The sequence below is a fragment of the Bradyrhizobium ontarionense genome (assembly GCF_021088345.1).
In the GTDB taxonomy this organism is placed as follows: domain Bacteria; phylum Pseudomonadota; class Alphaproteobacteria; order Rhizobiales; family Xanthobacteraceae; genus Bradyrhizobium; species Bradyrhizobium ontarionense.
In genome coordinates this window covers 6,855,687-6,971,029 of sequence record NZ_CP088156.1, presented here as the reverse complement: position 1 = coordinate 6,971,029, position 115,343 = coordinate 6,855,687, and the positions used below count along the sequence as shown (strand labels likewise).

Here is a 115,343-nt window from a genome sequence, read left to right as displayed (position 1 = left end):
CCGGTGAAGACGCTGCAATCACCCTTCGACAGGTTGGTGTCGGAGTAGCGCAGGTCCAGCGTGAACACCTTGTAGGTGAAGCCGATGCCGACGTTCCAGGTGTTGTAATCCGCGTAGTGGATGCCGTTCGGGAAAGCCGGCGTGCCGTAGAACGAGTCGGTGGTGCCGAACCACTGACGGCCAAACTCGCCCGACACGTACATGCCGACGCCGCTCGAACCGAACACGGTGCTCGGCGCGGTGTACTTGCCGGTGACCGAAGCGTAGTTGCCCCAGGCGCCGGAGTTCAGGAAGTTCGGAGAGTAGAACTCGGTGATGCCGAACGCCCAGCTATCGTTAACCGTGTAGGTGCCCTTGCCGTAGACCTCGAAGAAGCTCACGTCCTTCTTCATGGTGTTGCCGTTGGCCAGCGCATTGGCTGCGCACTCGGCTCCCTGGAACCGACCGGCGAAATCAAAGCCGGTGCCGCCGAACTGGCAGGTCCCGCCCGGATACAGATAGCCCCACACGCCGATGTCGAAGGCGAAGGCGCCGAAGGTCGGACGGATACCGCCGTAGACGTCGATCTCGGCCGCAGCGCGGTTCGCGAACGAGATGCTCTCACCGGCCACGCCGACGTAGAACTGCAGGTCCTTGTTGACGTTGTAGCGCGGCTCGAAATAGGCCGCGACCGACGGCTTGTGGTTCGACTGGGTGACACCGCGGAACACATAGTCGTTCATGATCGCGGAGCCGAACGCGACGTCCCAGGGCTCGAATGCCGGCGGCGGCGGCGCCTTCAGGGCCTTCACCGCCATATCAGCGGCCGAAGCCGACCCCGAAATCATTGCCAGCGCCGTTGCCAACAAAGCCAACTTCTTCATGACGATCCCCATCACCCTAGTTTCAAATATCGGCGCCTTGATCGGCCCCCCAGGGCTCAAACACGGCCAGTTGTCTCGTGAGGATCAATTTGTGACAAGGTGCCGCCGCAGGTGAAGCAAAAAAGCGAGGCATCTGCCGCCTTTTTGAGCGATTTGACCATTCTACGGCAGGTTGTCGGCGCCTGTTGCATTTGAACAACAAATCTACGTGTTGGAGAGGTATCTCGACGTGCACACGGAGCGGGGCGCAGAGCGTTTTCTCCCCGTCGCCGCAGCCGAATCTGAGCGCGAGAGGGAGCCGCTTCGCCAGGCGCAACACGGATTCGCCCGACCGTAAATCTGCGGGGAACATTCCTTTCACGACCAACGCGGTCGCCAACACAACGCCCAAACGAGAAGGCCCAAACGAGAAGGCCCAAACGAGAAGGCCCAAACGAGAAGGCCGCAACGTCATCGCTGCGGCCTCGTCAGGTCGATCAGTTCGGTGAGGTCGGATCGGGGCGTCAGCTCTCCGAGCCCGCCCCCTCCTCGCTCTCATGCCCAGCGGCGGGCGCGTCTGGCGTCGCCCAGCTGGTCTCGGCCGCAGACTCATGGACCTCGGGTGCCACGATCGGAGCCTTCTTCGGCGCTCGCTTCTTGGCGGCCTTCTTCGGCGCGGCCGGGACCTTGCCTGCTGACGCCTTCGCCGCCTTCTTCGCGGCTGCTTTCTTGGCAGGCGCCTTCGCAGCGGCCTTCTTCGCAGCTGCCTTCTTTACAGGTGCCTTGGCCGCCTTCTTCGCCGTCTTCTTCACCTTCTTGGCCGGGGCCTTCGCAGCCTTCTTGGCGGCCTTCTTCGCAGATTTCTTGGCCGCCTTCTTGGCGGATTTCTTGGTCGACTTCGTCGCCTTGGCCTGCGCCATCAGCTTCTGCTTTTTTTCCTTCTTGTCCTTCTTGCTCTTCTTGTCCTTCGCCATCGAAACCTCCTGTTGCCGCCGGGCGATCAACTCATCCGGCGAGATGGGACCGGCACTCCGCGCGGGCCCATCCGTTAAATCAATCCTGGTCGCGGACCGCCCGTCGCCCAGTCGAGAAGCTCAACGGTGTGGACGACGGGGACGGTCGTGCCGCTGGCAATCTGCATCATGCAGCCGATATTGCCTGCCGCGATTACATTCGGCCTGACGGTCGCGATGTTGGCGACCTTGCGATCACGCAGCTTCATCGCAATGTCAGGCTGGAGAATGTTGTAGGTCCCCGCCGAACCGCAACACAGATGACTCTCCGGTATATCTTTCACCACGAATCCGGACTTGGAAAGCAATTCTTTCGGAATGCTCGTGATTTTCTGCCCATGTTGCAGCGAGCATGCGGAGTGATAGGCGACGACGATGTCATCGTGCTGAGAAGTCGGCTGCAGATCGAAGCCCGCGAGATACTCGCTGACATCCTTCGCGAGCGCCGAGACGGTGGCGGCCGGTGCCGCATATTGCGGGTCTTCGCGCAGCATGTGGCCGTAGTCCTTGATCACGGTGCCGCAGCCGGACGTCGTGATCAGGATGGCATCGAGCCCTCCGCGCCGGGCCTCGGCGGTCCATGCATCGACGTTGGCGCGCGCCTTTGCCAGCGCATCAGCGTCCTGCCCCATGTGATGGGTCAGCGCACCGCAGCATTGCTCGTCCTTGACCAGCACGACCTCGATGCCGTGCCGCGTCAGGACGTTGATGGCGGCCTGGTTGATTCGCGGCGCCAGCACAGCTTGCGCGCAGCCCTGCAGCAGCGCCACACGCCCGCGACGCGCGCCCTGCGCCGGAAACACGCTGCCGCCGGACGGGCCCGGTGCCGGCAGCTTGCCGGGCGCGAGATCGAGCATGGCGCGCAGGCGCCGCAGCAGGCCCGGCGCAGGCCCGGCTGAAGCGGAGGTCGCAGGCAGCAACGCCTTCAATGGCCGGCCCAGCCGCGCCAAGGTCATGGCGAGGCGAAACTCGCGCGGCCGGGGCAGCACGTAGGCGAGCACGGCGCGCAACAGCCGGTCCGCCAGCGGGCGCTGGAACGTCTCCTCGATTCGCACCCGCGCCTGATCGACGAGGTGCATGTAGTGGACGCCCGAGGGACAGGTCGTCATGCAGGACAGGCAGGACAGGCAGCGATCGATGTGCTTGACGACGTCGGCGGTCGGCGCCTGGTCCTTCTCGAGCATCTGCTTGATCAGGTAGATCCGCCCACGCGGGCTGTCGAGCTCGTCCCCGAGCAGCACATAGGTCGGACAGGTCGCCGTGCAGAAGCCGCAATGGACGCAGGCGCGCAGGATCTTGTCCGCCACCGCGATATCGGGGTCGGCCAGCTGCGCCAGGGTGAATTCGGTCTTCATGACGCAACGCTCCGCCTGATACGGCCGCGGTTGAGAATGGTCTTCGGATCGAAGGACGCGCGAACCCGATCTTCCAGCGCCGCCACACCGGGGGACTGCGGCTGGAACACATCGACGGCGAGGCGCATCTCGTCCCACGCGCGCAGCAGCGTCGCGTGACCGCCGGCGGCCTCCACATGCTTGCGCACCAGGCCCACGGAGGCGTCCGGCTTCGGCGGAAGTGCCGCCCAGATCAACCCGCCGCCCCAATCGTAGATCACCTCGCCGCCGGTCTGGCGCGTCAGCGCCTGCCCGACGGCACCGCCGGACACCGGCGGACAGACGATCCGCCACACCGGCCAGGCGCCGAGCGGACCATTGGCGGCGAACGGCAGCACGTCCCGGACGGCGCTCCAGACCTTGGCGGAAGCGTCGTCCGCGATGACGTCGACGGCGCCGAACGTCGCGAGCTGCCTGGCGAGCGACGCCGCACGATGCGCGGCGGAGGCCGTGATGCCCTCGAGCCTGAGCACCGTGACCGCCTCGCGCGGCGCCCCGATCAGGCTCAGCCCCTCGACCTCGGGCCGCAGCGCCGAGGCCGGCAGATGCGCGGCGCCGGAGACGTCGAACGCCGAGCCCAGCGCCGCCGTCATGACCCGGTTGGCGGTGAGATCATCGAGCCCGCGCAGCACCAGGCTGCGCTCGGATTCCGGCCGCGGCATCACCTTCAGCGTCGCCTCGGTCATGACCGCGAGCGTGCCCCAGGAGCCCGCCAGCAGCTTGCAGAGATCGTAGCCGGTGACGTTCTTGACCACCTTGCCGCCGGTCTTGAAGCTCTCGCCGAAGCCGGAGACGGCATGCGCGCCGAGCAGGTGATCGCGCACCCCGCCGGCCCGGATGCGCCGGGGACCAGCCAGCCCGACCGCGATCATGCCGCCGAGCGTGCCGCGGCCCGGCGTGCCGAGCAGAGGCCCGGTGTCCATCGGCTCGAACGCGAATTGCTGGCTCTTGGAATCGATCAGCGACAGCAGGTCGGCGAGCGGCGCGCCGGCCTGCGCGGTGATGATGAGTTCGTTCGGCTCGTAGCCTATGACCGCGCTCAGCGCCGACAGGTCGAGCACGGCGTTGGTCGCCGTGACCTGGCCGATCCCACGCTTCGACCCGTGGCCGATGACATCGAGCGGCTGCTCGCTCGCGATCGCGGCGCGAACCACCTCCTCCACGTCGGCTGCGTTGCGTACTTTGAGGGCGTCCACCGCTGCTCGCCTTGCTTGTTGATGATGCCAGCCGGCCCAGCGCGAAGCGCGGCCACCGGCGTTGCAGCCTTTCTAAAGAGTTGGAGGCCGGACACAAGAGCAGCCACGACGGAACGTTCGCGAGCGATCCGCGTGGCGCCGCGCCGTCGTGCTCGGCGGCATCGAGGCCTCGCTGCGTTGCAGTTCTATCGCATATGACGCTGCCAGAGGCGGGCCAAGCTGTTTCAAAGTCGTCATGGCCGGGCCTGTCCCGGCCATCCACGTCGTCCGGCGCCTTTGGACCGACGTGGATGCCCGGGACAAGCCCGGGCATGACGGAGTAACTCATTGGCAGGCGTTCGTGCCGCGATTGCCGCATTTCGTCAAATGCGATCGCCCTGCCGCCGGAAACTCCGGCGAAGCATCCATCCTTCGTCCGCCATCGAAGGATCGGTCGCAGGAATCGAGCTATCGATGCCCTCTTAGGACGTCAACGAGAGGACCGATCGCAATGACCGGATATGCAATCGAGACGAAAACCGTGAACGAGGCCGTCAGCGGCGGCGGCCTGCTGGTGGTGGCACAATGGGAGGCGAGGGCCGGCGAGGCCGACCGCGTCGCCGAGATCCTGTCGCGCTTTCTGCCCGAGGCGCAGCGCGAGCCCGGCGCAAAACTGTTCCTGATCTCCCGCGCCAAGGACAACCCGGCGCAGTTCCTGTTCTACGAGCTGTTCCGCGACGAGGCCGCGTTCAAGGCCCACCAGGACAGCGAGCACTTCAAGACCTATATCGCCGGCCAGGCCCTGCCGCTGCTGGCCCGGCGCGAGCGGATGCAATACGGCTTGATCTAGACGACCGTCTTCGTGAAATCGGCCCCCGTGGATGGGTTGAGCTCTCGCCATCCCCAACGCCGTCATGCTCCGCCCCCGGGCCTCGCCGTCGGCGAGCCCGAGGGCAGGCTCCGGCGGAGCATCCAGTACTCCGCGGCCGAAAAGATCGGGCCGAGACGTCACGGCGTACTGGATCGTCCGCCTTCGCGGACGATGACAGCGAGGGCTTATCCATAGATCGGCTAATTACGGCGACACTGCACTTAACATGGCCGAGGTAATCAAGCGATGGCCGCTAGGACGCGAAGTGCTTGATGATATTCCTCAGGCAGACGTCCATATACCCGTTCCACTGGCTCTTGACGAAGAGCGTCAGAGGCAACCTGGTGAGGCGGTTCTTGGCGTGGAAGGTGTAGGTCCACCTGACCCTCGTCCCGCCCTCGGTCGCTTCAAACCAGAATTGGCCGGTCGCGCCGGTCATGAGGTGCTTCAGGGCGAAGCTCGGGTTGCTGACCCGATACGCGAAGTACGCGGCGCGGTCGTAGTGCGTCACACCTTCGTCCACCGTGCTGCCGTCCGCCAGATGCACGACCCGATGCGAACCAGGCTGATCCCAAGGTCCGGAGATGTCGGAGGTGAACGCGACCGCGGGGACGAGCCCATAGCCCGTGAGGATTTTCGGCAGCACGTCTTCCGCAGCCACGAAGTCGAACACGTCATCGATCCGTCCCGGCACGAAGGCTTCGTGTGTAACCGCCACCGTCAGATGATTTGCCAAGTGATTTTCCATGGCCTTGGACATGCTGATCTCCTTCATTGCCAGCCGGGGTGGCTGTTGAAGGCAATCTAACCGGTAGCCATTACCTCGATAATCCGTCATTATCGGTACGGGCTGTACGGAGAATTGGACATTGGCCGCCAACCTCACCGATCTCCACGCGTTTCTGGCGGTCGCGCACTCCAGAGGCTTTCGAGACGCCGCACGCACGCTCGGCGTGAGCCCCACGACGCTCAGCACGACCGTCCAACGGCTTGAAACCAGCCTCGGCATTCGTCTGCTGCATCGCACGACCCGCAGCGTCACCCCGACGGAGGCCGGCCACCGGCTGATCGAACGGCTGGCGCCAGCGCTCGGCGAAGTCGAGGCTGCACTCGCCGCCATCAACGGATTTCGAGATCGGCCCGCCGGGACACTCAGGCTCAACGTTCCCGTCAGCGCGGCGCGACTGGTGTTGCCCGCCATCCTCCCCGGCTTCCTGGCGCTCTACCCCGACATTCAAATGGAGGTCGTTGCCGAGGATGGCTTTGTGGACGTCCTGGCCGCAGGTTGCGACGCCGGCGTGCGCTACGATGACCGGCTGGAGCAGGACATGATTGCGGTTCCGATCGGGCCGCGTGTCCAGCGCCTGGCGATCGCCGCCGCGCCTGTTTACTTCAAGCATCTCGAACGACCGATGCACCCGCGCGATCTCCTCCGTCACCGATGCCTGCGTGGACGGTTCGGGAACGGCGCTCTGATGAGCCCGTGGGAATTCGAGCGTGACGGCGAGACGGTTCGAATCGAGCCACAGGGGCCGTTGATCGTCACCATCAGCGGCGCAATGGATCTGGCCGTTGACATGGCCATCGCCGGTGTCGGCATCATCGCCCTGTTCGAAGACTGGCTGCGTCCGCACTTCCTAAGCGGGGCCTTGGTCCCCGTCCTGCAGGACTGGTGGCCATCCTTCCCAGGGCCGCACCTTTACTACTCGGGACGCCGCCTTGTTCCCCCGCCCCTGCGGGCTTTCCTGGACTTCATCAAACTCGCCAACGAGAAAAGCACCGAGGGATCTGGCCAGTGAGCGCGCCCCGCACAGAACCGTGCGGGCCCAATTAAGGCATACCGCTCCGATCTCGGGAGCGGCGGTTCCGGGTTATCAGCTCATGACTTTGCTGTCATCGCTGCTGCGGAGCGCAGTTACGCCGGGGAGGGCGCGGCCGCGTTCAGGGCCTGGGCAATGTCGGCGATCAGGTCGCTGGGATGCTCGATGCCGATCGACAATCGGATCGTCGAATCCAGGATGCCGATCTTCTGCCTGACAGCAGCCGGCACGCCGGAATGGGTCATGCTGGCGGGCAGGCTTGCGAGCGACTCCGTGCCGCCCAGGCTGACGGCCAGCTTGAAGATCTGCAGCGCGTTGAGGAATTTGAAGGCGGCGGCCTGGCCGCCTGCGATGTCGAACGAGAAGGTCGAGCCGGCGCCGCTGCACTGGCGCCGGAAGACGCGGCCTGCGGCCGAGGCCTCGTCGAGATGGCCGAGGTAATGAACCTTGGCCGCCCTGGGGTGGTCGCGCAGATAGTCCGCGACGATGAGCGCGTTGGCATCGGCTTTCTCCATCCGGATGCTCAAGGTCTCGAGCGAGCGGCTCAGCATCCAGCAGGAGTGCGGGTCGAGCTGGGTGCCGATGGCGCCGCGCAACGCCTTCACGTTCGTCATGATGGACTTGGCGCCGAGCGCGGCGCCGGCGATCAGGTCGGAATGACCGCCGATATATTTGGTCAGCGAGTAGAGCGAGATGTCCGCGCCGTGCTCGATCGGCCGTTGAAACACCGGGCCGAGCAGCGTGTTGTCGCAGGCGACCAGCGGCGTATGTCCCTGCGCCCGGCCGATCGTGTCGGCGACACGGCGCACCATCGCGATGTCGACCAGGCCGTTGGTGGGATTGGCCGGGGTTTCGATGAAGATCATCGCGACCCGCCCCTTGCGCATCGCATCCTGCGCCGCCGCGTCGACCGCGGCTTCGTCGACGCCGTCGGCGAAGCCGACCGCGCCGATGGACAGGCCGGCCAGCGTCTTGCTGAACAGCGTCTCGGTGCCGCCATAGAGCGGCTGCGAGTGCAGGATCACATCGCCCGGGCGCACGACGGCGAGGATCGTGGTCGCGATCGCCGACATGCCGGACGAGAACAGCGCGCATTTGTCGGTGCGTTCGTAGATGGCGAGCCGGTCCTCGACGATCTCGCTGTTCGGGTGGTTGAACCGCGAATAGACCAGGCCCGCGCCGCCCTCAGGCGGCTCGCGGCGGCCCGAGACGAAATCGAAGAAATCCTGTCCGTCCTCCGCGCTCTTGAACACGAAGGTCGAGGTGAGGAACACCGGCGGCTTGACCGCGCCTTCCGACAGCTGCGGATCGTAGCCGTAGTTCAGCATCAGCGTTTCCGGATGCAGCGCATGGTTGCCGATATGGGTTTTTGACGGAAACGGCTTTGTCATGGTTCACCTGTGCGAATGATCGGACCGCAGCCGCGAACATCGCGCGGCCGCCACCATGTCGATAGTCTATCAGATGATGGGCGGTGCGCCTGCAGCGTCGTCAAAGTTCCGCGAGAACCAAGCGGACGCGTTTTCACCGTCATTCCGGGGCAATCGTCAATGCGAAGACGCTAAACGGCTGCGCGTTGGTGAATGAACGCGGAATAACCGTGACAGCATTGATATGGCCGAGAAATCGGACAATGCGGTAAGGCAACGGCCCAGTGGGCCATCATAATTAAGTGCACGGTCACCGTACTCCTCTCCCTGTCCTTACGGGGAGAGGGTTGGGGTGAGGGGCAGCGGCACGGGAAGTAAATATTCGTGTGAGATCATGCTGGATTGCAGTTTAAGATCGAAACGCTGCGCTATATTGGTATGGCATGATTCTTTTCCCGTCAGTCGGACAAATGTTCTGTCGGAGGTTTTGTCATGTTAGATGCTTACCTCAGGAAGGGAGCTAGGCTTCCTACCGAGCTTATTGAGGGCCGTAGAGTTATTGAAGATGTTATTACCTCTACTCTATTTGGTCCACTAAAGTTCATGGACGCTAATAGCGCTGGTCAGATACTTTCCTGGTTTTCTCGTAGGAAGCCTGAGAGTCACGCTAAGGTTCGGGACGTTCAGTTTTGGCCGCGCTTCCAAGTCGATGAGAGATCTGCGAATGAGTACACGATTGAGCCGGACCTAGTCATTGACGGATACGTCGACAACGAGGCGTTCCGATGGATCATTGAAGTAAAGTGGGATGCTATGTTGCATCTCCAGCAGGTCCAGGATCAAGTTAGGATTTGCTCTGAAGGTCAACGAGATTGGGTCCATATTTCACTAGTAAAGTCGGCCGATCTTGCCAGCTTCGAATGCGCCGATACCATCATCATCCAGTGGAATCAGGTGCTGAGCGCTCTTCAAGAAGTCATTCGATCTGGCGAGGCAAAAGGTTCCAGCTCGATCTGGTGCAAAGACGCTGTCGCGTTTCTTGAGAAGCTCGGAATTGGAGCGTTCGAAGGTTTTGATCAATTGGGCCTTGTTCCGGTAGCGGTGGAAGAAATCGATCTCCACGTAAGTCAAGCATTTTTCCTGAGTTCTCGGATCGAAGTGGAGCAAGTCGCTTTCTCATTGAATCACTAGGGGGTTTTGCAATGTCGAATATCTACAATTCATTCTTGAACGTCGTGAAGGTCACGAGCGAGCTTTCAACCCTTCAACAATCCGCCCGCGATCTTTTTCGGGCGCCAAATGGATTTGACGTTTCATCGTTTGCCTGGACGCCGCATGAGAAGCAGAGTGAGAACGAGTGGGTCTATGTTTGGGCGTCGATCGGTGCTACGGTTTACGCTGAGGGACCGAGGAAGAAGAACCCGATCGGCCGATTGCTTCTCTGTATGGATCTCTATCGAGAAACGGCACCGACTACCGCTAAAGCTGCGCTACCTCATGCGTCAGAAAGCCTTTTGACTTGTGTTTTCATTTCAGGGAAAAACGTCACTGACAAAACCTATGATCCGTTAGCTCTCCAGTTCGACACGAGCGGGTGGCCGATCTACGCGGATATGTTCGTTGCGCATGAAGGTGGACGGTTACTTCAGTACTTGGAACAGGACGATCGTGACAACCCTGATTGGACTAAACGCGAATGGCTGTTCGCTGTGCCGCTGTCCGCAATCTCGAACACGGCTCAATTTCGCAAGGAACTAGTCGAACCGTTCTGGAACCTGATCTCAAACAAGAGGGAAGATACCATCTTTCCGGAGAGCGGTGCAGCCTGTAGATTCCCTTTAAGTCGACCGGCCGCACCTCCCTCGTAGAGAACAGAAGTGCCCGGCATAAGTTCGGACGCCGGATACCGGGACCGCTTAGAACTTTTCGACGAGACATTTTTTACTTGGCCGAGAGCCCACTGCGAACGGTGGAGGCACGAAACGACTGTTTAGAGTCCATGGCGCTGCCGGAAATTACGGTGACGCTGCGCTTGACGGCCGCGTCGTGCCTCCTATTGGTACCACTCTCGCGGAACCAGTGCGTGAGGTCCGCGCCATTCCTCAATGAGCCGCACACCCGGGAGGCCGCCCCAAACGTCCTCACCTGCGTGATCAAGAATAACGATTTGCAAGCGACCCTTATGCACAACGGCTTGCTGTCCCAAAAGGGCGAAGACCTTGCGCACCGCTTGAATGTCCTCTTCATCGCGAAATTGAGGGTCGATGCCCCGATCGTCATCCCGGGTGGCCGCTCGCTTCGGAAAATAGACTTGGCTGGGTTGGTCATAGACAAGGAGATAAGGCACGCAATGATTGGTCTCGGATAGAAAAAACTCCTGCAGCGCAAGTGTCGTTGCAATGTGATAAGCAAGCCAGTTCGCGCCGCTCCCGATTTCCCAGAGAAAGTCGCTGCGTGTTCCGCGAACGACCTTTATCGTTAGATCGTCGATCGCAAGCTGCACGGGTGCGTCCTTCCACTCCGCATCGAGCTGAGGAATGAAGCGGTTGACCGCGCTTTCCACAAGCGTAGCCGCATTTCGCAGTTTTCGCTGGACGCCGGCCTCGGCGATGATCCCCTGTAGTTCGCCGGCGAGCGCCCGCAGCTTGGCGATTTCATCTCGCAAAGTGGAGGATTGATCTGCGCGATCGTACAACACGAGGGCTTGCTCCACCCGCCCAAGGAATCTTTCCGTCCGGTCGAAATGATCGGCCGCCGCCTGCGCGGCCTCGGAGCGGCGTTCCAGGTTTGCAATCTCCGCCCGGGTCTCGTTGAGAGCATTGAGAGCTTCTTCCGTTGCGACCCGTACGCGATGCGTTTCCTTGTCAAGCGTGTCCGACAAAGTCGGCTGCGCCCGGAGCTTAACCTCGATCTCCTCCAGATTGTCACAAAGCAAAAGCAATTCGTCTCTGCCACCACGCCCTACTGCTACGAGACTCTCGGACGGAACGGCGACCGTCAGATCCCTTAGCCATTTTGCAAGAGCGAGTCTGTCACGCTGGATATGGATGGATGCCCCAAACGCATCCGCGCTTTCTCGAAGCCGACGCAATTCGTTGAGTCGCTGCCGGTGCTCGGCGAGTGATGCCGCTTGTGCGGTCTCCTGCGTCCTGAGGTCGTCGAGCCTACCAAGAGTCGTATCAAGTCCTCGCAGCGAAGGCCGAGCATTCGATCCTTTCGATCTCGCAATAGCACGAAGGAGGTCGAGAATATCAGACCAGCCGGCGGGCAGCACGCTATCTGCCTCAATAACACCTAGTTCGATTGCTTGGCGCACCCATGCTTGCGCCTCGGCCTGCCAAGCCGCATTCGCGGCCACGAGAGCACGCAACTCACTTTCCTTCCGACGCAGGCTTCGATTTACCTGATCCAGTTCGAACCGCGCTTGCAGCACTTCGGCGGTTACGGCGTTTAGGACATAAGGAAAAATGGTCTTAAGCTTCTCGCGATGTTCATTTGTGTCGGCCTTGAAAAACAGTACGTCGGGATTGGCCACGATATTTTGAGGCTGAAAGTTGAAGGCGATTAAATCTCGAAAGCTGGGCCTCGACTTGAAGCCGTCTTCCGACGACGGATCGAAGCCTAGGTTGGTCAAGCCGGCGAGCCGATTAAGCGATGCCTTCACAGTGTCGAGGTTGTGGTTCTTTCCCTCGATGCGACGCGGTACATCAACGTTCGGCCCCTCAATGAAATACATATCGCCGGTGCTTTGCTGATCGCCGGGTGCTCGCCGGGCCAGAAGTTTCTGCCCCTCAATGGTATTTATCACTATGCCGAACCAAGTGCAGTTTTCGCGAATAACGCCAACCGGCACCGTGCATTTTTCGGAGCCGAGGCAATAATCGATGATGGGGATGACGGCGGACTTTCCGGTCTTTGAGGCGCCGCTGATTACGTTGACGGCGCCGAGCTCAAAATCAACGACCCGGGGTTCAACATCATGGCGCGGCCAAAGAATGAGTTTGCTCAATTGGAAATACATTAAAAATCAACCATCAGAGTTTTGGCTATTTGGTGCAGCGAAAATTGTGAGCACCAATAACCGAGCTTCTCAGGAGCGCGGGCGAGTGACGTGAGGCGGTCGGGCAATGTCGGGACGCGGAACCGTTCATCCGCCGTATTGGCCCGCACGGTCGCGTCCGTGGCGCTGATGGAGAGCAAACGATGGTCCGCGCCCATGGCGAGGGACTGCAAGCTCAGTCGACGCAATGAGAGTGTGCGGTTGTGTATCGCCATCAAATTTTCGCGCTCTTCGGCCAGCTTCGCGGCGAACAACGCCAGTCCGGATGCACGCTGTGTTGATGAAATTTTGCTGAGCGTGTGCCGATGCAATACCAGCGGCAAGACGAGGAAAAAGAGGTGAAAGGGAGCTTGGCGCCCATCGCTCGCTTGGTAGCTTACGCCGAAGCGCCAAAGGAGATATGCGCCAAGTGCTGGATTCTGAATAATCTCCAATTCGGAAAGCGACCTATTCATGATGGGTGTCGCCAAGCAAGGCCGCGTAGTCGGGATGCCATCCGAGCTTCAATAGGTTGGCGAGGTCATTAAACGATCCATGCACGAAGTGACTTGGGACGCTACGACCGTCGAGAGCCGCTTCCATCTTCGCGCACTGCCGATAAAGCAACCGACCGCGGACATTGGCCTCTTTTTCCCCGTGAAGATCAGCTACTTCACCTTTAATTGAGCCATGGCGAGCGATCAGGAACTCATCCCAATCCGAAAGGCTCTCTTCGAAAACGAGACCGGCTTCTGCCCAGGTCGTTTTATCAGCGGAGGTACGAAGATAATCGCTAACCGCTCTCACGACTTCTGAGTTCTCCACACCGATCAATTCCAGCTGCTGGATAAAAGCTGGGCGCGATTCTACGACTGCCTTCAGTTCTGCAGGTGGTGGCGCGGTCGTGAATGAGGTCAAAAGCGCGGGTGTATTGGTCTTCTGAACAAACAGACGGAAATCACTCTTGAACCGATCACCATCGAGAATCGGTGCTAGCTTGTCGCGTATTCTCCGGTCCGTTCGCTCCTTGGCTAGGCCGATGCCATACGCACAGATGTCGTCCCACAAAGCGGGGTTTACCGTGGCGGCGATAAGCTCGCGAATCTCCGCAACTGGATCGTCGGTATCCGAGATGAATCTAAAGTTGGAGATTATTGTCTGCTGGTGCTCCGGCGGAGCGTTCAGGAAGTTATTGAGATATGTATCGCACTCTCGCGGCTCTCTCAGCCGCGCTAACTTGCTTTTGATGTAGGCGAGGACAGCGGTAACTTCTTCGATGGTGGTTGCCGCATGCAATGCGGAAACAAATTCTCCCGTTCTCTGTGGAGTGACGTACAGCGTGAAGCGTGTCTTGTTCGCAATAAGTTCGCCTGCAGCAAGCGCCTCTGCCCAATTTGAAAAGGTCTTCCATAGCTCTATCGACCAGTCCGACACAGGATTTTTCCGAGTCGCGCTTTTCGTCTGCTCCACGTCCACCGAGCCGTTGGGATAATGCACGGCAACGTCGTCGAGGAGTTCTAGCGACACCTGGGCCCCGGTTTGACAACGCAAAAGATGCCTGCACATGCGTACGGGCTGCAGGCCAAATCCAAGATATGGACCTTGCGCAGAATGTTTGACCGGTTTTAGAGCAACATCCATAGCTACTGCACGGGAAGGCGCTAATCTGCGAACTCTATTCGTGTAGGAGAGTAGTAGCATAGGTTCTTGCAAAAGGAGCGGGAACCAATTTCCGCCCTATATCGACAGAAAAGGCGGAGCCCGCCGGACTCTGCATGTTGCAGTGCACTCTCGTGAGGCTGACGACGGTCGCGAGAAACTTGAGCGAGAGCGCGGTTACGGTAATGCTGTGGGGCTGATGCCGAAACAGAGACCATGCATTCCCTGGTCATCTGGGAGCGCGGCGATAGTAGTCAGCCAACTTGGATGCCAAAGCGTCGGCAAATCACCTTTTGCGTTTTTGCGCGATCTCACCTCAAAGAGCAGCCGACAGCGACAGAAATCGCCCAGCGCGGAAAAACTCATTTCGCAAGCGATTTCAACGCAGAGCGGCAGGCCTCCTCCGAACGACAGAATTTTCTTCTTTCGTTTTTACAGAAATCGTGCGATCCTGCCCCCATCCCGCCTCACCGAGAGGGGCGTACGCGCGGTCGTCACGATATGCGAGGTGGGGATGCGGTGGCCGTGTCGGGTCGCAGCGTGATCTGATCATGCCGACGAACGACTGCGACGCGGACGTGAAATCGTGTGGTCCTGGTCTCCCGGTGCTGAGACCAAGCCCTGCGATGCTCGGAAACGGGCATGCGGGCGACGGGGGCAATCAAGCCGGTCCCCGGGGAGATCACGTATAAGCGTTAAGACCGCCGCGCGGGGAATGCCGGTTGATCGGCTGAACCTGTGGTACCTGCCGCCTGCATTTTTTTCGCAGGCGGGCCATGGGTGAGGCCTTCACCCGGCATTCCCTGCGCCCTCTCGATGATTTTGAGGGCGGTGTCGATGGCATCACTCGGGCGCAACGCGTCGCGGGGATATTGGCGTGCGTTTGCGGATGGAGGCGGAGGTGATGAGGACGGCTCTCTCGCCGTCATTCCGGGGCGCGCATCGCGCGAGCCCGGAATCCATAGCCACAGGGGGATGTTGTTGGAACGAGATGGAGCGACGCGCGTGCCTCGCATATTGGCCTGTGGTTATGGATTCCGGGCTCGCCCTGGGGCGCCCCGGAATGACGCGGGGAAAGACGAGCGACGGAGCCGTAGGGTGGGCAAAGGCGCGGCGCTGCGCTCTCCTCACGCGCGATCGCAGTGGCGCCGTGCCCACCGTCTCGCCGCGCAACGCGCTGACAGGCGGTGGGCACGCGCCGCCGTTCGGCGTCGCTTTGCCCACCCTACGATTTGTCGTTGCGCGATCGGGCGGACGTCAAGTCGGGCGGACGACCGATGACACCGCCCTGCCCGCGCGCGCCCTTTTCAGAATCTCGGCAGGTCCGGAAACGCGAGCTTGCCGCCGTGGACATGCATGCGGCCGAGTTCGGCGCAGCGGTGCAGGGTCGGAAACACCTTGCCGGGGTTGAGCAGGCCGCGGGCGTCGAACGCGCACTTGACCCGCTGCTGCTGGTTGAGATCGATCTCGGTGAACATCTCCGGCATCAAATCGCGCTTCTCGATGCCGACGCCGTGCTCGCCGGTCAGGACTCCGCCGAGCTCGACGCAGCAGCGCAGGATGTCGGCGCCGAACGCCTCCGCGCGCTCCATCTCGCCCGGCTTGTTGGCGTCGTAGAGGATCAGCGGATGCAGATTGCCGTCGCCAGCGTGGAACACGTTGGCGCAGCCGAGCTGGTACTTCTCCGACAGCTCGCGGATGCGCGCCAGCGCCTTCGGCAGCGCGCCGCGCGGGATCGTGCCGTCCATGCAGAGATAGTCCGGCGAGATCCGGCCGACCGCCGGAAAGGCGGCCTTGCGTCCGGCCCAGAACAAATTGCGCTCGGCCTCGGAGGTCGAGATGCGACAGGTCGTCGAGCCGCAGCCATTGGCGATCGCCTCGACCCGGCCGATCAGCTCGTCGACCTCGACGCCGGGGCCGTCGAGCTCGATGATCAGCAGCGCCTCGACGTCGAGCGGATAGCCGGCATGCACGAAGGCCTCAGCCGCGTGGATCGCCGGCTTGTCCATCATCTCCATGCCGCCAGGAATGATGCCGGCACCGATGATGCGGGCGACGCATTCGCCGGCCGCCTCGACCTCGGCGAAACCGACCATCAGCGCGCGCGCCGTCTCGGGCTTCTGCAGGATGCGAACCGTGACTTCGGTGACGACGCCGAGCAGGCCTTCCGAGCCGGTGATCAATCCCATCAGATCGTAGCCGGCGTTCTCGGCGCATTTGCCGCCGATGCGCAAGACCTCGCCGGTCATCAGGACGATCTCGCAGCCGAGCACGTTGTTGGTGGTCATGCCGTATTTCAGGCAGTGCACGCCGCCGGAATTCTCCGCGACGTTGCCGCCGATCGAGCAGGCGATCTGCGACGACGGGTCCGGCGCATAGTAGAAGCCGGCATGCGCGACCGCCTGGCTGATGGCGAGATTGGTGACGCCGGGTTCGGTGACCACGACGCGGTTGTCGAAGTCGATGTCGCGGATGCGCTTGAACTTGCCGAGCCCGAGCAGCACGCCATCGGCCAGCGGCAGCGCGCCGCCGGACAGCGACGTTCCCGAGCCGCGGGGGACCACCTTGATGCCCTGCTCGTGGCAGTATTTCAGGACCTCGGAGACCTGCCTGGTGGTCTCCGGCAGCACCACCACCATCGGTGGCTGCCGGTAGGCCATCAAGCCGTCGGACTCGTAGGGCAGCATCTCTGCGGCGCTATCAATCACACCTTCGCCGGGCACGATCGCACGCAGTGCAGCAACGATTCCGTCGCGGCGCGCCAGCACGGCTTGATCAGCTTCCGGCATCATGATCGCCATCGCGTTCCTCCGGCCTCGATTTGTCTTGGCATATCAATCACAACCGAAACGGTTTGGATAGGCAGCGGATCAGCTGCCGCACTTTGCGGCAGGGCAACAAGCTCAGCCATTATGCTGATTTCCATCAGCGCATCCCCGCTTGTGCGTCGCTTGAGGCCATGCCACAACCTGCGCGCAAACCCGTCTCGTAACCCACAGAGCCTGATCCATGAAGAACCTGACTTTGAGCGCGCTCGTCATTCTCGCCTCGTCGTCGCTGGCGTCTGCCGCGCTGGCGCAGGATGCAGCCGCCGGCAAGACGTCCTTCAACAAGTGCCTGCCCTGCCATGCGATCGGCGAAGGGGCGAAGAACAAGGTGGGCCCGGAGCTCAACGGCCTCGACGGCCGCAAGTCGGGCACTGCTGCGGACTACAATTACTCGGACGCCAACAAGAACTCGGGCATCACCTGGAACGAGGCGGTCTTCAAGGAATACATCAAGGATCCGAAGGCCAAGATCCCCGGCACCAAGATGACCTTCGCCGGCATCAAGAACGAGACCGAGGTCAACAACCTCTGGGCGTATGTCTCGTCGTTCGACAAGGACGGCAAGCAGAAGCAGTAACGGCCGCCGGCCGACTGCGCCACTCGCGCGCGAACTGCAGAGCCCCGGCCGCCGCCGGGGCTTTTTCATGGCGAGGGCTCCGGCGCCTCGACCGGGGTGACCGCAGCCACCATGCGCTCGACCTCACTGACGACGAGCTCCGGTACGGCGTTCTGCACCATGTGCCCGAGGTCGGGCAGCACGATCAGGCGGGTCTGGGGCACGGCTTGCGCGAACGGGCGGGAATGGATGTCGGTGAAGACCGTCCGGTCGGCCTCCCCGGCCACGATCGTGACCGGGACCTTGATCTCCCCGTAGCGGGGCGCCTGCTCGGTCACCGCCTGCTTCAGCGTGACGAGGTCGCGCGCATTGGCCATGAATTCGCGCGGCCGCAGCAGCAGCGGCGTCGCGCTCTGCTCGACGAAATCATCCGGCATCTGCTGCGGCGCGAACACGCCGCGCGCCCCCGGCGTCACCAGGGCAAGCCCGAGCGGGAGGGTGATCGTATGGGCCAGCAAGGGACCGACGACCGGCACCGTCACCGCCGCATTGTATTGCCCGACCCCGCCCCGCCAGGGATAGGCGACCGGCGCCAGCATCACAAGGCCGGCCACCCGACCGGGAAAGTCCAGCGCCATGCGCAGGCCGAGCGCGCCGCTCCAGGAATGCACCACCAGGATCACCGGACCGACGCCGAGCCGGCTCAGCGCCTCGTCGAGCATGCGCGCCTGAACGGCAGGCGTGGAGTCCTCGGTGCGATCCCGCGAGCTCCATCCGTGGCCGGGCCGATCGACCAGCAGCACCCGATGGCGCTGCGCCAGCAGGTCGCCCAGCGGCCGGCGCATCGCCTCGAGGTTCGAGCTCGCCCCATGGACAAGCAGAAGCGGCGGTCCCGCGGCCTCGCGCGGCCCGATATCCACAAGATTGATGGTGGCGCCGTTGACGCCGATCGCCTGGCCCTGCGGCGGATAGCGCCTTTCGACCACCGCGACGCCGGCGCGCGTGGCCAGGGCAAGCACCCCGAGAGCACCGACGATAGTGATTGATATCATTGATATTTTTCTGCGTGCCACAGAGACAGATACGGAGCCGGCCGGATCCGGTTGCGAGGCGCGCATCGCAAATGCCATGGCCGTGGCACGAATCCTGTCATCACCGCGTCGTCGGCCATTTTATAACCATGGTCCGGACTTTTCCTCGCAATCGGGCACGGGCCATGAATTGCTTCCGGCCAGATCACATCCCGCTCTTCGAAGCAACGGTGATCCGCCCAGAGTGTTAGTTTTGTAGTTTGGCAGGGGGTATCCAATGAGTTTTCGTTCGAGCGAGGCAGCCATCGACGAGATCGTCGCGAGCTGCAATGGCGATCTCCGCGGCGCGCTGAAGGCGTTGCTGCTCGTCAACGAGCATCTCGAGGCTGAAATCGCGCAGCTCTATGCGGCTGCCGCGCAATACGGCCTGCCGGATCGCCGCAGCACCGCGTTCCACTGAGCGGTCGGCCCCTCCGTCGGGGGCACACCGATCATTCGTCGGTTTCGTCGGACGATTCGGCCTTGTTCGGGCACGCGTTGATCGTGGATCGCGCGAGCTTGGCGTCGGCGAGCGATTTGTAGGGGCCGTCGGCGAACCAGATGTCGCCGCCCATGATCGTGACGACCGGATTGCTGGTCACGATCTCGCAGCGATTGGTGGCGCGGTTGCCGACCACCCAGAACAGACCCTCGGCCCAAACGGCCGTTGCCGTCGTCATGAGCAGCGCTGCCGCCAGCATCGCACGCGTCATTGCGTCTCTCCGTCGACCTTTGTCGGCAGAGCAGCAGTTAAGGTCGCGCGCTCCGGCCAGCAAGGCCGGCGATCCGGACATGGTTAACGGGGTTGAGGGGCTAGATGTCGCGGCCCTCGACTTTCTCGGTCAGAGTCTTGACGAGCTCAGGCACCTTTTCCAGATGCGGATTGACCTCCAGCGCCTTGCGGAAGGCATCCAGCGCACGCTTCTCCTCACCCAGGTCCTGCATGATCATGCCGAGACCGGCGAGCGCGCCGAAGTGCCGCGGCTCCCGGGTCAGGACCTGTTGGATGTCGGCCAGCGAACGGCCGTAATCGTTCTGGAGGTAGTATATGGTTGCCCGGCGGTTCCAGGCCTCGACATAATCAGGCCGGAGCTTGATCACCGAATCGAGCAGCTTGAGCGCCACCTCGGCCTGCCGGGCGTCCATCGCCGCTTTGGACCGCGACATCAGGAGCGCAACGGTATCGCTCGGGGTCTGCAGCCAGATCGCCCAGATGCGCGCCTCGACGTGCTTGGCGCTGACGTCATCTGGCGCGGCCTTCAGGGCCCCGAACAGAAAATCGAGCCCCTTGGTCCTGTCGGCGCCGACTTTAGGCAGCTTGGAGGGCGCCTCGGGAAGCTTCGGCCTGACGGCCGTACGCGGCTCACCCTGCGCGGACGCAAGGTGCGGTATGGAGATGACGACGGCGGCGAGCAGAATCGCCCAGGAAGATCGCTTGGCCATGCGGCAAGTCTAGACGCAGTCAGGCCGTCCTGCAAAGCAGCACGCACGTCAAAGACCTGTGAGGGCGAGGCTGCGGCGATGCGCGGCCTCGATGAACAGCCTTGTATCAGCCCTGGCGAGCCTTGAAGCGGCGCTGGACCTTGTTGATCACGTAGACGCGGCCCTTGCGGCGGACCAGACGGTTGGCGCGATGGCGGCCACGCAGCGACTTCAGCGAGTTACGGACCTTCATGGGACATCCTGATACGTTGAAAGGCCGTGCTGGACAGGCCGGAAGTGGCAAATAGAAATGGAACTCCGCCAGCGACCAAGTCGCCCGGATCGGCCGGTTTCTAGCCACCGGCCCGCCCGATGTCAATGACGGCGGGCCCGGCTTCAACAAGACCGGTCGGCCGCGGCCCGCCGGCGAGGCAGGAACCCGTCTCCCCGCCCCAACTTGGCGATTGCCAAATTTGTTATATCGTATAATCAATTTTCCAAAGCCAAGAACCAACCGCCGGGAACGCCCATGCCCAAGCTCGCTCTGCCCAAGATCGACGACGTCGTCGCCATCGACATCCACACCCATGCCGAGGAGCCCTGCGGCATGCACGGGGACGACGGCTATGACGATTTCCAGGCGCAGATGGCGGAGTACTTCAAGTCGCCGCACAAGCATCCGCCGACCGTGCCGGAGACCGCGGCCTACTACCGCTCCAAGAACATTGCAGCCGTGATCTTCCCGGTCGATGCCGAGCGCGAGACCGGCTTCCGCCGCTACAAAAATGAAGAGATGCTGGAGATCGCTTCCGAGCATCTCGATGTGCTGATCCCGTTCGTCAGCATCGATCCGCACAAGGGCAAGCTCGGCGTGCGCGAAGCGCGCAGGCTGATGGAAGAGTATGGCGTCCGCGGCTTCAAATTCCACCCGACCATGCAGGGCTTCTACGCCAACGACCGCCTCGCCTATCCGCTCTATGAAGCGATCAACGACGGCGGCGCGATCGCGCTGTTCCACACCGGCCAGACCGGCGTCGGCTCGGGCATGCCCGGCGGCATGGGAATGCGGCTGAAATATTCCAACCCGATGTACATGGACGACGTCGCGGCGGATTTCCCCGACCTCAAGATCATCCTCGCCCATCCCTCCTTCCCCTGGCAGGAGGAGGCGCTGTCGGTCGCGACCCACAAGCCCAACGTCTACATCGACCTGTCGGGCTGGTCGCCGAAATATTTCCCGCCGATCCTGGTGCGCTACATCAACTCGATCCTGCAGGACAAGATGCTGTTCGGCTCGGACTGGCCGGTGATCACGCCGGATCGCTGGCTCGCCGATTTCGCCAAACTCGACATCCGCGAGGAGATCCGGCCGAAGGTCTTGAAAGCGAACGCGCGCAAGCTGCTCGGGATCTGACCTCGTTCGACGGCCGAGGCCTGTCTCGGCCGGGATCGTGCTATCATCCGCAGGCGCGATGGCGAGAAGCCATCGCGCCTGTTCGATTTTGCAAAGGTGAGCGCCGTGCCCTTCAAAGCCGTGGTCTTCGATGCCTATGGCACGCTGTATGACATCCAATCGGTGGCGGCAGTCACCGAGCAGGCCTTCCCCGGCCATGGCGACATCATCACGCAGATCTGGCGCATCAAGCAGCTCGAATACACCTGGCTGCGCTCCCTCATGCAGCGCTACGACGACTTTGCCGTCGTCACCCGTGACTCACTGGTCTACACGCTGCGCGTGCTCGGACTGCGAACGGACGCGGCCACGCTGGACCGCATCATCGCCAAATACCTCGATCTCGATCCCTACCCAGACGCACGGGCCGCGCTCGCCGCGATGAAGGATCATCGGCTTGCGATCCTCTCCAATGGCAGCCCCGCGATGCTCGACGGCCTGGTCAGGGCCAGCGGCTTCGATTCCCTCATCGAGGCGGTGATCAGCGTCGATGCGCACAAGATCTTCAAACCGAGCCGCCAAGCGTACGCGCTGATCGAGGAAACGCTTGGGCTTGCGCCTGATGATGTGTTGTTCGTCTCCTCCAATCCCTGGGACGTCTGCGGCGCCAAGGCGTTCGGATTGAACGTCGCCTGGATCGAGCGCGTCAGCCCGGAGGCCATGGCGGCGGCCTGCCTCGAGACCGACCTGGTGAGGCCGCTCACCATGTTCAAGGCGCTCCGCACCCAGATGGACGAGTTGGGTTTTGCGCCGGATTATCGTATTGCTGCGCTGTCCGAACTGCCCGAGATCGTCAGCACGCATGAGCCTTGAATCCGTCCGCGCCTTCTTCGCCGAAAAAGCCCCCGACATCGACGTCCTCGTCTCCAGCCAGAGCTCCGCGACCGTGGCGCTCGCAGCGCAAGCCTTTGGCGTGGAGCCGGCGCGCATCGCCAAGACGCTGTCTTTGCGGGTCGGCGACCGCGTCATCCTGATCGTCGCCGCTGGCAACGCCCGCATGGACAACAAGAAGGTCAAGGCGCTGTTCGGCGGCAAGCCGAAGATGCTCGGCCTCGACGAGGTCGCCGACATCACTGGACACGAGGTCGGCGGCGTCTGCCCATTCGGGCTGAAATCGCCGCTGCCCATCTATTGCGACGTCTCGCTGAAGGCGTTCGACATCGTCGTGCCGGCCGCAGGCTCGACCCACAGCGCGGTCAAGATCACGCCGGAGCGGATGGCCGAGCTGACCGCGGCCGAATGGGTCGACGTCTGCGAAGTCGCGAAGTAAGCCGCTACTCCACTCGGCCGATGCGCTTCACCGCGGCGATCAGTCTCGCGCTGTCCCGATCCATGAATTTGGCGAACTCCGGCGCGTCCTGATAGGCGACGACGCTGCCGACGGCTGAGAACGTCTTCACGACCTCCGGGCTTGCTGCCGCCTGCGCCATGGCCTCGCGCAATCGTGTCATGACCGGCGCCGGCAATGCGCGCTGCCCGAACAGCCCTGCCCAGATATACATTTCGACGTCCCTGTAGCCGAGCTCGATGAAGGTCGGCACGCCAGGGAAACTCGGAATGCGTTCCGCCCCCCAATTGGCGAGCACGCGCAGCCTGCCATCCTCGACCTGGGGCTTCAGCGTGCCGGGCGCACCAGCCATCGCTTGCACCGTGCCGCCGAGCAACGCCGTCAGCGCAGGGCCGGCACCGCGAAACGGGACATGAAGCAGCCTGATGCCGGCGCTCGATGCAAACATCTCCATGGCCACGTGGAGCGTCCCATAAGGTCCCGACGAGCCATACGGGATCTCACCGGGACGCCTGCGCGCGTCGTCGATGAAGTCCTTTAGCGTCCGCCACGGCGAGGACGCCGGTACGGCCAGCAAGGTCGGATCCGCCAGCACGCGCGCGATCGGCGCGAACTGCGACACTTCGTAGGCGACCGTGCGCTCGAACAGCCGATCGGCCTCCGGCAGCACGGCCAGTGACGACAGCGTCATCAGCAGCGTATAGCCGTCTGGCGCCGCGCGCGCCGCCTGCGCATTGCCGACTGAACCGCCGGCGCCTCCGGCGCGGTTGTCGACGATGACAGCTTTGCCAAGAATGCGCTCGAGCGCGGCCGCGATCGGCCGCGCCGCAAGATCAGCCTGGCCGCCGGCGGGAAACGGCACGATCATCGTGATGTTGCGGCTGGGGTAGACATCCTCCGCAGCAGCGAGAACCGGCAGCAAGCTCTGAATGAGCGGCAACGCGGCGGCGGTCCGCAGGAACCTACGGCGGTTCATCGGGAGTTCTCCCTGGCAAGTCTTCTTGTCGTGTACGTGCGATCCTAACGCGAACGATTGCACGCGGGCAAAGCGAGATTTCGCTGCGCGTGCTTCGCCAAGGAGATTGCACTGCAACGAGCCAATTAGATCGAGTTCGATCGTCCCCTCTTTCCCTTCGCGAGCTCTTTGACCAGAAACTCCGAGAGCACCTCGACCCGGGCGGGGCGTGGGCCGCCGGGCGGCATCACCAGATGCATCGCACCTTCGGGCTGGCTCCAACCTTTGAGGATCACCTCGACCTCGCCCGATGCGATCGCGTCGCCGACGATGAAGTCCGGCAGATCGGCGATGCCGAGACCCGCGATAACCGCCGGCAGGACAGCCTCGCCATTGTTGACGCGCAGCTGTCCTGCCGGCCGCACGCTGGCCTGCTCGCCGGCCGCGTTGGTGTAGTGCCAGACGCCCGCGGTCGACAGGTAGGCGTAGCCGAAGCATTTGTGCTCGGCGAGATGCATCGGATGGGTCGGCCGCCCGTGGCGCTCCAGATAGGACGGCGCTGCCACCGTGTAGCGCGGCATGGCGCAGAGCCGGCGCGCGACGAGCGACGAGTCCGGCAGCCGCGCGATGCGCAGCGCGAGATCGAAACCCTCGCCGATCAGATCGACGGTGGCGTCGCTCATGTGCAGGTCGATCGAGACCTCCGGATACTGCTCCAGGAAGGCCGGCAGCAGCGGCGCGATCTTCTTGACCCCGAACGTCATCGGCACCGCAAAGCGCACCAGCCCGCGCGGCGTCAGCGACTGCGCCAGCGCCTCGGTCTCCGCCGTCTCGCCGTCGGCGAGCAGTTGCGCGGCGCGCTCGGAGAGACGCTGGCCGGCATCGGTCAGCGCCAGGCGGCGCGAGGTGCGGTTGAACAGACGCGTGCCCAGGCGCTCCTCCAGCCGGCTCACCGCCTTGGAGACGGACGCCTTGGAGAGGCTCAGATCCTGCGCGGCGCCGGCGAAGGAGCGCAGCTCGACGACCTTGGCGAAGATCGCCATCGCCTCGAAATCAGGAAGTCGCGCCATCGTGATATCTCTTTTTGGAAACAATAGGTTTCAATAGTTTCTATTTATATACTCCGGTCGATCCCTTACTCCAAGGCCCAACGGCACGGCGGCTCACGACCGACCGTCGCAACCTCAGGAGCAGACCCATGATCGAGTTGAAGCCCTTCGCGGCGCTCGGCGGCGCCGACCACGGCTGGCTGAAGGCCAAGCACCATTTCTCCTTCGCCAGCTATTACGACCCGAGCAACATGAGCCATGGCGCGCTGCGGGTCTGGAACGACGATGAGATTGCGCCGAACTCCGGCTTTCCCGCCCATCCCCACCGCGACATGGAGATCATCACCTATGTCCGCGAGGGCGCGATCACCCATCAGGACAGTCTCGGCAACAAGGGCCGCACCGAGGCTGGCGACGTGCAGGTGATGAGCGCTGGCAGCGGCATCCGCCACTCCGAATACAATCTGGAGCCGACCACGACCCGGATCTTCCAGATCTGGATCGAGCCTGCCACCGAGGGCGGCCAGCCGACCTGGGGCGCAAAGCCGTTCCCCAAGTCTGACCGGTCCGGCAAGCTGGTCACCCTGGCCTCGGGCTTTGCCGACGACGAAGATGCGCTGCCGATCCGCGCCAAGGCCCGCGTGCTCGGCACCACGCTCAAGGCCGGCGAGACCGCCGAATACTCGGCCGACAAGACTCGGCACATCTACCTCGTGCCTGCGGCCGGCAGCGTCGAGGTCAACGGCATCCGCGTCAACGCCCGCGACGGCGCCGCCATCCGCGACGAGGCTACGCTCAGGATCACCGCGCTCGAAGATTCCGAGCTGGTGCTGGTCGACGCCGCCTAACCCCATCTCACGGTCTCGGCCGGCCATCCGGCCGGGACGTTCCTTCCTGTCAACCTCGCCCCCACGGAGACATCCATGACCAAGGTTCTCGTTCTCTACTACTCCGCCTACGGCCACATCGAAGCGATGGCGAATGCGGTCGCCGAGGGCGCCCGCGACACCGGCGCCGCCGTCGACATCAAGCGCGTGCCGGAGCTGGTGCCCGCCGATGTCGCCAAGGCCTCGTACTACAAGCTCGACCAAGCGGCGCCGATCGCCAAGATCGAGGAGCTCGCCGACTACGACGCGATCATCGTCGGCACCGGCACCCGGTTCGGCCGCATGGCCTCGCAGATGGCGAACTTCCTCGACCAGGCCGGCGGCCTGTGGGCCAAGGGCGCGCTGCACGGCAAGGTCGGCGGTGCCTTCACCTCGACCGCGACCCAGCATGGCGGACAGGAAGTGACGCTGTTTTCGATCATCACCAACCTCTTGCACTTCGGCATGACCATCGTCGGCCTCAACTACGGCTTCGCCGGCCAGATGAAGCTCGACGAGGTCACCGGCGGCTCGCCCTACGGCGCGACCACCATCACCGGCGGTGACGGCAGCCGGCAGCCGAGCGAGAACGAGTTGGCCGGGGCGCGCTATCAGGGCCGCGTCATCGCCGAAACCGCCAAGAAGCTGCATGGCTGATGCGACTGGGGCGGCACTTCCATAAACGAAGTGCCGCCCCATCTCGTCAATGCCGGAAAAGATTAAAGGAGCCTGCAATGCCCGCCATGCTCGAACTGGTGACGCTGGCCCGTCTGGCCCGCCATCCCCTGCAGATGATGGCGCGCCGCTGGTACTGCAAGAGCCTCTCACGCGCCAGTCGCGGCCAGCGCCGCTGCCCGGAATGCGCGGCCGCTAGAGCGGCTTGATCTGCACCTTCCTGAACTTCACCACGCCCGAGCCGTATTGCAGGGCGATCGGTCCCGCCGCGTGCTTGCTGTCATCGACGTCGGCGGTCTTCTCGCCGTTGAGAATAACGGTCAGCCGGGTGCCCTTGGCGGTGATCTCGTAGGTGTTCCACTTGCCGCCGGCCTTCGGCATCGGCTCGACCTTCGACACATCGACGATGGCGCCGGTGCCGTATTTCGGGTCGGGCCGCTTGTCGAAGATGTTGACCTCGTAGCAGATGTTGGAGTCGATCTTCTCGGCCTGGTCGCAGCGGATGAAGATGCCGCTGTTGGCGGCGTCGTCGACCCAGAACTCGGCCTTGATCTGGAAATCCTTGTAGCTGGTCTTGGTCACCAGATAGGACGGATCCTTGCCGTCGAGCTTGTCGGCTGACAGCGCGCCGTCCTTCATCTCCCAATTGGCCTTGCCGACCTCGCTGAAGTCGGCCTTGGTCGTGGCATCGACCAGGGTCACCCAGCCGTCATCGGCCATTGCCGGTCCTGCCAGAGGCACGGCGCCCAAGATGGCGGCCGCCGCGAGCAGACTGAGACGATAGATCATCGAAACTCCTCCCTGTTTTTTGTGTCGTTCGGCGCCACGATAGCAAAGCGCCGGACGATGCAAACGGTGTTTCGATGCTGCACCTGCTCTGTCGCTGCGCTCCTCCTTACACCGCGGTCGCACGCGCAAAATCGACATAGATCTCGCGCAGGCGCGCAGCCACAGGCCCCGGTCTGCCGTCGCCGACCGGCTTGCCGTCGATCGTCACCACCGGCTGCACGAACGAGCTCGCGCTGGTGATGAAGGCTTCCTTGGCGGCGAGCGCTTCCTCCACCGTGAACAGCCGCTCCTCGACCTTGAGCTGGCGCTCCTCGGCGAGCTTCACCACCGCCTTGCGGGTGCAGCCCGGCAGGATCGCGTTCGAGTTCGGCCGCGTCACGATGACGTCGTCCCTGGTCAGGATGAAGGCCGAAGATGAACCGCCTTCGGTGACGTGGCCATCCTCGACCATCCAGGCTTCGCCGGCGCCGGCCGCAGCGGCGGCCTGCTTGGCCAGCACCTGCGCCAGCAACGCCACGCTCTTGATGTCGCGCCGTTCCCAGCGGATGTCGGGCACGGTGATGACGCCGATGCCGGTCTTGGCCGAGGGCGCGTCGACGATGTTCTTGGCGGTCACGAACATCACCAGCGTCGGCTTGACGTCGCCCTTCGGAAACGGAAAGTCGCGGCTTTTGTCGGCGCCGCGCGTGACCTGCAGATAGACCATGCCCTGGTCGAGGCCGTTGCGCGCGACCAGCTCCTTCTGCAGCTCCTCGATGCGCGCCAGGCTCTCCGGCAGCGCCAGGCCGATCTCGCCGACCGAGCGCTCCAGCCGGGCAAGGTGCGGGGCACTGTCGACCAGCTTGCCGTCGAGCACCGCCGCCACCTCGTAGATGCCGTCGGCGAACAGGAAGCCGCGGTCGAGGATCGAGACCTTGGCCTCCGACAGGGGAACGAAGGCGCCATTGACGTAAGCGATCGGGTCCAAGGACGTGTCTCCTAGTAATTCACGTTCGAACTATGAGTTGTCGGGTATCGGGCCAAAAGAGCATCTGCCGATGAATTACTCGTCATGCCCGGGCTTGTCCCGGGCATCCACGTCGCTCCTCTGGGCCGGTCGACGTGGATGGCCGGGACAAGCCCGGCCATGACGACGCGGAGAGACGTGGACACGAACTCCATGCACTTATGCGGCGACAGAACCATGGCCCGCAAACGACAACTCCCTCAATGCGACAGGATCTTCGACAGGAACTGCTGCGCGCGCTCGCTGCGCGGGGTGCCGAAGAAATCCTCCTTCTTGGCATCCTCGACGATCTCGCCGCGGTCCATGAAGATGACGCGGTGGGCAACCTTCTTGGCGAAGCCCATCTCGTGGGTCACGACCATCATGGTCATGCCCTCGCGGGCGAGATCGACCATGACGTCGAGCACCTCGCTGATCATCTCCGGATCGAGCGCCGAGGTCGGCTCGTCGAACAGCATCGCAATCGGATCCATCGCGAGCGCCCGCGCGATCGCTACGCGCTGCTGCTGGCCTCCCGAGAGCTGCGCCGGAAACTTCTCCGCCTGCTCCTTGAGACCGACGCGCTCCAGCAGCTTCATGCCCCTGGCAACCGCTTCCTCATGGCCGCGCCCCAGCACCTTCTGCTGGGCGAGGCAGAGATTGTCGATGATCTTCAGATGCGGAAACAGCTCGAAGTGCTGGAACACCATGCCGACGCGCGAGCGCAGCTTCGGCAGGTTGGTCTTGGGATCATTGACCTTGAGGCCGTCGATGGTGATCGAGCCGTCCTGGAACGGCTCCAGCGCGTTGACGCATTTGATCAGGGTCGATTTGCCGGAGCCCGAGGGCCCGCAGACCACCACCACCTCGCCCTTGGCGACGGAGGTGGAGCAGTCCTTCAGCACCTGGAAGCTCGGGCTGTACCATTTGTTGACGTGGCTGATTTCGATCATGGGAGCCGACTACCTGATGATGGCGATGCGCGACTGCAGGCGGCGGACGCAGTAGGACGCGATACAGGAGATGGTGAAGTAGATCAGGGCCGCGAACAGATACATCTCGACCAGGCGGCCGTCGCGCTGGGCGACCTTGGAGGCAGCACCGAGGAAGTCCGGGATCGAGAGCACGTAGACCAGCGAAGTGTCCTGGAACAGCACGATGGTCTGGGTCAGCAGCACCGGCAGCATGTTGCGGAAGGCCTGCGGCAGCACGACGTAGCGCATCGTCTGCGCATAGGTCAGGCCGAGCGCCGAGGCCGCGGCCGGCTGCCCGCGCGAGATCGACTGGATGCCGGCACGCATGATCTCGGAGAAATAGGCCGCCTCGAACAGGATGAAGGTGATCAGCGAGGACGCGAACGCACCGACCTTGATCGGGCGGGACGATCCGGTGATCCACTGCCCGATATATGGCACCAGGAAGTAGAACCAGAAGATCACCAGCACCAGCGGCAGCGAGCGCATGAAGTCGACATAGAGCCCGGCGATCCAGCCCATCACGCGATAGCCGGACAGGCGCATCAGCGCGATCATGGTGCCGAACACGAGGCCGCCCGCCGCCGCCAGCGCGGTCAGCGTCAGCGTGAAGGTCATGCCGTCGATGAAGAGGTACGCTAGCGAGCGGCGGATGACGTCGAAATCGAAATTGGCCAGCATCTCATTTGCCCGTGATGTAGCCGGGGATCGCCACGGCACGCTCGAGCAGCCGCATGCCGATCACGACGACGATGTTGATGACGAGATACATCAGCGTGGCGGCGCTGAAGGCCTCGAACACCTGGAACGAGAATTCCTGCATGGCGCGCGCAGCGCCCGTCAGCTCGATCAGGCCGATCGTGATCGCGACCGCGCTGTTCTTGACCGTGTTGAGAAATTCGGACGTCAGCGGCGGCAGGATGATGCGGAAGGCCATCGGCAGCAGTACGTAACGGTAGGCCTGGAGCGTGGTGAGGCCGAGCGCGGTCGCGGCCAGCTTCTGACCGCGCGGCAGCGAGCCGATGCCGGCCGCCAGCTGCACGGCGACGCGCGCCGACATGAACAGGCCGATGCCGACCGCGGCGGTGAAGAACGGCGCATTCGGCATCTGCTTCAGCCACAGACCGGCGGTCCGCGGCAGCAGCTCCGGCAGCACGAAGAACCACAGGAACAGCTGCACCAACAGCGGCATGTTGCGGAAGAATTCGACATAGGCGAAGCCGATCCAGCCGGCCGCCTTCGAAGGCAGCGTGCGCAGGATGCCGACGATCGTGCCGCAGATCAGCGCGATCACCCAGGCGGTCAGCGACGTCACGATCGTGACCTTCAGCCCCGCCAGCAGCATGTCGAAATAGGTACCGGCCCCGGTCGGGTTCGGCTCCAGGAAGATGTGCCAATTCCAGGTGTAGTTCACGGGGACATCCAGACAGAGTTAGCTTGGCGCTGAGCCGATGCAATCAGCTGATAGGATCGAGGTCGTTAGATCAAGCTCATTCCGTCCAGCTGATGCAATCCACGGGCCAGTGTGGCTACGCCACCTCAAAATTGGATCCGAGCTATCCCCCCGGACGGTGCGCTCCCTCTCCCCGTTCTTACGGGGAGAGGGTCGGGGTGAGGGGCAGACGCACGGGGAGTGCCCGTGGAGAGACCTGTACCCCCTCACCCGGATTGCATCTTGCGATGCAATCCGACCTCTCAGCGCGAGCGAAGCTCGTCGCGCCCCCGCAAACGGGGAGAGGTGAGCACCGAGTCTGCCGCACGAACTGTGCACACTCTCAACTTACGGCTTGTACGAATCCGGATCCGGCGAATCCGACGGCTTGGCGAACTCGGCCTTCAGCTCCGCCGACAGCGGGGTGTTCAAGTTCAGACCCTTCGGCGGGATCTTCTGCATGAACCACTTGTCGTACAGCTTGGCGCCCTCGCCGCTGGTGTAGATCTTGGCGGTCGCGGCATCGACGACCTTCTTGAACTGCGGATCGTCCTTGCGCAGCATGATGCCGTAGGGCTCGGGCTTCGAGAACGCATCCTTGGAGACGACGTAGGCGGCCGGATCCTTCGAGCCGGCGACGAGGCTTGCCAGAAGAATGTCGTCCATCACGAAGGCGACGGCGCGATCGGTCTCGACCATCAGGAAGGCCTCGGCATGATCCTTGGCCGGGATGATGTTGATGCCGAGATTGCGCGCGGCATTGGCTTCCGTGAGCTGCTTGATGTTGGTGGTGCCGGCGGTCGACACGACCGTCTTGCCCTTCAGATCATCAATCGCGTTGATGTTGCTCGCCTTCTTCGAGACGTAGCGGCTCGCGGTCAGGAAGTGGGTGTTGGTGAAGGAGATCTGCTTCTGGCGGTCGGCATTGTTGGTGGTCGAGCCGCATTCGAGATCGATGGTGCCGTTGGCGAGCAGCGGAATGCGGGTCGACGACGTCACGGGATTGAGCTTGACCTCGAGCTTGTCGAGCTTGAGCTCCTTCTTCACGGCATCGACGATGCCCATGCAGATGTCGATGGCGAAGCCGATCGGCTTCTGATTGTCGTCGAGGTAGGAGAACGGAATCGAGGAGTCGCGCACGCCGAGCGTGATGGCGCCGGTCTCCTTGATGTTCTTCAACGTCCCGGTCAATTCCTCAGCCTGCACCTGGCCGGCGCAGAGCGCGGCGGCGAAGGCAAGACCCATTAGGCGAAGCTGCTTCATAACTGATCTCCTCAATCCGGCCGATAGCCGGATGCTTGCATAAACCAGAGCGAATTCAAACTGATCCTGCCCGCCGCCGGACGATCTCCAGCCGCGCGGGCGCGGGCACCATAGACCGCCTGACGGCGGGAAGTACTCGGACGCTTGCGACAAATTGCCTGTCCCGCGCCCCTTTCGACAAGACATTCGGGCCGACGCGGCAGCGCAGAACGTCGTGATGGTAAACTGCGAAGGCCGGGGCGGGCTCCGCGACCAGACGAAAGTCTCAATCGGACGGTTCCCGCACGGCAACGCAATCGCATACAGGCGGGCCTCATGGTTCGAGACGCGCCGCGCGCGACGACCTCGCGATCCATTTGCCTCATCGGCGCGTCGCTCCTCACCATGAGGGTCTTGGATCTCGCCATGAACTCAGTCCTCGTCCTGAGGAGCTCGCCAAAGGCGGGCGTCTCGAAGGACGGCCACGGACGCGATTAGGCGCAATAGGGGAGAGGTGAGCACCAAGCCCGCGGGTGAATGTGTGCTCATGCTCCCTTCCCAGCTCACAACGGCTTCTGCAATTCGCCGAGATCCCAGAACAGGCCGGCCATCAGACCGAGCGCCTCTTCTGTGACATCCAGAAGAATGTGCTCGTCGGGCGCATGCTGCGAGCAGCCGGGATAGGAATGCGGCACCCACATCGTCGGCATCTTCAACACGTCAGCAAAGACGTCATTGGGCAGCGAGCCGCCGAAGTTCGGCAGCACGGCAGGCGCTTTGCCGGTGCTCATCCGGATCGAGTCGGCGGCCCATTTGATCCACGGGCTGTCGAGATCGGCGCGCGAGGCCATGAAGCTCTGCGCCGAGCTGACCTCGACCATCGGAAAACCATGCGCGGCGAGATGATTTGTCACGTCGGCGACGATGCTGTCGACCTTGGTGCCGACCACGAAGCGCAGCTGCAGCACGGCGCGGGCGCGGCCCGGAATCGCATTCGCCGGCTTGTCGATGTTGCCTGAGGAGATTGCGAGCACCTCGAGCGTGTTCCAGGCAAAGAGCCGCTCCGCCGGCGTCAGCCCCTCCTCGCCCCAATTGTCCGACAGCGCCGGCTCGTCGGCGGTCGGCTCGACCTTTACATCCGCCAGGATGGCGCGGATCGCATTGGTGAGGCGCGGCGGCTTCAAGGAGTCGAGCTTGATGCGACCATGGCCGTCGACCAGCGTGGCGACGGCATTGGCGAGAATGGTGGCGGGATTGGCCAGCACGCCGCCCCAATTGCCGGAATGATTGCCGCCGTCACGCAGATTGACGTCGAGGTGCAGCCGCACGCCGCCGCGGCAGCCGAGAAAGATGGTCGGGCGCGCGGTCGACAGCCGCGGGCCGTCCGAGCCGATGAAGACGTCGGCCTTCAAGGCCTCACGATGCAGATCGGCCACCTTGGCGAGATCGGGCGAGCCGATCTCTTCGCCCATCTCGATGATGAACTTGGCATTGAAGCCGAGCGTGCCGCCGCGCGCCTCGCGCACGGCGCGCAGCGCCGCCATGTTGATGCTGTGCTGGCCCTTGTTGTCGGCGGTGCCGCGGCCATAGGCGCGGTTGCCGACCGGCGTCACGGCCCAGGGATCGCGCCCGTCGCGCCATTCCCCGGCCATGCCGTCGACGGTGTCGCCATGGCCATAGCTCAGCACGGTCGGAGCGCTGTCGCTCTCGTGATAGGTGGCGATCAGGAACGGCGAGCGGCTGCTCGGCGAGGGCACGATCTCGGAGGTGAAGCCCAGTTCGGCAAAGGACGGCGTCAGCTCGTTCGTCAGGTATGCGGCGAGCTCGTCCTTGCGCTCCGGATTGAGGCTCTCGGTGCGATAGGCGACCCGCCGGCCGAGCTCGGCCAGAAAGTCACCGCTCGTCAGGGCCTGACGGGCACGGGCGATTGCATCAATCCTGGTCATGGCGCTTTTCCAGTCACAACGAAGGCGGCGTCATATCGGGATCGGGCGGCGAGCGGAAGGGGCTCGCTTTGAATTCAATGCTGATATCAAGCAGGTCTCGAATTTCGGAACTCGACGAATGCGCGGCGCTGAGAGGAGCGCGACCGCGGTGCGGCTTGCTCGGTGCACCTCGCCCCGCTTGCGGGGAGAGGTCGGATGGCGTCGCCAGATGCCATCCGGGTGAGAGGGTACAGGTATCTCCGCGAACACCACCCGTGCGTCTGCCCCTCACCCCAACCCTCTCCCCGTGAAGAACGGGGAGAGGGGGCGCACCGTCCAGCGGGCGCCAACGCGAGTCCACCATTGTCACGGCTGGCTTGCTCTGAGCACCCTGCAGCTTAGCTGCTGTCATCGAATTATACGTTCTCGTTCTCGCGGTGCGATCGAGCACCCGAGCTTTTGGCAGTGAACACCCTCGTCAAGACGGAGGGCGCGGGGAATGCCGGGTGAAGGCCTCACCCATGGCCCGCCTGCAACAAAGAAAGCAGGCGGCAGTCACCACAGGTTCAGCCGAACATCCGGCATTCCCCGCGCGACGGTTTTCACGTTTATAGCGCGCTCTCCCCGGTGTCCGGCTTGATAGCCACCGTCGTCAGCGGGATCATCACCCGCCAACTTAGCGCCAGCATCGGGGCGCCAGGACCACACGCCTTCACGTCCGCAACGCACCGTTCGTCGGCGTAGCAAGCTACGCTGCGGCACGTCAGCGGCCATCGCTCCCCGCCCCGCGTGTCGTGACGATCGCGCGCAACGCCCCTCCGTGTCGAGGCGGGATTTCGGGAATAAAGCATATATTCTGATATTCGTAAAGTGCTTTCTTGGGGCGCTGCTCATGAGGTCGTCATTCGGGCTCATCCAAGTGCAGGATGGCGAAGCCGTCCTGCACTTGGATGAGCCCGGAATCCATAACCACAGGCGGTCGTGAGGAGAGACGGGGGTCATGTCCAGCTCGCATCACCACATCCGCCTGTGAATATGGATTCCGGGCTCACGCGGGTCGCAGACAGCTTCGCTGTCGGCGACCCGCGTGTCCCGGAATGACGACGGTGCGGAGGAGACAGCGCTGCCTTCAATTCACTGCGTTGCTGACCATGACCTCGATCAGCTTGGCGCCGGGGCGACGGAACGCGTCCGAGAGCGTCGGCTTCAGCTCACCGGGATCGCTGATGCGCAAGGCCTCGCAGCCGAGCGAGCGCGCCAGCCCTGCAAAATCCACCGGCGGATCGGCGAAATCCATGCCGATGTAGTTGTCGTCGCCATGGAACGACAGCAGCCGCTGCTTGATGATGCGATAGCCGCCATTGTTGACGATCACGACCGAGAGCGGCAGCTTGTGATGCGCGGCGGTCCATAGCGCCTGGATCGAGTACATGGCGCTACCGTCACCGGAGTAGCACACGACGGGACGATCGGGATTGGCGAGGCTGACGCCGACCGAGGCCGGCAGGCCCCAGCCGATGCCGCCGGAGGCGAGGCCGTGATAATTGTAGCGGTCGCGATAGGGCCACAGCGCCGTCATGTAGCGCGCCGAGGTCAGCCCTTCGTCGACCAGGATGCCGTGCTCCGGCATGGCGTCGGCGACCTGAAGCGCGAGATAATCCGGATCGATCGGCATCCGCTCCCGCGCGGCTTCGATCTGAGCGCTGAGCGTGCGGCGCCGTGCACTCCAGTTCTTCGACGACAATCCCGCGATCCGCTCCTGCGCCCGCGCCTGCAGGGCGGCGCCGCCGAGATCGCGCAGCAGGGGCGTCAGCTGCTGCAAGGTCTCACGGACGTCGGCCTTGAGTGCGATCTCGGCGCCGAAGTTCTTCCCAAGCTCCCAATCGAGCAAGCCGATCTGCACGATCGGCAGGCCGTCCGGCAGCGGCTCGGTCTCGCTGTGCACGGACATCCGCAAGGGATCGGCGCCGAGCACGATCATCAGATCATGCGGCGCCAGCAGCTCGCGCACCTGCTTCTGCGCCCGCGACAGCGCGCCGATGTAGCAGGGATGCTCGGACAGGAAGTGTGCGCCATAGGGCGCCGACTGCTGATGCACCGGCGCGCCGATCGCCGCAGCGAACTCAGCCGCTTCTCGCAACGCATCGCTCTTGACGATCTCGTCGCCGGTGATGATGATCGGCCGCTGCGCTTTTAGGATGCGCTGCGCCAGCGCCTGCAAGGCCTCGGTGGACGGACGCACGCGTGGGTCAACCCGTGTCGAGCGACCGAGCTCGATCCCGGCCTCGGCATTGAGGATGTCGCCGGGCAGCGAAATGAAGACCGGCCCGGTCGGCGGCGTGGTCGCGACCTTGGCGGCACGGCGCACGATGCGCGGCAGGTCCTCCAGCCTCGTCACCTCGACCGCCCATTTCACCAGCGGCTCCGCCATGCGCACCAGCGGACCATAGAGCAGCGGCTCCATCAGGCCGTGGCCCTGCTCCTGCTGGCCGGCGGTCAGGATCATCGGCGTGCCGGTGAACTGCGCGTTGTAGAGCGCGCCCATGGCATTGCCTAACCCCGGCGCGACATGCACGTTGCAGGCGACGAGATGGCCCGAGGCGCGGCTGAAGCCGTCGGCGATCGCCACCACCAGGCTCTCCTGCATCGCCATCACGTAGGTGAGATCAGGGTGATCCTTCAGCGCATGCATGATCGGCAGCTCGGTGGTGCCGGGATTGCCGAACAGGTGCGTGATGCCCTCATCCTTGAGCAGCGCCAGGAAGGCCGAGCGTCCGGTGGTGCGGTTCTTCATGGTGGGTTTCCCTCCGAGCAACGGGTCTTATTTGTTTTACAAACTCTCACCGCGTCATTGCGAGCGCAGCGACGTGTCCGCCGAAGCCCAACGGGCGAAGGCGGAAGCAATCCAGAGTGTGTCCGCAGCGGCAGTCTGGATTGCTTCGTCGCCTACGGCTCCTCGCAATGACAGCGGAGAGACTTTTTCCGATCATGTTTTGAACGGCGCGCCCATGGGAGTGATGTACGGACATCCGCGTCAGAACATTCCTTCGCGCGAGCCGCGCTTCCTACGCTGCGCGCGTTGCCAGACCACGCCGGGAAATCCCTTCAGCGGCATCAGCGGCGCGCCCATATAGGCCCAGTCGGGCGCCTCCTCGATGGCGACGTGATAGAGCGGCTCGCGGCCGGTTCGTGCTGCAAATAGCGCGCGCGGGATGTTCACCATGTGCGGCGAGCGAGCGCGCTGATAGAACACAGGCGAGCCGCAGGTGCTGCAGAAACTGCGCGTGGCTTTCGCGCTATCGTCCTCGTAGCGGGTGATCGCATCCGCACCCGAGGTGATGCGAAGGCGCTTGCGCCAGCTTCCGACATAGGTGGCGTAGGCCGCGCCATGGGCGCGGCGGCTGGGCGCCGAATGATCATGCCACGCCCAGCGCGCCGGGACGTCGATCTCGAAGGCGACGCGGCCGCACAGGCATTGGCCGGAGGCGATGCCGGCGGGAGGTGAGGATTTGGGCATGGCAAGCATCCATCCACGGCGTCAATCCGGGTTCAATCGTCAACACGCAGCCGCTTCGCGCCTGCGCATGGACGATTGCCCCGGAATGACAATGAAAACGCGACTGCTCAGCTCTTGTGACGCAGTCGAGCTAAGCGGGCGCCATCTCGTCATAGACCGGATAATCGATATAGCCCTTGGCGTCGCCGCCATAGAAGGTCGGGCGGTGATACGGCGTCAACGGCCAGCCGTGCTGCAGCCGGCGCGGCAAGTCCGGATTGGAGATGAAGTAGCGGCCGAACGCGATGGCGTCGGCATGGCCGGCCTTGATCGCCGCCTCCGCCGGCTCGCCGGTGAAGCCGCCGGCGCCGATGAGCACGCCCTTCCAGATCGGCCGGAACAGCTGCAGCGCCGACGGCACGTTCTGCCAGTTGACGTCGGCGCGACCGGCGCCGGAGGAGCGCGGCTCGATCAGATGCAGATAGGCGATGCCGAGATTGTTCAATGCCTGGATTGCGTGAGTATAGAGCGGCATCGGCTCGGGCTCGCCGGAGCCGTTGGCGATGCCGTAGGGCGACAGCCGGACGCCGACCTTGTCGGCGCCGCACGCATCGATCACAGCCTGCGTCACCTCGAGCAGGAAGCGGCTGCGGTTCTCGATTCCGCCGCCATAGCGGTCGGTGCGCTGGTTGGTGCGCGTCTGCAGGAACTGCTCGATCAGATAGCCGTTGGCGCCGTGCACCTCGACACCGTCGAAGCCAGCGGCGAGCGCGTTGCGCGCGGCTTGGCCGTAGGCCGCGACGATGCCGGGGATCTCGTCGGTGTCGAGCGCACGCGGTGTCTCGTAAGGCACGACCTTGCCATCCGATGTCATCGCCTTGAGATCATCGCCGATCGCGATCGCCGACGGCGCCACCGGAAGCAACCCGCCCGGCTGGAACGAGGAATGCGAGACGCGCCCGACATGCCAGAGCTGCAGGAAGATCAGTCCGCCCCTGGCATGAACGGCGTCGACGACAGGTTTCCAGCCGGCGATCTGCGCCTCGCTGTAGATGCCGGGCACGTTCGGACTGCCGGTGCCGGTCGGCAGCACCGGCGTCGCCTCGGCGATGATCAGCCCGCCCGGCGTCGTACGCTGGGCATAATAGTCGACGTTCAACGGCCGCGGTGCGAGCGTCGCCTTGTCGGCGCGCATCCGGGTCAGCGGCGCCATCACGACGCGATGCTTCAGGTGATAGGGACCAACGTTAAGCGGTGAAAACAGCGCAGGCAGCATTTCTCCCCCGATTTCCATCATGCGGTTTGTGGATTGCGGTCATCTTGTTCGCAAAAGGTGATAGTGGCAATGTCCGCCTCACCTCCGCGCGAGCAGACCATCCATGCCGAAACCGAGCGCCCTTCCTTCCCTCAGCCTGCGCATCGATCTCGATGGCGGCAGCCGGATCGGGCCGGGCAAGATCGCGCTGCTGGAGAACATCGACAGGCACGGCTCGATCTCGGCCGCCGGCCGCGCCATGGAGATGTCCTACAAGCGGGCCTGGGACCTCGTCGACGAGATCAACCGGGTGTGCCGCCAGCCCGCGGTGGCGCGGCAGACCGGCGGCAAGAATGGCGGCGGCGCGGCGCTGACGCCGTTCGGCGAGCAGTTGGTCGAACGTTACCGCCGTATCGAGCGCGACGCTGCGAACGCGGTGAAGAAGGATCTCGCGGCGTTGCGCAACGACATCGAGAAGCCGAAGAAGGCCCGCGGCAGCAAGGCCGCGTCGTAGCCAGGTCCATCCGGGATCACGCCGACCTGCAACCAGCCGAACGCGTCGCGCGTTGCAGCCGCAAAGCTCTGTCTGGAAGACCTGTGACGCCGGCGGCCGATGATCTTGCGGCCGCGCCGAAACGTCATAGACCAATCGTCCATCGCCCTACCGGAGAAACGCCGTGTCCCACCCTGCCCTCGCCCCCGACCACACCGCCGTCGTCACCGGAGGCGCCTCCGGCATCGGCCTTGCGGCCGCAATGCGCTTTGCCGATCTCGGCATGAACGTCTGCATCGCCGATGCCGACGAGACGCGGCTGCGCGAGGCGCGCGCGCGGCTCATCGCCGTGGCCAAGGGCGGCGAGGCCAGGATCATGACCGTCAAGGTGGATGTGAGCCGGCGCAACGACGTGATCGATCTGGAACAGGCGGTGCGGACCCGCTTCGGCGCGGTCGACGTGCTGATGAACAATGCCGGCATCCAGCCGGGCAGCAAGATGCTCGGCCCGCAGGAGAACTGGCAGCGCATTCTCGGCGTCAATCTGTGGGGTATCATCCACGGGTCGCAAGTGTTCGCGCCCGACATGATCGCGCAAGGCCGTCCGGCGCTGATCATCAACACCGGCTCCAAGCAGGGCATCACCACGCCGCCCGGCGATCCCGCCTACAACGTGTCGAAGGCCGGCGTGAAGGCGTTCACCGAGGCGCTGCAGCACGAGCTGCGCAACACGGCTGATTGCAAGGCGACGGCGCATCTGTTCATCCCGGGCTTCGTGTTCACGCCGCTGACCGCCAATGGCCGGGTCGAGAAGCCCGCGGGCGCGTGGACGCCGGAGCAGACCGTCGACTTCATGCTGGAGCGCGTCGCGGCCGGCGACTTCTACGTGCTGTGTCCCGACAACGACGTACCGCGCGCGCTCGACGAGCGGCGCATCCTGTGGGCCGCCGGCGATCTCGTCGAGAACCGTCCGCCACTGTCGCGCTGGCATGCCGACCATGCTGATGCGTTCGCCGCCTTCGCAAAGAAATCGCCATGATCCTGCCGCGTCCGGGCAGCGGCGTGTCGTAGCCGACGCGTCGCGCCGCGGGTTCCCCGACGCGTCGGATCGTCGCAAGACGCTCCGCGCGTGCGACCTCTCCGTCGCGCGCGATCGAATCGGTGCAATGGAAGCGTTATCGTTCGCGCATTTGCCACCGTCGCGGCATCCGCGGAGCCGCCTCGCGGCAGTCGTCGCGCGACCGTCAAGCTCCGCGATGTCGCAGCGAGCGCGCTGCGCGGGCCGGCACGCCGCACGACAATCTGACGCAGACGCATTTCACAAACACTGCGCGAAGCAGCCACGAAGACATCGGCAGATGGCGGCATCACACGCCCCCGATCAGCCGCGACCTCCCAAGCGTCGGCCGATTCGCGTTGCGGCGTAGCCCAGGGGAGTACGTCGGACATGACGCGCCATCATCGTCACCATCACGACAGCCACCACCATCACGATCACCACAATCACCACAACCATCATTGCCAGCCGGCGCCACCGGCCCCGACACCGCCGCCGCCGACCCCGCCTCCTCCCACGCCCACGCCGCCCGCGCTCGGCTTCGCCGATCTCGGCGTCGTGTTCAACGACGCCACGCGCTTCCTCGAGGGCGGACTGTGGCGCAACGCCGTCGAGGAAGGCGGGCAAGGGCTCGGCAGCGTCTTCAACTACACCGGTGATCTCACCGTGGTGCAGGACGGCCTCAAGGCGGCCATCGCCGCCGGCCAGTTCAGCGGCCAGACGCTCGCCAACGTCAACACCATCCTCGCCGACATCACGGTCGCGCTCGACGCCGCAAACGCCTCGGTGACCGGCGGCGGCGGGTTCGGCAGCATCGCCGCGGCCGAGGCGGCGTTGCGCACCGCCCATCTCGACATCCTCAATGTCGTCAACAGGGACGCGAACCTCGCTGGCCAGGCCACCAATGCCGACGGCGTCACCGGCTTCCTGCAGGCGCCGGCACTGCTGCCCGAGGGGACGACGGCAGCGACCGCCGCGAAGGGCACGCTGGCCGAGCTTGGGCTGATCTTCAACGATGCCGCCAACCGGCTGCTCGGCGGCGTCAACGGCAGCAATGCCGACATCATCCAGGACGACGTCGACGCGCTGATCGCGGGCCTCAACGCACTCGTCGCCGCCAATCCGCTGCAGTTCGGCGGCCTCACCGGCGTGCATGCGCTCGCCATCATCGACCAGCTCGCGCTCGTCAACACCCACATCAACGGCGCCGCCAGCAATGTCGACATCGGCCGCGCGCTGAACGATGACTTCCTCGACATCATCGACATCGTCGCCGGCGACACCAACCTCGCCAACATGGCGCAGCAGAACGGCCTCAACGGCTGGACCGGCTTCGGCGACTTCCTCAATCCGACCCCGGCGTATCAGGACAACCAGGCGCAGACCGATTTCTGGGCCATGTTCATCGCGCAGTCGAACGCACTCGGCCAGGCCGCGATCGCCGCGGTGAAGGCCGGCGATGCAGCGGCGATGGCGCAGGTCACCGCCGACCTGATGACGTTCAAGAAGGACGTCACCGATTTCGACGCGGCGCAAGGCGGCATCTTCCAGGCCCGCTTCGACAACGAGCTGCTCGGCGACCGGAGCACGCTCGGCGCCGAGATCGCCAAGATCCTCGAAGGCTTTCAGACCGGCAACAAGGCGCTGGTCGCCGCAGCCGCCGACCAGATGCACCAGAACGCAGCCGATGTCGGCGGCAACAACATCCCGGTCAACGGCGGCGCCTACAATGTCGACGGCACCACGACGGCGCAGGTGCTGGCGACCACGGGCGGCGCCAGCAACGCCGATGCCGCGGCGATGCTGGCGGCGATCGCCGCGGCGCCGGCCTCGAACGTGATCATGCTGCCGAGCGCCGCGCCGGCGTCACATGCCAGCACTGGCGCTGCGACAGCCGTCATGGACGGACCGATGATGGACATGGCGCACCATCACATGTGGGCGTGATCCTTTGGAGCCTCCGGCGCCTGCACCAGCAGGCGCCGCACCAACGCCAGCGCAGTCTCGGTGGCCGGGTCCGCCGCGATGACCGAGACCGCGAGCACGATGAGATCGACCGGCTGGTGCGACAGCACGATCACATGCGTGGCGTGGCGCGCCGCCATCAGCGCCACCATGCGCTCCACGGCGGGATCGGTCGCCGCCCACCCCCACGGTGCATCGGCGCGGCGCAGCACGCGCCGTGCGGCGAGAAAGTCGCGCAGCAGCGGTGGATCATAGGCGGCGAGCTCGGGCTCGCGATAGCGGCGGGCACTCTCGAAGATCGGCTGCCGCGCAAGCTCGCTGATCAACGCGTCGCGCGTCGTGGCGTTCGAGGCGCCGATCGAGTCCAGCACGCCCGGCTCGCGCGCGTCCAGCACCGCGCGCAGGCCATCGGTCATCAGTCCGATGGTGAGCACGCCGGCCATTGCGACTGCGCAATAGCGCATCAATTGCGCCGCATCGACGTCCGGCGACAAGGCGGCCACGGCGGCGCCGAGCAGCGCCGAGCCGGCGAGGCGCAGCAAGGTGAGCCACAGGCCCCGGCGCTGCGTCTCCGCACTGGCGCCGGCGATCAGGATCGCGGTGACCGCGAGCAGCGCGCCCAATGCGCCGAGCCGCACCGGCATGTCCGGCGCCAGCACGCGGAAATCGGTGATGATGAAGGGAATGACGATGATGGCGCCGAAGGCGATGCGGTCGATGGCGCGGTTCTCCCAGGCCAGCAGCCCCGCGCGATCGCGGCCGATCAGCAGCAGCGCGCAGACGGCAAAGCCTGCGAGCTGAAACGCCGACAGCACGACTGTATGGAGATTTTCGAACGCGACCGGGCCGAAGGCACCGGCGATGGCGAGCACGACGCCGCCGACCAGCGCGGCGGCCTTCAGCCGGCGCTGCGCATGCCGGCGCAGCAGGCCTTCGGTGACGACCAGCGCAGCGAGCGGAACGAGCGACGCCGGAACCAGCGAGATGCGATCGAGCGTGGTATCACCGGTCCACCAGGCGACGCCGCGCAGCAGGAACAGCGTCGCGACCAGTCCGAGCATGACCACGAGCCGCGCCGTCAGCGGTCCCCGCGGGTCGCGCCGATACAGCATCGCCGCGGCGACCGCGAGGCCGATCGCACCGCACAGGTTGACGATGGAATCGGCGGTGATGCCCGGCGTCATGGCAAGCGCTCGCCGGACGGCAGGCGCGAGCGCAGCGTACCGAAGGTACGCCTGTCGTCGAACCAGTGAACGAGCGGCAGCACCAGCCGCTGCAGCGCCAGCACGGCCGAGGTCGCCAGCAGCGCCGGCAGCGAGCCCGAGGGAAGCTCGCGCAGGACGTAGCGGCGGGCAGCCGCGAGATCGATGCGGCCGAGCTGCAGCAGATCGTCGCCCCTGGCGTAGTCGAGCTCGCGCGCGCAGAAGCCGTTGTAGATCTCGTCGCGATGCCTGGGCGCGTCGTCGAAGGTCTTCTTCAGCGCGTCCGAGCCGCCGGTATAGGCATTGGTGATGACGAAACGCTCCTCGTCGAAGCCGGCCTCGCCGCCGACGCCGAACACGGCGCGATGCGCCCGCACGATGCCGCGCGCGAGCTCGAGATGGGCGAAGCTCCGCCGCGCCTGCGGCAGTGGCGAGGGAAACACGTCGGAGAAGGTCTCGCAGACCATGCCGGCCACCGCCGGCACCTGCGTGACGTTGGAGATCCATTTCGGCCGCAGGCCGTCGCGAATGAACAGCAGCAGCGTCGTCAGGCCGTAGAGCACGCCGGACAGGCCCTTGCCGCGCGCGTCGGGATCGACCATCACCAGCCCGAGATGGATCACCTGCTGTGTCTCGCCGTCGCGTTCGACCTGCATCACCGCGAGCGCATTGAAGGCGATCGGCCGGCCGCTCGCCTCGTCCGACACCAGCGTCACGATGGCGCGGGCCAGCGCCTCGCGCTCTCCGGAGAAGATGCCGTAGGTGAGATCGCCAGCTGGCAGTGTCTTTCCCGCGACGGCGCGCAGATCGGTGACCAGCGCGTCCAGCGCCGCATCGTCCAGCGTCGTGCCCGGACTTTCGACGATGCGCGTGCGAAAGTCCGCATGGGTGCGCAGCGACAGGTCCATCGCCTCCTGCCCCAGCGCGGTGAGCCAGAAGCCGAGGTTGTTGAGCACCCGTCTGGCCGCGGCGACGATATTCATTCCTTTGACCCATTCGCCATGACCAGCGACCATGCCTTGTCCTGCACGACTTAACCTGACGCCGTTAATTCATGATCATGACGTGGGACGGAGCGTCAGCAAGGGTAAACGCAGTTTGAACGAGTGCAATCGACTGAGGTCCATCATATCTCTACGTCGTCTTGGCCGGGCTCCGTCCCGGCCATCCACGTCGTTCGACACTCCCGGAGAGACGTGGATGCCCGGGACGGAGCCCGGGCATGACGAGTAACTAACTGAAAGCCGTGCGCGTTGCGGCAGGTCATATGTCGCGATATGCGATGGCCTGCCGCAAGCGGGGGAGGCAAAGAGCCGCCGCCTCACGCCGCCTTGGAGACTTCCATCAGCAGGCGCTCGGCGCGGGCGTCCTCGATGCGGTTGACGAGCTTGCCGCTCTCGTGGCGGTCGCGCAGGGTCTTGGTCAGGGTGACGCAGGTCTGCACCAGCATGACGATGCCCATCGTCAGATAGCCCTTCATCCACAGATCGATCGGCATGAAGAACACGCCGAGCGCGACGAGAAAGGCGGACGCGCCGAACGAGGCGTAAGCGAAGGTGATGAAGGCGCTGCTGTGGGGCTGGACGTTCTGGTTCATGGTCGGCTCCTATGATGACGGATGGTTGGTTGGATGCGTTGATATCGGAGGTGACGAAATTCAGTTGGCCGGGGTCGTGCGTCCGGCCTTCAGCCGGGCCAGCACGTCGTCGGCGGTGGTCTTGATGCGCGGGCCAAAGCCCTGCTCGGCGAGCTTCTCGGCGGTCGTGATCGGGCCGGTGGCGGCGTCGAGCTCCACCAGCGCCTCGTCGGCGGCCTGCGCCTCGATCTGCCGCTCGCGCAGCCGCCTCAGGGTCGCCTCCGCTTCCGGAAGCGTGCATTCATAGGGACGCGCCGCCTCGATGCCGCCGCGGCGCAGATTGCGGACGGCCTCAGAGGCGCGGGCGATGCGCCGGCCACGATCGAGCTCGGCGATGCGCGCCTCCGCATTGGCGACATGCTTCTTCAGCCGCGCAATCTCGGTGGCGAACAGCGCCCGCGCCGTCCTGGTGGCGTCGCGCTCGGCTTCGAGACCGGCAATCGCCTGCGCCGCCTCGCGCGCCAGATCCTCGCGGCCGCCGTCGAGCGCGGCGGTGGCCCGCACTTCGAGGTCGGCGATCCGGGCCATCGTGACCTCGAGCCGCCTGCCCTCCTGCTGGTCCTGCGCGATGGCCAGCGCCAGCGCGCGCTTGCTGCGCTCGACGGCCGCGGCGGCGTCGCGCAGCTGCTGGTCCAGGATCACCAGCGCGGTACGGTCCTGCAGCTCCTCCTCCGCGACGGCCACGGTGCCCCGAAACAGCGTCAGAACGGTCTTGAACATTGTGAACTCCCTGTTATGAGCATTGCTCATAGGATTCTTGTAGCGCAAACCTGAGCGACGCTCAAGAGTTTTTATGAGCAGCGCTCACAATTTTGGTTAACGATGTCTAAAACACTGGAAAGACGCGCGAAACAGCGTGAGGCCCTGATCGAGGCGGCCGAGCGGATGATCAAGACCAGGGGTCTTGCCGGCCTGAAGACGCGCGATCTCGCCCAGGAGATCGGTGTCGCCAATGGCGCGGTCTACAATCTCGTCGCGGATGTCGACGAGCTGGTGCTGATGGTCGGATCGCGCACCTTGGCGCGGCTCGACGCCGAATTGTCGGCAGCCGAGAGCGCAGGCCCTGCTGACCCCGAGGCCGCGCTGGTGCGCATCGCGATCGGCTATTGCGATTTCGCCGCCCACAATCTCGAGCTCTGGCGCGCGCTGTTCGAGCATCGCATGCCGCCCGACAAGCCGCTGCCCGACTGGGCGGTCGCCGACCAGATGCATCTGTTCCGCCACATCCACCAGCCGCTCGCCACGCTGTTTCCGCAGCGCTCGTTCGATGACATCAGCGTCACCGCACGCAGTCTCTTTTCGGCGGTCCACGGCATGGTGGCGCTCGGGCTCGAGCAGAAGCTGGTGGCCGTGCCGCTCGCGGCGCTGCGTCAGCAGATCGCGACCATGGTGAGAGCGATGGTGACGGGGCTGGTGGCGAGTTGAGCCTTACAAAGAGTCGAGCCTTGCAACGAGTCGAGCCTTGCAAGGAGACGTCTCGTGAACCTCTCCACCAAGCGACCAGCGCGAGATCGATCGGCGTCCGATCCGGGCCGTAACTATCCACAATGGTGGCGCTCCATCGAGGAGCTACGCGGTCTCGATCTATCATCCGACCGCCGCGCCCCGTCATCGGCCCACCGTGCGGTCTACGACCACGACAGCAGCCTCGACGAGTCCCATCGGACGGGGCTCTCGTCCTGAACAACCACCATACAGACGTTCATTGACGCGATGAGATCAGCGCGCATCTTTTCCAATTCGGCGCGCAACTTCCTGACCTCGTTTGGTGGAATGTCATGACGTCACATCGACGGAACTCGTATACCACCGCGATTTCAGCTCGACTGACACAAATTGGACTTCACTTCTTTGTTCCTTTACTCATTCGCGTCTCATCAGAGCGCAACTTCATCCGACTTCGGCCAAACTTGACGAAGACGACAAACTACCGCCGCATTGCTTCATGATAGAATAGTCATGTCGGGCTCGCACGAGCGATCATGTCTAGGGCCCGACGGCGATCCACAACGCTGAGTGATCGGTAACTACGAGCAGCGGTGAGACGTGCGCGAGCGTCGTCGCCGCTTTGTTTGGCCTGCAGCATCCGTGATGCGCGGCCGCCGCGCGATCCGAGAAGAAAATAAAAAAATCCAACGACATCAGGACGCACGAGCCAAGGGGGAAGTCGTGAGAAACTTGCACGCGCCTGATGACGACCGTGACGATCCGCCATTTTCGTCCGGCTACGATGATGGTCGCCCTCCGCTGCGCGATCAATCCTGGCGCGACATGCAAGAGCGGCCCCGGCCGTCGGAGTTCATTTCACGCTTCGGCATGGAAGAGGCTCCTGCGCCACCGCGGCAGCGGCGATCCCTCGGCCTGCTGAGCATTCTGGCACTTCTGGTGCTGGCTGCAGCGGTGGCCGGTTATGCAACGACGAAGGTCCCTGCGCGCTGGGCCGGCGTGATCTCCACCAACACCCGGGCCGAGGTATCGGCGGTCGCTACGGTGCCGTCGCCCCCGGCCCGAGCACCGCTGGCCGTCGCCTCATCGCCAGATGTTCCCGCGACGGGAACCACCGCAAGCGTCGCCCCCGCTAATGCGCCGGACCCGAACACCCGCTTACGCGAGGAGGACCGCGCGCCGAAATTCGATGTGCGCGCGGCCAACGCCGTTCCGGCCGCGCGGGAGACCGGTTCTCAGACCCCGGTCCAAGGCGTGACCGATACCGAAATCCGCTTCGGCATGGCTGCGCCGTTCTCGGGTCCGGCCAGGGAGATGGGCCATCAGCTCAAGCTGGGCATCGACCTGGCGTTCGCCCAGGCCAACGATGAGGGCGGCGTGCATGGCCGGCAGCTCAAGCTGTTCACCGCTGACGATGCCTACGAGCCGACGCGGACGCTGAACGCGATGAAGGAGCTCTATGAGCAGAACAAGGTGTTCGGCTTCGTGGAGAACTACGGCAGTCCGACAGCCCTGATCTCGGTCCCCTACGCGCTCGAGCGCCACACGCTCTATTTCGGCGCCTTCACCGGGGCGCCCTCGCTCCGGCGCGATCCGCCGGACCGCTACGTCTTCAACTACCGTGCCGGCTACGCCGAGGAGGCCGACGCCATCGTACATTATCTGGTTAAGACCCGACGGCTGCGTCCGCAGGACATCGGGGTTCTCACCCAGCAGGACGCCTATGGCGATGCCGGATGGGACGGCGTCACCAAGGCGATGCGGACGCTGCGCGGCGGCGTCTCAGGCGACGTCTTCCGCATGAGCTACAATCGCAATACCGTCAATGTCGACGACGCCATCGCGCAATTGCGCCGGCAGCGGCCCGCGATCAAGGCCGTCGTGCTCGTGGCCACGTTTCGGGCAGCCGCAAAGTTCGTCGAGAAGACGCGCGACATCTATCCGGACATGATCTACGCGACGATTTCGGGCGTCGGCAGCACCGGCCTGGCCAGTGAATTGATGGTGCTCGGCCCCAAATACGCTGATGGCATCATCTGCACCCAGGTCACGCCGGCGGTCGACAGCTACGCCTCGGTCGCGCTGAACTACAAGAAGGCGCTCGCCAAATATTTTCCAGGAGAGCCGGCGGACTACACCTCGCTGGAGGCCTATCTCACCGCCAGCATTCTGGTTGAAGGACTACGGCGCGTCGGTCCCGCCGTCGATACGGAGGCGCTGGTCAACGTGCTGGAGAGCATGCAGAACTACGAGTTGGGGCTTGGCCCGAAGGTGAGCTTCGGCCCCTCCGATCACCAGGCGCTGCACAAGGTCTGGGGGACGCAGCTCGACAAGTCCGGCCAGTATCACGCCATCGACCTGGAGTGAGCGGCGAGCCACTCGATGCCGACAATGCTTCGCCGCATAGTACGGCGGACGGATGTTTGGTAAGGGAACGCGCAAGTCGTGCCCCCGTCTTACTTCATCGTGGATCGACTTGACCGGCGCGGACAAAGTCGCGCCGGTCAAGCAGGGCAATCCTATCGAATCGCTGTCGCGATCTTGAGCAGCAGGCCATGCCGGCCTGACTCGTACCTATCAGCGTGCTCGAAATCCGGGGCGGTTCAGTCCGTGAAATGGGGGCAATTTCAACTTCGGACAAGCAAACGACTGATAACACGGACCCGCACAAGATCTCACGGCCAGACAGGTGCGCCGTCCAGCCCTGCGGTTTCGGGCAGGCCGCAGATCAGGTTCGCATTCTGCACCGCCTGACCGGCCGCTCCCTTGCCGAGATTGTCGACCACGCCCATCGCGATCACCAGATTGCGCTCCGGATCGGCCGCATAACTGACGAACGCGAGGTTCGAGCCGGTCGCCCATTTGGTCTGCGGCGGCCTGTCGGTCACGCGGACGAATGCCCTGTTGGCGTAGAAGCGCCGGGCCGCGTCCAGGCACCGGTCCGTCGTGACGCGGCCGCGGCAGTAAATGGTAGCGAGGACACCGCGGGTCATCGGCACCAGGTGTGGCGTGAACACCAGCCCGGCCGCGCTGCCGCCACTCAGCCGCTCGATCGTCGTGGCGATCTCGGGCATGTGGACGTGCTTGAGCAGACCGTAGGGCTGCAGGTTCTCGTTGCTCTCGGCGTAGCCGAACTTGCTGTCGGCGCCGCCCCGGCCGGCACCGGAGATGCCGGTCTTGACGTCGATCACGATGTTGCCGGGCTCGATCAGCTTGTTGACCAGCAGCGGCGCCAGCGCGCTCAGCGTCGCCGCGGGGAAGCAGCCGGGATTGGCAACGCGGGTCTGCCCCCCGATCTCGGCTGGCCAGACGTCGGCCAGGCCGTACGCCCAACCCTCGACGTAGCGGTGGTCACCGCCGATGTCGACGATCTTCACGTCCGCAGGCACGCGCGCCAGCGCCTCGGCCGAGGCGCCCGTGGGCAGCGACGCAAACAGCACGTCGAGCTTCGGCAGGGTCAGAGGGTCCCACTTCCCGATCACCAGCTCGGCCAGCTTGGCCGGCACACCGGGGAAGCGGTCCACCAAGCGGCTGCCGGCGCTGCCCTCGCCCGCGGCGTAGATCAGCTCGAAAGACGGGTGGCTCGCGACCAGGCGCATCGCCTCGCCGCCGCCAAAACCGCTGATCCCGACAATGCCGACGCGAATGCTCATGGTGGTGTCCTACTGCTGGAGTGAGCGAACAAGTCTAACGAACGCGCGCTGCCGGCGCGGCGGCCCACGCCGCAAGCGGGCGTGCCATGAACAACGGCCAATTGCGCAGGTCGTCGGAGATGTCAAGCGACCCGGTCGGCGGGGACTCTCGTCTGCATCGTTATGCTAACGTTTCCCGGCTTTAGCGGTCTTCTTCGCATGTTCACCGCGTGCGAAAGCTTCGGCGATTTCCGCTGCGGGGATCACTAGATTGTTGGATTGGAAAGCCTGCCCCAGCATGTTGCCGCCAACGATCCGGATACAGATATCCTCCGGCGTCTTCCGCAAATCGTACAGGAACGACGGAACGCGTTCAGGATGATCGATCGCCCCTGCCTTCTCGAAGGCAAAGTCGAAATAGACGTGATAGTGATATCCCGATGCGCCGCGCGGTGAGGACCTGATCTCTCGGTAAGAATTGATGTTTCCAAACGAGTCGTAAACGTAGGGATCTTGCTGCAACTTTCTTGTCGCGTCGATGGAGAAGGCTCCATCGACGCAGAGACCGACCCGATAGCTGATATTGAAGCCATAGGGTCTGGCGTACTCCCGCAGATCGACGTCTGCGGAGAAAGTGGCCATCATCATTGGCATTGAGAAAGGCTTCACGGAAAGCCAATCTTTGTCCGGCCTGTCCTTGACATCGACGATCTCGATCGTCTCCAATTTGAAGTCGTCAAGGTCGGCCAAAGCCAGCCATGCCGACGAGGACAATACAACCGCAGCAAGAACGATTGTCTCGGCTCTCCATCTCATGACCACCCCCGAGTGAACGACCAACCGACCCGCTTCGTCGTTTCGATTTCATACTTCATCCGTTTCCGGCGGAAACTTTTCAAGACCGAATCGCGAAAAGTGAGGCGGTCAAGACGTCGATGCGCCTTGCTTTCCCATGCCGCTTCGTCAATATCGCGCGCATGACTCAGGCCGTACTCAATCTCGCCCATTCGTGGTGGCGCTCCATCTAGGAGCGGCACGGCCTCGTCATTCATTCGCCCGTCGCCGCCGTTCATCGGCTTGCGACGTGGTCCAATGAGACCAACAGCATCCAAGCGCTCGCATGAACGGCGGTTCTCATCCCTGGAGAACCTAAGATGCAGCATTCATTCGCACCCCGCCCCGTCATCCTGACCGGCGACAGAACCACGAGCCCTCTGCACCTCGGCCACTATGTCGGCTCGCTGAAGAACCGCGTGGCGCTGCAGTCGACGTATCAGCAGTTCCTGCTGCTGGCGGATGCGCAGGCGCTGACGGACAATGCGCACGATCCGGCCAAGGTGAGCAGGAATATCCTGGAGATCGCGACGGACTATCTCGCCGTCGGCATCGACCCCGACCTCACCACGATCTGTCTTCAGTCACATCTGCCGGCGCTGGCCGATCTCACCTTGCTCTACATGAACTTCGTCACGGTGGCGCGGCTCGAACGCAACCCGACCATCAAGGACGATATCCAGGCGCGCGGCTTCGGCCGCGACATTCCGGCCGGCTTCCTTTGCTACCCCGTGGCCCAGGCCGCGGACATCACGGCGTTCAAGGCGACCGTCGTTCCGGTCGGAGAGGATCAAGCGCCGCTGATCGAGCAGACCAACGAGATCGTCCGCCGCATCAACCGCCAGGCGGGCATCGACGTGCTGCGAGAGGCTCGCGCGCTGATCCCCCGTGTTGGACGCCTGCCCGGTGTCGACGGCAAAGCCAAGATGAGCAAATCGCAGGGCAACACGATTCCGCTCTCCGCCACGGAGGATCAGATCAGCGATGCCGTCCGGCGCATGTTCACCGATCCGCTGCACATCCGCGCCTCCGATCCGGGTCGTGTCGAAGGCAATGTGGTGTTCACCTATCTCGATGCGTTCGACGATGATCATGCGACGGTCGCGGAATTGAAGGCCCGTTATGTCCGTGGCGGGCTCGGCGACAGCGTCGTGAAAAAACGCCTGGAAGACGTGCTGCAGGCCGTTGTTGCGCCGATCCGCGCGCGGCGGACGGCCCTCGCACGCGATCCGAGCCATGTTCTTGACGTCGTCAGGTGCGGCACCGAGCGGGCGCGCGCCGTCACCGATGCGACCCTGCGCGATGTTCGCGATGCGCTGGGTCTGTTCGCGCTGCACTAGCAGCGCAGGATTGTCGCCGGGACGTGCAGGATGCAATATGGACGGGCTGAATGGCGGGGCACAGAACACGTGAACGGCATCGGACTCACGGCGCTCGATCTTGGACTGCGCGGCGCGGCGAGCGGCCTGTTCGTGATGATGGTGCTCGTGCTGCTCCGGCTGCGCCCGGCCACCCCTCACGCCATTCTCGGCCTCGTGATGTCGGCCGGCGGCGCGGGGTTTGCGATCGCCACCGCGCCGTTCATCCCCACGACCACGTTCTGGTGGACGCTGCCGGTGCTCTCCGCGCAGCCGGTCGTGTTCTGGCTGTGGGCGCGCGCCGCCTTTGACGACGATTTCGCGCTCAGGCCCTGGCATGGCCTGGTCTGGCTGGCGGTGATTGCGCTCGGCTTCACGGCATCGCTGAGCTGGCCGATGTGGCCCGAGGTCACCAAGGTCTGCGCCAAGGCCCTGTCGGGCCTCACGCTCATCTTCGCGCTGCTGGCGATGGTGCAGACCGTGAAGACCTGGCGCGACGACCTGGTCGCGCGGCGCCGGCTGCTGCGCGTCGCCGTGCTGACCTTGAACCTCGGCTTCATGGCCATGGTGGCCGCCCCGGCGCTGCTGCCGCTGCACATGGCCCCGCTGGGCACGGTGGCCAATACCGGCGGGCTCGGCAGTCTGGCCAGCGCGCTCACCCTTTGCGTACTGGCGATGCTGGCGAGTTGGAACCTGTTCGGAGCCAACGCGGCCACGGCGCTGCCGACGCCGGCGGTCGTGGCGGCCGGCGACGCGGGCGCGCCGCACGGCACGGAGGCCATGGCCGGCGACCGCCCGGCGGTGGCGCCGCTGCTGCTGCGCCGGCTCGACCATCTCATGACCGTCGAGCGCATCTACCGGCAGGAAGGACTGTCGATCGGAGGTCTCGCGGCCCGGCTCAACGTGCCGGAATATCGGCTGCGGCAGGCGATCAACGAGGGGCTCGGCCATCGCAACTTCAACGCCTTCCTCAACCGCTACCGGATCGATGAGGCCAAGGCCGCGCTGTCCGACCCGACCCAGCGCGACGTGCCGGTGCTGACGATCGCGATCGATGCCGGCTTCCAGTCGATCGGGCCGTTCAATCGCGCCTTCAAGGCGGCGACGGGAGTGACCCCGACCGAATTCCGCCGGCAGGCGCCGGCGGATCCACGAGCCGGGGCGGCAGAGACCGCAAGCGATTTGAGAATTCGGCAAGCCGACTGAAGAATTCGGCTGGCCGAATTCCTGATCCGGCCAACCTGGCACGGCGCGCCAAGGCAGAGAGAGACGTCGTCTCTCCGCTTTCGAGGAAGCCGTGCCCAGCACCATCATCCCTGCCCCCACCTCCGAACGGCTGCATGCGCTCGATGCGGTCAGAGCCTTCGCCCTGCTGCTCGGCATCGTCCTGCACGCGGCGATGTCGTTCCTGCCCACGCCGGTGCGGTTCTGGTTCATCGAGGACACCCATCCGAGCCAGGTTCTCGGCATCCTCACCTTCGCCATCCACGTGTTCCGGATGACGACCTTCTTCCTGATGGCCGGCTTCTTCGCGCGCATGAGCTTTCACCGTCGCGGCACGGCAGGGTTCGTCGGGGATCGCCTGCTGCGGATCGCGCTACCGCTGGTGGCGGCCTGGCCAATCGTGTTTGCGCCGATGGTCGCCGTGGTGATCTCGGCCAGTCACTTCGCCCATGGCGGGCCGGTGCCCGGCATGGCCGGCTGGCCGCCGGTGCTGCCGCGCTTTCCGTTGGCGCATTTGTGGTTCCTCTACATGTTGATCGAGCTCTACGCCGCGGCGCTGCTGCTGCGCTTGGCCGTGACCGCGATCGACGCCGAGGGCCGGCTGCGCGCGGCCGCCGATCGGCTGTTCGCGCTGATCATGCAGAGCCGACTCGCGCCTGCGGTCCTCGCGCTGCCGATCGGGATCGCACTCAGCCTCGACCATAGCTGGGTCGGCTTCATCGGCGTGCGCACGCCGGACCAGTCGCTGATCACCAACGCCCAGGCCTGGATCGGCTTCGGCTCCGCCTTCGGTGCCGGCTGGCTGCTGCACCGGCAGATCGCACTCCTGCGTGTGCTGCAGCAGTACTGGCTGCTCAACACCGGTGTCGCCGCCGGCCTGATTGTGCTCAGCTTCGCGCTGGCGCTCGCGGTGTCGCTGGTTTCAGCCCGCGTCTGGGCCGCGCCGCTCGACCTCACCACCATCCGGCTCCTCGGCGCCGTCGCCTATGCGCTCGCGATCTGGACGGCGACATTCGCCATGATCGGAATTGCGCTCCGCTTCATGGCGGGCTTCAGCCGCACGCGGCGCTATCTCGCCGACGCGTCCTACTGGCTCTATCTGATCCACATGCCGATCGTCATGGCGCTGCAGCTTGCCGTGTCGCAGCTCGACTGGCCGTGGCCGGTCAAGTTCGCGACCATCCTGTTGGTGGCGATTCCCGCCATGCTGGCGAGCTATCATCTGCTCGTGCGCGACACCATCGTCGGGCGGCTGCTGAACGGCCGGCGCGCCCGTCAGGACAAAACACCTCGCATGGCCGCAGTGGGGCCGGCATCGACCTGAGATGCCGCGGCCCGCGTCTCTCCGAAGTCCGCCGCGCACGCGTTGGTCCGCCCTGGGCCGCGCGCGGAGCGAACCTTTCATATGTACAACGGCGGTCGCTTGCGCGTGACCGGGCCGAAAGTCCTATAGCATAGGTTAACTAAGTCATTTCCAGCAGCGTCACAGGAACCCGGGACAGCTGCGCGCATCAGCGCCGGATAGGTGCCGCCGCGCTTTCAAGCTGTCGACAAAGGCGCTATGCTGCGTTCGCGCCTGCGCCGCTACGACGTCGAGATCCGGCCTCGTAGTATCCAGCATTCGCGTTTCACCCCGGGAGAACGCATGGCGAAGCAACTCATCGTAAAGCCGCCGACGGTCGTGAAGCCACCGACAAAGGCCACGCGGGCTTTCGATCCGGCGGTTTTCCTGAAAACCGAGGGCCCGGGCCGGACGATTGGGAGATATCGAAAGGACCAGCAGATCTTTTCACAGGGCGGCACGGCGGATGTGCTGTTCTATATCATCACGGGCACGGTCAAGATCGTGGTCCATTCCGAGCAGGGCAAGGAGGCGGTCATCGCGCTGCTCGGGCAGGACGACTTTTTCGGCGAGGGGTGCCTGGCCGGCCAGTCTCACCGGCTGTCGGCAGCGTCGGCTATCACCGAAAGCGAAATCCTGCGGGTCACCAAATCGGCGGCGATGAGCGCCCTGCGTGAGCAGCCTACGTTTTCCGAGATGTTCGTTTCGCATATCCTCGCCCGCACGATCCGCGTCGAGGCCGACCTCATCGATCAGCTGTTCAATTCGAGCGAGAAGCGGCTCGCGCGGGCCCTGCTGCTCCTGGCCAATTTCGGTAACGACGGCAAACCGCAGAGGGTCATCGCCAAGGTCAGCCAGGAGATGCTGGCGGACATGATCGGCACGACCCGCTCGCGCGTCAGTCATTTCATGAACAAGTTCCGCAAATTGGGGTTCATCGACTACAACGGCCACCTGGAGATCAACAGCTCGCTGCTGAACGTCGTCCTGCACGATCGACCGCATATTGCAGGCGACAAGTCGGTCGATGGCAAAGGTCCGCTCAAGAGCTTATGACCGGGCATCTCGAAATCCAGCTGGGCCGCCCAGCTCGGCTCGATCTTCGTCACCATCAGATCATTGCAACTGACTGCGCACCGCCGTCGTCGGCGGCGTCAGAAACGCATCAAACCGCTGCTTGACGATGGCGTAGCATTCGCACGAGGCCTTCTCGAGACCAGGGCGGTCGAGCACCTGAATGGTGCCGCGACGATAGCTGATCAGGCCGGCCGCCTGCATGGATTGCGCGGCAAGCGTCACGGACTTGCGATTGGCCCCGAGGATCTCTGACAGAAATTCATGCGTGTACGGAAGCACCGCCCCTTCGGCCCGGTCGTGCATCATCAGCAGCCATCGGCAAATGCGTTCTTCGGTCGAATGCATGGCGTTGCAGGCCACCGTCTGCTGAACCTGTGACAGCAGCGTCTCCGAGTAGCTGACGAGAAGATTGCGCACGTGTTCGCTGGAGTCGAACTCATGCTGCAGCAGCTCGATCGGACACCGGACGGTATGCCCCTCGAGCTGAACGATGCAACGGTTGAAGGAGGCCCGGCTGTACATCGCGGCGAACAGGCCGAAGGCGCCTTCGCGACCGATATTGGCCGTCTCGATGGCGTCGCCATTCTCCAGCACGGTCAACAGCGACAGCACCGATCCTCTCGGGAAATAGGCATGCCGGAGATGGCCGCCGGCCTCGCAGACCACGGCGCCCAGCTTGAAGTCGACGGGCTCGAGATGCGGATCGATACGGCTGCGGCTTTCCGGGGCCAGGGCGTCGATGAGCTGATTGCTCCGCACATCACGATCGGTTTGCGCCTTGATCATTCGAGCTTTATCGATCGCCCATGAGGGTCTGGCCATGTCCAACCGCGGCCGGGCAGCGGGCGGTGCACGCCGTGGCACAATTGACGTCTTGAGCCGTCTCAACCGGCAAGTCTGAGCAAAATTGCTCACATTCCTTTCGCGCGACCATTTGGTCCGCGATGGTCACCGCGCCGTCGGAAATGCGATCGTCACCTTAAAGGGCGACCCCACTGATCCGGATCATCTGAAGCAGGAGTCATCCGAAGCCGGAGAGTCCTGCTCGGGATTTCCGGCCGCCCGGTCGGTCCAGAAGGCCGCCATCCGCAGGCAATGCGCCTGCACGTCCGGCTCGAGGATATCGCGCGCAAGTTGCGTGAAATCCGACGCAAGACGAAGGCATTCCCGGCTAAAATTGAGATCGTTGACGGAATTGGACAGGACACACCCCCTCGACGGGGTCCATCTGTCACACGCCTCGATGCTTGCTGTCGGTGGGCCACACCACGAAGCGGCCCAAAGAATTGCCGCCGAATGAACGGATCTGGCCGACGCGCCAACCCCTCGTGTCGCCCGGGGTCTTTCTGCTCGATTCGGCTGGCGACGAATTACGCTGCGGCAAAATCGGAACCCAAAATCGGAACCCATGTTCCCTTTTGCTCAGACGCCGAACGGCGAACGCAACAGACTGTGTGCCGAACATCGGAGCGGAAGAGAGCAGCAGGAAATTCGTAGCCGGGATGCGTCCTGTTTTGGGAGAATCAGGGTTGGGGAGAATCTACGGTGTTGCGACATCCGAGCCAAAATACCGCTTTTCCGATCTTTCTCGAGCGCGCAGGCGTCCGGAACGGAATCCTTGGCCATCGGCTCCTGCAACAATCCGTGCTCGCCGAACTCGGTCGTGCCGCATTGCAGATCCGCGACATCCATGTCGTCCTTCAGCGCGCCACGGCGCTCTGCGCCAAGGGCCTTGATGCGCCGTTCGCCACCGCGATGGAATTCGTTGCGAGCGATCAAAGACTGCTGGTCCGTGCGGGATACGGATGGCCGGGTTCGATCGAACAGGCATCGTTTGTCGTGGACAGTGGGTCGCCCGCTGGACGCGCCTTCCAGACAGGTCAAGCCATCATAGCCAATCGCAGCCCCCTTGATGGTCGCGCGGAGACGCCGGGACTTCTGGTGGATCGCGACATCAAGAGGTCGATCAGCGTCCGGATCGACCGCGGCGGGCAAGGCGGCGGCTTTTTCGGCGTGCTGCAGGTCGACAGTCCCGACGCCGGGCGCTTCGACGAGGCTGACGCCGGCTTCCTCACTGGATTCGCCGACATCGTCGGGCTCGCAATCGAGCGCCTGCAGGAGGAGACGCGGCTCCGGGAAGCCTTGGACCATCAGGCCATGCTGACGCGCGAAATGGGCCACCGCGTCAAGAACAGCCTCGCCTCGGTCGTGGCCATGCTCCGCATCCAGGCGTTCGGGACGCATTCGACTGACGCCAAGCGCGCCCTCGAAGAGGCAGGATCACGCGTGGCGGCCATTGCCCAGGTCCATGATCACCTCTCGCAGGCGTCGCAGATCGGCTTGATCGACGTTGACGTCTTCCTCAATGACTTCTGCAGCCGGCTGCAACGCGTCGCGGGAACGAATGTGCTGCGCTGCGATGCCGACCCGATACGGCTTTCGGCCGATCATGCCGTTCCTCTCGGCCTCCTGATCAATGAGCTGGTCAGCAACGCCATGAAACATGCCTACCCCGGCCGCAGCGGACCGATCGACATCTCCGCCCGTGACATCGACGGTTGCCTGCACCTCAGCGTGTCCGATCAGGGTGTCGGTCTGCCGGACGGTTTCGACATCGATCAGCCGCGCGCAAGCCTGGGTTTCCGGATGATCAAGGGCATGGTCCAGCAGCTCCGCGGCCATCTCACGGTCGGCTCCAACAAGCCCACCGGCACGCGTGTCCTGTTCGAACTGCCGCTGCTGCCCAGCGCGGATGGGGTTGCTCCGGCGGTGGCACTCGTCACAGCAGACCGCCGGGCGCTGGAGGTGGCTCGGTGATCCCACCCGCGATCATCGCCGGCCAGATCGCAGGCCAAGATCGCACGCCAAGGCGGCCGATGACGTGATGATCCTCGCGACGGCCGTCTGCTCCTGACGCCGCTGCGGCGGGCGACCTTGCCTAGCGCCTGGCTCGGCCCTGATCAAAATTTCGCCTGCGCAACGGCTTTCGCTCGCGCTAGTGTTCCCGCGCCAACACTCGCTCCCCCCTTTTGGAGCCACTCACGCGGGACGGCCCATGTCTCTGTTCATCCGCGGCGGCACTGTGGTGAACCACGATCATTCGCGGCGCGCCGACGTGCTGATCCAGGGCGAGAGCATCCTCGCCGTGGGCACCACGATCGAGCCGCCGCTGTCGGCTGACATCATCGACGCCGACGGCTGCTACGTGATGCCGGGCGGCATCGACCCGCACACCCATCTCGAGCTGCCCTTCATGGGCACCGTCTCGGCCGACGATTTCGAATGGGGCACCAAGGCGGGGCTCACCGGCGGCACCACGATGGTGGTGGATTTCTGCATCCCCGATCCCGGCCAGTCGATGCTCGCGGCCTATCAGGACTGGCGCCGCAAGTCGGAGAAGGCCGCCGCCGACTACGGCTTCCACATGGCCGTCACCTCCTGGTCGAAGCAGGTGTTCGACGAGATGGAGACCGTCGTCAAGACCTACGGCATCAACACCTTCAAGCACTTCATGGCCTACAAGGGCGCGCTGATGGTGGACGACGACGAGCTCTACAACTCGTTCGCGCGCTGCGCCCAGCTCGGCGCGATGCCGCTGGTCCATGCCGAGAACGGCGACGTGGTCGCGCGCATGCAGGAGGCGATGCTGGCGCGCGGCATCGACGGCCCGGAAGGCCACGCCTTCTCGCGGCCGCCGGAGGTCGAGGGCGAGGCGACCAGCCGCGCGATCATGATCGCCGACATGACCGGCGCGCCGCTCTATGTCGTGCACACCAGCTGCCGCCAGTCCCATGAGGCGATCGCGCGCGCCCGCGCCGCCGGCCAGCGCGTCCATGGCGAGCCGCTGATCCAGCATCTCTTGCTCGATGCCGGCGAATATCGCTCTGATGACTGGGACCATGCCGCGGCCTGCGTGATGTCGCCGCCATTCCGCGACAAGTCACACCAGGATAGCCTGTGGGCCGGACTGCAATCCGGCTCGCTGCAGGTGGTCGCGACCGATCATTGCTCTTTCACGCGGGCGCAGAAGCGGCTCGGCCGCGGCGACTTCCGCAAGATCCCGAACGGCACCGGCGGGCTTGAAGACCGCATGCCGCTGCTGTGGACCGCGGGCGTCGGCACGGGACGCCTGACCAGGGAGGAATTCGTCGCGGTCACCTCGGCCAACATCGCGCGCATCCTCAACGTCTTCCCGCGCAAGGGCGCCGTGATGGCCGGCTCCGACGCCGATCTCGTGGTGTGGGACCCGGCCGCGTCCAAGACCATCCAGGCGAGCCGGCAAGTGAGCCGCATCGAGTACAACGTGTTCGAGGGCTTCAGCTGCACGGGCGGGCCTGCGGTGACGGTGTCGCGCGGCCGCATCGCCTGGCGCGACGGCGAGCTGCGCGCCGAGGCCGGTGACGGCCGCTATGTCGAGCGGCCTGCGTTTCCGCCGGTGCACGTCGCCAATTCAACCTGGAAGGCGATCACCGCGCCGCGCGCCGTCGCGCGCGACATGGTCACGCCGTAACGCGCGCGACTCGAACGAACGACGGCGCGGCGTCATTTACCGGGCGGAAACCGTTGCTGTCGTTCAATGCGACCATGGCACAGTTGCGCATGGAAGTTCGCGATTCGGCCGGCACCCCATTGCCGGGCTATGGCGACGCATTCTTCGACCTCAGGCTCCCCGGCGATCATTCGCACGTGGCGCAGACCCTCCTCCGGATGATTCGCGGCGACGATCTGCTGTCCGATGTCTACAGCGTGCATTTCCTGCGCGATGGCGTCGAAATCGGCGTGTGGTCGCTCGACCATGAGCGCGTCGAGGCCGCCTTCGCCGGCCTGGAGCGCAGCTCGCCGGCCGCCGCCTGAGGCGCCTCGGATCAGCTCACGCCGGTCTGCCGCGCGATCCTGGGGTGCGCCTTCTGGTGCCACGCCCAGGCCGAGCGGATGATGGATCCGAGATCGGAGCGGCCGGCCTCGAAGCCGAGCTCCTGCGCGGCGCGGCGTGGATCGGCGACCAGCACCGGCGGATCGCCGGGGCGGCGCTCGCGATATATCAGCGGCACCTGCTCGCCGGTCTCGTTGCGGATCGCATCGACGATCTCGCGCACCGAATAGCCGCTGCCGGTCCCGAGATTGTAGGCTCCGCCCGGATGCCCCTCCAGCAGCCGCGCGATGGCTGCGATGTGGGCCCCGGCGAGGTCGTCGACATGGATGTAGTCGCGCACGGCGGTGCCGTCGGGCGTCTCATAGTCGGTGCCGAAGATCGCGAAGTCCGGCACATGGCCCAGGATCGCCATCAGCGCCCGCGGGATCAGATGGGTCTCGGGATCGCGCAGTTCGCCGATCAGGCCCGAGGCGTCGGCGCCGCAGGCGTTGAAGTAGCGCAAGGCGGTCGCGCTGAACCCATAGGCCGCGCGATAGTCGGACAGGATCTGCTCGATCATGTATTTGGAGCGGCCGTAAGGATTCACGGTCGGACCCGCGGCGCTTTCCGGAATCGGATCACGCCCGGCATTGCCATAGACCGCACCGGTCGAGGAGAACACCAGGCGCCCACAGCCGGCCTCACGCATGCCCTGCAGCAGACCCAAGCTGCCGGCCACGTTGTTCAGGTAATATTTCTGCGGATCGGCGACGGATTCCCCGACCGCGCTCGACGCCGCGAAGTGCATCACGGCCTGCACGTCGTACTGCCGGATCGTGTCCGCCACCTTGATGCTATCGGCGATATCGCCGACCACCAGCGGCCCCCATTGCACGAAGCCGCGGTGGCCCGTCGTCAGATTGTCATAACAGATCGGCGTGAACCCCGCTTCGGCGACGGCCTTGCTGCAATGAGCCCCGATATAGCCGGCGCCGCCGGCCACCAGGATCGCGCCTTTCGTTCCCATATGTCTTTGGTATCCTATCGATGTGCGCGGCCCGCCTGCCGACCAAGCGCCAAAGGCTGAATAGTAGAGCGATCGCCCGCCAGCACCAAATGCAGGTTGCGCATGTCGTTAACCTCCGGGCGCCGGGCTGCTCCGTCCCCGGCCGCGATCGTTCGCCGCGCCGGTCGATTCCACCCGGCGCAGGCGATCTCCACAGTTTGCTGAAATGAGCGCATGCTCGATCGCGCGCGGGCGGCTGGCGCGTTCGGCGGAATGGCCTTATCAGTAAGGTCCGGGCTGACGAACCCCGGGACAAAGCCTGGAGACGTGTCGTGAGTGAGTCATCGAGCAACGCAGACGCCGCGTCGCAAGCCGCCCCGACGACATCGCCCGCCTCCACCGCAGCCCCCTCCCCCACCGCAGCGCCCGGCACCTGGACGCGTCTCGTCATTCCACTGCTCGCCGTGATCGTCGCGCTCGCCTTCGTGGCGCTCGCGACGACGCGCTGGAACGCCTGGGTCGGCAACGCCATCACCCAGACCACGAACGACGCCTATGTCCGCGCCGACCTGACCCAGCTCTCGAGCCGGGTGGCCGGCGAGGTGCTGAAGGTCGCCGTGAGCGACTTCCAGCAGGTCAAGGCGGGCGACCTGCTGGTCCAGATCGACCCTGCCGACTACGAGGCGCAGGTCGCGCAGGCCGAGGCCACGGTCGAAGCGGCGCAGGCGGCGCTCGACAATCTGAGCAACCAGATCGAGCTGCAATATGCGACGATCGCGCAGGCCGAGGCGCAGCAGGTCTCGGCGGGCGCTGCCGAGGTGCAGGCGCGGCAGGAGGAAGAGCGGCAGCAATCGCTGTCGCAGAGCGAGGCCGGGACCCGGCAGCGGCTGGAGCAGGCCACGGCGGCCTATGCCAAGGCGCAGGCCGATGTGCGGGCAAGCCGGGCCGCGATCGCCGCACAGCGCCACCAGCTCGAGGTGCTCACAGGCACCAAGAAGCAGCGTGGCGCCGACCTCGCCGGCGCCAAGGCCGCGCTCGCCGGGGCGCGCCTCAAGCTCGGCTATACCAGGATCACGGCGCCGTTCGACGGCGTGGTCGGTCAGCGGCAGATCCAGACCGGCGACTATGTCAACGTCGGCAGCAATCTGATCGCGGTCGTCCCGCTGCCCCAGGTCTTCGTCATCGCCAACTACAAGGAGACGCAGCTCACGCATGTCGCGCCTGGACAGCCGGTCGAGATCACGGTCGACAGCTTTCCGGGGGAGAAGCTGCGCGGCCGCGTCGAGCGGATCGCGCCGGCCTCCGGTTCGCAATTCGCCCTGCTGCCGCCCGACAACGCGACCGGCAATTTCACCAAGGTCGTGCAGCGCATTCCGGTGCGCATCGCCTTCGACGCCAATCAGCCATTGCTGACGCGGCTGTTGCCGGGCATGTCGGTCGTGACTCACATCCACACCAACGGTCAGGCCGATGGCGCCAGGTGAAGCCGGACCAGGCGCCTCCGACCGCGGGCCGCTGTCGCGGGGCGGCCTCGCGCCACATCCGCTGTTCGCGGTCGGCGCCGTTCTGCTCGGCTCCTTTCTCGCCAATTTCGACAGCCGCCTGACCTCGGTCGGCCTGCCCGACCTGCGCGGCGCCTTCTCGCTCGGTTTCGACGAGGGCGCCTGGCTCTCGACCGCCGCCATCGGCTCGCAGATCTTCGTCGCACCGGCCGTGGCCTGGCTTGCGACCGCGTTCGGGCTGCGCCGCGTGCTCGGCATTCCGAGCCTGGTCTATGCGGCCGTCTCGTTGATCATTCCGTTCGTGCACGACTATCCGACGCTGATCGCGCTCGCGATCGTGCACGGCATGCTGCTCGGCACCTTCGTGCCGGCGACCCTGATGATCATCTTCCGCAACCTGCCGATCCGCTGGTGGCTGCCGGCGATCTCGATCTACGCGATCCGTGTCGGCTTCGCGCTCGACACCTCGACGTCGCTGGTCGGTTTGTATGTCGAGCATCTCGGCTGGCAATGGCTGTACTGGCAGGGTGCCTTGCTCGCGCCGCTGATGGCGTTGATGGTCTATCTCGGGACCCCCGCCGAGCCGATCAACCGCACGCTGCTCAAGGACGCCGACTGGGGCGGCATGCTGCTGCTCGGCAGCGCGGTGTCGATGATCTATGCCGGCCTCGACCAGGGCAACCGGCTCGACTGGCTGCAGTCCGGCACCGTAATGGCCCTGCTCGGCGGCGGAGCCGTGCTGTTCCTGCTCTTCCTCGTCAACGAGGCGCTCGCTCCGCAGCCCTGGGCTCATTTCAACGTACTGTTCTCGCGCAACATCGGCCTCTCGCTCGCCGTCATTCTGCTGTACACGCTCACCAGCCTGTCCAACGCGTCGCTGGTGCCGAACTTCCTCGGCGCGATCACGCAGCTGCGGCCGGAGCAGAGCGGTTCGCTGCTGCTGATCTACGGCGCGCTGCCGATGATCGTGCTGGTGCCGCTGTCGATCGCAGCGCTTCGCCATCTCGATCCCCGCATCGTCGTCGTGATCGGCCTCGGCGCCTTTGCCGCGGCCAACCTGCTCGGCACGCAGCTCACGCATGCCTGGGCGCGCGAAGACTTCATCGGCATCGTGGTGCTGCAATCGATCGGCCAGGCCTTCACCCTGCTGCCGATCATCATCCTCGCACTGTCGAATTCCGATCCCGCCCGCGCAACGTCCTTCGCCGCCTACATCCAGATCATGCGGCTCGGCGGTGCGGAGATCGGCGTCGCCCTGATGGGAACCTGGTTGCGCGTGCGCGAGCAGCTGCATTCAGCCAATCTCGGCTTCAACATCCAGAGTGGCGACCTCGACGTCGCGCGCGTGCTGCAGCGACTGACCGGCTATTTCGCCGGTCATGGTGCGGGACAGGCCCAGGCCCGCGCGGTCGGAACGCTGGCTGCGGAGGTGCAACGCGAGGCCAACGTGCTCGCCTATATCGATGCGTTCTGGCTGTGCTTCTGGCTGGCCATCGTCGCGCTCGTGCTGGTTGCCCTGATCACCCGCGCGCCGCAGGGACCGTTCACGCCGACGCCGATCGGCCTGAAGGCCGCATGGATGCGGCGGTTCGGATCATCGCCGACATGAGACCATTGCGACCTCGCGTTTCAAAGGCCGCGCTGCGCAAGCAGCTCAGACCCCAACGACAATAAAGGCCCGGTGCACACGCCGGGCCTTTGCCTTTAACCTTTTTGACGCAGGCAGAGCTGCGCGGCATGAGCGCATGCACCGGATGTTGCGTGCTCATTCATCCGGGCACGACATCTAGCCGTGAACAGATCCCGCACCGAGCTTCGCCGCTGATTCGGGCGCGGTTCGTTCCAGCCGCGTTCCGAACGTTAACACCGGCGGCGTCAGCGTCGCATTATGAAACATCATTCACGTGCAGGTAGCGGCAGCTCGTGGAGGCGCCTCGAAGGCCGCGCCATGCACGCGGCTCCTATTCCAACAACACCACCACCAACAACAAGAAAGGCCCGGCGCTCACGCCGGGCCTTTGCGTTTAACCCTTTTGATGCAGGCCGAGCTGCGCGGCATGAGCGCATGCGCCGGATGTTGCGTGCTCATTCATCCGGGCACGACATCTAGCCGTGAACAGATCCCGCACCGTGATTCGCCGCTGATTCGGACGCGGTTCGTTCCAGCCGCGTTCCGAACGTTAACACCGGCGGCGTCAGCGTCGCATTATGAAACATCATTCACGTGCAAGTAGCGGCAACTCGTGGAGGCGCTTCGAAGGCCGCGCCATGCACGCGGCTCCTATTCCAACAACACCACCACCAACAACAAGAAAGGCCCGGCGCTCACGCCGGACCTTTGCGTTTAACCCTTTTGATGCAGGCCGAGCTGCGCGGTATGAGCGCATGCGCCGGATGTTGCGTGCTCATTCATCCGGGCACGACATCTAGCCGTGAACAGATCCCGCACCGTGATTCGCCGCTGATTCGGGCGCGGTTCGTTCCAGCCGCGTTCCGAACGTTAACGTCGTCGCCGTCAGCGTCGCATTATGAAACATCATGCACGTGATAGTTGCGAGAGATCGTCGAGCGGCCACTTCGGACGCTTGATCTTCTTGTAGGGCAAGGTCGTGACATCGCGCGCGACCACGCCCGGCGCATCGACCATGATGATGTCGGCGGCAACGGCTGCGAACGACGCGCGAAAATGCTGCGCGGATTTCACCACGACGAGCTTGTGCTTGGCCGGATCGCAGCCGAGCTGGGTGAAGAGATCGGTGCCGAAGGCCTGACAGCGAAACGTCGTGATCACGACCTCGACGCCGTCGCTTGCGATCAGCGCGCAGTCGCCCAGCTTGGCGGGCGTGCCGGCGAGCCCCGTCATCACCATGTTCTCTTTCAGCGCCTTGATCTCCCAGGTCGCATCGACGGGATCACCGGACAAAGGCCCGATCTTGCCGCCGATGCGCAAGGGCAGCCTGGCGCCGACGCCGGCATCAAAGGCGATGCGCACCGCGATCGGATCCCAGATCGGTCCGAGACAGACATTGCCGATCTTGCGATCGAGGATCCGGCGCAGGATGAAGGTGGAATCGCCGGGCGCGCCGCCGCCGGGATTGTCGCTGGCATCGCCGAGCACGATGGTGCCGTCCTTGGCGAGCGCCTGGTCGAGCGCAGCATCCACGCCCGGCATGCGCTCCGTCACCGCCTCGCGCATTCCGATCAGCTCGTCCGCCAGCCGGTGCGCCAGCGCCTGCGCTTTCGCGCCGTCGGGATCGACGGCAGCATCGCTATAGACCAGCACCTTGGTGCCCATGTCGGGCGTATCACCCCAGCCGAAGCCGTGCACGATCGAGACCGAGACGATGCCGTCCTTGCCTTCGAGCGCGGTGATGCGATCGACGAAGCTGCGCACCGGCTCGCGCGTCGTGTGCAGGGTCACGATCATGTTGGTGTCGACCAGCGACTTCAGCAGCTTCAGCCGCTTCTCGGCGAGCTCGGTGCAATGCGCGACCAGATCCTGCGCGCGTTCGAGGATGTCGGTGTGCGGATATTCCTTCCAGCAGATCAACAGATCGGCGCTGGCGACCATCCGCTCGCTCATATGGACGTGCGGGTCGAGCGTGGCGCCGATGACGGCGCTGGGCCCTGCGATCTCGCGCACCCGGGCCAGCAGCTCACCCTCGCAATCATCATAGCCGTCGGCGATCATCGCGCCGTGCAGGCCGATCAGCACCATGTCGACCGGTAGCGCGGCCTTGAGATCGGCGAGGATCTGATCGCGCAGGGTCTCGAACGCCGACCGGGTGACGACGCCGTTCGGAACGGCCGCAGCGACCAGCCCCTCGATCAGCGTCCAGCCCTTGGACGGCCCAACCTGGCGCGCCGCCCACAGCGGCCCGCCATGCATCTGCATCTTGTCCGGGTGCTGCCCGGCCGGGAAATAGGCGCGTTCATGGAAGGTCGCGAGGCCCGTCGGCATCGGCGCAAAGGTGTTGGTCTCGGTGGCGAGGGCGGCGGAGAAGACACGCATGAGATAGGGGCTCTTGGTTCGCGCGATGACGATGGCAGGACGCCGCCATGGCCGGCGGTGCGGCCGCAGGGGACCGCATCGAGACCATGAGCACAAGACAGCACGATGGAAGAGCGCTCGTCGCTCAGCGCATGAGGCGCGTCAGACCAAGGCGATCGACGCCCGCACCGACTGCTCTTCGACCGACCTGATGGCGACGGTCGCAACCTGCGCCAGCGCCTCGCGGTCGGCGCCCGACGACGCCATCACGCTCATGCCGGTGATGACGGCGGAGACATAACGCGCGAGTGCGGCAGGGTCGGCGCCCGATGCCAGATCGCCCTCGTCCTTGGCCCGCTCGAAACGGTGCCGGAGGTGATCTTCGGTTTGCGCCCGGCGTGCCGCGAGTTCGAACGGGACATTGGCCGAGCCCGAGCCGCAGGCGAGGCCGCCCTGGACCAGCAGGCAGCCCGGAGGATTGGAGGGATCGGTCTGCTTCTCCGCGACGCCCATCAGCATGCGCGAGGTGACCTCGCGCGCAGTCGGCGCACTCAGCACCTCCTCCATCCACGCCTCGCGCCGCGCCGTGTAGCGATCGAGCGCGGCCCTGAGCAGGGCTTCCTTGCTGCCGAACGCGGCATAGAGGCTCGGCGGATTGATGCCCATGGCGTCCGTGAGCTGGGCGATGGTCGCGCCTTCATAGCCATGGCGCCAGAACACCTCCATCGCCTGGTCCAGCGCGGTGTCGCGGTCGAATGTCCGGGGCCGTCCGATGGCCATGTGCAAAACTCCTGTTCCCGTCTCCGCCCCAATCAGATTTTCTTATCTAGTTGTTATCTTTGGCTATTTCTTTGATCTGGCGCATTCGCCAAAAGTCGGGCTACGATTTTCTTAGCATCCGTTACATAAGTCTCTTGCGAACGGGTTGCCAGCGCCACATTTGTAGCGAGCACTACAATATGGAGCGCGCCAATGCCTTCGCCCGAAATTCGTTCCCCGAGCCGCCTGAAGCGGTGGCTGAGCACCGTTGCCGTCGCCGGCCTCGTGCTTGCCGCCGGCTCATTCGCCGGCAGCCGATATTTCCATTTCAGCACCGTTCCGAGTGCCGCCAGGGCTGCAGCGCCCGAGCAGGCTGTGCCGGTCACGGTCTCCGTGGTCGCGCCGCGCCAGGCAAGCCTCTGGGACGAGTTCTCCGGTCGCCTCGAGGCGGTCGAGCGGGTCGAGCTCCGGCCGCGCGTCGCCGGCGCCATCCTCGCCACCAATTTCACGGAAGGTTCGCTGGTGAAGGCCGGCGACGTTCTGTTCAAGATCGATCCCGCGCCCTATGCCGCCGAGGTCGACAAGGCGCAGGCGCAGCTCGAGGCGGCGCGCGCCCGCGCCGCCTTCGCCGCCAATGAGCTCGAACGCGGCGCGCAACTGGTCGGTAATTCAATCGTGACAAAGCGCGATTACGATCAGCGCGACAACGGCAATCGCGAAGCCATCGCCAACGTCAAGGCCGCCGAGGCGACGTTGCAGACCGCCAGGCTCAATCTCGACTACACGCAGGTGCGGGCGCCGGTTGACGGCCGGGTCGGCCGGATCGAGGTCACCGTCGGCAATCTCGTCGCCGCCGGCTCCGCCTCGCCGGTGCTGACCAGCCTGGTCTCGGTCAATCCGATCTATGCGAGCTTCGACGCTACCGAGGAGCTGGTGCTGCGCGCCCTCAACGCGATTGCCGACGGCTCGGGCAAGCGCGGACAGCTCGACCGCATTCCCGTGGAAATGACGACATCGGGCGGCATCACCGCCTCGGGTCACATCCAGCTGATCGACAACCAGGTCCAGGGGCAGAGCGGCACGATCCGGGTGCGGGCGGTCTTCAAGAACGAGGACGGACGCCTGATCCCCGGCCAGTTCGCCCGCGTGCGCATGGGCCAGCCGCAGCAGCAGTCGCTGGTGCTGCTCGACGAACGCGCCATCGGCACCGACCAGGACAAGAAGTTCGTGATGGTGGTCGGCGACGACGAGCGCGCGGTGTATCGCCCGGTCACGCTCGGCGGCAGCGTCGATGGTCTGCGCATCATCTCCGCCGGCCTCCAGGCCGGCGACCGCGTCGTCGTCAACGGCCTGCAGCGAGTGCGTCCCGGCGCGCTGTTGAAGACGCAGGTGGCGGCGATGGGCGCGCGGGACGGGGCGTCGTCCGACGCGAAGCAGCTGGCACAGCGCTGAACTCGCGCAGGCTTGCCCGGGCCCGGAGATCCGATGTGATCATGCCCGGCTGCCAATGACAACCACAACTGTCGTCCCCGCGAAAGCGGGGACCCATAGCCACAGGCCCTGTTTGTAGACAACGGACGATGACCCAAAGCCTTTTTCACCAATTGGCCGTCCGCGGTATGGATCCCGGCGTTCGCCGGGACGACAGCCAGTATGAGGAGACGTCGAGCGCATCTTTGACGCGGCCCGACTTTCTCCGAAAAGCGGTGTGGAGCAGGAACAAATTTTGCGACCTCATTTGCACTCACAACTAATCAAGCCAGCCTCCCACACTGACATCTCCCGACCACGGGGCCTCCCATGAACCTCTCCAAGTTCTTCATCGACCGGCCGATCTTCGCAGGCGTGCTGTCGACCCTGATTTTCCTCTCTGGCCTGATCGCGCTGTTTGCGATGCCGATCTCGGAATATCCCGACGTCGTGCCGCCCTCGGTCGTGGTGCGCGCCACCTATCCCGGCGCCAATCCCAAGGTGATCGCCGAGACCGTGGCGACGCCGATCGAGGAGCAGATCAACGGCGTCGAGAACATGCTCTACATGAGCAGCCAGGCGACCACCGACGGCGCGCTGACCCTGACCGTCACCTTCAAGCTCGGCACCGACCCCGACAAGGCCACGCAGCTGGTGCAGAACCGGGTGCAGCAGGCCGAGCCGCGGCTGCCCAACGTGGTGCGGCAGCTCGGCATCGTCACCAAGAAGAGCTCGCCCGACCTCACCATGGTGGTGCACCTGATCTCGCCGAACGGCCGCTACGACACGACCTATCTGCGCAACTACGCCGTGCTCAACGTCAAGGACCGGCTGGCACGCATCGAGGGCGTCGGCGACGTGCAGCTGTTCGGCGCCGGCGACTATTCGATGCGGGTCTGGCTCGATCCGCAGAAGGCGGCCGAGCACGGCCTGTCGGCCTCCGACATCGTCAAGGCGATCCAGGCGCAGAACGTCGAGGCCGCCGCCGGCGTGGTCGGCGCCTCGCCGAGCGTCAAGGGCCTCGATTTGCAGCTCTCGGTCAATGCCGAAGGCCGGCTCTCGAATGAAGACCAGTTCGCCGACATCGTCGTGAAGACCGGCGCGCATGGCGAGATCACGCGGCTGCGCGACGTCGCCCGCATCGAGCTCGGCGCCTCCGAATACGGCCTGCGCTCGCTGCTCGACAACAAGCAGGCGGTGGCGATCCCGATCTTCCAGGCGCCCGGATCCAACGCGCTGCAGATCTCCGACAACGTCCGCGCCACCATGGCCGAGATCAAGAAGACGATGCCTGAGGGTGTCGAGTACCACATCGTCTACGATCCGACCCAGTTCGTGCGCTCCTCGATCGAGGCCGTCGTGCACACGCTGTTCGAGGCCATCGTGCTGGTCGTGATCGTGGTGATCCTGTTCCTGCAGACCTGGCGCGCCTCGATCATCCCGCTGCTGGCCGTCCCCGTATCAATTGTCGGCACCTTCGCCGTGATGCACCTGTTCGGCTTCTCGATCAACGCGCTCAGCCTGTTCGGCCTCGTGCTTGCGATCGGCATCGTCGTCGACGACGCCATCGTCGTGGTCGAGAACGTCGAGCGCAACATCGAGGGCGGGCTGTCGCCGCGCGACGCCACCTACCAGGCGATGCGGGAAGTCTCGGGCCCGATCATCGCGATCGCGCTGGTGCTGATCGCCGTGTTCGTGCCGCTCGCCTTCATCTCCGGCCTGACCGGCCAGTTCTACAAGCAGTTCGCGCTGACGATTGCGATCTCCACCGTGATCTCGGCCGTCAACTCGCTGACCTTGTCGCCGGCGCTGTCGGCGCTGCTGCTCAAGGGCCATCACGCGCCGAAGGATCGCCTCACCCGCATCCTCGACGCCTCGCTCGGCTGGTTCTTCCGCGGCTTCAACCGGGCCTTCGTGCGCGCCTCCGACAATTACAGCGGCAGCGTCTCCAGGGTGATCACCGCCAAGGCCGGCATCATGGTGCTCTACGTGCTGTTGGTCGGCGCCACCTTTGTCCTGTTCAAGCAGGTGCCGGGCGGCTTCGTGCCGGGCCAGGACAAGCAGTATCTGGTCGGCTTCGCGCGGCTGCCCGACGGCGCCACGCTCGATCGTTCGGAGGAAGTCATCCGCAAGATGAGCGACATCGCGCTGACGCAGCCCGGCGTCGAGAGCTCGGTCGCCTTCCCTGGTCTCTCGATCTCCGGCTTCACCAACTCCTCCAACGCCGGCATCGTGTTCTCGACCCTGAAGCCGTTCGACGAGCGCAAGGATCCACGGCTGTCCGGCGGCGCGCTGGCGATGGAGCTCAACAAGAAATACGCCGGTATCCAGGACGCCTTCATCGCGATGTTCCCGCCGCCACCGGTCAACGGCCTCGGCACCATCGGCGGCTTCAAGCTGCAGATCGAGGATCGCGCCGGGCTCGGCTATGAGGCGCTGAACGACGTCACCAAGACATTCATGGCGGGCCTGCAGAAGTCCCCCGAAATTGCCGGCGTATTCTCGAGCTTCCAGGTCAACGTGCCGCAGCTGTTCGCCGACATCGACCGCACCAAGGCGCTGCAGCTCGGCGTGCCCGTCACCGAGGTGTTCAACACCCTGCAGATCTACCTCGGCTCCTACTACGTGAACGACTTCAACAAGTTCGGCCGCACCTATTCGGTCCGCGTGCAGGCCGACGCGCCGTTCCGCGCCCGCGCCGACGACATCCGCCAGCTCAAGGTGCGCTCCGCCTCCGGCGACATGGTGCCGCTGTCGGCGCTGCTTAACGTGCGCCAGAGCGCCGGCCCCGAGCGCGCCATCCGCTACAACGGCTTCCTGTCGTCGGACATCAACGCCGCCGCGGCGCCCGGCTTCTCGTCGGGCCAGGCGCAGGCCGCGGCCGAGCGGGTCGCCGCCGAGGTGCTGCCGCCCGGCTTCGCCTTCGAATGGACCGACCTGACCTACCAGGAGTTCATCGCCGGCAATTCGGGACTCTGGGTGTTTCCGCTCGCGATCCTGCTGGTGTTCCTGGTGCTGGCGGCGCTGTACGAGAGCCTGACCTTGCCGCTCGCGATCCTGATGATCGTGCCGATGGCGCTGCTGGCTGCGATGTTCGGCGTCTACCTCTCGAAGGGCGACAACAACATCTTCACCCAGATCGGGCTCATCGTTCTGGTCGGCCTGTCCGCCAAGAACGCGATCCTGATCGTCGAATTCGCGCGCGAGCTCGAATTCGCCGGGCGCACGCCGCTCCGCGCCGCGATCGAAGCCAGCCGCCTGCGGCTGCGTCCGATCCTGATGACATCGATGGCCTTCATCATGGGCGTGCTGCCGCTGGTGCTCTCGACCGGCGCAGGTTCGGAGATGCGGCGCGCGATGGGCGTGGCGGTGTTCTCCGGCATGATCGGCGTCACCGTGTTCGGCCTGTTTCTGACGCCCGTGTTCTATGTGCTGCTGCGCACGCTCTCCGGCATGAAGCCGCTCACCCAGCATGGCGACCACGGCACGGTGGCCGCCCAGCCCGCGGAGTAGACGCCGATGTGAAAAGGCGTGATGTCGGACGTGCGCAACTTGAAACGTCTTTTATCCGTAAGGGCGAGAGACACAGTTGGCGTCCCCTCACGCTCCACCGACGATCCGGCCCGATGCGATCAAATCTGATCAAGTGTGTGCCAGATCACAGACCAGCGCGGCGGGATGGAGGACGCCACCTCAGCCCGTCGCGCCGACCCGGCGGCCAGAACCCGCACCTGGCCGCCGGGTCATTTCGATAAGGAGTTATGACATGGAACTTTTGAATCACCTTGTCGCTAAGAAGCTGATGACGACGGCCCAGGTGTTCGAGCGCATCGGCGCGCATGGCGGCACCCGGCAGTTGTCCGCCCCCAGCCGTCCATTCGGGATGACACAGCCGACGCTCGATCTCGTCGTGGATAACTCGGCCAGTGACGTGTCCCCCGGCCCCTGCCTGCACCAGAGGTAACCCCCGCGCGGCCCCGCACAGGCTCAAATCATCATCACCATGCCCGCTGATTGCGCCGGCCGCATCCGCGTCGCGTTCGCATCCGGGTGCCGCCGCCCGCTCCCGCCCAAATAGCGTCATCTCGCGGTCAAAACTCGCGCTTGCCAGGGCAGAGGCTTGTCGATAGCCTTTTTTGGGCTTTCCAGCGGGGATCAAGCATGCTCTTTCGGTCTAACAAGTGCTCGAACGTGACGATGTCGGACAAGACGGATCGGCCGGCGTCCTCCCTGCCGACCGGCATTGCGACATCGATGATCGCGGCCGCAGCCGTCATGATCGCCCTCGCCGGGTCGGCGCAGGCGCGCGATCTCACCGTCGTCTCCTGGGGCGGCAACTATCAGGACGCACAGCGCAAGATCTACTTCCAGCCGTTTGCCGCCAAGCTCGGCGCCACCGTGCTCGATGAAAGCTGGGACGGCGGCTATGGCGTGCTGCAGGCCAAGGTGAAGGCCGGGGTGCCGAACTGGGACGCGGTGCAGGTCGAGGCCGAGGAGCTCGAGCTCGGCTGCAGCGACGGCATCTATGAGAAGATCGACTGGGACAAGCTCGGCGGCAAGAGCGGCTTCATCCCGGCCGGCGTCAGCGATTGCGGCGTCGGCGCCATCGTGTGGTCGACCGGACTGTCCTATGACGGCGACAAGATCAAGGACGCGCCAAAGTCGTGGGCCGATTTCTGGGACACCGCGAAATATCCAGGCAAGCGCGGCCTGCGCAAGGGCGCCAAATACACGCTCGAATTCGCGCTGATGGCCGATGGCGTGCCGGTCACCGACGTCTACAAGGTACTGAAGACGAAGGATGGCGTCGATCGCGCCTTCAAGAAGCTCGACGCGCTCAAGGCCGACATCGTGTGGTGGGAGGCCGGCGCCCAGCCGCTGCAGCTGCTGTCGTCCGGGCAGGTCGCGATGACCTCGGTCTATAACGGCCGCATCAGCGCCATCAACCGCACCGAGGGCAAGCATTTCGGCTTCGTCTTCCCGGGCAGCATCTACGCGGTCGACAGCTGGGTGGTGCTGAAGAACTCGCCCAACAAGGACGCCGCGATGAACTTCATCGCGTTTGCGAGCCAGGCCGAGAACCAGTCCAAGCTGCCGGAATACATCGCCTATGGCCAGCCCAACATCGCGGCCGCGAAGCTCGTGCCGGAGAAATACACGGCCGAGCTGCCGACCACGCCGGACAATCTGAAGCAGGCCATTCCGCTCGACGTCGGCTTCTGGACCGATAATTCGGAAGAGCTGTCGAAGCGCTTCAACGCCTGGCTCGCGCGCTGAGGCTTGCCGCTCAGTTCAAACCGCCCCGGCGCGCGGGAGCCATGACGGCTCCCGTGGCCCTGCTCCCACCGTGCAGGCGCAGCCGCGTGACGATGGCGCGCCGTGAGTTCCGTTGATGGATACGCCGTTCATCTCGTTTCGGCAGGTGGTCAAGCGTTTCGCCGCGCTGACCGTCGTCGATCACCTCGACCTCGACATCGCGCGCGGCGAGTTCATCGCCCTGCTCGGTCCCTCCGGCTCGGGCAAGACGACGCTCCTGATGATGCTGGCGGGCTTCGAGCAGCCGACCAGCGGCACCATCCATGTCGACGGCCACAGGGTCGACGGGCTGCCTCCGTTCAAGCGCAACATGGGCGTCGTGTTCCAGAACTACGCGCTGTTCCCGCACATGAGCGTGCGCGACAACATCGCCTTCCCGCTCAAGATGCGCAACGTCGCGAAGGCGGAGATCGCCGCGCGCGTCGCCCGCGTGCTCGACATGGTCAAGCTGTCCGCCATGGCCGAGCGCAAGCCGGCGCAATTGTCGGGCGGCCAGCAGCAGCGGGTGGCGCTGGCGCGCGCGCTGGTGTTCGAGCCGCAGGTCGTGCTGATGGACGAGCCGCTCGGCGCGCTCGACAAGAAACTGCGCGAGCAGATGCAGCTCGACATCCGCGACCTGCACCGCAGGCTCGGCCTCACCATCGTGTTCGTGACACACGACCAGGACGAGGCGCTGACGATGTCGGACCGCATCGCCGTGTTCAATCACGGCAAGATCGAGCAGATCGGCCCGCCGCGCGAGATCTACGACCTGCCGCGCACGCCGTTCGTCGCCGAATTCATCGGCGAGACCAACCTGCTGCTGTGCAAGGTCGACGACCAGGCCGATGAGGCGGTGCGCCTGACCTCCGACTCCGGCCTGTCGCTGTCCGCGCATGCCGGCTCCGGACGCGTTGATGGCGCCCATGTCCAGGTGTCGATCCGCCCCGAGGCGATCAGGATCAACGATCACGCGGCGGCGACATCGAACCGCCTGACCGCGCGCATCATGGATGCGGTGTATTTCGGCGACCACATGCGGCTCGTCGCCGAGGTCGGCTCGCAGCGGCTGATCATCAAGAGCGACCGTGCCGGCCAGGCGGTCGAAATCGGCAGCGAAGTCGCGCTCTCCTTTGCGGCGTCGGATGTCTGGGTGGTGGGATCATGCGACCAGACCTCCGCCAACGGCTGAAGGCGGCCCTGCTGCTGGCGCCGCTGTTGGCGTTCATGCTGTCGTTCTTCGTCGTGCCCCTGGTGACGATGATGAAGTCGGCAGTGTCGGATCCGGTCGCGACCGAGGCCCTGCCCCGGACTGCGAAGGCGCTGGCGGGCTGGGAGCGCACGGGCGCTCCGCCTGTGCCGGCCCAGGCCGCTTTCGCGGACGACATCCGCGCGCTCAGCAATGACGAACAGTTCGGCGATCTCGTTCGCCGGCTCAACAGCGCGCAATCCGGCTTCCGCAGCCTGCTCGGCAAGACCCGCCGCGCGCTCGACGGCACGGCCGGCGCCGTCGATCTCGCCGCGATCGATGCGCGCTGGAGCGAGGCGACCTATTGGTCGACCATCGCCGAGGCCGTGGCCTCACCCTGGACCGACAAGAACCTGCTCGCCGCTGTCGACCTCGAACGCGATGCCGCAGGCCACGTCGCCGCGATGCCGGAGGGCGCCTCCGCCAATCGCCTGATCCTGATCCGCACCTTCGTGACCTCAGCCCTCGTCACGCTCGCCTGCATCATCATCGGCCTGCCCTTCGCGATGGTCGCCGCCTCAGTGGAAGGCTGGCGCCGGCAGATCCTGCTCGGCGCCGTGCTGCTGCCGCTATGGACCTCGCTACTGGTGCGCACCGCCGCCTGGTATGTCGTGCTGCAGGACAACGGCCTGATCAATGCGACCTTGAAGGGGCTCGGCCTCACCTCCGGCCCGATCCCGCTGATGTTCAACCGGCTCGGCGTCATCATCGCGATGACGCATGTGCTGCTGCCGTTCATGGTGCTGCCGATCTTCAGCGTGCTGATCGCGATCCCGCGCAATTTGATGCCGGCGGCGGCCTCGCTCGGCGCCCATCCGCTGCGCGCCTTCTTTCACGTGCTGCTGCCGCTTTCGATGCGCGGCGTCGTCTCCGGCGCGCTGCTCGTGTTCATGGCCGCGCTCGGCTACTACATCACACCCGCTCTGATCGGCGGCGCCAACGACCAGATGATCAGCTCCGTGATCGCCTATTACGCCACGGCCGCGGCGAACTGGGGCATGGCCGGCGCGCTCGGCCTCGTGCTGCTGGCGATGACCATCCTGCTCTACGCCGTCTATATCCGCCTGACGGCAGGCGAGGAGCAGCGCGCATGAAGCTGCTGCCGCTCATCAAGCTGCTGTTCGCGAGCCTCGTGGTGGTGTTCCTGCTCGGCCCGCTGGTCGCCGTGCTGCCGCTGTCGCTCACCGACAGCGTGTTCCTGAACTATCCGATTCCCGGCTATTCGACGCGCTGGTTCAAAGAGCTGGTCACGGCCGACTCCTGGCGGCTGTCGATCGTCAACAGCCTGCTGATCGGCTCGGGAACGACGGCGCTGGCGACCGTGCTCGGCACGCTGGCCGCGCTCGGCCTGCGCGGCAAGCGCGCCTCGCTGCTGCTCTCCGCTCTCCGGACCGTGTTCCTGCTGCCGATGGTCGTGCCGGCCGTCGTGCTCGGCGTCGGCATGCAGTTGATGTTCGCACGCTACGGGCTCACCAACACCTATCTCGGCGTCATCATCGCGCACACCGTTGTGGCCGTGCCGTTCGTGCTGGTCAACGTCTCCTCCGCCCTGCAGGGCGTGGATCTCAAGCTGGAGCAGGCCGCCGCCAGCCTCGGCGCCTCGCCGGTGACGGTGCTGTCCTCGGTGACCCTGCCGATCGCCCTGCCCGGCATCATCTCCGGCGCGCTGTTCGCGTTCGCGACCTCGCTTGACGAGGTGGTGCTGACCCTGTTCGTGGCCGGGCCGAACCAGCGCACGCTGGCGCGGCAGATGTTCGCCACCATCCGCGAGAACATCAGCCCGGCGATCGTCTCGGCCGCCGCCGTGTTCATCGTCGGCACCATCGTGCTGTCGCTCGCGATGCTCGCGATCCGGCGGCGGATGTCGTGAGCGCGCGCCGCGCATACAAAGTGAGCAAGTTAGGTACCCGGAGCAATCAACTATCGAATGATGGAATAGGGCTGGAAGCAGCGGATTACGGCCATGAGAAGGAATCTCTGCTCCTTTCAATAGAAAGTCCGCTCACAACAATTCAGGTGATAGCTCCCATGCCGAGCGAATATGATAGTCTGCCGCATTAAGCACTGCTGAATTCGCGTCGTTACGCCAGGGCTGATTGGGAGCGACCGTATTTTTCGGTGGACAACCGGAAGTCCACACACGTTGCAATCTCTCGCAACTGACCTGATCGGGCGCGATACCTGTTAGGGTGAGAAACATTCGACTGGGTATTATTTTACTCTCAATACTCAACGCAATGGGAGCTCACATTGAAAATCACCAGCGTCATTGTGGAGAACTTCCGCGGCATTCGCTCGGCAGCATTAAGTGATCTCGGCGAAATGGTCGTATTAGCCGGGCAGAATGGATCAGGAAAATCATGCATCCTCGACGCCATTCGACTTCTAAAATCAGTTTATGGAGGCTACCAACAGAATGAATTCCATCAATGGTTTGGCGAGTTTCAGATCAACTTCACGAACGATCCACGAGCCTTCGCGACAATGTTCAACGAAAAGGGCCTGCCATTAGCGCTGCAGATGGAGGTTAAGCTTCACGATCAAGAACGGGCCTACCTCAAGGAACGCGCCAAGGAACTTATTACGCGGCAGGTGTGGAGAACTCTTGTTCCGGAATTATATGGTTGGCGAAGCCTTGAAGCCGCCCCTCTCACCGCTCAATTTAGAAGCCGCCAAGATGAAGTAGATGCAGCAACGAAACACGACCTAGATCTTTTCAGCACTGAAATTGACAGACCGACTGTCGTAGCAAGCCTAATGATACGCCCGGGTCAAGCGCCAGAGTTTACACCGTCGAAAACTCTAGAGCTTATGTTCACTGATTTTGACCCGGAGAACGTCGGAGTCATCGATTACCACGGCGCCCACCGGATGTATAACCGGGAGCAACTCAACGCCATAAACGTAAACCTCGATGCAATCGAACAGCAAAGACGGCAAAGTGCTCTCTATAATTATAACGCGAAATACACCAACGTAAAAAGCGAAATGGCCGCCCTCTATGTTCGAGAAGCACTTGCGGAAAAAGCCGGCAAGAGTTTCGACACTAAGAACTCACTAACCGACACTCTCAAGGAGCTTTTTTCGACCTTTTTCCCCGAGAAGGAGTTTCTTGGTCCGCAGCCGCTAGCAGATGGCAGCCTACACTTCCCGGTAAAAGTTGGAGGTCGAGAGACCCACGATCTTGATGACCTAAGCTCCGGAGAGAAGGAGATACTCTACGGCTACCTACGACTCAGGCGGTCGGCGCCAAAGCATTCGGTTATCCTACTTGACGAACCAGAATTGCACCTTAACCCGAGACTTACGCGCAATCTGCCAGATTTTTATCATCGGCATTTGGCGAAAGAACTAGGAAATCAAGTTTGGCTGATTACCCATTCCGACGCCATCCTTAGAGAAAGCGTGGGACGCCAAGGCGTGTCCGTGTTTCACATGACGCCTAGTGCACACACGCTACAAGCACGCCAAGCCCATAGAATCGAAGTCGACCACGACCTCGAGCGCGCAATTATCGATATGGTCGGAGACTTGGCTGCATACAATCCTGGGGCAAAGGTCGTAATATTTGAAGGAGCTGATTCCGACTTCGACTTGAGAATGACGTCGGAGCTGTTTCCCGAGCTCATCGCAAAGGTAAATGCCGCATCTGGCACGAACAAAGCTAGAGTACGAGGGCTTCATGCGCTGCTACAATCACTTGTTGAGGGAGGCCGTCTTCCGCCCATGCGCGTCTATTCCATAACCGATCGAGATTCTGGAAAAGGCGGAACTGCGGCTACTACACAATTTGAATGGGACGTTTATCACATCGAGAACTATTTGCTAATTCCGAGCTTTATTAGGAGCGCTCTGAACGATCTTCTTGGCGGGCGAGACATCCCATCAGAAGATGAAATCGAAGATGAACTTCGCACTTGTGCGAAAGATACGTTGCAATCTCTAGTTTTACACGACTCATGTGATGCGGTAAACAACGAGATGATTGCAGCTATCAACACCAAAATCGATCCGAAGTCGACAAATCCCGGCACGTCGCTTTTCGAGGCCATCGAGGCCTCTCGCAACAGGATCGATGCATTGATTCGCGACCGCCTCTCTCCCGCTGCAGTGGAGAACCTAGTAGAGACGCATCAGGAGAGGTTCCGAACCGACTTACAAAACGGAACGTGGAAAAGCTCGTTCAGAGGGCGGGATATCCTGCGCCTATTTGTTGGAAAGCGCGGTGCAGGCGTCAAATACGAAACCTTTCGGAATGTGGTGATTGCCCGAATGCGTGATTCAGGCTATCAACCATCTGGAATGAAGGCGATACTCGATAGAATTTTAGCACCGCAACATCTTGGTCAACTTTAGACCGCACGCGAGTGCACGCTATCGACCCAAGAGTTGATGCACCTATTGCGAGCAGATCTGTCACCCCGCACTGACGTACTTCCGCCAGTTGTGCGCCTCCTTGAACCCCAGCACCTCGCGCGCCTTCCGGTTCGACAGCGGCGCCTCATCGTCACCGAGCTCGCGGGTCACCGGCACATCGGGGCAATAGCGGCGCAGCAGCTCCCGCGTCGGGATGGTGGCGGTGACGGTGTCGTTGACGGCGTTGAAGACCTGAAAGCCGAGCCCGTCCTTCTCGATCGCCAGGTGCACGATCTCGCCGAGGTCGCGGGCATCGATATAGGACCACGCATTGCGCTTGCGCGACGGTGGATCGGCGATGAAGCCGGGAAACATGTCGTATTCATGCGGCTCGATGACGTTGCCGATGCGCAGCGCATAGATGTCGATGCCATAGCGCATGGCAAAGGCGCGCGCGGTCTTTTCGTTCACGACCTTGGACAGCCCATAGGAGTCCATCGGGTCGGTGTCGTAGTCCTCGTCGAGCGGGAAGCTCTTGAAATCCTTGTCGCCTTCGGCAAAGCAGACGCCATAGGTGGTCTCGCTGGAGGCGATCACGATCTTGCGCACCCCGAGCTTTGCCGCGGCCTCGATGACGTTGTAGGTGCTCATGGTGTTGACCCGAAAGGTCTCGTTGTCGGGCTCAATCAGCACCCGCGGGATCGCGGCAAAATGCACGACCGCGTCCGGCGCCTGCGGCGGCCTGCCGGCCTTGAAGCCGCCGAAGCCGAAATGCGTGGTCAGGGCGTTGAAGGCCTCGCCGCTATCCGTCAGATCGGCGATCAGCGTGTTGATGCCGGGGTGGTCGAACGGCTTGAGGTCGACGTTGAGCAACGCATAGCCCTTGCCCTTGAGATGCGGCAGGACATGCCTGCCGGCCTTGCCGGTTCCCCCGGTGAATACCACGCGCTTGGCTGTCATTGACTTTGTCATCCTTGTGAGCGGTGCATTTGGGAGTCCTAACAGTTTGTCACGCACCCGCTCCATAGAAACTTGGGATTCGCTGCACGCCAGCTATGCCCTCAAGGTGTTCAACCGCCTGCTTCAGGTCTCCATCCATAAGCGGACTCACTTTTGCGCCGCAATAACCGACGTGATGCCATAAGCCGAAATTGGATTTATCGCGCCTCGACGAGCGCGGCGAGTTTGTCCAGGGCCATCCGCCAGCCAGTCTCGTTGTCGGAGGACGATACGCCGCGTGGCAATCCGTCATGTGTGGCGAGGAGTTCGGTACCACCGTCTGCATCAGCGAGCGTGATCGTGATCGTCATCTCGCCGTGCAGCGCGGGATCCGTCGTCTCAAACTCGTCCACCTCAACAACTTGCTGGTTCGGGACGAGTTTCACAAAGCGGCCGCGATACGTGTCGGTGTGCGCGGTCGTCTTGCCGGTCCCAGTCGGCGCGTCATATGTGAGTGAAATCCGGAACGAGCCGCCTTCGCGGGCGTCGAACGCATGCACTTCACAAGTCATGCCGTTCGGCACCTTCCATTTTGTAATTGCGCGCGGATCGAGAAGCGCTTGATAAACGGCCGAACGAGGTGCGTTAATGTGGCGACCTATCGAAAAGGCATTGCGCATCGCCCGTTCCCTGCTCAGCTTGGGTATCGTGCCCAGGCTCCCCTCGTTCGCATCGAATATCGCGGAGGCGTCATTTGATGTCGAGATCGACATTCATCGAGTTACCCTGATCTGAGTTGAAATCGGCGGCCTCGGGTCAAGAGCAGCCCTCGGGTTCCCCAACCACTTGCTTCCGATAGAGATCAAGGAGCCGACGTTGTCAGGGTCCAAGCGGGGGACAACGGGACGAAGACGATTTTTCGAGGAGAAGCTCAGCCATGAGCGCTGATACGACGATCCGACGGCTAGGGGCAGACGATGCGGCATCTTTCAAAGCACTTCGCCTGGAGGCCCTGAAGGCAACCCCCGAATTGTTTGGGAGCACTTTCGAGCTGGAGGACAAACTGGATCTCGCTTGGTTCGCGGACCGGCTTGAAGACGCGCACGTCATTGGCGCGTTTCGAGACGGCGAACTTGTCGGGATAGTGGGCTTCTCCATCCAGCAGGGGCCGAAGAAGGCCCACAAGGGGCGGTTGTGGGGCATGTACGTTCGACCAGACTCGCGAAACCTCGGCGTTGGGCGGCTGCTGGTGGATGCCTTGCTGGCCGTCGCCCGCGAGCGCGTCGAGCTGGTTCAGCTCACCGTCGTCAGCGACAATCGACCGGCTCGGAGGCTCTATGAGACCGTCGGTTTCCTGGAATTTGGTCTGGAGCCGAAGGCCTCGAAGTACGGCGATCGATATTACGATGAAGCCCACATGGCGCTCGACTTCAGTCGAGCGGCGGACGTTCGTTAAGGGGTGGGACGGGCGAAGTTAACACCGGCCAAAGAACCGTCGTGGTCCCATCGGCGACATCATCGGCTTGAACTGACATGACAGAGGCGGCTAGCCCGTCGAGCGATGCGAACGGCCTTGCTTGATCTCTTGCTCACTTGATCTCTTGATCTCTTGCTCACTTGATCTCCTGCTCAAAGGACGCGAACTTATCCCCCGTCGTCAGTAAAGCCTTCGGGCGTGCGGCCGATGCCGCATTGGGTCATTCTCCGCAATCGCGACAGAGCTTTGCATCGCAGAGACCTTTCGCAAGGTGCCGAGAGGAGGCGCCAAGAGACGGCACGCGAGTGAAAGAGGCCGCCAATTGAGACGGCCTCTCATCGCTACTGACGGCTCCGTGCTAGCGGCAAGGCCTCCCCACCATCTTGGCATGGGCGTTATGGCAGCCGTCATGCAACTGAGATTTCTTCGTTACTTTGGCGCCCAACTTCGAGGTGAGCGGCGTCTGCGCGTACGCGGATATCGAACAGGTGAAGAGTGACAACGCGAGTGCGACCTTGAAAATCGACTTCATGCCTTCCTCCGAAGCGATACTCAATTTAAGGTTGTAGAATTTAACGAAGCAACTTCGAGACTTGGCAGACTCAGAGATGCCTCGCGCGGCCATTTGTAGCGCTACAATTTGTAACACTACCGAATTGCGCTGATAAGATCAAGACGCGGACTGCTTTGGCATTGAAAGTCCGGTTTGCCTCATTCGCGAACGGGTCGAGGGCAACAGCAGATCAAGCCGTGTGCCGTTGTGCGCAGAAGGCGGACGTTTCCCGAAAGCTGCGGCTCGACGACAGGCTTTGCCGGCCTTCTCGCCTGACGGAGGCATGGATGCCCGCGCGGGCTCATCCCGCAAATCCGAGGTCGATTGCTCCCTGAGCACGTCGCTTGCCATGCTGTTCCGTTCCGCTTCGCCCTGACAAATCGAAACAGTGAACGAATAGCTTCTTGTCTTGCTTCGACGGCTTCGCCGTTTCGCCCGACCAGGGCCATTGGTGATCACCCTCCTCCTCAACCGAGTCCGGACAATCCGTTGGCCTCAGGGCGCGTCCGCTATTGACTTTTTGAGCGCATCCCGTAGCGTTACACTATGTAACACCGACGCCGCGATGACCCGTCACAGCGACGTGGACGGGATGTGCGCGAGCGGTCGAGGAGCTTCCAGATAGGCTCGGGGTGAGCTTTCATTCGAAAGCGCAAGATCCTGCTCTCTGCAGGGCAGACGGTGAGCGCCCGGGAGCCCGACGCGATGATCACCTTCGGACGGCATCGGCCGCTGGTCCAGACCCCGTGGGAGGAATCGGCCGCTCGGATCGCGATCGACGACATTGCGGTCGATGCGGTCGCCCAATTCGATCCCGATACCTTCTGGCCGGCTCACCCCAGCGACGACGGGACGCAAGACGGCGATCCCAGCTTCTACAAGGGGGCGGCGGGAGTCATCTGGGCACTGGACTACTTGCACCGCATCGGTGCGACCCGCGTTGCAAAGGACTTTCGTCCGGTGCTGCCAAAGCTGATCGAGCGCACGGTCGTCGACCACGAGGCCAGCTCGCCGCCCGATTACGAGAAGCACGGCTCGCTGCTGCGTGGCGACATGGGTGCGGCCCTCCTCGCCATGCGCCTCGCACCGACGTCGGACATCGCCGAGCTGATTTATCGACGTGCCGAAGCCAACAACGAGCTGCCGATCCGGGAGCTGATGTGGGGCATGCCGGGCTCGATGATCGCGGCCGTCCACATGGCCGAGATGACCGGGGAAGCGCGCTGGCGCAGCCTGTTCGAAATACAGGCCGCGCGGCTGTTGTCCGAGGTGGAGGACACGCCGCAAGGCCCGCTTTGGACGCAGGATCTTTATGGTGCCAAAGATCGCTTTCTCGGACCCGTTCACGGCTTCGCCGGCAACGTCATCCCGTTATTGCTCGGATGGCATTGGCTGTCGGCGGCGCAGCAGGCTCATGTGGCCGACTTCGTGCCGAAGGCGCTGGAGGCGAATGCCTGGCGGTACGACATCGGAACGACATGGGGCCCGAGGAGCAAGCGCGAGAAGCGGCTCTTCATCTGCCAGCACTGTCATGGTGCGCCGGGCATGGTGACGACCTTCGCCGACGCGCCGTTCGCGACGCCGGATTTCGATACGATGCTGCTGGACGGTGGACGTTTCACCTGGTCCGCCGGACCGCTGACGAAAGGCTCGAACCTCTGCCATGGCACGGGCGGAAACGGCTATGCCTTCCTCAAGCTCTATCGCCGCACCAAGGACCCGATCTGGCTCGACCGTGCGCGCCAATTCGCGATGACCGCCATCGTCCAAGTTCGCGGCGCTCAGATGACGACCGGCCGCGGCCGCTATTCGCTGTGGACCGGCGACATCGGCCTTGCCATCTACTTGTGGGATTGCATCACGGGCGAGCCTCGGTTTCCGACGATCGATGTGTTCTGACTCGGTGCATGAGTCCGTGCGAGTTGACAGCCGGATCAGCTCTGGCCATGACGACGGAGTGGCCGGCCCCCGCCCTCCGAAGGAGAAATAGCAGGGCTGCCACGGACAGGGATCCTGCCCGAGCCGACAGGCAAATCGCTCGCATCAATTGGATTGCGAGACGACCTCTGAGTATCAACGGAGAAGGTGACCGAAGTCGCGCAAGGCCTGCGCCGAAAAACTCATTTCGTACGCTGGTTCAAACACATCCGCTGAGCCACCGCCTCGCTCACAAAGATTCTTGTTTCTTTTTTACAGAAATCGTGATTTTCTTCATCTCGTCCCGTCTCACCTGAGGGGCGCTTCGCGGTCGTCACGAACGTCGAGGCGGGATGCGGTGGGCGTGTCGATGTTGCAGCGTGGTTGTCCGCGCCGACGAACAGCATTGATACGCACGGTCAAGTCGCGTGGTCCTGGCACCCCGATGCTGGTGTTACGCTTGCGTCGACGCTCGCGCGTCGCGCAGGCAACGGTGGCCAACAAGCCCGGCGCACCGGGGAGAACGCGAAGCAGCCGTCAAAACCATCGCGCGGGGAATGCCGGGTGTTCTCGGCTGAACCTGTGGTACCTGCCGCCTGCATTTTTTTACGCAGGCGGGCCATGGGTGCGGCCAGCGCCCGGCATTCCCCGTGCCCTCTCAGTTGAGAGGGCGGTCGATCAGCACAGCTCGGACGCGACAGCGCGCCGCGAGACAGCGAGCCCATGTCTGCCAATCACCAATCACATGTCTGCCGATCAAGTCCGCAACGCCAAGTCCGCAACGCCACGTCAGCCCAGCGCGCGACGCCGACGATCGGAGCACCGCAGTGCAGGTGTCATATCCGGCGCAGGAGTCACCTCCCGAGCTCGCGCGACGAGCAAGACTGCCAATCGGTTTCTCATCATGCCCGGGCTCGACCTGGCTGCGCGGCCGGAGCCGCTTCGGCGCGGCGAAGGCCCGGACATCCGCGCCTTTCTTTCCAAATCCGCCAAAGACGTGGATGGCCGGGACTGCCCTGCCCTCCCTCGCGATCGCTGCGATTCGTCACCGCCCGCCTGTCGGCACGTATCGCGCCCGCCGCGGCGAGCCGCCGGCTCGTTCGGATGTCAATGTCGGAGAGGTTTCAATGATCGTAGGATGGACCGAGGCTGGGTCACCGGCCATTTCGGCCGATGGTGGGCACGACAGGGATCGAACCTGTGACCCCTACCATGTCAAGGTAGTGCTCTCCCGCTGAGCTACGTGCCCTAAATCCAGAAGGTCTGATCGGGTGGGCGTCCCTATATCGGCTCCCACGCGGGCAGGCAAGGACGCAAACAGGCGAAAATGGGAATAATCCGCCGATCTGCGACGTCTGCCCCCGGCGGCTCAGGCCGCCAGCATCTTGTTGACTTCGCTGACGAGCTCGCGGAGGTGCACCGGCTTGGACAGCACCTTGGCGTTCTTGGGCGCCTCCGAATCGGAGTTCAGGGCGACCGCGGCGAAGCCGGTGATGAACATGATCTTGATGTCCGGATCGAGCTCGGAGGCGCGGCGCGCCAGCTCGATGCCGTCCATCTCCGGCATCACGATGTCGGTGAGCAGCATCTCGAACGGCTCCTCGCGCAGCCGCTGGTAGGCCGACATGCCGTTGTCGTGGGGCGAAACCTGGAACCCGGCATTTTCCAATGCCTTGACCAGGAAGCGGCGCATGTCGTTGTCGTCTTCGGCGAGCAGGATCTTGTGCATGGCGGGGAGCGGTCTGGTCCGGGTGAGAGGCGGAGCGTTGCCGCCACTAAGCCTGACGGACGGTAAATTTCGGGTGAAAGATTGCGCCTTTTGATCCGATATCGGCAAGGCAATTTCAGGGCTGGAATCGCGTTTGTCGTGCCGGGCGCGGAAGCCAGCTCAGAGTTGTTCCAAACAGAGCATGAACTTTTTCATTGCTTTTCGCTTGGCAGAACGGCTCGGATTATCGAAGATGCGCGTTGGCAACAGCAATGGCTGCGCTGTCCAGCGAGAATCGGCCGGAGGATACCGGCGCATCGACGGACGCGACCAAGGGACGTGACCAAGGGGACGGCGCCCAGAGATGACGGACTTTGATGGCGAATTGCCGCCGTTCGAGATCATGGAGCCCGCGACGTGGCGCGCGCCCATCATCTTCAATTCGCCGCACTCGGGATCGGTCTATCCGGACGAGTTCCTCAACGCGTCGCGAATCGATCTGCCGGCGCTGCGCCGCTCCGAAGATTCGTTCATGGACGAATTGATCGCCGATCTCTTGTCGCGCGGGTTCCCGGTGGTGCGCGTGCATTTCCCGCGCTGCTATGTCGACGTCAATCGCGAGCCCTACGAGCTCGACCCGCGGATGTTCACCGGCCGGCTGCCAAGCTTCGCCAACACCCGCTCGATGCGGGTCGCCGGCGGCCTCGGCACCATCCCGCGCGTGGTCGGCGACGGCCAGGAGATCTATCGCGACCGGCTCAACGTGGATGAGGCGCTGCACCGGATCGAAACGCTCTACAAGCCGTATCATCGCGCCTTGCGCCGGCTGATCAACCGCGTGCACCAGCAGTTCGGCACGGTCGTGCTGGTCGACTGCCACTCGATGCCGTCGGTCGGGGTGTCCCGCGACGAGCCGCGGCGGCCCGACATGGTGATCGGCGACCGCTACGGCACGAGCTGCGCGCCTCTGCTGCCGGATCTGTTCGAGGACGTGCTCGGCCGGCTCGGCTATTCGGTAGGCCGCAACAAGCCCTATGCCGGCGGCTTCATCACCGAGCACTACGGCAATCCGGCGAGTGGCCTGCATGCGATCCAGATCGAGCTCAATCGCGCGGTCTACATGGACGAACGCCGGCGCGAGCGCGGGCCGCGCTTCGCCCAGGTCGCCTCCGATCTCGCCGTTCTCGCCGAGGTGCTCGCGACGGTGCCGCTCTGCGACCTCGGCCCGTTCCAGGCTGCGGCCGAATAGACCCGGCGCGGCGATCTTCGAACCCTCGAGAGCCGCCGCCATGGGAAGCGCGCGCACTCTGCGCAAAAAAAAAGGGCCGCTTGTATGACAAGCGGCCCAAGTCTAGGGAGGAAACGCCCAAGGAGGGCAGCAGTAACGCGGAAGCGCTACCGCACCGCAACAATATGCAATCGCGCTGCACAAAGCGCAAGGGTTTTTCCGCCGTTCTCCATGCAAAAAACACAGGCCGGGTTGCGCCCAGCGCGGCTCACGCCTTATTTTCATCATTGATCTCAATGGGTTGATTGGAGAATCCAAATGACCTGCGCGGCAATCCGGTTTCGCTTTGGGTTTCGCATTGAGGGCCCAGGAGCGGTCAATCGCGCGCATGCGAAGCCGCCGGTCACCAAACGACATCCAAGATGCCACGTTGGTGTTCCATATCCGGATGCGCGCAAGACGGCTTTGAGCTAGGCATAGCCTTTGGGCTCAGTGCCATCCGATTCCCTGATCGAAGGACGCGTTGTGACGGTCATCGACTTCTCCGCCTTCATCGGCCGCCTTGCGACCGCCTCGGGCGAAACCATCCTGCCGTTCTTCCGGACCTCGCTCTTGGTCGATAACAAGAGCAGTCGGCACGATTTCGATCCCGTGACGGAGGCCGACCGCGCGGCCGAGGCCGTCATGCGCCGCCTGATCAAGGCGAACTTTCCTCAGCATGGCATCGTCGGCGAGGAATTCGGCAATGAGCGCGAGGACGCCGATTATGTCTGGGTGCTCGATCCGATCGACGGCACCAAATCCTTCATCGCGGGCTTTCCGATCTGGGGCACGCTGATCGCGCTCCTTCACAAGGGCACCCCCGTCTTCGGCATGATGCACCAGCCGTTCATCGGCGAGCGGTTTGCGGGCGACAACGGCTCGGCCCACTACAGGAACGGCGTCGGAGAGCGCCGGCTCTCGGCGCGGCGTTGCGAACGGCTCGAGGACGCGGTCTGCTATACGACCAGCCCCCTCCTGATGAACGAGGCCGATCGCGCCGCGTTCGGCCGTGTCGAGTCCGAGGTGCGGCTGTCGCGCTATGGCGGCGATTGCTACTCCTATTGCATGCTTGCAGCCGGTCACCTCGACCTCGTGATCGAAACGGAACTCAAGCCCTACGACATCGCGGCCTTGATCCCCATCATCAACGGCGCCGGCGGCATCGTCACCGATTGGACGGGCGGCCCGGCGCAGAACGGCGGACGGATCATCGCCGCCGGCGACAAGCGCGTGCACGCGGCAGCGCTGAAGCTGCTCACAGGCAGCTGACCGTGAGCCGCTGAACTGAATAGGATCGTACGGCGACCAGAAATCACGGAACGGATTCCGCACGCTCATCGAGATGCGTACAATTACGGGAAAAGCACCTCAGCATGCATTATTAACGACGCGTTGACCTCGCCTGCCTAGGCTTTGTGTAAGCTTTATGAAAATGCGCCCGATCGCGCGGCTGTACATGATGTCTCCAGGAAAGCGGCTCTGATGCCTCGTTTCAGCTTCCGACTCACTCACAAGATCATGGCCATCGCACTGATCGGTGTGACGGCACTTGCGGTCATCGGGGGCATCTATTTGGCGGGCAATACGTCGCAGGAGGCTTCCCGCCGGCTTGCAGGCAGCGCCAGGACCACAGCCGACCTCAACCAGAAGCTCCTCACCGACCTGCTGGAAGCGCGGCGCGCCGAAAAGGACTTCCTGCTGCGACGCGATGAGAAATACGCGGCGCGACATGCCGAGCTCAACGCGACGATCAAGCGCGAGCTCGACGAGCTCCGGACCACGAGCCGCGCACTCGGTCACGCCGCCACGGGCGACAAGATCGACGCGGTCGCGAAGGGGTTTGCCGCCTACAGCGCGGAATTCGCTGCGTCCGAGCAGGCGGAAGTCCGGGTTGGCCTGAACGAGACGCTTGGGTTGTCGGGCTCGCTGCGTTCGGCCGTTCACGACATCGAAGCCAAGCTAAAGGACGTCAACGATCCCAGGCTCACCAGCGGCATGCTGATGCTGCGCCGTCATGAAAAGGATTTCATGCTGCGCCGCGACCCGAAATACATCGCCGAGCTGAAGGCTGCAGCTACCGCATTCGGCCAGGCCGTCGCCGGCGCTGATCTCGCGCCAGCCCTCAAGGCGGACATCAGCCAGAAGCTCGACAAATACCAGAAGGACTTCCTGGCCTGGGCCGAAGGATCCCAGGACGCGGCACGTCACAGCGTCGCGATGTCCAAGGCATTCGCCGACATCGAGCCCGCCATCGCCGAGATCGGCAAGGCCGTCACTCAACAATATGCGGCGGTCCAGGCCGCAGAAGCCGAGACCGGCAGCGCCGTCAAACGCGGCATGCTGGTGACGCTCGGCATCTCGCTGATCCTGGTCAGTTGCGTTTCTTTCCTGATCGGCCGCGGCATCTCCAACGCGATCCGCAACATGGTCCTGGTCATGACGCGGCTCGCAGGCGGCGACGCAGCGATCCGGATTCCCGGCGTCGGCCGTCGCGACGAGATCGGCGAGATGGCCGGCGCGGTCGAGGTGTTCAAGACCAACATGATCGAAACCGAGCGGCTGCGTGCCGAGCAGGCCGAAATCGAGAAACACCAGGCGCAGCAGCGCAAGGCGGAGATGGCGGCGCTCGCCAAGAACTTCGAAACGGCCGTCGGACGGATCATCGAGACCGTGTCCTCGGCCTCGACCGAGCTCGAAGCATCGGCCATGACCCTGACCAGGAATGCCCAGCACGGACAGTCGCTGGCAACGACGGTCGCATCTGCCTCCGGGGAAGCCGCAGCCGGCGTTCAGTCGGTGGCTTCGGCGACCGAGCAATTGTCGGCGTCCGTCAACGAGATCAGCCGCCAGGTTCAGGAATCCGCGCGGATCGCGGGCGAGGCCGTCGGTCAGGCGCGCCGCACCAACGAGCGCGTCAGTGAGCTGTCGCGAGCAGCGACGCGCATTGGCGATGTCGTCGAGCTCATCAACACGATTGCCGGTCAGACCAACCTGCTTGCGCTCAACGCGACGATCGAGGCCGCGCGCGCCGGTGAGGCCGGCCGCGGCTTTGCCGTCGTCGCCGCCGAGGTGAAGGCGCTTGCCGAGCAGACCGCGAAAGCGACCGGCGAGATCGGGCAGCAGGTCACGGGCATCCAGACGGCCACCGCGGAATCCGTCGACGTCATCCGCGAAGTCTCCGGGACGATCGAGCGCCTGTCGCAGATCTCGGCGACGATCGCGGCTGCGATCGAGGAACAGGGCGCGGCCACACAGGACATTTCCCGCAACGTGCAGCACACGGCGCAGGGGACGCAGCGCGTCTCCGACAACATCATCGAGGTCCAGCACGGCGCCACCGAAACCGGCTCGGCGTCCACGCAGGTGCTGTCGGCGGCGCAATCGCTGTCCGAGGAAAGCAGCCGGCTGAAGCTCGAGGTCGGCCGCTTCCTGGAGATGGTCCGCGCGGCATAGCCGCATCAGACGACCGCCCTGCGCAAATGCTCGACGAGCAATTTCGCGGGGCGCGGCAGCGCCTTGAAGCTGCGGGCGCAGATCACCAGTCTGCGGTTGGCCCAGGCATCGCGCAGCGCGACCAGACCGATCGGCATCGACCGCGCGCAACGGCGCGCCGCAGCTTCGGGCACGACGGCAATGCCGATGCCGGCCGCCACCATCTGACAGATCGCGTCGAAATCGCGCAAGCGGGCCCGCACATGCTGCCGGATGCCGAGCCGCGCCGCATGTCTGCCGATGTGGACGTTGAGCGCCGTCCCCACGGTGAGGCCGATGAAGTCCTGCCCGGCGGTCTCGCTGAAATCGATCTGCCTGCGGGTCGCGAATGGGCTCCGCCGGCCGGCCACCAGCATCAGCCGGTCCTCACCGAAGGCGAAGCGCTCGATGGTATCGGGCAGCGCATGCTCCGCCGCGAAGCCGAGATCGGCCCTGCCGGATGCGATCGCCTCCGCAATCTCCGTGCTCTCGCGTTCTTCCACGTCGACATTGATGTCGGGATGCTCGCGCAGAAAAGCCGCCAGCGCCTTGGGCAGATGCTCGGCGAGGCCGACCGTATTGGCGAGCAACTGCACATTGGCGCGCAGGCCCGATGCAAAGCCTGCGAGATCCCCCTGCATGGCCTCGACATTGGCGATGATGATGCGGGCGTGATCGAGCAGACTTTCGCCCGCCGCCGTCAGGTCGACGCCGCGACGGCCGCGCTTGAACAGCTGCACGCCGAAGGCGTCCTCCAGTCCCTTGATGCGCGCGCTGGCGGACGCCAGCGCCAGATGCGCACGATCGGCGCCGCCGGTGATGCTGCGGGCTTCGGCCACGGCGATGAACAGCCTGAGATCGACCAGGTCGAAACGCATAATCCCCGTGCCTCAGTCTCTGACGAAGGCTGGCTCCGTAACCTCCACATTGTGCCGCGGCCGCGGGTTGGTCAATGTCGCAGCCATGATCGACCCCCTCCTCATCTTCATCGCCTTTGCCCTGACGCTGGCCGGTTTCGTCAAGGGCGCGCTCGGCCTCGGCCTGCCGACCGTCTCAGTCGGACTGCTGGCGGTCGCGATGCCGCCGGGGCGGGCGCTGGCGATCGTCATCGTACCAGCGGTCATCACCAACATCTGGCAGACTTTCGCTGGCCCCTATCTGCGCGACATCGCAAAACGTCTGTGGCCGCTGATGGCGGGCACCGCGATCGGCATCTGCCTCAACGCCGGGGCCCTCAGCCATTCCTCGACGCGCTGGGGCAACGTCGCGCTCGGCGTGCTGCTGATGCTCTATGCCATGCTCGGCCTCACCAAATTCGCCTTCAAGGTCGCGCAGCGCCACGAGAAATGGGTCGGCGGCATCATCGGCCTCGTGACCGGGCTGATCTCGGCCGCAACCGGGGTGCAGGTCGTGCCGTCGGTGCCGTACATGCAGGCGATCGGGCTCGAGAAGGACGAACTGATCCAGGCGCTCGGCGTGTTCTTCACGGTCGCCACCGTCACCCTCGCCTTCAACCTGACGAGCTCGGGCCTGCTCGGCACCGCCACCGCCCTGCCCGGCGCGGTCGCGATGGTCTGCGCCTTCCTCGGCATGTTCGCCGGACAAGCCGCACGATCGAGACTGCCGGCCGAAGCCTTCCGCCGCGTGTTCCTGATCGCGATGATCCTCCTCGGTCTTTATCTCGCCGGCAGCGCCTTGATCGAACTGCTCTGGTGATCAGCGCGCCTCGAGCATCGCGATCCGGGCTCCGAGATAGACGAACAGGCCGCCGATCGCGCGGTTGAGCCACAGCAGCGCGGCCGACGAGCGCCGCACGCGGCGCGCGGCACGCGCCGCCACGACGGCAACACCGAGACACCAGATCGTGCTGTTGACGACGAAGATCGTGCCGAGCAGCACAAAGGCGAGCGGCTTGTGCGGCGCGTCGGCCGCGACGAATTGCGGCAGGAAGGCGAGGAAGAACATCGCCACCTTTGGATTCAAGATGTTGGTGAGCGCGCCTTGCCAGAACACCTGTTGCCAGAACACCTGGCGCAGCGGCACCACCGGCGCCGCGTCAGCCATGCGTGGATCAGCGGCCCCCGCTCGTCGCGCCAGGAGCTGCGTCATCCCGAGATAGACCAGGTAGGCAGCGCCTGCCCATTTCACCATGGCGAATGTCGTGGCCGATGCGGTGAGCAGGGCCGACAATCCGATCGCGCTTCCGAACACATGGACCAGGCAGCCGGTGCTGATGCCGAAGGCCGCCGCCGCGCCGCCCCGCCAGCCCATCTGCGCACTGCGGCCGACGATGTAGGCCGTATCCGGGCCCGGCGTCATGTTGAGCAGCAGGCCGGCGACGAGAAACATCAGCAGATCGTGAATTCCGAACATGATTGAACGTTTCCTAACGATATCGATCTAATGATTTGCGTGGGCCCGAGTGTTGCCGCCGCGAGCGGCGGGCCGCAAAGACGCAGGGCCGCATGGTGCTGGGTACGGCGATAGGTTCCGGAAAAGGATTGGATTCGGCCGCCTCGGCCATGGTATGCGCGAGGCGGGAGCACGATGTGATGGAAAGACGCCTCGCTGCCATCCTTTGCGCCGACGTTGCCGGCTATTCGCGGATGATGGGAATCGACGAGGCGGGCACGCATGCCGCCTTCAAGGCCCATCGTGGCGCCATCCACCCGATCATCCTCAATCATGCCGGGCGCATCGTCAAACACACCGGCGACGGCTTCCTGCTGGAATTCGCCAACGCCGCCAGCGCGATCCAATTCGGGATCGAAATGCAGTCGCTGATGGCCGAGCGCAATGCGCACCTGCCCGCCGACCGCAACATGCGCTTCCGCCTCGGCATCCACAAGGGTGAGGTGACGATCGACGACGGTGAGGCATTCGGCGACGGCATCAATGGCGCCGTCAACCTCGAATCGATCGCGACCCCGGGCGGCGTCGCCGTCTCCGACAGGGCCTATCAGGAGGCAGATTCGCAGCTCTCTGTCGACCTGATCAACGCCGGCAGCTTCCAGTTCGAGAATCTTCAAGAGCCGGTTCAGGCCTGGACCTGGGAACCGGGCAGCGATCCGATCGTTCGGGAGCAGAGAGGCGCCTCCAGCCTGCCGCCGCAATATCGCACGGCGATCGTGGGTGTGCTGCCGTTCGTCAATCTCGCCGACGGCGTCGATGAATACCTCTCCGACGGTCTCACGGACGATCTGATCCACGCCTTGTCGTTGCAATCGTTCTTTCGCGTCCTGAGCCGGACCTCGACCTTCCGCTTCAGGGATCGCAGCCTGAGCCCGCGCCTGATCGCACGGGAGATCGACGCGACCTATGTGATCCAGGGGACGTTGCGGCGCTCGCAGGACAAGATCCGCGTGACCGCCGAACTGATCGCGCCCGAAACCGGCGCGCAATTGTGGACCGGACGTTACGATCGCGAATTCGGCGATCTTTTCGCGATGCAGGACGAGATCACCACGAGCCTCTGCGCGGCGCTGATGCCCGAGATCTACCGCGTCGAGGCGTCGGTTCCGATCCGCTCGACGGCGACCAACCCGACCGCGTGGGATCGCTTCCTGAGGGGACTGTCCCACTACTATCGGCCGACCAAGGCCGACTACGAGACGTCGATCGCCCTGTTCCGGGAAGCCATCGCGCTCGATCCCACACTCAGCCTCGCGCACGCCTATCTGGCCACCATTCTCCTGCAGGGCATCAACTTCGGCTGGATCAAGGGCTCGCGTGAGCTCTGGAACGAGGCGATGAGCCTCGCGCTGGACAGCGTGCGGCTCGACGGGCGCTCCTCGTTCGCCTACGCGATCCTCGCCTTCGTGCAGGCGATGCAGGGCGCCCACGAGGACGGCATGAAGGCGGCGCGCAAGGCGACGGAACTGAATGCCTACGACATGGGCGCGCGGGGTGTGCTCGGCCTGTGCCACATGGTGACCGGCGAGCACCAGCAGGCGATCGAACTGTTTTCGATCGCGGCTCAGCGCGGCAACAGCGATCCGCGCTATCAATGGCCGGCGCTGAACGCCTTCAGCCATTACCTGCTCGGCCGCTATGAGGCTGCGCTGTCGTGGGCCCGCGAAGAGCTGCTGCTCTACCCGAACCACCTGCAGGCGCTGACGATCCGGGCAGCGACGCTGGCGCAGCTCGGCCAAACCGCGCAGGCACAGGATGCCGTCGGCGCCCTGCTGGAGCGTTATCCCTGGCTCACGCTGGATCGTCACATGAAGAACATCCGGTGGAGGAATCGTGACGACATCGACCATTATCACGACGGGCTGACCAAGGCGGGGCTGACCTGAGCAAATCGCGGCCCCGGTCATCAGCCCGCCACACGGCTTGCACATTGCTTCCGCAAAATCATTGGATTCAAGCACTGTTGCCGTGTTATCGCCCTCTCTAGGAGCAAGGAACGAATGGAGAGACGGCTGGCCGCCATTGTCTGTGCCGATGTGGCCGGTTACTCGCGGATGATGGGCGCCGACGAGGCGGGAACCCATGCCGCGTTCAAGGCCCATCGCGGCGCCATCCATCCAATCATCCTCAACCACGGCGGCCGGATCGTGAAATACACCGGCGACGGGTTTCTGCTGGAGTTCCCGAGCGTCGTCGGCGCGATCGAAGCCGCGGTCGAGATGCAGAGGCTGATGGCCGAACGCAACGCTCACCTGCCGGCCGACCGCGTGATGCAGTTCCGTCTCGGCGTGAACATGGGCGACGTCATCTTCGACGAGGACGAGGTGTTCGGCGATGGCGTGAACACCGCGGTGCGGCTTGAAGCCGCAGCGCCTCCCGGTGGAGTTGCACTTTCCCATAAGGCCCATCAGGAAGCGAGCAAACACCTGACGGTCACCTTCCTCGATCGCGGCCCGTTCCGCTTCAAGAACATCGAGGACACGATCAATGTCTGGACCTGGGATCCCAGCACGCCGGACAAGAGCCGTGAGCCGGCGCCCGCGTCGGGCCTGCCTGCGCAGTACCGGACGGCGATCGTGGGCGTCCTGCCTTTCGCCAATCTCAGCGGCGACAACGACGAATATTTCTCCGACGGATTGGCCGAAGACCTGATCCATGCGCTGTCGCTGCAATCCTTCTTCCGCGTGCTCAGCCGCAACTCGACCTTCGCCTTCAAGAATGCCGGGATGAGCGCCCGCCTCATCGCGCGCGAAATCGACGCGACCTACTTGATCCAAGGCTCGGTGCGGCGCTCCGGGACCAAGATCAGGGTGACGGCTGAACTGGTCGCGCCCGAAAACGGCGAGCAGCTGTGGGCTGGCCGCTACGACCGCGACATCGGCGACCTGTTCGCGGTGCAGGACGACATCACGGCCAATCTGTGCACCGCGCTGGTCCCGGAGATCTATCGCGCCGTGGCCTCGGTGCCGATCCGGTCGGCGACCGCCGACCTGACGGCGTGGGACCGTTTCCTGCGCGGGCTGTCGCACTACTATCAACCGACCAAGGCCGACTACGAAAGCTCGATCGCGCTGTTCCGCGAGGCGATCGCCATCGACCCCGGGCTTGCGATCGCCCACACCTATCTCGGCACGATCCTGCTGCAGGGTATCCATTTCGGCTGGATCAGGAACTCGCGGGAGCTGTGGGACGAGGCGATGACGCTTGCCGAGGCGAGCGTGCGGCTGGATTCCCGTTCCTCGTTCTCCTATTCGCTGCTGGCCTATGTCCATGCCATGCAGGGGCGGGTCGAGGCGGGCATGGAGGCGGCGCGCAAGTCGCTCCAGCTCAATCCCTACGACATGGGCGCGCGCGGCGTGCTCGGCGTGTGCCATCTCGTCGGCGGTGAGCACCGCCAGGCGATCGAGCTGTTCTCGATTGCCGCGCAGCGCGGCAACAGCGATCCACGCTATCAATGGTCGGTGCTGAGCGCGTTCAGTCATTACATGCTCGGCCAATACGATGCATCGCTGTCCTGGGCGCGGGAGTCGCACTACCAGAACCCGAACCATCTGCAGTGCCTCGCGATCCGCGCTGCGGCGCTGGCCCAGCTCGGCCGCTCGAGCGAGGCGGGTGAGGCCGTCGCCATTCTGCTCCGCCTCTATCCATGGATGACGGTCGAGCGCCTCCTGAGCAACATCCGCTGGCGAAATCCGGTCGACGTCTCGCATTATCGCGACGGCCTCGCCAAGGCCGGCATGCCGCTGACCAAGCTGACCTTGGTGGATACCAAGGCCAAATACGCCGGCGAATAGCGCAATCTCGACTTGAGGTTGACAGTGCGCCGGGTTACTCCATCATTCATAATTGCATTGTAACTTTCAGACGGCGTGGACTCGTCCCGCTCTTCGGCGCATTCCGGCGCCAGATGTCTTTGTTTGCGTGATCCGGTTTTCATCACTCAGGTGCTTTCCAAGGATGTCGTTCGATGCAAGAAGACAGCGCCCGCGTCCGTGACGCCCTGCCGGGGCAGCTCCCCGTCTCGTCCAACAATCCCTGTCCTTTCCTGCGCGCACTGGTGGCCGGCGGCTTCGTCGATGGTCACACCGTCCCGCTGAAGACGATGGCGCACACCATCGAGGCGGCGAGTGGCGAGACGGGCTTCAAGAGACGCGTCGTCGGCATCAAGACCTTCGGCGTCGCCCTGATCGCCAACGGCCTGTCGCCACTGCGCCTGCTGAAGAGCCTGTGGTCGGGCGCCGATCTCGACGAGCTCCGCAACGGTCCGCTCGACAAGCATGGCGGCGGCTCGCGCATCCTCGATGCCGGGGCAAAAGTCCATCCCGAGGAGATCGATCGTCTGGCCGGCTTCGGCAGCGACTATCCGGATCCCGCTGGGGGCACCGAGCGCGGCCTCAACGCGGCGCAGATCCAGACATTCATGAAGGCCAATCTCAAGCGCGATGGCGACGCGGCGCACTGGTACTATCCCTTGCTCATGCAGGGCGAGTGGCCGGTGCTGCTGAGCATCCTCGGCAAGGGCGACGGCGACAACCGCTACCTCAGCGTCGCCGAGGTCCGCACCCTGTTCGTCGACCGCCGCCTCCCGCAGCGCATCGAGGCGCGGCTGATGGCGAAACCGAAGCCAGCCAACATCGTCTGGCGCATCGGCAAGGCGCTGATCGGCACGGCGGTCCTGGCCGCGATCGCTCTGTTCCTGACATGGATGGCCGCCCCCGATGCGGTCGGCGACAAGCTGAGCGCGATCCTGCCCAAGAAGGTCGCAGCGTTCATTCCGCCGGCACTCCCGACCACCGAGCCAACCACGGCGGCCTATTGGCTCGACCAGGGCTGGACCACGCAGGACCGGCACTGGTTCCACCACGTGACGCAGGGCACCGCCACCTTCCCGATTCCCTACAGCTGGTTCATGGCGATGGAGCAGCCTTATCTGTCTCCGTTCGGCACGCCGGGCCGGATCTCCGACAGCGCCTATCTCGAACGCTTCGGCTTCATTCCGAGCCCGAAGAGTGTCGATGGCGACCCGAGCGCGCTCAGGCCGTTTGGCTACGCGGCCACGTCGACGGCGAAGACCGAGCCGGCTGCGCCGCTGCCCGCGGGCCTGAAGCCTGCTCCAGCCGGCAACGAGGGCGGTCTGCCGGTCGGCTTCGCCCGGCTCACCAACGTCACCAATCCGGCCAGCGGCGCCGCCGAGCCCGACAAGATCGGGCTGACCTGCGCGGCCTGTCACGCCGGCAGCATCCACTACAAGGGCGTGAGCGTGCGCTTCGACGGTGGCCCCGGCATGGCCGACCTGCGCAAGCTCGAAGAAGCCATGGGCTTTGCGATGATCTTCACGCAATACGTGCCCGGCCGCTTCTCGCGCTTCGCCGAGCGCGTGCTCGGGCCGAATGCGTCCGACGCCGATCGCGCGACCCTGAAGAAGGGCCTGAAGGCCGCGACCGACTTCGCGCTCACCATGCAGGCCAAGAACTACCAGACCGCGATCGAGGCCAAGGGCCAGACCGAGACGATGGAAGGCTTCGGCCGGCTCGACGCGCTGAACCGCATCGGCAACCAGGTCTTCTATCTCGACATGGCCGTGAGCGGCCTGCCGAACATGCTCGGCAACCAGGAGGCCATCGACGCGCCGGTGTCCTATCCGCCGATCTGGACCGTGCCGTGGTTCTCCTGGGCGCAGTATGACGGCTCGATCGCGCAGCCGCTGATCCGCAATGCCGGCGAGGCGCTCGGCGTATTCGCTCAGATCAACCTCTCGCCCGAGCCGGCCAGCGGCCGGCTGTGGCGCTCGTCGATGGCGATCGAGAACCTGATCCACATCGAGGACATGCTTCGCGGCCCCGATCCGTTCGCGACCACGACGCCGGCGTTCGGCGGGCTGACCTCGCCGAAATGGCCGGAGAAGCTGTTCGCCGGCGACGACGCCTGGAAGATCGAGCCTGCGCGCGTCGAGCGCGGCCGCAAGCTCTACGCCACGATCTGCGTCGAGTGCCATCTCGGACCCGTCGCGGATCCCGTGTTCGACAAGACCTATCCGGACAAGAGCTTCTGGAAGATCAAGCCGGCCGACGATTGGGACAGCAAGGGCTGGAACGCCAAGGGCCCGATCCTCGACCTGGTGCAGAAGCCGGTCGAGGCGATGCAGACCGATCCCGGACAGGCCAGCATTCTCGCCACCCGCAAGGTCAAGCTGCCCGGCTTCCTCGAGGTCGATCCGGCCAAGGACCTGAAGGGCTGCAACCTGCCGCAGGGCTCGACCACCGACATGCCCTATGCGCTGGCGCTGATGGCCGTGGTGCAGCGCGCGAGCGACAAATGGATGGAGGACCGTAAGCTCTCCGAGGCCGAGCGCGCCGCGCTGTGGGGCGACCGCCCGAACTGTCCCAACCCGGCCGGCAAGAGCTATCGCGCGCGCCCGCTCAACGGCGTCTGGTCCACCGCGCCCTATCTCCACAACGGATCTGTGCCGTCGCTGTACTGGATGCTGACGCCGGCGGCCGAGCGGCCGACCTCGTTCTGCCAGGGCGCCCGCGACTATGATCCGAAGCAGGTCGGCTTCGCCGTGCCCAAAGGCGGCGAGACCGCCTGCAAGGTCGGACAGACGCTGTTCATGACCAAGGATTCCAGCGGCAAGCCGATCAAGGGCAACAGCGTGCTCGGCCATTCCTTCGAGGGCCCCGCGAAGCCCAACAAGGACTATCCGAACGGCATCATCGGCGGCGCCTTCTCCGATGACGAGCGTCTCGATCTCATCGAGTATCTGAAGACGCTGTGAGGGCGGGAGGCTATGTCTGGTCATAGCCTCGGGGCCTCGATGGCAGTCGGCCACGACCTCTCGCCGCGATCGCGGGGTGCTCCCCTCCCCGCGAGGGCAGGGCGATCGCATCGACGAGATCGGGCAATCGCAGCGAGAGCACGTGCCAATTAGTTACTCCGTCATGCCCGGGCTTGACCCACGGCTGTCCGGTTTAGAATGAGTGGACAAGGCGCATGGCGTGGATTCTTCTGCGGTCTTGAGCATCGCCAAATGTTCGAGACACGCCAGGAAGGTCCCGCCATGCGCCACCACAATACTGTATTTCACGCGCTGCAGAAGCTTGTTCCGTGGAGGGATTTCGACCGGCTTGTGGAAACACATCGGGCGAACAAGCGCGTGCGCCGGCTCAGTACCCAGAACCAGTTTCTCGCTCTGCTTTATGGCCAACTGGCTCGCGCGGAGAGCCTGCGTGCCATTGAAGCGTCCTTCGAGAGCCACGCAGCGCGGCTCTATCACGTTGGCGCAAAGGAGGTTTCGCGTTCCACGCTGGCTGATGCCAATGCTCGGCGGCCCTATGAGGTCTTCACCGGGCTTCTGGCCGAGATGATGAAAAGCTGTGAACGGAAGCTGGCAGGTGAAGTCGCGGATGCGGTCTATCTGATCGATTCGACCAGATTTTCCCTGAACTCGCTCAGTGCCGACTGGGCCAAGTTCAGCCGCGGCATCAACTGCTTCAAGCTGCACATCGTCTATAATCCAGATACCGAGAATCCAACCTCGGCTGAGTTGACCGCGGGAAACGTCAACGACATCACCATGGCGAAGTCTCTTCCGATCCGCCTAGGCGCCACCTACGTCTTCGATCTTGGTTACTATGATTACGGCTGGTGGGCCGAGCTCAACAAGCAAGGGTGTCGTCTCGTTACCCGTCTCAAAGCCAATACCAAGCTCAGAAATGTGACCGAGAACAAGATCCCGAAAGACTCTTCCGTCCTGTCTGACCGTGTCGGCCTCCTGCCTGCGAGGCTCGCAGCGTCCCGAAAGAACCCGTTCCAGGATCCTGTCAGAGAGATCAGGATCTCTACGGAAACCGGAAAAATCCTGCGCATCGTCACCAATGATCTCGATGCATCGGCCGATGAAATCGCCGATCTCTATAAGCGCCGTTGGCAGATCGAGCTGTTCTTTCGCTGGGTCAAACATACGCTGAAGATCCGCCACTTTCTCGGAACCTCCGAGAACGCCATTCGCATCCAGATCGCCGTGGCGCTGATCGCTCATCTGTTGCTGCGCGCGACCCATAAGCTGCAAAACAGCGTCAAGAGCCTGCAGACGTTTACAGGTCTGATCACGCAAAACCTCATGCATCGCAAGCGGATCGATCGACTACTCGATCGGCCCCCGCCAGCCAGGCAAGATGACCGCCAGTTGAGCCTAAGTATATGCTAAAAACTAAACCGGACAGCCGTGGGCTTGACCCGGGCATCCACGTCTTTCGTCGAGGCCCCAACATAGGAACGTGGATGGCCGGGACGAGCCCGGCCATGACGACGTGGAAGCAGACGGGCGCAAAACTTCGATCCCGCGACTACGTACTTTCGTACCTGTTCAACTATCAAACATCAGCGAAAACATACGATCGCGATCTCGCGGCGCGAAGAGCCCGAGCTTTGCCAACGATTGCCCTCGCGAAAGACGGGAGGGCGCAGGGAAGGCCGGACCTCGACTGAGGCCCGTGGCCCCCGTGCGGAAAGAATGCACGGGGCAGGAACCACAGGTTCAGCCGGATGACCCGGCCTTCCCTGCGCGATGGCTCTACAGTTTATACGCGCTCTCCCCGGTGAACGGGCTGTCTTGCCACCGTCGCCCGCGCTGCTTCGTCAAAAGCAGCACGAGCTTGGCGCCAGCGTCGCGGCGCCAGGACCACGCGATTTCGCCGTGCACAGCAGACCGTTCGTCGGCATGGCATGACACCACGCTGCGACCCGCCGCGCCCATCGCATCCAGCTTCCCACGCTCGTGACGACCGCGATACGCCCCTCCTCGCGGAAGCCGGACGCCGCGGAGACTACACGATTTCCGAATTTCGTAAATCAGAATATTTTTCGCGCGAGGGCTGGACATGATTTCGCGCCGCGCGCTCGTCGGGCAAATCATACGATTGAAAACGCCCGCGCAGGAAGGCAACATCCGTGCGCTCCAACAGGTGCGACCGAGGGCGACCAACTCGGGTGCCGCATTCGCTCATGCGATGCCCTCCACCTCATTCGTAAGTGAGGCGGCCACCAGCGCCGCTTCGATCGTGCGGCGGGTCTTTTCGATATGCGCGATCATCGCGGCGACGGTGCGCTCGGTGTCGTGCGCCAGCGCCGCCTCCATCAGCTCGCGATGCTCGCCCGCGGCATCGCGATTGCCCCGATCAGCCGTGCGGGCGAGGTCGAGATAGCGCTCATTGTGCGCAAACAATAAGTCACGCACCCGCAGCATCCAGGCGCTGCCGCAGGCCTGCGCAAGCGCCGCGTGGAAATCGCCATGCGCCGCGATCCAGGCCGGCGAGAAGCCGCCGTCATCGCTTGCGATCGGCGTCGCGGCGAGGCGGTGATGCGCTGCGACAACAGCCGTTTCCCACCCGAGATCGCCATTGGCGATCGCCCGGCGCAGGCACTTGGTCTCGATCTCGATGCGCATGTCGGTGAGGTCCCGAAGGTCGGCGACCGACACCGGCGCGACGCGGAAGCCGCGCTGAGGCATCGCCGTCACGAGCCCCTCCGCCGTGAGCCGCGCCAGCGCCTCGCGGATCGCCCCGGTGCTGACCGAGAAGGCAATCCCGAGCTCGCTGATCTTCAGCTTCTCCTCGGGTTGATAGAGACCCGCCAGCAGGCTGGCGCGCAGCTGTTCATAGACGGTCTGGGTGGCGCTTCCGGACATGAATCATCTCGATGGCAGTTCGGTGAGCCTAGCAGAAGTAAAAGTAGATTTTCTTCTAAAAATATATTTTCGTTGCCGGACGGTCGAAGCCTCCCTATGCTTCGCCGCAAACGCCGCCGGATAGTGCGGCGCTTCAGGGAGGTATTCATGCGACGCGCCATCGCAGCCGCAGCGCTGTTCGTCGTTTCATCCGTGCCAGGAGCGCCCGCTCAGGCGGACGAGCAGCCCGGCATCACCGCCACCGAAATCCGCATCGGACAGACCATGCCCTATAGCGGGCCGGTGTCCGCCTTCGGCGTGCTCGGCAGGGGCGAGGTCGCCTATTTCAAGATGGTCAACGACCGCGGCGGCATCAACGGCCGCAAGGTCAACCTGCTGTCGCTCGACGACAACTACGTGCCGCCCAAGACCGTCGAGCAGACGCGGCGCCTGGTCGAGAGCGACGAGGTCTCCTTCATCTTCTCGACCATGGGCACCGCCCACAACACCGCGATCGCCAAATATCTGTCGGCCAAGAGGGTGCCGCAGCTGTTCGTGGCCTCGGGCGCCTCGAAATTCGGCGATCCCGCGCAGTTCCCCAGCGCCGTGATGGGCGTGATGGCGCCGTTCCGCAACGAAGCCCGCATGTATGCGCGCTACGTGCTGCAGAGGAAGTCCGACGCGACCTTCGCGGTGCTGGCGCAGAACGACGATTTCGGCCGCGACTATCTCGCCGGCCTGAAGGACGTGCTCGGCGAGCGCTTCGACACGGCGGTCAACGTCGCGAGCTACGAGGCGACCGAGCCGACGATCGACTCGCAGATCGTGAAGCTGAAATCGACCGGCGCCGACGCGCTCGTCATCGCCGCGACGCCAAAATTCGCCGCCCAGGCGATCCGCAAGACGTATGAGATCAACTGGCGTCCGATGACGTTCCTGAGCAACGTGTCGGTGTGGATCTCCTCGGTGATGGAGCCGGCCGGCCTCGATGCCGGCACGGGCATCATCTCCACCGCCTATGTCAAGGATCCGCTCGATCCGACCTGGGCCGACGATCCCGGCGTCAAGGGCTGGCGCGACTACATGGCGAAATACGTGCCGGACGGCGACATCCGCGACTCCAACTACGTCAACGGCTACAACAACGGCATGGTGCTGGAGCACGTGCTGAAGGCCGCCGGCAACGATCTGAGCCGCGACAACATCCTGCGCCAGGCGCTGGCGATCAAGGACCTGGAGCTGCCGATGCTGCTGCCGGGTATCAAGGTCAACACCAGCGAGACCGACCACCTGCCGGTCGAGCAGGTGCAGTTCATGCGCTTCACCGGCAAGCAGTGGGAGCGCTTCGGCGAGGTGCTGTCGACCAGGTAGCGCGAACCGCAGGCGCTCAGCCGGACTGTCCTTCGCGGGGACCATGGACTTGCGCCGGCTCTTTGTTGCGACGATCGGCAACCGCATAGTTGGAACCGCGAGCCTCGAGGGCAACGCGGTTCGTACGGTGTTCGTCGCCCCGGACGTTCAAGCCCGCGGCGTCGGCAAGCTGCTGATGGCCGAAATCGATCGCGCAGCGCGCGAACAACACATGCCGGTACTGACCCTCCGCTCGTCGGTCACCGCCGAAGCGTTCAACGCGCGGCTTGGGTTCGGGGCCGCGCGCGACAGCTACCACGGGGACGAGCGGACGATCCTCATGGAACGTGCGTTGGATGAATCTTTGTAGTCCTGCCGGATCAGAAGCAGGCGACGCGGATGGATGCGCGTCCTGTCACTCGACGAACAGCTCAGAGCATTCCTGCCGGGCTGATATCTATGCCCTGCCGGATCAGCACGAGAGAAGCGACGACACCGGTCAACCCGAAAAGGGTCACCAGGCCAAATCCGGAATTGAGAGTGCTCTTTACCAGCAGATACCTTGCCATCGTAGTCACTAAGCGCTCCTCCTGAATGAGATTGGTGAAGAGCACTAGAGAGGCGGAGCATTACCAGCTAGTTTCCAGAATCGGAATGATCGTCCCTTGGTGAATGCATCCTTGGACCCGGCGCGATATCAGGGTGAAGTCTGCTTAACTCTGATCTCGGTACGCGGATAGGGCTCGTCATCCCGCAAGATCGGTATCGGCACTCCACTCGCAAGTGGTGCCGCTCACGCCGAGGCAGCAGTCTCTGAATTCGGATTTCGGTCTCGCCGACGCAGGCACGATGGAGTGCACTGGGCCGATTTTTTGGGATTCTTGGACAGGTTTTTGCCGGACGTGCCCGTCGTCGAGCCAATCGGTTCGCATCTCGCTTCGGTCCGCGATCGTCGGACTCCCGGAGGCGCGATACTCATCCACGCTGCTTTTTTCTGCAGCGAAGCAATCCGGAATTGTGGGTGGGCTCCGGGTTGCATCGCTGCGCTCGCAACGACGCATGTTCATCCTGATGGCCATGCCGTCGCGCAGGCAACACGACTTGCCGTTTGATCATACACACTCAAAATGATATTGATTTAGAATTATCGCGTAAAGGTTGTTTTTATTCGCGTGCGATTTTCTGTCCTTTTCACTTCATTCGTTTTCAGGAGCATTTTGCGATGAGCACCACCGGCAATGCTATTCCGATCGTTTTCGAGAACCTCAGTGGACAAGACGCCTGCGTGCAATTTCTCAACGGCGCGTTCGGCTCCGGCCAATATGGCGCGAGCGGTGCGGTCCCGCTCAGCGGCGACACCGGCTATTCCTTGTCCGCGCTGGCAGGACTCGTTCCCGCCTATTCCGCTACGCAGAAAATTCCCAACGTCTTTCTCAACGACTTCACCAACGGCCGGATCTATCTGAACTTCGGCGCGAACGGCCTGTCGGGCCTCGGCAACGGCTATCAGCCGGCGCCGCAAAATCCCAACGATCCCAACTATGCGACGGCCTATGCGTATCTGGAGACCAACATCTTCGGCAACACGCAGAACAATCTCGACATCAGCGACATCGACTTTTTCAGCATGGCGCTGGAGGCCAGCACCTGGAGGGGCGGCCAGCGGGTCGGGGTGCTGAAGTTCACCGACCCAAAGCCCGGCGCCATCGGCGAGAACGTGGAGGCGCTCGGCACCCTGTCCAACGGACAAGCGGTGGTCGGCACCTACACACGGGTGATCGGCCCCGGCCTGACCGGCGGCTATCCCGACTGGAGCACGTATTTCATCTTCCTGGCGTCGGCGTCTCCGACCAAGATCGCCGGCTTCTACGGCGGACAGCCTAACGGCGTCGGGCCGACGGCTGCTCACCACTACGCCCTGACGGCGAGCTTCGGCAGCTCGCAGGTGACGATGACGGGAAGCATCACCAAGGCCGGCTCGCGCACGCCGGAGTCCACGACCATCGTCATCACCTATGCCAGCCTGAACCAGCCGACCGGCGTCTACGGCTGCAATCCGTCCTACCAGGTGAACGGCGGGGCGCCGACGCCGGGGATCATCAATGACGTCTATGGCTGGATCGTCGGCGATCTCGTGGCGGGGATGAGCTACGGCTTTCCCGGCAGCGCCACGCAGGTGACGGTCGACGGCAAGACCACCGCGCTCGGCGACGTGACGTCCACGACCTGGTTCGAGCTCGCCAAGAGCAAGCCGTCGCTGATGTTTGGCGGCGCGCAGAGCAACAGCGCGTACTACAATCGATACGCGGCGCAGATTGCCGGGATGTCCAGCGACTTCTACGGCTTTCCATTCTCCGATCGCGTGCAGCAGCCGCTGCTCTATTTTCCGCCGTCCGGCCAGGCCGGCGGCGTCGACTATCTGAAGATCACGATCCTGCCGATCGCCTATCCGGCTTAGCCTGGGAAACAGCAGGTCACTCGCATGGGCGCAGCGGCATGCGGGAGCGAATCCCGGATGCCGCTGGCGCTCATCCGGGATCAGCCAGCGGCGATACGCGCTTGCAATTTCCCCATCGGCGCGCTTCCGTAGGTCTCACATCGTCACCACGAGCACCGCGGCGTTCCATGTCCGAGACCGATCCCCTCACGCTGAAATTCCGCTGCCCGAAGGAGCTCGAAGGGCTCATTCCACAGCCGATCCCGGCGTCGATGGGGCTTCCCGACTGGATCAAGGCGATGCCGGCGACGGCGTTCAGCGCGCTGAATCAGTCAGAGGAGCAGACAGTCAAGCGCTGCCCACCCTTCATCGACGCGGTGACGTCAGGCTTCCTGATTCCGCTGGTGTGCGACCTCAAGGTCGAGGATGGCGGGATCACCTGGGACAACGAGCTGCCGCCGGGCGGGACGATCGATTTTCCGCGCTCGCCGATCAGCTTCCATGATGTCGCGCAGGTCACGGGTTCACCATTGTTCGAGGCCGACCGCTTCCTTCTCAAGTTTCACAATCTCTGGACCATCGAGGCGCCCGAAGGCTGGGCGCTGTTGTTCACCCATCCCATCAACCGCTTCGACCTGCCGTTCACCACGGTGACCGGACTGGTCGACAGCGACCGGTTTCACGGCTCCTTCGTGCACTTTCCGGCGCATTGGCACGACACGTCGTTTCGCGGCGTCATCCCGAAGGGCACGCCGGTCGCACAATGCATCCCGGTCAAGCGGCAGGCGTGGACGATGCAGACCGCGGTGTTCACCGACGACGACATTGCGGAGATTCACGAGGTGCGCGACGCGCTGAAACGCGAGCAGGGCGTCTATCGCAAGCGGTTCAGGGCTTAGCCGCGCCTGCGCCATCGGCCTGCAGGAACTTCGCCGCCGCACTCGGACGGAAGAAAAAGCGGCCATGCGAGCTGACGGCCAACGTGTAGGCCGCGCGGGTGAGCAGATGCGGCCGTCCGCGCAAGACCGTGCGCAGCGCCGCCTGCGCGCCGTCGCGATCCCCCATTTCGAGCAGGCACATCGCGAGATTGGCGCGGGTCTGGGTGTCGTCGGGCCGCAGGCCGAGCGCGTGGCGATAGGTGCCGGCGGCTTCGGCATAGTCGCCGTCGAGAAACAGCACCCAGGCGAGCTCGATCAGGATGTCGGGGCGTCCGGGTGCCGCGTCGCGCGCGGCCAACAGGTTCGCGCGCGCCCTGGCCCGATCATTGGCCTGCAGCGAGAGGCGCGCCAGATCGAGCTTGAGGTCGACGCTGTCAGGCATCAGCGCGAGCGCCTCCTCGATGACGCCGATGGCTTCACCCAGCTGCCCCGCCTTGGCGAGCCGGCCTGCCAGCTCCTGAAACGACGGCAGATAAGGTGGCCGCCGCGCCGCGGTCCTGCGCAGTTGCGCGAGGCCGTCCACGGCGCGCCGCGCATCGCACAAGGCTGCGCCGAGCAGGGTCTCGATCTCCGGGTCGCTGCCGCGCAGCGCCGCCTTCTCCAGCGGCGCAATCGCTTCGCTGGCGCGCTGCTGGCCGAGCAGCGCATGCGCCAGAACCAGCAACGCAGGCCGGTCGGTCCGGTTGGCTCGCAGGATCGAGGCGGCGATCTGCTCGGCGCGAGCGAACTGCCGCGCGCGCAGCGCGTGCACGGCCTCCTGCAGAGCCTGCGCCTGCGAATTTTTCCGCCGTTCACTCACACGCTGCCGCCAAGAGTTCCGAGGACAAGAGTTCTGAGGACAAGAGTTGCGGGGAGGTATCGAGTCTAGCTAGCCCGCCTGCCGCCGGGTGTCCAGCAAAGGGCGTCGCGGCTCACCCGAACAGCGGGGTGCCCGGCACGAAGGCGTCGAATGCGGCCCAGAACTGGGAGCGGTAGCGATCCTGCTCCTGCAGGATCTCGTGCTTGGCGCCGGCGATGACGAGATGCGAGCCGGCGCGCAGATGGTAGGCGAATTCCTCGATCGCCGCCGTCGACACCACGGCGTCGCTGGAGGCGGCCAGCATCAGGATCGGCTGGCGGATCTGCGACGGATAGTTCATGCCACGAAAGGCCATCATCGCCGAGAACGCAGCATCGGCCCAGGCCACGGTGGGCGAGGCGATGCCGAGCGTCGGATCCTCCTCCAGGATCGCGGCGTTGCGCGCGTAACGGACGGGGTCCGAGGTCAGCGGATTGTTGACGAAGGTCGCGAGCCCGCTGAGGTCGTCGCTGCCGCCGGGCACGTAGCTGCCGCCGCGGCCGGCGGCACGCATCGCCTTCAAGAGCAGCCGCGCCGGCAGCGAGGTGCGGCTGCCCGGCAGGTCGATCATCGGCGCCGACAGCACGACGCGGTCGAACCAGCGCTTGCCGGAATGCGCCAGCCTGAGCAGCACGGTGCCGCCCATCGAATGGGCGAGCGCGAAGTAAGGCGGCGGACAATCCGGCATCACTACCTGGGTCACGAAAGTCTCGACGTCGATCTCGTAGTCGGAGAACGCGCGCACATAGCCCTTGCGGGTATCGCGCAGCCGCCGCGACGAATGGCCCTGGCCGCGCCAGTCGAGGATGGCGACCGCAAAACCGCGGTCGCGCAGGTCGCGCACGGTCTCGAAATACTTCTCGATCATCTCGCTGCGGCCGGTGAACACGCACACCGTCCCCTTGCGCCCGGCCGGCGGAGCCCAGCGCGCAAAGCGCAGCTCGGCGCCATCGGGAGTCTTGATGGTGCCGGCCGTGACGTTTTCGGGGACGGGATTGGCGGGAATCGAGACGAGCGTCATGAGGCGCCATCGAATAGGTGAAATACACCGGGAATCAAGGGGTGGAACGGCAAAAAGAGCCGGTGGCGGGACGGCTTGAACGGAGCCGCGACCGACCCATATCAGCTTCGTGCAGGCCGCTACCAGTGCCGAAAGGCATCAGGCTGCACGACGGCCCGGCCCGATGGCGGGCGGGTCACCCACAGTCGCTCAATGGAGGACTTTGACCATGCGCACCTACGATCTCACTCCCTTCTACCGTTCCACCGTCGGTTTCGACCGCCTGTTCTCGCTGCTCGACCAGGCCACCAGCGAAACCAGCCCGGGCTATCCGCCCTACAACATCGAGCGGACCGGTGAGAATACCTACCGCATCACCGTCGCCGTATCGGGCTTCGGCAAGGACGACCTCTCGCTCGTCGCGAAGGAAAATACGCTGACGATCAAGGGCGAGAAGGCCGCCAACGAGAACGGGAAGGCGAAAGCTGAGCTGCTTTACCGTGGCATCGCGGCCCGCGCCTTCGAGCGCAGCTTCCAGCTTGCCGACCACGTGGTGGTGAAGAACGCCAGCCTTGAGAACGGCCTGCTCCATGTCGACCTCGTGCGCGAGGTTCCTGAGGCCAAGAAGCCGCGTTCGATCCCGATCTCGACCAATGCACAGGCTGCCGAGCAACCGGTGATCGAAGGCTCGGCCGACAAGGCCGCCGCGTAACCGACAGCAGCCATTCAGAATAGGAACGCCCCGGGCCACCGGGGCGTTTTTTTGTGCGTTGTTGCGGTGCGATCAAACGATCGTGACGGACGGTAACGGCCTGCGCCCCACTCGCGAAGACGCCAGTGATCATCTTGCCAACCCAGCCCATGGAGCCCGTGACATGAACGTTCTTCGTACCCTCTCGCTCGTCGCCGCGCTGACGGCATTTGCCGCCCCTGCCCTCGCACAGCCCGCACCGCCGCCCAAGGTCACCAACGTCGTGCTGGTGCACGGCGCCTGGGCCGACGGCTCCAGCTGGGCCAAGGTCATCCCCTATCTGCAGGCGGCCGGCCTCAAGGTCACGGCCGTTCAGAATCCGCTGACCTCGCTGACGGACTCGGTCGCGGCGACGCGCCGCGCGCTCGCCGAGCAGGATGGACCGGCCGTGCTGGTCGGCCATTCCTGGGGCGGCACGGTCGTGAGCGAGGTCGGCACCGACCCGAAGGTCAGCGCGCTGGTCTATGTCGCAGCACGCGCACCCGATGCGGGCGAGGACTTCGTCAAGCTCGCCGGGCAATATCCGACGCCGCCCGCGCGCGCCGGCATCGTCGACCATGACGGCGACACCAAGCTCAGCGAGGACGCGTTCCTGAAGTACTTCGCCAACGGCGTCGATGCGACGACGGCGAAGGAGCTCTATGCGGTGCAATGGCCGACCGCGGCAACGATCTTCGCCGGCCGCACCACGCAGGCAGCGTGGCACGACAAGCCGTCCTTCTATGCGGTCTCGAAGCAGGACAAGACGATCGATCCGGGATTCGAGCGCTTCCTCGCCAGCCGCATGCATGCAACCACGATCGAGCTCGATGCCGGCCACCTGTCACTGGTGTCGCATCCGAAGGAGATCGCGGCTCTGATCCTGAAGGCCGCCGGGCAGCACGAGTAGCGCCATCGATGCTGCTGAGAATCTCTCCAGCCGCTTCAAACCACGCCATCGAGCCCGCCACCGGGTCTCGCCTTCGGCGAGCCCGATGACTAGCTCCGGCGGGCATCCCGTGCACCGAGACGGTCGTGAAAACCGATATCGGTGCCGCCAGGCTCGCCCGGTCGAGCCGGGCGATGACAGTTGTTGTCGTGGCAGGCGCCGGAGCGGAAGCCCTGCCAACGAACCCTAGTCCAGCCCCTGTACCGGCGGCATCGTCGCGGTCGGCTGGATCTGCGGCGCGGGCTTGGCCGCGGCCGGAGGCGTCACGGAGCCCGTGGTCAGCGGCGGTGCCGCTGCGGACTGCACGGGCTTGGCTTCGGCCGGCTTGCCGTCGCCCGATTTCACGGCGCCCGCCGCCTCGGCGGGCTTCGCATCCGCCGGTCTGACCTCGGCCGGCTTGATGTCCGGCTGCTTGATGTCGGTTGCCCTTGGCTGGGCCGGCTTCGGCTCGGGCGGCTTCGGATTGAGCGCTGCGGTCTGCGGTGACGGCACCGCGGGCCGGGCGACCGGCGCGGCCAGCTTCGGAGGCTGCATCGGCGTGGCGGTCGCGATGCGCGGCGCAGCGGGCATGGCCGGCATCGCGCGCGGATCGGCGCTGATCACCGTCGGCGGCGGCAGATGGTCGAGCCCGCCGCGCGGCGCCGGTTCGTAGCGCATCCGCTCATACTGCTCGCCGCCTTGGAAGGCAGGCAGGAAGCGGAGGATGCGGCCTGAACGCGCGTCAACGACGAGCCTGCCGTCCTCGCCGTCGCGGTCGAGCACCGCTACGACATAGACGTTGCCGCGCTGGCGCGGCGCGCCGAGCGGCGAAAAGCCGTTGTCGCGCAGGATGGCATAAACCTCGTGCACCGGCAGGAATGCCGGGGCGTAGCCATAATCCGGCTGATAGCCGTCCTGGCGATAGACCGGCGCAGGCGGCGCGTAGCGCTGGTCCCGATAGCCGTCCTCGACGCCCGGACCGTAGCCGTAGCGCGGCGGCGGGGCGGGCACCGCGGCCGGCGGCAGCTCCGGATAAGGCGCGTCGAAATCGGACACGGCCGTATAGGGCGAGCGGACGCCCGACGGCGGAAGCGGCTCGGCCTGCGCCGCAAAGGCTGCGATGATCGAGGCTGAGACGGCTCCAACTAGCAACTTCATGGCTCAAAGCTCCTGCATGCCCCCGCACGTGAAGCTATCGCTTCATTCCTAGTGGCGCGGAAGCTCTGCCGTGATTCCGGCGGTCCTGGGTCGGAGAGGGGGCGGGATCGAGGCGGCGGGTTTCAAAATCGAGCGAGCCTCGTGATCGGCGCGCCCTGGCGCGTCGTTCACGAACGGAAGAATTGCCGGGGTTTACGGGTCCGCGGGCCGCTTGGCGGAAGGACTCGGCGGTGCTTGTGTGATAGGTTAAAGTTTGGCATCTTGTGGTTTAGGACAGAAATGCTGTCTAAAATTTCGTTGCAAAGGTGACCGAGACTTTGCAATGATGTTACGGCGCCCTCGGGACACCAGGGCGCTGCGACACGAACAGGCCATGGTCGTCCGGCGGGGACTTGTCACCCGGTGACTGGCCTGAATTCTGCAAATGCGGCTCGCTGAGAAGGACGAGCGTTGGCTCCGGAGAGGGGCCCGCGCAGCGCCCGGGGTGCGCCGGACGGTGGTGATGGCCCTGACCAATAAATGATGGGGACGGATATGAGCGGATCGAAGGTCGAGCACGGAAAGTTGGGCGGCGCGGTGCTGGCTGTGGATTCGCAGGAAAAACCGGCCGAGATCACCCGCGAGCTGCATACTTGGCGCCCCGAGGCCGAAGGCCTCTATGACCCCTCGCAGGAGAAGGATTCCTGCGGCGTTGGCTTCATCGCCAACATCAAGGGCGAGAAGTCGCACCAGATCGTTGCGGATGCGCTGAGCATCCTGTGCAATCTCGAGCATCGCGGCGCCGTCGGCGCCGACCCGCGCTTCGGTGACGGCGCCGGCATCCTGGTGCAGATCCCGCATACCTTCTTCGCGCGCAAGGCGACCGAGCTCGGCTTCACGCTGCCCGCGCCCGGCGAATATGCCATCGGCGCGCTGTTCATGCCGCGCGACGAGGCCTGGCGCAACGTCATCAAGAGCATCGTCGCCGACCAGATCGAGGAAGAAGGCCTGGTGCTGCTCGGCTGGCGCAACGTTCCGACCGACAACTCCTCGCTGGGCGTAACGGTGAAGCCGACCGAGCCGCGCGCCATGCAGGTGTTCATCGGCCGCAACGGCGCCGCCAAGACCGAGGACGAGTTCGAGCGCAAGCTCTACATCCTGCGCAAGTCGATCTCGCAGGCGATCTACCAGCGCCGCGATCGCGGCATGTCGGGCTACTATCCGTGCTCGATGTCGTGCCGGACCGTGATCTACAAGGGCATGTTCCTGGCCGACCAGCTCGGCAAGTACTACGCCGACCTGCACGAGCCGGACTTCGAGAGCGCGCTGGCGCTGGTGCATCAGCGCTTCTCGACCAACACCTTCCCGACCTGGTCGCTGGCGCATCCGTACCGGATGATCGCGCACAATGGCGAGATCAACACCCTGCGCGGCAACGTCAACTGGATGGCGGCGCGGCAGGCCTCGGTATCATCGGAGCTGTTCGGCAAGGACATCAGCCGGCTCTGGCCGATCTCCTACGAGGGCCAGTCCGACACCGCCTGCTTCGACAACGCGCTCGAATTCCTGGTGCAGGGCGGCTACTCGCTGCCGCACGCGGTCATGATGATGATCCCGGAGGCGTGGGCCGGCAATCCGCTGATGAGCGAGGAGCGGCGTTCGTTCTACGAATACCACGCCGCGCTGATGGAGCCGTGGGACGGCCCGGCCGCGATCGCCTTCACCGACGGCCGCCAGATCGGCGCCACGCTCGACCGCAACGGCCTGCGGCCGGCGCGCTATCTCGTGACCAAGGACGACCGCATCGTGATGGCGTCCGAAATGGGCGTGCTCAAGATCCCGGAGGACCAGATCGTCACCAAGTGGCGGCTGCAGCCGGGCAAGATGCTGCTCGTCGATCTCGAGCAGGGCCGGCTGATTCCGGACGACGAGATCAAGGCGCAGCTCGCCGCCAGCCATCCCTACAAGGAGTGGCTCGGACGCACCCAGATCCAGGTCGAGAAACTGCCGGACGCGCCGACCACGGGCGCGCGCACCAACCTCCCGCTGCTCGATCGGCAGCAGGCGTTCGGCTATACCCAGGAAGACATCAGCATCCTGATGACGCCGATGGCCGCGACCGGCGAGGAAGCCACCGGCTCGATGGGCAACGACGCGCCGATCTCGGCGCTGTCGGACAAGCCGAAGCTGCTGTTCACCTACTTCAAGCAGAACTTCGCCCAGGTCACCAACCCGCCGATCGATCCGATCCGCGAGGAGCTGGTGATGAGCCTGGTCTCGATCATCGGCCCCCGGCCGAACCTGTTCGACCTCGAGGGCGTCGCCTCGACCAAGCGGCTCGAGGTGCACCAGCCGATCCTGACCGATGCCGACCTCGAGAAGATC

General features: G+C 64.3%; 100 protein-coding genes, 1 tRNA gene and 1 pseudogene (2 of these 102 cut by a window edge). 53 read left to right on the top strand and 49 right to left on the bottom strand.

All coding sequences use genetic code 11. The annotated features are described in order from the left end of the window. From LQG66_RS30415 to LQG66_RS30400, 4 genes are all read right to left on the bottom strand, one after another. Nucleotides 1-863: the 5' portion of a TorF family putative porin gene (locus LQG66_RS30415; protein ID WP_231319514.1), read on the bottom strand. The gene continues 133 nt to the left of window position 1, outside the view; 863 of the gene's 996 nt are visible here — the first part of the coding sequence; it begins with the start codon at nt 861-863; the stop codon falls past the left edge of the window. 503 nt (nt 864-1,366) lie between these two features. Then, nucleotides 1,367-1,816, bottom strand: a complete 450-nt coding sequence (locus tag LQG66_RS30410) for a hypothetical protein (protein ID WP_231319513.1) — start codon at nt 1,814-1,816, stop codon at nt 1,367-1,369. Nucleotides 1,817-1,890: 74 nt separating this feature from the next. Next, nucleotides 1,891-3,210 carry a glycolate oxidase subunit GlcF gene (gene glcF / locus LQG66_RS30405; protein WP_231319512.1) on the bottom strand — a complete coding sequence of 440 codons (1,320 nt, stop codon included), beginning with the start codon at nt 3,208-3,210 and terminating at the stop codon, nt 1,891-1,893. Beyond that, nucleotides 3,207-4,445: an FAD-binding protein gene (locus LQG66_RS30400; protein ID WP_231319511.1), complete on the bottom strand. Its 1,239-nt coding sequence runs from the start codon at nt 4,443-4,445 to the stop codon at nt 3,207-3,209. The genes glcF and LQG66_RS30400 overlap by 4 nt, the downstream gene beginning before the upstream one ends. 490 nt (nt 4,446-4,935) lie before the next feature. On the opposite strand from LQG66_RS30400, the gene LQG66_RS30395 reads away from it, so the two are divergent. Then, entirely contained in the window at nt 4,936-5,274 is a 339-nt protein-coding gene (locus LQG66_RS30395) for a putative quinol monooxygenase (RefSeq protein ID WP_231319510.1), read from the top strand. A 274-nt stretch (nt 5,275-5,548) separates the two neighbouring features. On the opposite strand, the gene LQG66_RS30390 is transcribed toward LQG66_RS30395, so the two are convergent. Then, complete coding sequence (locus LQG66_RS30390; RefSeq protein WP_231319509.1) at nt 5,549-6,055, bottom strand: SRPBCC family protein; 507 nt, start codon at nt 6,053-6,055, stop codon at nt 5,549-5,551. 109 nt (nt 6,056-6,164) lie between these two features. Here LQG66_RS30390 and LQG66_RS30385 point away from each other — a divergent pair, with 109 nt between their 5' ends. Continuing rightward, nucleotides 6,165-7,094 carry a LysR family transcriptional regulator gene (locus tag LQG66_RS30385; RefSeq protein ID WP_231319508.1) on the top strand — a complete coding sequence of 310 codons (930 nt, stop codon included), beginning with the start codon at nt 6,165-6,167 and terminating at the stop codon, nt 7,092-7,094. Between the two features lie 116 nt (nt 7,095-7,210). Here the strand turns inward: LQG66_RS30385 and LQG66_RS30380 are convergent, their stop codons facing one another. After that, entirely contained in the window at nt 7,211-8,506 is a 1,296-nt protein-coding gene (locus LQG66_RS30380; protein ID WP_231319507.1) for a cystathionine gamma-synthase family protein, read from the bottom strand. Nucleotides 8,507-8,977: 471 nt separating this feature from the next. Between LQG66_RS30380 and LQG66_RS30375 the strand changes: the two genes are divergently transcribed. Next, on the top strand, nt 8,978-9,676 hold the full coding sequence (locus LQG66_RS30375) for a hypothetical protein (protein WP_231319506.1): 699 nt from the start codon (nt 8,978-8,980) through the stop codon (nt 9,674-9,676). A gap of 11 nt (nt 9,677-9,687) precedes the next feature. Next, entirely contained in the window at nt 9,688-10,353 is a 666-nt protein-coding gene (locus LQG66_RS30370; protein WP_231319505.1) for a hypothetical protein, read from the top strand. 185 nt (nt 10,354-10,538) lie between these two features. Here the strand turns inward: LQG66_RS30370 and LQG66_RS30365 are convergent, their stop codons facing one another. From LQG66_RS30365 to LQG66_RS30350, 4 genes are all read right to left on the bottom strand, one after another. Beyond that, nucleotides 10,539-12,506, bottom strand: a complete 1,968-nt coding sequence (locus tag LQG66_RS30365; RefSeq protein WP_231319504.1) for a DUF3732 domain-containing protein — start codon at nt 12,504-12,506, stop codon at nt 10,539-10,541. Further along, nucleotides 12,506-13,000 (bottom strand): three component ABC system middle component, encoded by a 495-nt coding sequence (locus LQG66_RS30360; RefSeq protein WP_231319503.1) that lies wholly within the window; start codon nt 12,998-13,000, stop codon nt 12,506-12,508. Before LQG66_RS30360 ends, LQG66_RS30365 begins: the two co-directional genes overlap by 1 nt. Beyond that, entirely contained in the window at nt 12,993-14,165 is a 1,173-nt protein-coding gene (locus LQG66_RS30355; protein WP_231319502.1) for an ABC-three component system protein, read from the bottom strand. The genes LQG66_RS30360 and LQG66_RS30355 overlap by 8 nt, the downstream gene beginning before the upstream one ends. A 1,325-nt stretch (nt 14,166-15,490) precedes the next feature. Continuing rightward, a complete protein-coding gene (locus tag LQG66_RS30350; protein WP_231319501.1) occupies nt 15,491-16,984 on the bottom strand; it encodes an FAD-linked oxidase C-terminal domain-containing protein in 1,494 nt (497 codons plus the stop codon). Nucleotides 16,985-17,192: 208 nt separating this feature from the next. Between LQG66_RS30350 and cycA the strand changes: the two genes are divergently transcribed. Next, the gene (gene cycA, locus LQG66_RS30345; RefSeq protein ID WP_231319500.1) at nt 17,193-17,588 is read left to right on the top strand and encodes a cytochrome c-550 CycA; all 396 of its coding nucleotides are present in this window, start codon (nt 17,193-17,195) and stop codon (nt 17,586-17,588) included. A 65-nt stretch (nt 17,589-17,653) separates the two neighbouring features. Here the strand turns inward: cycA and LQG66_RS30340 are convergent, their stop codons facing one another. Next, nucleotides 17,654-18,619 (bottom strand): alpha/beta fold hydrolase, encoded by a 966-nt coding sequence (locus LQG66_RS30340; RefSeq protein ID WP_231319499.1) that lies wholly within the window; start codon nt 18,617-18,619, stop codon nt 17,654-17,656. A gap of 256 nt (nt 18,620-18,875) precedes the next feature. Here LQG66_RS30340 and LQG66_RS30335 point away from each other — a divergent pair, with 256 nt between their 5' ends. Next, nucleotides 18,876-19,058 carry a hypothetical protein gene (locus LQG66_RS30335; RefSeq protein ID WP_231319498.1) on the top strand — a complete coding sequence of 61 codons (183 nt, stop codon included), beginning with the start codon at nt 18,876-18,878 and terminating at the stop codon, nt 19,056-19,058. 31 nt (nt 19,059-19,089) lie between these two features. Here LQG66_RS30335 and LQG66_RS30330 read toward each other — a convergent pair whose 3' ends face one another. The 3 genes from LQG66_RS30330 to ykgO all read right to left on the bottom strand — a co-directional run bounded on the left by LQG66_RS30330 (nt 19,090) and on the right by ykgO (nt 20,312). Then, the gene (locus LQG66_RS30330) at nt 19,090-19,350 is read right to left on the bottom strand and encodes a hypothetical protein (RefSeq protein ID WP_231319497.1); all 261 of its coding nucleotides are present in this window, start codon (nt 19,348-19,350) and stop codon (nt 19,090-19,092) included. 100 nt (nt 19,351-19,450) lie between these two features. Next, nucleotides 19,451-20,080: a tetratricopeptide repeat protein gene (locus tag LQG66_RS30325; RefSeq protein ID WP_231319496.1), complete on the bottom strand. Its 630-nt coding sequence runs from the start codon at nt 20,078-20,080 to the stop codon at nt 19,451-19,453. A gap of 106 nt (nt 20,081-20,186) precedes the next feature. Further along, complete coding sequence (gene ykgO, locus LQG66_RS30320; protein WP_006611362.1) at nt 20,187-20,312, bottom strand: type B 50S ribosomal protein L36; 126 nt, start codon at nt 20,310-20,312, stop codon at nt 20,187-20,189. 276 nt (nt 20,313-20,588) lie between these two features. Here ykgO and LQG66_RS30315 point away from each other — a divergent pair, with 276 nt between their 5' ends. The 3 genes from LQG66_RS30315 (at nt 20,589) to LQG66_RS30305 (ending at nt 22,782) form a co-directional block, all read left to right on the top strand. Then, nucleotides 20,589-21,473 (top strand): amidohydrolase family protein, encoded by an 885-nt coding sequence (locus LQG66_RS30315; RefSeq protein WP_231319495.1) that lies wholly within the window; start codon nt 20,589-20,591, stop codon nt 21,471-21,473. 105 nt (nt 21,474-21,578) lie between these two features. After that, nucleotides 21,579-22,325 (top strand): haloacid dehalogenase type II, encoded by a 747-nt coding sequence (locus tag LQG66_RS30310; RefSeq protein ID WP_231319494.1) that lies wholly within the window; start codon nt 21,579-21,581, stop codon nt 22,323-22,325. Then, nucleotides 22,315-22,782, top strand: coding sequence for a YbaK/EbsC family protein (locus LQG66_RS30305; RefSeq protein WP_231319493.1), 468 nt, complete (start codon nt 22,315-22,317; stop codon nt 22,780-22,782). Before LQG66_RS30310 ends, LQG66_RS30305 begins: the two co-directional genes overlap by 11 nt. A 4-nt stretch (nt 22,783-22,786) precedes the next feature. On the opposite strand, the gene LQG66_RS30300 is transcribed toward LQG66_RS30305, so the two are convergent. Then, nucleotides 22,787-23,776 (bottom strand): Bug family tripartite tricarboxylate transporter substrate binding protein, encoded by a 990-nt coding sequence (locus LQG66_RS30300; RefSeq protein WP_231319492.1) that lies wholly within the window; start codon nt 23,774-23,776, stop codon nt 22,787-22,789. Nucleotides 23,777-23,901: 125 nt separating this feature from the next. Next, nucleotides 23,902-24,825: a LysR family transcriptional regulator gene (locus tag LQG66_RS30295; protein WP_231319491.1), complete on the bottom strand. Its 924-nt coding sequence runs from the start codon at nt 24,823-24,825 to the stop codon at nt 23,902-23,904. A 128-nt stretch (nt 24,826-24,953) separates the two neighbouring features. Here LQG66_RS30295 and LQG66_RS30290 point away from each other — a divergent pair, with 128 nt between their 5' ends. From LQG66_RS30290 to LQG66_RS30280, 3 genes are all read left to right on the top strand, one after another. Continuing rightward, a complete protein-coding gene (locus tag LQG66_RS30290) occupies nt 24,954-25,652 on the top strand; it encodes a pirin family protein (RefSeq protein ID WP_231319490.1) in 699 nt (232 codons plus the stop codon). A 75-nt stretch (nt 25,653-25,727) separates the two neighbouring features. Beyond that, a complete protein-coding gene (gene wrbA / locus LQG66_RS30285) occupies nt 25,728-26,327 on the top strand; it encodes an NAD(P)H:quinone oxidoreductase (protein WP_231319489.1) in 600 nt (199 codons plus the stop codon). 77 nt (nt 26,328-26,404) lie between these two features. Further along, nucleotides 26,405-26,554, top strand: coding sequence for a hypothetical protein (locus LQG66_RS30280; protein WP_231319488.1), 150 nt, complete (start codon nt 26,405-26,407; stop codon nt 26,552-26,554). Here the strand turns inward: LQG66_RS30280 and LQG66_RS30275 are convergent. From LQG66_RS30275 to LQG66_RS30230, 10 genes are all read right to left on the bottom strand, one after another. Further along, nucleotides 26,541-27,134, bottom strand: a complete 594-nt coding sequence (locus LQG66_RS30275) for a 3-keto-disaccharide hydrolase (RefSeq protein WP_231319487.1) — start codon at nt 27,132-27,134, stop codon at nt 26,541-26,543. The genes LQG66_RS30280 and LQG66_RS30275 overlap by 14 nt on opposite strands. A 106-nt stretch (nt 27,135-27,240) precedes the next feature. Further along, nucleotides 27,241-28,101, bottom strand: a complete 861-nt coding sequence (locus LQG66_RS30270) for a D-amino-acid transaminase (protein WP_231319486.1) — start codon at nt 28,099-28,101, stop codon at nt 27,241-27,243. A 239-nt stretch (nt 28,102-28,340) separates the two neighbouring features. Further along, a complete protein-coding gene (locus LQG66_RS30265; protein WP_231319485.1) occupies nt 28,341-29,072 on the bottom strand; it encodes an amino acid ABC transporter ATP-binding protein in 732 nt (243 codons plus the stop codon). A 9-nt stretch (nt 29,073-29,081) separates the two neighbouring features. Beyond that, nucleotides 29,082-29,774, bottom strand: a complete 693-nt coding sequence (locus LQG66_RS30260) for an amino acid ABC transporter permease (protein ID WP_231319484.1) — start codon at nt 29,772-29,774, stop codon at nt 29,082-29,084. A gap of 1 nt (nt 29,775) precedes the next feature. Further along, nucleotides 29,776-30,507 carry an amino acid ABC transporter permease gene (locus LQG66_RS30255; RefSeq protein WP_231319483.1) on the bottom strand — a complete coding sequence of 244 codons (732 nt, stop codon included), beginning with the start codon at nt 30,505-30,507 and terminating at the stop codon, nt 29,776-29,778. A 366-nt stretch (nt 30,508-30,873) separates the two neighbouring features. Next, entirely contained in the window at nt 30,874-31,788 is a 915-nt protein-coding gene (locus tag LQG66_RS30250; protein WP_231319482.1) for an amino acid ABC transporter substrate-binding protein, read from the bottom strand. Between the two features lie 542 nt (nt 31,789-32,330). Further along, nucleotides 32,331-33,713: a M20 family metallopeptidase gene (locus LQG66_RS30245; RefSeq protein ID WP_231319481.1), complete on the bottom strand. Its 1,383-nt coding sequence runs from the start codon at nt 33,711-33,713 to the stop codon at nt 32,331-32,333. 1,108 nt (nt 33,714-34,821) lie between these two features. Further along, entirely contained in the window at nt 34,822-36,486 is a 1,665-nt protein-coding gene (locus tag LQG66_RS30240; RefSeq protein ID WP_231319480.1) for a thiamine pyrophosphate-binding protein, read from the bottom strand. A 240-nt stretch (nt 36,487-36,726) separates the two neighbouring features. Beyond that, on the bottom strand, nt 36,727-37,209 hold the full coding sequence (locus LQG66_RS30235; protein WP_231319479.1) for a GFA family protein: 483 nt from the start codon (nt 37,207-37,209) through the stop codon (nt 36,727-36,729). A 130-nt stretch (nt 37,210-37,339) separates the two neighbouring features. Continuing rightward, a complete protein-coding gene (locus tag LQG66_RS30230; RefSeq protein ID WP_231328007.1) occupies nt 37,340-38,464 on the bottom strand; it encodes an alkene reductase in 1,125 nt (374 codons plus the stop codon). Between the two features lie 103 nt (nt 38,465-38,567). Between LQG66_RS30230 and LQG66_RS30225 the strand changes: the two genes are divergently transcribed. The 3 genes from LQG66_RS30225 to LQG66_RS30215 all read left to right on the top strand — a co-directional run bounded on the left by LQG66_RS30225 (nt 38,568) and on the right by LQG66_RS30215 (nt 41,940). Beyond that, on the top strand, nt 38,568-38,957 hold the full coding sequence (locus tag LQG66_RS30225) for a winged helix-turn-helix domain-containing protein (RefSeq protein WP_231319478.1): 390 nt from the start codon (nt 38,568-38,570) through the stop codon (nt 38,955-38,957). A gap of 163 nt (nt 38,958-39,120) precedes the next feature. Further along, on the top strand, nt 39,121-39,975 hold the full coding sequence (locus LQG66_RS30220) for an SDR family NAD(P)-dependent oxidoreductase (protein ID WP_231319477.1): 855 nt from the start codon (nt 39,121-39,123) through the stop codon (nt 39,973-39,975). Between the two features lie 408 nt (nt 39,976-40,383). Then, complete coding sequence (locus tag LQG66_RS30215; protein ID WP_231319476.1) at nt 40,384-41,940, top strand: hypothetical protein; 1,557 nt, start codon at nt 40,384-40,386, stop codon at nt 41,938-41,940. Here LQG66_RS30215 and LQG66_RS30210 read toward each other — a convergent pair. The 4 genes from LQG66_RS30210 to LQG66_RS30195 all read right to left on the bottom strand — a co-directional run bounded on the left by LQG66_RS30210 (nt 41,925) and on the right by LQG66_RS30195 (nt 45,516). Next, nucleotides 41,925-43,142 carry a hypothetical protein gene (locus LQG66_RS30210; RefSeq protein WP_231319475.1) on the bottom strand — a complete coding sequence of 406 codons (1,218 nt, stop codon included), beginning with the start codon at nt 43,140-43,142 and terminating at the stop codon, nt 41,925-41,927. The two genes, LQG66_RS30215 and LQG66_RS30210, sit on opposite strands and share 16 nt — an antisense overlap. After that, entirely contained in the window at nt 43,139-44,143 is a 1,005-nt protein-coding gene (locus LQG66_RS30205) for a hypothetical protein (RefSeq protein WP_231319474.1), read from the bottom strand. The genes LQG66_RS30210 and LQG66_RS30205 overlap by 4 nt, the downstream gene beginning before the upstream one ends. Before the next feature lie 338 nt (nt 44,144-44,481). Next, nucleotides 44,482-44,757, bottom strand: a complete 276-nt coding sequence (locus LQG66_RS30200; protein ID WP_231319473.1) for a YiaA/YiaB family inner membrane protein — start codon at nt 44,755-44,757, stop codon at nt 44,482-44,484. A 60-nt stretch (nt 44,758-44,817) separates the two neighbouring features. Further along, nucleotides 44,818-45,516, bottom strand: a complete 699-nt coding sequence (locus LQG66_RS30195; RefSeq protein ID WP_231319472.1) for a PspA/IM30 family protein — start codon at nt 45,514-45,516, stop codon at nt 44,818-44,820. Nucleotides 45,517-45,618: 102 nt separating this feature from the next. On the opposite strand from LQG66_RS30195, the gene LQG66_RS30190 reads away from it, so the two are divergent. After that, entirely contained in the window at nt 45,619-46,221 is a 603-nt protein-coding gene (locus LQG66_RS30190; RefSeq protein WP_231319471.1) for a TetR/AcrR family transcriptional regulator, read from the top strand. A gap of 744 nt (nt 46,222-46,965) precedes the next feature. Next, complete coding sequence (locus tag LQG66_RS30185; RefSeq protein WP_345778923.1) at nt 46,966-48,609, top strand: ABC transporter substrate-binding protein; 1,644 nt, start codon at nt 46,966-46,968, stop codon at nt 48,607-48,609. Nucleotides 48,610-48,917: 308 nt separating this feature from the next. Here LQG66_RS30185 and argC read toward each other — a convergent pair whose 3' ends face one another. From argC to LQG66_RS30170, 3 genes are all read right to left on the bottom strand, one after another. Then, nucleotides 48,918-49,895 carry an N-acetyl-gamma-glutamyl-phosphate reductase gene (gene argC / locus LQG66_RS30180; protein ID WP_231319470.1) on the bottom strand — a complete coding sequence of 326 codons (978 nt, stop codon included), beginning with the start codon at nt 49,893-49,895 and terminating at the stop codon, nt 48,918-48,920. A 165-nt stretch (nt 49,896-50,060) separates the two neighbouring features. Further along, entirely contained in the window at nt 50,061-50,690 is a 630-nt protein-coding gene (locus LQG66_RS30175; protein ID WP_231319469.1) for a hypothetical protein, read from the bottom strand. Continuing rightward, a complete protein-coding gene (locus tag LQG66_RS30170) occupies nt 50,687-50,926 on the bottom strand; it encodes a hypothetical protein (protein WP_231319468.1) in 240 nt (79 codons plus the stop codon). The genes LQG66_RS30175 and LQG66_RS30170 overlap by 4 nt, the downstream gene beginning before the upstream one ends. A 102-nt stretch (nt 50,927-51,028) precedes the next feature. On the opposite strand from LQG66_RS30170, the gene trpS reads away from it, so the two are divergent. The 4 genes from trpS to LQG66_RS30150 all read left to right on the top strand — a co-directional run bounded on the left by trpS (nt 51,029) and on the right by LQG66_RS30150 (nt 55,688). Next, nucleotides 51,029-52,048 carry a tryptophan--tRNA ligase gene (trpS, locus tag LQG66_RS30165; protein ID WP_231319467.1) on the top strand — a complete coding sequence of 340 codons (1,020 nt, stop codon included), beginning with the start codon at nt 51,029-51,031 and terminating at the stop codon, nt 52,046-52,048. 69 nt (nt 52,049-52,117) lie between these two features. After that, nucleotides 52,118-53,272, top strand: coding sequence for an AraC family transcriptional regulator (locus LQG66_RS30160; protein WP_231319466.1), 1,155 nt, complete (start codon nt 52,118-52,120; stop codon nt 53,270-53,272). A 91-nt stretch (nt 53,273-53,363) separates the two neighbouring features. Then, complete coding sequence (locus LQG66_RS30155) at nt 53,364-54,614, top strand: acyltransferase family protein (protein WP_231319465.1); 1,251 nt, start codon at nt 53,364-53,366, stop codon at nt 54,612-54,614. A gap of 321 nt (nt 54,615-54,935) precedes the next feature. After that, nucleotides 54,936-55,688, top strand: coding sequence for a Crp/Fnr family transcriptional regulator (locus LQG66_RS30150; protein ID WP_231328005.1), 753 nt, complete (start codon nt 54,936-54,938; stop codon nt 55,686-55,688). A gap of 60 nt (nt 55,689-55,748) precedes the next feature. Here the strand turns inward: LQG66_RS30150 and LQG66_RS30145 are convergent, their stop codons facing one another. Then, nucleotides 55,749-56,321 (bottom strand): Crp/Fnr family transcriptional regulator, encoded by a 573-nt coding sequence (locus LQG66_RS30145; protein ID WP_231319464.1) that lies wholly within the window; start codon nt 56,319-56,321, stop codon nt 55,749-55,751. A 21-nt stretch (nt 56,322-56,342) separates the two neighbouring features. Between LQG66_RS30145 and LQG66_RS30140 the strand changes: the two genes are divergently transcribed. From LQG66_RS30140 to LQG66_RS30120, 5 genes and pseudogenes are all read left to right on the top strand, one after another. Then, nucleotides 56,343-56,519, top strand: a complete 177-nt coding sequence (locus tag LQG66_RS30140; protein WP_231319463.1) for a hypothetical protein — start codon at nt 56,343-56,345, stop codon at nt 56,517-56,519. 735 nt (nt 56,520-57,254) lie between these two features. Continuing rightward, nucleotides 57,255-57,758: pseudogene (locus tag LQG66_RS30135) on the top strand (histidine kinase); the annotation flags it as partial. 108 nt (nt 57,759-57,866) lie between these two features. Further along, nucleotides 57,867-58,526 (top strand): sensor histidine kinase, encoded by a 660-nt coding sequence (locus LQG66_RS30130; RefSeq protein WP_231328004.1) that lies wholly within the window; start codon nt 57,867-57,869, stop codon nt 58,524-58,526. Nucleotides 58,527-58,764: 238 nt separating this feature from the next. Further along, nucleotides 58,765-60,219: a dihydropyrimidinase gene (hydA, locus tag LQG66_RS30125; protein ID WP_231319462.1), complete on the top strand. Its 1,455-nt coding sequence runs from the start codon at nt 58,765-58,767 to the stop codon at nt 60,217-60,219. A gap of 53 nt (nt 60,220-60,272) precedes the next feature. Further along, nucleotides 60,273-60,563, top strand: coding sequence for a hypothetical protein (locus tag LQG66_RS30120; protein WP_231319461.1), 291 nt, complete (start codon nt 60,273-60,275; stop codon nt 60,561-60,563). Nucleotides 60,564-60,574: 11 nt separating this feature from the next. On the opposite strand, the gene galE is transcribed toward LQG66_RS30120, so the two are convergent. Next, entirely contained in the window at nt 60,575-61,588 is a 1,014-nt protein-coding gene (galE, locus tag LQG66_RS30115; RefSeq protein ID WP_231319460.1) for a UDP-glucose 4-epimerase GalE, read from the bottom strand. 311 nt (nt 61,589-61,899) lie between these two features. On the opposite strand from galE, the gene LQG66_RS30110 reads away from it, so the two are divergent. Both LQG66_RS30110 and LQG66_RS30105 read left to right on the top strand, forming a co-directional pair. Further along, nucleotides 61,900-63,051: an HlyD family secretion protein gene (locus tag LQG66_RS30110; protein WP_231319459.1), complete on the top strand. Its 1,152-nt coding sequence runs from the start codon at nt 61,900-61,902 to the stop codon at nt 63,049-63,051. Beyond that, on the top strand, nt 63,038-64,678 hold the full coding sequence (locus LQG66_RS30105; protein WP_231319458.1) for an MFS transporter: 1,641 nt from the start codon (nt 63,038-63,040) through the stop codon (nt 64,676-64,678). The genes LQG66_RS30110 and LQG66_RS30105 overlap by 14 nt, the downstream gene beginning before the upstream one ends. A gap of 927 nt (nt 64,679-65,605) precedes the next feature. Here the strand turns inward: LQG66_RS30105 and LQG66_RS30100 are convergent. Both LQG66_RS30100 and LQG66_RS30095 read right to left on the bottom strand, forming a co-directional pair. Further along, nucleotides 65,606-67,081: a M81 family metallopeptidase gene (locus LQG66_RS30100; protein WP_231319457.1), complete on the bottom strand. Its 1,476-nt coding sequence runs from the start codon at nt 67,079-67,081 to the stop codon at nt 65,606-65,608. A gap of 141 nt (nt 67,082-67,222) precedes the next feature. Beyond that, nucleotides 67,223-67,840: a TetR/AcrR family transcriptional regulator gene (locus LQG66_RS30095; protein WP_231319456.1), complete on the bottom strand. Its 618-nt coding sequence runs from the start codon at nt 67,838-67,840 to the stop codon at nt 67,223-67,225. A 192-nt stretch (nt 67,841-68,032) separates the two neighbouring features. On the opposite strand from LQG66_RS30095, the gene LQG66_RS30090 reads away from it, so the two are divergent. The 8 genes from LQG66_RS30090 (at nt 68,033) to LQG66_RS30055 (ending at nt 80,189) form a co-directional block, all read left to right on the top strand. Further along, nucleotides 68,033-69,271 carry an efflux RND transporter periplasmic adaptor subunit gene (locus LQG66_RS30090; protein WP_231319455.1) on the top strand — a complete coding sequence of 413 codons (1,239 nt, stop codon included), beginning with the start codon at nt 68,033-68,035 and terminating at the stop codon, nt 69,269-69,271. A gap of 348 nt (nt 69,272-69,619) precedes the next feature. Next, nucleotides 69,620-72,802: an efflux RND transporter permease subunit gene (locus LQG66_RS30085; RefSeq protein ID WP_231319454.1), complete on the top strand. Its 3,183-nt coding sequence runs from the start codon at nt 69,620-69,622 to the stop codon at nt 72,800-72,802. Nucleotides 72,803-73,055: 253 nt separating this feature from the next. Then, nucleotides 73,056-73,253, top strand: a complete 198-nt coding sequence (locus LQG66_RS30080) for a hypothetical protein (RefSeq protein WP_231319453.1) — start codon at nt 73,056-73,058, stop codon at nt 73,251-73,253. A 290-nt stretch (nt 73,254-73,543) separates the two neighbouring features. Further along, nucleotides 73,544-74,566, top strand: a complete 1,023-nt coding sequence (locus tag LQG66_RS30075; protein WP_231328003.1) for an ABC transporter substrate-binding protein — start codon at nt 73,544-73,546, stop codon at nt 74,564-74,566. A gap of 115 nt (nt 74,567-74,681) precedes the next feature. Further along, the gene (locus LQG66_RS30070; protein WP_231319452.1) at nt 74,682-75,776 is read left to right on the top strand and encodes an ABC transporter ATP-binding protein; all 1,095 of its coding nucleotides are present in this window, start codon (nt 74,682-74,684) and stop codon (nt 75,774-75,776) included. A gap of 35 nt (nt 75,777-75,811) precedes the next feature. Continuing rightward, the gene (locus LQG66_RS30065) at nt 75,812-76,927 is read left to right on the top strand and encodes an ABC transporter permease (RefSeq protein ID WP_231328002.1); all 1,116 of its coding nucleotides are present in this window, start codon (nt 75,812-75,814) and stop codon (nt 76,925-76,927) included. Next, complete coding sequence (locus LQG66_RS30060; protein WP_231319451.1) at nt 76,924-77,703, top strand: ABC transporter permease; 780 nt, start codon at nt 76,924-76,926, stop codon at nt 77,701-77,703. The genes LQG66_RS30065 and LQG66_RS30060 overlap by 4 nt, the downstream gene beginning before the upstream one ends. Nucleotides 77,704-78,083: 380 nt before the next feature. After that, complete coding sequence (locus tag LQG66_RS30055) at nt 78,084-80,189, top strand: AAA family ATPase (RefSeq protein WP_231319450.1); 2,106 nt, start codon at nt 78,084-78,086, stop codon at nt 80,187-80,189. A gap of 60 nt (nt 80,190-80,249) precedes the next feature. Here the strand turns inward: LQG66_RS30055 and LQG66_RS30050 are convergent, their stop codons facing one another. Together LQG66_RS30050 and LQG66_RS30045 are read right to left on the bottom strand one after the other, a co-directional pair. Then, nucleotides 80,250-81,149: an NAD-dependent epimerase/dehydratase family protein gene (locus LQG66_RS30050; protein ID WP_231319449.1), complete on the bottom strand. Its 900-nt coding sequence runs from the start codon at nt 81,147-81,149 to the stop codon at nt 80,250-80,252. 197 nt (nt 81,150-81,346) lie between these two features. Continuing rightward, on the bottom strand, nt 81,347-81,901 hold the full coding sequence (locus LQG66_RS30045) for an SRPBCC family protein (RefSeq protein ID WP_231319448.1): 555 nt from the start codon (nt 81,899-81,901) through the stop codon (nt 81,347-81,349). 164 nt (nt 81,902-82,065) lie between these two features. On the opposite strand from LQG66_RS30045, the gene LQG66_RS30040 reads away from it, so the two are divergent. Next, nucleotides 82,066-82,584, top strand: coding sequence for a GNAT family N-acetyltransferase (locus tag LQG66_RS30040; protein WP_231319447.1), 519 nt, complete (start codon nt 82,066-82,068; stop codon nt 82,582-82,584). 379 nt (nt 82,585-82,963) lie between these two features. Here the strand turns inward: LQG66_RS30040 and LQG66_RS30035 are convergent, their stop codons facing one another. Next, nucleotides 82,964-83,137, bottom strand: a complete 174-nt coding sequence (locus LQG66_RS30035) for a hypothetical protein (protein WP_231319446.1) — start codon at nt 83,135-83,137, stop codon at nt 82,964-82,966. A gap of 726 nt (nt 83,138-83,863) precedes the next feature. Between LQG66_RS30035 and LQG66_RS30030 the strand changes: the two genes are divergently transcribed. Continuing rightward, nucleotides 83,864-85,057, top strand: coding sequence for a lanthionine synthetase C family protein (locus LQG66_RS30030; RefSeq protein WP_231319445.1), 1,194 nt, complete (start codon nt 83,864-83,866; stop codon nt 85,055-85,057). 1,192 nt (nt 85,058-86,249) lie between these two features. Here LQG66_RS30030 and LQG66_RS30025 read toward each other — a convergent pair. Then, a tRNA-Val gene (locus LQG66_RS30025) sits at nt 86,250-86,324 on the bottom strand. Nucleotides 86,325-86,444: 120 nt separating this feature from the next. After that, nucleotides 86,445-86,804 (bottom strand): cell cycle two-component system response regulator CpdR, encoded by a 360-nt coding sequence (cpdR, locus tag LQG66_RS30020; protein ID WP_006610087.1) that lies wholly within the window; start codon nt 86,802-86,804, stop codon nt 86,445-86,447. Between the two features lie 343 nt (nt 86,805-87,147). Here cpdR and LQG66_RS30015 point away from each other — a divergent pair, with 343 nt between their 5' ends. The 3 genes from LQG66_RS30015 to LQG66_RS30005 all read left to right on the top strand — a co-directional run bounded on the left by LQG66_RS30015 (nt 87,148) and on the right by LQG66_RS30005 (nt 91,506). After that, nucleotides 87,148-88,032 carry an N-formylglutamate amidohydrolase gene (locus tag LQG66_RS30015; protein WP_231319444.1) on the top strand — a complete coding sequence of 295 codons (885 nt, stop codon included), beginning with the start codon at nt 87,148-87,150 and terminating at the stop codon, nt 88,030-88,032. A gap of 504 nt (nt 88,033-88,536) precedes the next feature. Continuing rightward, nucleotides 88,537-89,322 (top strand): histidinol-phosphatase, encoded by a 786-nt coding sequence (gene hisN / locus LQG66_RS30010; protein WP_231319443.1) that lies wholly within the window; start codon nt 88,537-88,539, stop codon nt 89,320-89,322. Between the two features lie 213 nt (nt 89,323-89,535). After that, complete coding sequence (locus LQG66_RS30005; protein ID WP_231319442.1) at nt 89,536-91,506, top strand: methyl-accepting chemotaxis protein; 1,971 nt, start codon at nt 89,536-89,538, stop codon at nt 91,504-91,506. Between the two features lie 5 nt (nt 91,507-91,511). Here LQG66_RS30005 and LQG66_RS30000 read toward each other — a convergent pair whose 3' ends face one another. After that, nucleotides 91,512-92,402, bottom strand: coding sequence for a LysR family transcriptional regulator (locus LQG66_RS30000; protein WP_231319441.1), 891 nt, complete (start codon nt 92,400-92,402; stop codon nt 91,512-91,514). Nucleotides 92,403-92,487: 85 nt separating this feature from the next. Here LQG66_RS30000 and LQG66_RS29995 point away from each other — a divergent pair, with 85 nt between their 5' ends. Further along, nucleotides 92,488-93,240, top strand: a complete 753-nt coding sequence (locus LQG66_RS29995) for a sulfite exporter TauE/SafE family protein (protein ID WP_231319440.1) — start codon at nt 92,488-92,490, stop codon at nt 93,238-93,240. On the opposite strand, the gene LQG66_RS29990 is transcribed toward LQG66_RS29995, so the two are convergent. Next, on the bottom strand, nt 93,241-93,897 hold the full coding sequence (locus LQG66_RS29990; protein ID WP_231319439.1) for a LysE family translocator: 657 nt from the start codon (nt 93,895-93,897) through the stop codon (nt 93,241-93,243). Between the two features lie 179 nt (nt 93,898-94,076). Here LQG66_RS29990 and LQG66_RS29985 point away from each other — a divergent pair, with 179 nt between their 5' ends. From LQG66_RS29985 to LQG66_RS29970, 4 genes are all read left to right on the top strand, one after another. Then, entirely contained in the window at nt 94,077-95,822 is a 1,746-nt protein-coding gene (locus LQG66_RS29985; RefSeq protein WP_231319438.1) for an adenylate/guanylate cyclase domain-containing protein, read from the top strand. Nucleotides 95,823-95,936: 114 nt separating this feature from the next. Continuing rightward, the gene (locus LQG66_RS29980; RefSeq protein ID WP_231319437.1) at nt 95,937-97,730 is read left to right on the top strand and encodes an adenylate/guanylate cyclase domain-containing protein; all 1,794 of its coding nucleotides are present in this window, start codon (nt 95,937-95,939) and stop codon (nt 97,728-97,730) included. A gap of 173 nt (nt 97,731-97,903) precedes the next feature. Beyond that, on the top strand, nt 97,904-100,711 hold the full coding sequence (locus tag LQG66_RS29975; RefSeq protein WP_231319436.1) for a di-heme-cytochrome C peroxidase: 2,808 nt from the start codon (nt 97,904-97,906) through the stop codon (nt 100,709-100,711). A 282-nt stretch (nt 100,712-100,993) separates the two neighbouring features. After that, nucleotides 100,994-102,142, top strand: a complete 1,149-nt coding sequence (locus tag LQG66_RS29970) for an IS4 family transposase (RefSeq protein WP_231327783.1) — start codon at nt 100,994-100,996, stop codon at nt 102,140-102,142. A gap of 795 nt (nt 102,143-102,937) precedes the next feature. On the opposite strand, the gene LQG66_RS29965 is transcribed toward LQG66_RS29970, so the two are convergent. Further along, nucleotides 102,938-103,621 (bottom strand): GntR family transcriptional regulator, encoded by a 684-nt coding sequence (locus tag LQG66_RS29965; protein WP_231319435.1) that lies wholly within the window; start codon nt 103,619-103,621, stop codon nt 102,938-102,940. Between the two features lie 147 nt (nt 103,622-103,768). Here LQG66_RS29965 and LQG66_RS29960 point away from each other — a divergent pair, with 147 nt between their 5' ends. Continuing rightward, complete coding sequence (locus LQG66_RS29960; RefSeq protein ID WP_231319434.1) at nt 103,769-104,971, top strand: ABC transporter substrate-binding protein; 1,203 nt, start codon at nt 103,769-103,771, stop codon at nt 104,969-104,971. Between the two features lie 49 nt (nt 104,972-105,020). Further along, on the top strand, nt 105,021-105,320 hold the full coding sequence (locus tag LQG66_RS29955; RefSeq protein ID WP_231319433.1) for a GNAT family N-acetyltransferase: 300 nt from the start codon (nt 105,021-105,023) through the stop codon (nt 105,318-105,320). A gap of 61 nt (nt 105,321-105,381) precedes the next feature. Here LQG66_RS29955 and LQG66_RS29950 read toward each other — a convergent pair whose 3' ends face one another. Then, nucleotides 105,382-105,519: a hypothetical protein gene (locus LQG66_RS29950; protein ID WP_231319432.1), complete on the bottom strand. Its 138-nt coding sequence runs from the start codon at nt 105,517-105,519 to the stop codon at nt 105,382-105,384. A gap of 653 nt (nt 105,520-106,172) precedes the next feature. On the opposite strand from LQG66_RS29950, the gene LQG66_RS29945 reads away from it, so the two are divergent. Further along, the gene (locus LQG66_RS29945) at nt 106,173-107,408 is read left to right on the top strand and encodes a beta-1,3-glucanase family protein (protein WP_231319431.1); all 1,236 of its coding nucleotides are present in this window, start codon (nt 106,173-106,175) and stop codon (nt 107,406-107,408) included. 167 nt (nt 107,409-107,575) lie between these two features. Further along, a complete protein-coding gene (locus LQG66_RS29940; RefSeq protein ID WP_231319430.1) occupies nt 107,576-108,286 on the top strand; it encodes a hypothetical protein in 711 nt (236 codons plus the stop codon). Here the strand turns inward: LQG66_RS29940 and LQG66_RS29935 are convergent. Beyond that, nucleotides 108,276-109,124, bottom strand: a complete 849-nt coding sequence (locus LQG66_RS29935) for a tetratricopeptide repeat protein (protein ID WP_231319429.1) — start codon at nt 109,122-109,124, stop codon at nt 108,276-108,278. The genes LQG66_RS29940 and LQG66_RS29935 overlap by 11 nt on opposite strands. Before the next feature lie 112 nt (nt 109,125-109,236). Beyond that, nucleotides 109,237-110,184, bottom strand: a complete 948-nt coding sequence (locus LQG66_RS29930) for an alpha/beta fold hydrolase (protein WP_231319428.1) — start codon at nt 110,182-110,184, stop codon at nt 109,237-109,239. Between the two features lie 208 nt (nt 110,185-110,392). On the opposite strand from LQG66_RS29930, the gene LQG66_RS29925 reads away from it, so the two are divergent. Beyond that, nucleotides 110,393-110,875: an Hsp20 family protein gene (locus tag LQG66_RS29925; protein ID WP_231319427.1), complete on the top strand. Its 483-nt coding sequence runs from the start codon at nt 110,393-110,395 to the stop codon at nt 110,873-110,875. A gap of 163 nt (nt 110,876-111,038) precedes the next feature. Continuing rightward, nucleotides 111,039-111,803: an alpha/beta fold hydrolase gene (locus LQG66_RS29920; protein ID WP_231319426.1), complete on the top strand. Its 765-nt coding sequence runs from the start codon at nt 111,039-111,041 to the stop codon at nt 111,801-111,803. Between the two features lie 225 nt (nt 111,804-112,028). Here the strand turns inward: LQG66_RS29920 and LQG66_RS29915 are convergent, their stop codons facing one another. After that, nucleotides 112,029-112,979, bottom strand: a complete 951-nt coding sequence (locus LQG66_RS29915) for a hypothetical protein (RefSeq protein ID WP_231319425.1) — start codon at nt 112,977-112,979, stop codon at nt 112,029-112,031. 534 nt (nt 112,980-113,513) lie between these two features. Between LQG66_RS29915 and gltB the strand changes: the two genes are divergently transcribed. Beyond that, nucleotides 113,514-115,343, top strand: the 5' end (the start) of a protein-coding gene (gltB, locus tag LQG66_RS29910; RefSeq protein ID WP_231319424.1) for a glutamate synthase large subunit. Its footprint extends 2,907 nt past the window's final position; 1,830 of the gene's 4,737 nt are visible here — the first part of the coding sequence; the start codon lies at nt 113,514-113,516; the stop codon falls past the right edge of the window.

Excerpts from the sequence above, each read along its gene's own strand:
- LQG66_RS30390 (WP_231319509.1), bottom strand. The coding sequence starts at position 6,055 with ATGTCCAAGGCCATGGAAAATCACTTGGCAAATCATCTGACGGTGGCG.
- LQG66_RS30205 (WP_231319474.1), bottom strand. The coding sequence starts at position 44,143 with ATGAATATCGTCGCCGCGGCCAGACGGGTGCTCAACAACCTCGGCTTC.
- trpS (WP_231319467.1), top strand. The coding sequence starts at position 51,029 with ATGCAGCATTCATTCGCACCCCGCCCCGTCATCCTGACCGGCGACAGA.
- LQG66_RS30105 (WP_231319458.1), top strand. The coding sequence starts at position 63,038 with ATGGCGCCAGGTGAAGCCGGACCAGGCGCCTCCGACCGCGGGCCGCTG.
- LQG66_RS30265 (WP_231319485.1), bottom strand. The coding sequence starts at position 29,072 with ATGATCGAAATCAGCCACGTCAACAAATGGTACAGCCCGAGCTTCCAG.
- LQG66_RS30325 (WP_231319496.1), bottom strand. The coding sequence starts at position 20,080 with ATGGCCAAGCGATCTTCCTGGGCGATTCTGCTCGCCGCCGTCGTCATC.
- LQG66_RS30395 (WP_231319510.1), top strand. The coding sequence starts at position 4,936 with ATGACCGGATATGCAATCGAGACGAAAACCGTGAACGAGGCCGTCAGC.
- LQG66_RS29915 (WP_231319425.1), bottom strand. The coding sequence starts at position 112,979 with ATGAAGTTGCTAGTTGGAGCCGTCTCAGCCTCGATCATCGCAGCCTTT.
- LQG66_RS30340 (WP_231319499.1), bottom strand. The coding sequence starts at position 18,619 with ATGATATCAATCACTATCGTCGGTGCTCTCGGGGTGCTTGCCCTGGCC.
- LQG66_RS30330 (WP_231319497.1), bottom strand. The coding sequence starts at position 19,350 with ATGACGCGTGCGATGCTGGCGGCAGCGCTGCTCATGACGACGGCAACG.
- LQG66_RS30245 (WP_231319481.1), bottom strand. The coding sequence starts at position 33,713 with ATGACCAGGATTGATGCAATCGCCCGTGCCCGTCAGGCCCTGACGAGC.
- galE (WP_231319460.1), bottom strand. The coding sequence starts at position 61,588 with ATGGGAACGAAAGGCGCGATCCTGGTGGCCGGCGGCGCCGGCTATATC.
- LQG66_RS30065 (WP_231328002.1), top strand. The coding sequence starts at position 75,812 with ATGCTGTCGTTCTTCGTCGTGCCCCTGGTGACGATGATGAAGTCGGCA.
- LQG66_RS30410 (WP_231319513.1), bottom strand. The coding sequence starts at position 1,816 with ATGGCGAAGGACAAGAAGAGCAAGAAGGACAAGAAGGAAAAAAAGCAG.
- LQG66_RS30235 (WP_231319479.1), bottom strand. The coding sequence starts at position 37,209 with ATGCCCAAATCCTCACCTCCCGCCGGCATCGCCTCCGGCCAATGCCTG.
- LQG66_RS29980 (WP_231319437.1), top strand. The coding sequence starts at position 95,937 with ATGGAGAGACGGCTGGCCGCCATTGTCTGTGCCGATGTGGCCGGTTAC.
- LQG66_RS29990 (WP_231319439.1), bottom strand. The coding sequence starts at position 93,897 with ATGTTCGGAATTCACGATCTGCTGATGTTTCTCGTCGCCGGCCTGCTG.
- LQG66_RS30085 (WP_231319454.1), top strand. The coding sequence starts at position 69,620 with ATGAACCTCTCCAAGTTCTTCATCGACCGGCCGATCTTCGCAGGCGTG.
- LQG66_RS30150 (WP_231328005.1), top strand. The coding sequence starts at position 54,936 with ATGGCGAAGCAACTCATCGTAAAGCCGCCGACGGTCGTGAAGCCACCG.
- wrbA (WP_231319489.1), top strand. The coding sequence starts at position 25,728 with ATGACCAAGGTTCTCGTTCTCTACTACTCCGCCTACGGCCACATCGAA.
- LQG66_RS30130 (WP_231328004.1), top strand. The coding sequence starts at position 57,867 with ATGCTGACGCGCGAAATGGGCCACCGCGTCAAGAACAGCCTCGCCTCG.
- glcF (WP_231319512.1), bottom strand. The coding sequence starts at position 3,210 with ATGAAGACCGAATTCACCCTGGCGCAGCTGGCCGACCCCGATATCGCG.
- LQG66_RS30005 (WP_231319442.1), top strand. The coding sequence starts at position 89,536 with ATGCCTCGTTTCAGCTTCCGACTCACTCACAAGATCATGGCCATCGCA.
- LQG66_RS30075 (WP_231328003.1), top strand. The coding sequence starts at position 73,544 with ATGATCGCGGCCGCAGCCGTCATGATCGCCCTCGCCGGGTCGGCGCAG.
- LQG66_RS30335 (WP_231319498.1), top strand. The coding sequence starts at position 18,876 with ATGAGTTTTCGTTCGAGCGAGGCAGCCATCGACGAGATCGTCGCGAGC.
- LQG66_RS29945 (WP_231319431.1), top strand. The coding sequence starts at position 106,173 with ATGAGCACCACCGGCAATGCTATTCCGATCGTTTTCGAGAACCTCAGT.
- LQG66_RS30080 (WP_231319453.1), top strand. The coding sequence starts at position 73,056 with ATGGAACTTTTGAATCACCTTGTCGCTAAGAAGCTGATGACGACGGCC.
- LQG66_RS30275 (WP_231319487.1), bottom strand. The coding sequence starts at position 27,134 with ATGATCTATCGTCTCAGTCTGCTCGCGGCGGCCGCCATCTTGGGCGCC.
- LQG66_RS30225 (WP_231319478.1), top strand. The coding sequence starts at position 38,568 with ATGCCGAAACCGAGCGCCCTTCCTTCCCTCAGCCTGCGCATCGATCTC.
- LQG66_RS29950 (WP_231319432.1), bottom strand. The coding sequence starts at position 105,519 with ATGGCAAGGTATCTGCTGGTAAAGAGCACTCTCAATTCCGGATTTGGC.
- LQG66_RS30035 (WP_231319446.1), bottom strand. The coding sequence starts at position 83,137 with ATGAAGTCGATTTTCAAGGTCGCACTCGCGTTGTCACTCTTCACCTGT.
- ykgO (WP_006611362.1), bottom strand. The coding sequence starts at position 20,312 with ATGAAGGTCCGTAACTCGCTGAAGTCGCTGCGTGGCCGCCATCGCGCC.
- LQG66_RS30215 (WP_231319476.1), top strand. The coding sequence starts at position 40,384 with ATGACGCGCCATCATCGTCACCATCACGACAGCCACCACCATCACGAT.
- LQG66_RS30250 (WP_231319482.1), bottom strand. The coding sequence starts at position 31,788 with ATGAAGCAGCTTCGCCTAATGGGTCTTGCCTTCGCCGCCGCGCTCTGC.
- LQG66_RS29930 (WP_231319428.1), bottom strand. The coding sequence starts at position 110,184 with ATGACGCTCGTCTCGATTCCCGCCAATCCCGTCCCCGAAAACGTCACG.
- LQG66_RS30050 (WP_231319449.1), bottom strand. The coding sequence starts at position 81,149 with ATGACAGCCAAGCGCGTGGTATTCACCGGGGGAACCGGCAAGGCCGGC.
- LQG66_RS29985 (WP_231319438.1), top strand. The coding sequence starts at position 94,077 with ATGGAAAGACGCCTCGCTGCCATCCTTTGCGCCGACGTTGCCGGCTAT.
- LQG66_RS30365 (WP_231319504.1), bottom strand. The coding sequence starts at position 12,506 with ATGTATTTCCAATTGAGCAAACTCATTCTTTGGCCGCGCCATGATGTT.
- LQG66_RS30350 (WP_231319501.1), bottom strand. The coding sequence starts at position 16,984 with ATGGCGATCATGATGCCGGAAGCTGATCAAGCCGTGCTGGCGCGCCGC.
- LQG66_RS30195 (WP_231319472.1), bottom strand. The coding sequence starts at position 45,516 with ATGTTCAAGACCGTTCTGACGCTGTTTCGGGGCACCGTGGCCGTCGCG.
- LQG66_RS29940 (WP_231319430.1), top strand. The coding sequence starts at position 107,576 with ATGTCCGAGACCGATCCCCTCACGCTGAAATTCCGCTGCCCGAAGGAG.
- LQG66_RS30000 (WP_231319441.1), bottom strand. The coding sequence starts at position 92,402 with ATGCGTTTCGACCTGGTCGATCTCAGGCTGTTCATCGCCGTGGCCGAA.
- LQG66_RS29925 (WP_231319427.1), top strand. The coding sequence starts at position 110,393 with ATGCGCACCTACGATCTCACTCCCTTCTACCGTTCCACCGTCGGTTTC.
- LQG66_RS30260 (WP_231319484.1), bottom strand. The coding sequence starts at position 29,774 with ATGCTGGCCAATTTCGATTTCGACGTCATCCGCCGCTCGCTAGCGTAC.
- LQG66_RS30045 (WP_231319448.1), bottom strand. The coding sequence starts at position 81,901 with ATGTCGATCTCGACATCAAATGACGCCTCCGCGATATTCGATGCGAAC.
- LQG66_RS30375 (WP_231319506.1), top strand. The coding sequence starts at position 8,978 with ATGTTAGATGCTTACCTCAGGAAGGGAGCTAGGCTTCCTACCGAGCTT.
- cycA (WP_231319500.1), top strand. The coding sequence starts at position 17,193 with ATGAAGAACCTGACTTTGAGCGCGCTCGTCATTCTCGCCTCGTCGTCG.
- LQG66_RS29960 (WP_231319434.1), top strand. The coding sequence starts at position 103,769 with ATGCGACGCGCCATCGCAGCCGCAGCGCTGTTCGTCGTTTCATCCGTG.
- LQG66_RS29995 (WP_231319440.1), top strand. The coding sequence starts at position 92,488 with ATGATCGACCCCCTCCTCATCTTCATCGCCTTTGCCCTGACGCTGGCC.
- LQG66_RS30100 (WP_231319457.1), bottom strand. The coding sequence starts at position 67,081 with ATGCGTGTCTTCTCCGCCGCCCTCGCCACCGAGACCAACACCTTTGCG.
- LQG66_RS29920 (WP_231319426.1), top strand. The coding sequence starts at position 111,039 with ATGAACGTTCTTCGTACCCTCTCGCTCGTCGCCGCGCTGACGGCATTT.
- LQG66_RS30355 (WP_231319502.1), bottom strand. The coding sequence starts at position 14,165 with ATGGATGTTGCTCTAAAACCGGTCAAACATTCTGCGCAAGGTCCATAT.
- argC (WP_231319470.1), bottom strand. The coding sequence starts at position 49,895 with ATGAGCATTCGCGTCGGCATTGTCGGGATCAGCGGTTTTGGCGGCGGC.
- LQG66_RS30175 (WP_231319469.1), bottom strand. The coding sequence starts at position 50,690 with ATGAGATGGAGAGCCGAGACAATCGTTCTTGCTGCGGTTGTATTGTCC.
- LQG66_RS30280 (WP_231319488.1), top strand. The coding sequence starts at position 26,405 with ATGCCCGCCATGCTCGAACTGGTGACGCTGGCCCGTCTGGCCCGCCAT.
- LQG66_RS30140 (WP_231319463.1), top strand. The coding sequence starts at position 56,343 with ATGCCGGAGATGGCCGCCGGCCTCGCAGACCACGGCGCCCAGCTTGAA.
- LQG66_RS30315 (WP_231319495.1), top strand. The coding sequence starts at position 20,589 with ATGCCCAAGCTCGCTCTGCCCAAGATCGACGACGTCGTCGCCATCGAC.
- LQG66_RS30290 (WP_231319490.1), top strand. The coding sequence starts at position 24,954 with ATGATCGAGTTGAAGCCCTTCGCGGCGCTCGGCGGCGCCGACCACGGC.
- LQG66_RS30360 (WP_231319503.1), bottom strand. The coding sequence starts at position 13,000 with ATGAATAGGTCGCTTTCCGAATTGGAGATTATTCAGAATCCAGCACTT.
- LQG66_RS29970 (WP_231327783.1), top strand. The coding sequence starts at position 100,994 with ATGCGCCACCACAATACTGTATTTCACGCGCTGCAGAAGCTTGTTCCG.
- LQG66_RS30090 (WP_231319455.1), top strand. The coding sequence starts at position 68,033 with ATGCCTTCGCCCGAAATTCGTTCCCCGAGCCGCCTGAAGCGGTGGCTG.
- LQG66_RS30190 (WP_231319471.1), top strand. The coding sequence starts at position 45,619 with ATGTCTAAAACACTGGAAAGACGCGCGAAACAGCGTGAGGCCCTGATC.
- LQG66_RS30095 (WP_231319456.1), bottom strand. The coding sequence starts at position 67,840 with ATGGCCATCGGACGGCCCCGGACATTCGACCGCGACACCGCGCTGGAC.
- LQG66_RS30060 (WP_231319451.1), top strand. The coding sequence starts at position 76,924 with ATGAAGCTGCTGCCGCTCATCAAGCTGCTGTTCGCGAGCCTCGTGGTG.
- LQG66_RS30170 (WP_231319468.1), bottom strand. The coding sequence starts at position 50,926 with ATGAATGACGAGGCCGTGCCGCTCCTAGATGGAGCGCCACCACGAATG.
- LQG66_RS30370 (WP_231319505.1), top strand. The coding sequence starts at position 9,688 with ATGTCGAATATCTACAATTCATTCTTGAACGTCGTGAAGGTCACGAGC.
- LQG66_RS30070 (WP_231319452.1), top strand. The coding sequence starts at position 74,682 with ATGGATACGCCGTTCATCTCGTTTCGGCAGGTGGTCAAGCGTTTCGCC.
- LQG66_RS30295 (WP_231319491.1), bottom strand. The coding sequence starts at position 24,825 with ATGGCGCGACTTCCTGATTTCGAGGCGATGGCGATCTTCGCCAAGGTC.
- cpdR (WP_006610087.1), bottom strand. The coding sequence starts at position 86,804 with ATGCACAAGATCCTGCTCGCCGAAGACGACAACGACATGCGCCGCTTC.
- LQG66_RS30015 (WP_231319444.1), top strand. The coding sequence starts at position 87,148 with ATGACGGACTTTGATGGCGAATTGCCGCCGTTCGAGATCATGGAGCCC.
- LQG66_RS30200 (WP_231319473.1), bottom strand. The coding sequence starts at position 44,757 with ATGAACCAGAACGTCCAGCCCCACAGCAGCGCCTTCATCACCTTCGCT.
- LQG66_RS29975 (WP_231319436.1), top strand. The coding sequence starts at position 97,904 with ATGCAAGAAGACAGCGCCCGCGTCCGTGACGCCCTGCCGGGGCAGCTC.
- LQG66_RS30305 (WP_231319493.1), top strand. The coding sequence starts at position 22,315 with ATGAGCCTTGAATCCGTCCGCGCCTTCTTCGCCGAAAAAGCCCCCGAC.
- LQG66_RS30230 (WP_231328007.1), bottom strand. The coding sequence starts at position 38,464 with ATGCTGCCTGCGCTGTTTTCACCGCTTAACGTTGGTCCCTATCACCTG.
- LQG66_RS30380 (WP_231319507.1), bottom strand. The coding sequence starts at position 8,506 with ATGACAAAGCCGTTTCCGTCAAAAACCCATATCGGCAACCATGCGCTG.
- LQG66_RS30240 (WP_231319480.1), bottom strand. The coding sequence starts at position 36,486 with ATGAAGAACCGCACCACCGGACGCTCGGCCTTCCTGGCGCTGCTCAAG.
- LQG66_RS30040 (WP_231319447.1), top strand. The coding sequence starts at position 82,066 with ATGAGCGCTGATACGACGATCCGACGGCTAGGGGCAGACGATGCGGCA.
- LQG66_RS30210 (WP_231319475.1), bottom strand. The coding sequence starts at position 43,142 with ATGACGCCGGGCATCACCGCCGATTCCATCGTCAACCTGTGCGGTGCG.
- LQG66_RS29965 (WP_231319435.1), bottom strand. The coding sequence starts at position 103,621 with ATGTCCGGAAGCGCCACCCAGACCGTCTATGAACAGCTGCGCGCCAGC.
- hydA (WP_231319462.1), top strand. The coding sequence starts at position 58,765 with ATGTCTCTGTTCATCCGCGGCGGCACTGTGGTGAACCACGATCATTCG.
- LQG66_RS30030 (WP_231319445.1), top strand. The coding sequence starts at position 83,864 with ATGATCACCTTCGGACGGCATCGGCCGCTGGTCCAGACCCCGTGGGAG.
- LQG66_RS30300 (WP_231319492.1), bottom strand. The coding sequence starts at position 23,776 with ATGAACCGCCGTAGGTTCCTGCGGACCGCCGCCGCGTTGCCGCTCATT.